The organism is Alteromonas sp. CNT1-28, assembly GCF_022348345.1.
GTDB lineage: Bacteria > Pseudomonadota > Gammaproteobacteria > Enterobacterales > Alteromonadaceae > Alteromonas > Alteromonas macleodii.
Map to the genome: position 1 here is coordinate 1 of NZ_JAKREZ010000010.1, position 115,343 is coordinate 115,343.

At 44.5% G+C, this 115,343-nt stretch carries 91 protein-coding genes and 2 tRNA genes (1 of these 93 running past the window's edge); 44 read left to right on the forward strand and 49 right to left on the reverse strand.

Annotated elements, in window-relative coordinates:
- Nucleotides 1-195: 195 nt before the first annotated feature.
- Complete coding sequence (sodB, locus tag MHN02_RS08595; RefSeq protein WP_014948764.1) at nucleotides 196-777, reverse strand: superoxide dismutase [Fe]; 582 nt, start codon at nucleotides 775-777, stop codon at nucleotides 196-198.
- 349 nt (nucleotides 778-1,126) lie between these two features.
- Here sodB and MHN02_RS08600 point away from each other — a divergent pair, with 349 nt between their 5' ends.
- The 5 genes from MHN02_RS08600 to MHN02_RS08620 all read left to right on the forward strand — a co-directional run bounded on the left by MHN02_RS08600 (nucleotide 1,127) and on the right by MHN02_RS08620 (nucleotide 9,325).
- Entirely contained in the window at nucleotides 1,127-1,477 is a 351-nt protein-coding gene (locus tag MHN02_RS08600; protein WP_014948765.1) for a Grx4 family monothiol glutaredoxin, read from the forward strand.
- A 334-nt stretch (nucleotides 1,478-1,811) separates the two neighbouring features.
- Nucleotides 1,812-4,400: a TonB-dependent receptor gene (locus tag MHN02_RS08605; RefSeq protein WP_014975983.1), complete on the forward strand. Its 2,589-nt coding sequence runs from the start codon at nucleotides 1,812-1,814 to the stop codon at nucleotides 4,398-4,400.
- A gap of 82 nt (nucleotides 4,401-4,482) precedes the next feature.
- Nucleotides 4,483-5,115: an RNA polymerase sigma factor gene (locus tag MHN02_RS08610; RefSeq protein ID WP_239245561.1), complete on the forward strand. Its 633-nt coding sequence runs from the start codon at nucleotides 4,483-4,485 to the stop codon at nucleotides 5,113-5,115.
- Nucleotide 5,116: 1 nt separating this feature from the next.
- On the forward strand, nucleotides 5,117-6,172 hold the full coding sequence (locus MHN02_RS08615; protein WP_239245564.1) for a FecR domain-containing protein: 1,056 nt from the start codon (nucleotides 5,117-5,119) through the stop codon (nucleotides 6,170-6,172).
- 219 nt (nucleotides 6,173-6,391) lie between these two features.
- Nucleotides 6,392-9,325, forward strand: coding sequence for a TonB-dependent receptor (locus tag MHN02_RS08620; protein ID WP_239245687.1), 2,934 nt, complete (start codon nucleotides 6,392-6,394; stop codon nucleotides 9,323-9,325).
- A 261-nt stretch (nucleotides 9,326-9,586) separates the two neighbouring features.
- Here the strand turns inward: MHN02_RS08620 and MHN02_RS08625 are convergent, their stop codons facing one another.
- Nucleotides 9,587-9,781 carry a bacterioferritin-associated ferredoxin gene (locus tag MHN02_RS08625; RefSeq protein ID WP_014948769.1) on the reverse strand — a complete coding sequence of 65 codons (195 nt, stop codon included), beginning with the start codon at nucleotides 9,779-9,781 and terminating at the stop codon, nucleotides 9,587-9,589.
- A gap of 275 nt (nucleotides 9,782-10,056) precedes the next feature.
- Between MHN02_RS08625 and MHN02_RS08630 the strand changes: the two genes are divergently transcribed.
- A complete protein-coding gene (locus MHN02_RS08630; RefSeq protein WP_014948770.1) occupies nucleotides 10,057-10,662 on the forward strand; it encodes a peroxiredoxin C in 606 nt (201 codons plus the stop codon).
- A 73-nt stretch (nucleotides 10,663-10,735) separates the two neighbouring features.
- Here the strand turns inward: MHN02_RS08630 and rnt are convergent, their stop codons facing one another.
- Nucleotides 10,736-11,371 carry a ribonuclease T gene (gene rnt, locus MHN02_RS08635; protein ID WP_014948771.1) on the reverse strand — a complete coding sequence of 212 codons (636 nt, stop codon included), beginning with the start codon at nucleotides 11,369-11,371 and terminating at the stop codon, nucleotides 10,736-10,738.
- Between the two features lie 341 nt (nucleotides 11,372-11,712).
- On the opposite strand from rnt, the gene MHN02_RS08640 reads away from it, so the two are divergent.
- Nucleotides 11,713-12,585, forward strand: a complete 873-nt coding sequence (locus tag MHN02_RS08640) for an OmpA family protein (RefSeq protein ID WP_014975986.1) — start codon at nucleotides 11,713-11,715, stop codon at nucleotides 12,583-12,585.
- Between the two features lie 37 nt (nucleotides 12,586-12,622).
- Here the strand turns inward: MHN02_RS08640 and glpQ are convergent, their stop codons facing one another.
- From glpQ to MHN02_RS08655, 3 genes are all read right to left on the reverse strand, one after another.
- On the reverse strand, nucleotides 12,623-13,819 hold the full coding sequence (glpQ, locus tag MHN02_RS08645) for a glycerophosphodiester phosphodiesterase (RefSeq protein ID WP_239245567.1): 1,197 nt from the start codon (nucleotides 13,817-13,819) through the stop codon (nucleotides 12,623-12,625).
- Nucleotides 13,820-13,954: 135 nt separating this feature from the next.
- Nucleotides 13,955-14,350 carry a lactoylglutathione lyase gene (gloA, locus tag MHN02_RS08650; protein WP_014948774.1) on the reverse strand — a complete coding sequence of 132 codons (396 nt, stop codon included), beginning with the start codon at nucleotides 14,348-14,350 and terminating at the stop codon, nucleotides 13,955-13,957.
- 266 nt (nucleotides 14,351-14,616) lie between these two features.
- Nucleotides 14,617-15,327, reverse strand: a complete 711-nt coding sequence (locus MHN02_RS08655) for an SDR family oxidoreductase (RefSeq protein ID WP_239245570.1) — start codon at nucleotides 15,325-15,327, stop codon at nucleotides 14,617-14,619.
- Between the two features lie 334 nt (nucleotides 15,328-15,661).
- Between MHN02_RS08655 and MHN02_RS08660 the strand changes: the two genes are divergently transcribed.
- Both MHN02_RS08660 and MHN02_RS08665 read left to right on the forward strand, forming a co-directional pair.
- Nucleotides 15,662-15,874 carry a cold-shock protein gene (locus tag MHN02_RS08660; RefSeq protein WP_014948776.1) on the forward strand — a complete coding sequence of 71 codons (213 nt, stop codon included), beginning with the start codon at nucleotides 15,662-15,664 and terminating at the stop codon, nucleotides 15,872-15,874.
- 168 nt (nucleotides 15,875-16,042) lie between these two features.
- Nucleotides 16,043-16,222 (forward strand): hypothetical protein, encoded by a 180-nt coding sequence (locus MHN02_RS08665; protein ID WP_014948777.1) that lies wholly within the window; start codon nucleotides 16,043-16,045, stop codon nucleotides 16,220-16,222.
- A 105-nt stretch (nucleotides 16,223-16,327) separates the two neighbouring features.
- Here the strand turns inward: MHN02_RS08665 and MHN02_RS08670 are convergent, their stop codons facing one another.
- The 10 genes from MHN02_RS08670 to MHN02_RS08715 all read right to left on the reverse strand — a co-directional run bounded on the left by MHN02_RS08670 (nucleotide 16,328) and on the right by MHN02_RS08715 (nucleotide 25,793).
- On the reverse strand, nucleotides 16,328-17,746 hold the full coding sequence (locus tag MHN02_RS08670) for a M20/M25/M40 family metallo-hydrolase (protein ID WP_239245573.1): 1,419 nt from the start codon (nucleotides 17,744-17,746) through the stop codon (nucleotides 16,328-16,330).
- A 196-nt stretch (nucleotides 17,747-17,942) separates the two neighbouring features.
- The gene (nth, locus tag MHN02_RS08675; RefSeq protein ID WP_014975990.1) at nucleotides 17,943-18,665 is read right to left on the reverse strand and encodes an endonuclease III; all 723 of its coding nucleotides are present in this window, start codon (nucleotides 18,663-18,665) and stop codon (nucleotides 17,943-17,945) included.
- Between the two features lie 34 nt (nucleotides 18,666-18,699).
- On the reverse strand, nucleotides 18,700-19,392 hold the full coding sequence (locus MHN02_RS08680; RefSeq protein ID WP_039233136.1) for an electron transport complex subunit E: 693 nt from the start codon (nucleotides 19,390-19,392) through the stop codon (nucleotides 18,700-18,702).
- 1 nt (nucleotide 19,393) lies between these two features.
- Nucleotides 19,394-20,278, reverse strand: coding sequence for an RnfABCDGE type electron transport complex subunit G (locus MHN02_RS08685; RefSeq protein WP_239245576.1), 885 nt, complete (start codon nucleotides 20,276-20,278; stop codon nucleotides 19,394-19,396).
- Nucleotides 20,278-21,360 carry an electron transport complex subunit RsxD gene (rsxD, locus tag MHN02_RS08690; RefSeq protein ID WP_061485157.1) on the reverse strand — a complete coding sequence of 361 codons (1,083 nt, stop codon included), beginning with the start codon at nucleotides 21,358-21,360 and terminating at the stop codon, nucleotides 20,278-20,280. The genes MHN02_RS08685 and rsxD overlap by 1 nt, the downstream gene beginning before the upstream one ends.
- Nucleotides 21,360-24,251, reverse strand: a complete 2,892-nt coding sequence (gene rsxC, locus MHN02_RS08695; protein ID WP_239245690.1) for an electron transport complex subunit RsxC — start codon at nucleotides 24,249-24,251, stop codon at nucleotides 21,360-21,362. The genes rsxD and rsxC overlap by 1 nt, the downstream gene beginning before the upstream one ends.
- Before the next feature lie 5 nt (nucleotides 24,252-24,256).
- Nucleotides 24,257-24,838: an electron transport complex subunit RsxB gene (gene rsxB / locus MHN02_RS08700; RefSeq protein WP_039226568.1), complete on the reverse strand. Its 582-nt coding sequence runs from the start codon at nucleotides 24,836-24,838 to the stop codon at nucleotides 24,257-24,259.
- On the reverse strand, nucleotides 24,838-25,419 hold the full coding sequence (gene rsxA / locus MHN02_RS08705; RefSeq protein WP_014975993.1) for an electron transport complex subunit RsxA: 582 nt from the start codon (nucleotides 25,417-25,419) through the stop codon (nucleotides 24,838-24,840). The genes rsxB and rsxA overlap by 1 nt, the downstream gene beginning before the upstream one ends.
- A 193-nt stretch (nucleotides 25,420-25,612) precedes the next feature.
- Nucleotides 25,613-25,689, reverse strand: a tRNA-Asn gene (locus tag MHN02_RS08710).
- Nucleotides 25,690-25,716: 27 nt separating this feature from the next.
- A tRNA-Asn gene (locus tag MHN02_RS08715) sits at nucleotides 25,717-25,793 on the reverse strand.
- Between the two features lie 1,082 nt (nucleotides 25,794-26,875).
- Here MHN02_RS08715 and MHN02_RS08720 point away from each other — a divergent pair.
- The 3 genes from MHN02_RS08720 to MHN02_RS08730 all read left to right on the forward strand — a co-directional run bounded on the left by MHN02_RS08720 (nucleotide 26,876) and on the right by MHN02_RS08730 (nucleotide 31,486).
- A complete protein-coding gene (locus MHN02_RS08720; protein WP_207198421.1) occupies nucleotides 26,876-28,174 on the forward strand; it encodes an MATE family efflux transporter in 1,299 nt (432 codons plus the stop codon).
- 96 nt (nucleotides 28,175-28,270) lie between these two features.
- A complete protein-coding gene (gene uvrB / locus MHN02_RS08725) occupies nucleotides 28,271-30,286 on the forward strand; it encodes an excinuclease ABC subunit UvrB (protein WP_239245580.1) in 2,016 nt (671 codons plus the stop codon).
- A gap of 273 nt (nucleotides 30,287-30,559) precedes the next feature.
- Nucleotides 30,560-31,486, forward strand: coding sequence for a LysR family transcriptional regulator (locus MHN02_RS08730; protein ID WP_014948786.1), 927 nt, complete (start codon nucleotides 30,560-30,562; stop codon nucleotides 31,484-31,486).
- Nucleotides 31,487-31,582: 96 nt separating this feature from the next.
- Here the strand turns inward: MHN02_RS08730 and queC are convergent, their stop codons facing one another.
- Nucleotides 31,583-32,239, reverse strand: a complete 657-nt coding sequence (queC, locus tag MHN02_RS08735; protein ID WP_239245583.1) for a 7-cyano-7-deazaguanine synthase QueC — start codon at nucleotides 32,237-32,239, stop codon at nucleotides 31,583-31,585.
- A 95-nt stretch (nucleotides 32,240-32,334) separates the two neighbouring features.
- On the opposite strand from queC, the gene queE reads away from it, so the two are divergent.
- Together queE and MHN02_RS08745 are read left to right on the forward strand one after the other, a co-directional pair.
- Nucleotides 32,335-33,009, forward strand: a complete 675-nt coding sequence (gene queE, locus MHN02_RS08740; RefSeq protein WP_014948788.1) for a 7-carboxy-7-deazaguanine synthase QueE — start codon at nucleotides 32,335-32,337, stop codon at nucleotides 33,007-33,009.
- Between the two features lie 76 nt (nucleotides 33,010-33,085).
- Nucleotides 33,086-33,982 carry a transporter substrate-binding domain-containing protein gene (locus tag MHN02_RS08745; protein WP_239245586.1) on the forward strand — a complete coding sequence of 299 codons (897 nt, stop codon included), beginning with the start codon at nucleotides 33,086-33,088 and terminating at the stop codon, nucleotides 33,980-33,982.
- Nucleotides 33,983-34,050: 68 nt separating this feature from the next.
- Here the strand turns inward: MHN02_RS08745 and asnB are convergent, their stop codons facing one another.
- Together asnB and MHN02_RS08755 are read right to left on the reverse strand one after the other, a co-directional pair.
- Nucleotides 34,051-35,721, reverse strand: coding sequence for an asparagine synthase B (asnB, locus tag MHN02_RS08750; protein WP_014948790.1), 1,671 nt, complete (start codon nucleotides 35,719-35,721; stop codon nucleotides 34,051-34,053).
- A gap of 391 nt (nucleotides 35,722-36,112) precedes the next feature.
- Nucleotides 36,113-37,780: a M28 family metallopeptidase gene (locus MHN02_RS08755; RefSeq protein ID WP_069943950.1), complete on the reverse strand. Its 1,668-nt coding sequence runs from the start codon at nucleotides 37,778-37,780 to the stop codon at nucleotides 36,113-36,115.
- 70 nt (nucleotides 37,781-37,850) lie between these two features.
- On the opposite strand from MHN02_RS08755, the gene MHN02_RS08760 reads away from it, so the two are divergent.
- A complete protein-coding gene (locus MHN02_RS08760; RefSeq protein ID WP_061485169.1) occupies nucleotides 37,851-38,720 on the forward strand; it encodes a DUF3025 domain-containing protein in 870 nt (289 codons plus the stop codon).
- A 406-nt stretch (nucleotides 38,721-39,126) separates the two neighbouring features.
- Here MHN02_RS08760 and MHN02_RS08765 read toward each other — a convergent pair whose 3' ends face one another.
- The 17 genes from MHN02_RS08765 to MHN02_RS08845 all read right to left on the reverse strand — a co-directional run bounded on the left by MHN02_RS08765 (nucleotide 39,127) and on the right by MHN02_RS08845 (nucleotide 60,578).
- Nucleotides 39,127-39,831, reverse strand: a complete 705-nt coding sequence (locus MHN02_RS08765) for a YIP1 family protein (RefSeq protein WP_014948793.1) — start codon at nucleotides 39,829-39,831, stop codon at nucleotides 39,127-39,129.
- A gap of 277 nt (nucleotides 39,832-40,108) precedes the next feature.
- The gene (locus MHN02_RS08770; protein WP_014948794.1) at nucleotides 40,109-41,833 is read right to left on the reverse strand and encodes an SLC13 family permease; all 1,725 of its coding nucleotides are present in this window, start codon (nucleotides 41,831-41,833) and stop codon (nucleotides 40,109-40,111) included.
- Nucleotides 41,834-41,849: 16 nt separating this feature from the next.
- Complete coding sequence (cysN, locus tag MHN02_RS08775; RefSeq protein WP_014948795.1) at nucleotides 41,850-43,265, reverse strand: sulfate adenylyltransferase subunit CysN; 1,416 nt, start codon at nucleotides 43,263-43,265, stop codon at nucleotides 41,850-41,852.
- A gap of 1 nt (nucleotide 43,266) precedes the next feature.
- A complete protein-coding gene (cysQ, locus tag MHN02_RS08780) occupies nucleotides 43,267-44,058 on the reverse strand; it encodes a 3'(2'),5'-bisphosphate nucleotidase CysQ (RefSeq protein WP_156078084.1) in 792 nt (263 codons plus the stop codon).
- Nucleotides 44,058-44,654, reverse strand: a complete 597-nt coding sequence (cysC, locus tag MHN02_RS08785; protein WP_014948796.1) for an adenylyl-sulfate kinase — start codon at nucleotides 44,652-44,654, stop codon at nucleotides 44,058-44,060. The genes cysQ and cysC overlap by 1 nt, the downstream gene beginning before the upstream one ends.
- A complete protein-coding gene (cysD, locus tag MHN02_RS08790) occupies nucleotides 44,654-45,568 on the reverse strand; it encodes a sulfate adenylyltransferase subunit CysD (RefSeq protein ID WP_014976001.1) in 915 nt (304 codons plus the stop codon). Before cysD ends, cysC begins: the two co-directional genes overlap by 1 nt.
- Before the next feature lie 265 nt (nucleotides 45,569-45,833).
- On the reverse strand, nucleotides 45,834-47,339 hold the full coding sequence (gene putP, locus MHN02_RS08795; protein WP_039233331.1) for a sodium/proline symporter PutP: 1,506 nt from the start codon (nucleotides 47,337-47,339) through the stop codon (nucleotides 45,834-45,836).
- A gap of 116 nt (nucleotides 47,340-47,455) precedes the next feature.
- Nucleotides 47,456-49,246, reverse strand: a complete 1,791-nt coding sequence (locus tag MHN02_RS08800; protein WP_239245589.1) for a GGDEF domain-containing protein — start codon at nucleotides 49,244-49,246, stop codon at nucleotides 47,456-47,458.
- Between the two features lie 388 nt (nucleotides 49,247-49,634).
- The gene (locus MHN02_RS08805; protein ID WP_239245592.1) at nucleotides 49,635-50,339 is read right to left on the reverse strand and encodes a DUF3379 family protein; all 705 of its coding nucleotides are present in this window, start codon (nucleotides 50,337-50,339) and stop codon (nucleotides 49,635-49,637) included.
- Nucleotides 50,332-50,889, reverse strand: coding sequence for a sigma-70 family RNA polymerase sigma factor (locus MHN02_RS08810; RefSeq protein ID WP_014976004.1), 558 nt, complete (start codon nucleotides 50,887-50,889; stop codon nucleotides 50,332-50,334). Before MHN02_RS08810 ends, MHN02_RS08805 begins: the two co-directional genes overlap by 8 nt.
- A gap of 116 nt (nucleotides 50,890-51,005) precedes the next feature.
- Entirely contained in the window at nucleotides 51,006-52,859 is a 1,854-nt protein-coding gene (locus MHN02_RS08815) for a DUF885 domain-containing protein (RefSeq protein ID WP_239245595.1), read from the reverse strand.
- Nucleotides 52,860-53,064: 205 nt separating this feature from the next.
- Entirely contained in the window at nucleotides 53,065-54,885 is a 1,821-nt protein-coding gene (locus tag MHN02_RS08820; protein ID WP_239245598.1) for a BatD family protein, read from the reverse strand.
- Nucleotides 54,886-56,940, reverse strand: coding sequence for a VWA domain-containing protein (locus MHN02_RS08825; RefSeq protein ID WP_239245601.1), 2,055 nt, complete (start codon nucleotides 56,938-56,940; stop codon nucleotides 54,886-54,888).
- On the reverse strand, nucleotides 56,940-58,016 hold the full coding sequence (locus MHN02_RS08830) for a VWA domain-containing protein (protein WP_239245604.1): 1,077 nt from the start codon (nucleotides 58,014-58,016) through the stop codon (nucleotides 56,940-56,942). Before MHN02_RS08830 ends, MHN02_RS08825 begins: the two co-directional genes overlap by 1 nt.
- Entirely contained in the window at nucleotides 58,009-58,644 is a 636-nt protein-coding gene (locus MHN02_RS08835) for a DUF4381 domain-containing protein (RefSeq protein WP_239245607.1), read from the reverse strand. The genes MHN02_RS08830 and MHN02_RS08835 overlap by 8 nt, the downstream gene beginning before the upstream one ends.
- The gene (locus tag MHN02_RS08840; RefSeq protein WP_239245610.1) at nucleotides 58,644-59,618 is read right to left on the reverse strand and encodes a DUF58 domain-containing protein; all 975 of its coding nucleotides are present in this window, start codon (nucleotides 59,616-59,618) and stop codon (nucleotides 58,644-58,646) included. The genes MHN02_RS08835 and MHN02_RS08840 overlap by 1 nt, the downstream gene beginning before the upstream one ends.
- A 3-nt stretch (nucleotides 59,619-59,621) precedes the next feature.
- Entirely contained in the window at nucleotides 59,622-60,578 is a 957-nt protein-coding gene (locus MHN02_RS08845; protein WP_014948808.1) for a MoxR family ATPase, read from the reverse strand.
- Between the two features lie 427 nt (nucleotides 60,579-61,005).
- On the opposite strand from MHN02_RS08845, the gene fadI reads away from it, so the two are divergent.
- The 3 genes from fadI (at nucleotide 61,006) to MHN02_RS08860 (ending at nucleotide 64,882) form a co-directional block, all read left to right on the forward strand.
- Nucleotides 61,006-62,316: an acetyl-CoA C-acyltransferase FadI gene (gene fadI / locus MHN02_RS08850; RefSeq protein ID WP_014948809.1), complete on the forward strand. Its 1,311-nt coding sequence runs from the start codon at nucleotides 61,006-61,008 to the stop codon at nucleotides 62,314-62,316.
- Between the two features lie 19 nt (nucleotides 62,317-62,335).
- Nucleotides 62,336-64,477, forward strand: a complete 2,142-nt coding sequence (gene fadJ, locus MHN02_RS08855) for a fatty acid oxidation complex subunit alpha FadJ (RefSeq protein WP_239245613.1) — start codon at nucleotides 62,336-62,338, stop codon at nucleotides 64,475-64,477.
- 207 nt (nucleotides 64,478-64,684) lie between these two features.
- Nucleotides 64,685-64,882, forward strand: a complete 198-nt coding sequence (locus MHN02_RS08860; protein ID WP_014948811.1) for a hypothetical protein — start codon at nucleotides 64,685-64,687, stop codon at nucleotides 64,880-64,882.
- Nucleotides 64,883-64,982: 100 nt separating this feature from the next.
- On the opposite strand, the gene MHN02_RS08865 is transcribed toward MHN02_RS08860, so the two are convergent.
- The 3 genes from MHN02_RS08865 to MHN02_RS08875 all read right to left on the reverse strand — a co-directional run bounded on the left by MHN02_RS08865 (nucleotide 64,983) and on the right by MHN02_RS08875 (nucleotide 72,976).
- Complete coding sequence (locus tag MHN02_RS08865; RefSeq protein WP_239245616.1) at nucleotides 64,983-65,150, reverse strand: hypothetical protein; 168 nt, start codon at nucleotides 65,148-65,150, stop codon at nucleotides 64,983-64,985.
- 300 nt (nucleotides 65,151-65,450) lie between these two features.
- The gene (locus MHN02_RS08870) at nucleotides 65,451-70,004 is read right to left on the reverse strand and encodes an EAL domain-containing protein (RefSeq protein WP_239245619.1); all 4,554 of its coding nucleotides are present in this window, start codon (nucleotides 70,002-70,004) and stop codon (nucleotides 65,451-65,453) included.
- 224 nt (nucleotides 70,005-70,228) lie between these two features.
- Complete coding sequence (locus MHN02_RS08875) at nucleotides 70,229-72,976, reverse strand: insulinase family protein (RefSeq protein ID WP_239245622.1); 2,748 nt, start codon at nucleotides 72,974-72,976, stop codon at nucleotides 70,229-70,231.
- Between the two features lie 171 nt (nucleotides 72,977-73,147).
- Here MHN02_RS08875 and sixA point away from each other — a divergent pair, with 171 nt between their 5' ends.
- Both sixA and MHN02_RS08885 read left to right on the forward strand, forming a co-directional pair.
- Entirely contained in the window at nucleotides 73,148-73,663 is a 516-nt protein-coding gene (gene sixA, locus MHN02_RS08880; RefSeq protein WP_014976012.1) for a phosphohistidine phosphatase SixA, read from the forward strand.
- A gap of 121 nt (nucleotides 73,664-73,784) precedes the next feature.
- Entirely contained in the window at nucleotides 73,785-73,979 is a 195-nt protein-coding gene (locus MHN02_RS08885; RefSeq protein ID WP_014978722.1) for a hypothetical protein, read from the forward strand.
- Between the two features lie 37 nt (nucleotides 73,980-74,016).
- Here MHN02_RS08885 and MHN02_RS08890 read toward each other — a convergent pair whose 3' ends face one another.
- Complete coding sequence (locus MHN02_RS08890; RefSeq protein ID WP_014948817.1) at nucleotides 74,017-75,312, reverse strand: HlyC/CorC family transporter; 1,296 nt, start codon at nucleotides 75,310-75,312, stop codon at nucleotides 74,017-74,019.
- A gap of 175 nt (nucleotides 75,313-75,487) precedes the next feature.
- Nucleotides 75,488-76,279: a cytochrome c biogenesis protein CcsA gene (gene ccsA / locus MHN02_RS08895; RefSeq protein ID WP_014948818.1), complete on the reverse strand. Its 792-nt coding sequence runs from the start codon at nucleotides 76,277-76,279 to the stop codon at nucleotides 75,488-75,490.
- 298 nt (nucleotides 76,280-76,577) lie between these two features.
- On the opposite strand from ccsA, the gene ffh reads away from it, so the two are divergent.
- From ffh to MHN02_RS08930, 7 genes are all read left to right on the forward strand, one after another.
- Nucleotides 76,578-78,017, forward strand: a complete 1,440-nt coding sequence (ffh, locus tag MHN02_RS08900) for a signal recognition particle protein (protein WP_014948819.1) — start codon at nucleotides 76,578-76,580, stop codon at nucleotides 78,015-78,017.
- Between the two features lie 187 nt (nucleotides 78,018-78,204).
- On the forward strand, nucleotides 78,205-80,271 hold the full coding sequence (locus MHN02_RS08905; protein WP_239245625.1) for a hypothetical protein: 2,067 nt from the start codon (nucleotides 78,205-78,207) through the stop codon (nucleotides 80,269-80,271).
- A 351-nt stretch (nucleotides 80,272-80,622) separates the two neighbouring features.
- Nucleotides 80,623-84,345 (forward strand): ATP-binding protein, encoded by a 3,723-nt coding sequence (locus MHN02_RS08910; RefSeq protein WP_239245627.1) that lies wholly within the window; start codon nucleotides 80,623-80,625, stop codon nucleotides 84,343-84,345.
- A complete protein-coding gene (locus tag MHN02_RS08915) occupies nucleotides 84,342-84,977 on the forward strand; it encodes a hypothetical protein (RefSeq protein WP_014978725.1) in 636 nt (211 codons plus the stop codon). Before MHN02_RS08910 ends, MHN02_RS08915 begins: the two co-directional genes overlap by 4 nt.
- Nucleotides 84,974-86,191 (forward strand): phosphoenolpyruvate carboxylase, encoded by a 1,218-nt coding sequence (locus MHN02_RS08920; protein ID WP_110287768.1) that lies wholly within the window; start codon nucleotides 84,974-84,976, stop codon nucleotides 86,189-86,191. The genes MHN02_RS08915 and MHN02_RS08920 overlap by 4 nt, the downstream gene beginning before the upstream one ends.
- 468 nt (nucleotides 86,192-86,659) lie before the next feature.
- Nucleotides 86,660-87,052 (forward strand): TerB family tellurite resistance protein, encoded by a 393-nt coding sequence (locus tag MHN02_RS08925; protein ID WP_014948825.1) that lies wholly within the window; start codon nucleotides 86,660-86,662, stop codon nucleotides 87,050-87,052.
- A gap of 34 nt (nucleotides 87,053-87,086) precedes the next feature.
- A complete protein-coding gene (locus MHN02_RS08930; RefSeq protein WP_239245629.1) occupies nucleotides 87,087-88,343 on the forward strand; it encodes an alpha/beta hydrolase in 1,257 nt (418 codons plus the stop codon).
- A gap of 206 nt (nucleotides 88,344-88,549) precedes the next feature.
- Here the strand turns inward: MHN02_RS08930 and MHN02_RS08935 are convergent, their stop codons facing one another.
- The 3 genes from MHN02_RS08935 to MHN02_RS08945 all read right to left on the reverse strand — a co-directional run bounded on the left by MHN02_RS08935 (nucleotide 88,550) and on the right by MHN02_RS08945 (nucleotide 94,658).
- Nucleotides 88,550-91,666 (reverse strand): efflux RND transporter permease subunit, encoded by a 3,117-nt coding sequence (locus MHN02_RS08935; RefSeq protein WP_156086122.1) that lies wholly within the window; start codon nucleotides 91,664-91,666, stop codon nucleotides 88,550-88,552.
- A complete protein-coding gene (locus MHN02_RS08940) occupies nucleotides 91,659-92,717 on the reverse strand; it encodes an efflux RND transporter periplasmic adaptor subunit (RefSeq protein WP_156086123.1) in 1,059 nt (352 codons plus the stop codon). The genes MHN02_RS08935 and MHN02_RS08940 overlap by 8 nt, the downstream gene beginning before the upstream one ends.
- Nucleotides 92,718-92,849: 132 nt before the next feature.
- Entirely contained in the window at nucleotides 92,850-94,658 is a 1,809-nt protein-coding gene (locus MHN02_RS08945) for an ABC transporter transmembrane domain-containing protein (RefSeq protein ID WP_239245631.1), read from the reverse strand.
- A gap of 191 nt (nucleotides 94,659-94,849) precedes the next feature.
- Between MHN02_RS08945 and MHN02_RS08950 the strand changes: the two genes are divergently transcribed.
- Nucleotides 94,850-95,524 carry a DsbA family protein gene (locus tag MHN02_RS08950; RefSeq protein WP_061485214.1) on the forward strand — a complete coding sequence of 225 codons (675 nt, stop codon included), beginning with the start codon at nucleotides 94,850-94,852 and terminating at the stop codon, nucleotides 95,522-95,524.
- 25 nt (nucleotides 95,525-95,549) lie between these two features.
- On the opposite strand, the gene MHN02_RS08955 is transcribed toward MHN02_RS08950, so the two are convergent.
- Entirely contained in the window at nucleotides 95,550-96,044 is a 495-nt protein-coding gene (locus MHN02_RS08955; protein WP_061485216.1) for a hypothetical protein, read from the reverse strand.
- 388 nt (nucleotides 96,045-96,432) lie between these two features.
- Here MHN02_RS08955 and rpsP point away from each other — a divergent pair, with 388 nt between their 5' ends.
- The 5 genes from rpsP (at nucleotide 96,433) to MHN02_RS08980 (ending at nucleotide 99,128) form a co-directional block, all read left to right on the forward strand.
- Nucleotides 96,433-96,684, forward strand: a complete 252-nt coding sequence (rpsP, locus tag MHN02_RS08960) for a 30S ribosomal protein S16 (RefSeq protein WP_014948832.1) — start codon at nucleotides 96,433-96,435, stop codon at nucleotides 96,682-96,684.
- A 23-nt stretch (nucleotides 96,685-96,707) separates the two neighbouring features.
- The gene (rimM, locus tag MHN02_RS08965) at nucleotides 96,708-97,229 is read left to right on the forward strand and encodes a ribosome maturation factor RimM (protein WP_039233395.1); all 522 of its coding nucleotides are present in this window, start codon (nucleotides 96,708-96,710) and stop codon (nucleotides 97,227-97,229) included.
- Nucleotides 97,230-97,991 (forward strand): tRNA (guanosine(37)-N1)-methyltransferase TrmD, encoded by a 762-nt coding sequence (trmD, locus tag MHN02_RS08970; RefSeq protein ID WP_081106070.1) that lies wholly within the window; start codon nucleotides 97,230-97,232, stop codon nucleotides 97,989-97,991.
- Between the two features lie 18 nt (nucleotides 97,992-98,009).
- A complete protein-coding gene (gene rplS / locus MHN02_RS08975; RefSeq protein WP_024015986.1) occupies nucleotides 98,010-98,369 on the forward strand; it encodes a 50S ribosomal protein L19 in 360 nt (119 codons plus the stop codon).
- 129 nt (nucleotides 98,370-98,498) lie between these two features.
- On the forward strand, nucleotides 98,499-99,128 hold the full coding sequence (locus tag MHN02_RS08980) for a trimeric intracellular cation channel family protein (RefSeq protein WP_061485219.1): 630 nt from the start codon (nucleotides 98,499-98,501) through the stop codon (nucleotides 99,126-99,128).
- Between the two features lie 97 nt (nucleotides 99,129-99,225).
- Here MHN02_RS08980 and MHN02_RS08985 read toward each other — a convergent pair whose 3' ends face one another.
- A complete protein-coding gene (locus MHN02_RS08985) occupies nucleotides 99,226-99,942 on the reverse strand; it encodes an enoyl-CoA hydratase/isomerase family protein (RefSeq protein WP_061485220.1) in 717 nt (238 codons plus the stop codon).
- A gap of 429 nt (nucleotides 99,943-100,371) precedes the next feature.
- On the opposite strand from MHN02_RS08985, the gene MHN02_RS08990 reads away from it, so the two are divergent.
- The 7 genes from MHN02_RS08990 (at nucleotide 100,372) to MHN02_RS21800 (ending at nucleotide 107,489) form a co-directional block, all read left to right on the forward strand.
- On the forward strand, nucleotides 100,372-101,460 hold the full coding sequence (locus MHN02_RS08990) for a 3-deoxy-7-phosphoheptulonate synthase (RefSeq protein WP_061485222.1): 1,089 nt from the start codon (nucleotides 100,372-100,374) through the stop codon (nucleotides 101,458-101,460).
- A gap of 75 nt (nucleotides 101,461-101,535) precedes the next feature.
- Nucleotides 101,536-102,690 (forward strand): bifunctional chorismate mutase/prephenate dehydrogenase, encoded by a 1,155-nt coding sequence (gene tyrA / locus MHN02_RS08995; protein ID WP_014976023.1) that lies wholly within the window; start codon nucleotides 101,536-101,538, stop codon nucleotides 102,688-102,690.
- A gap of 45 nt (nucleotides 102,691-102,735) precedes the next feature.
- A complete protein-coding gene (locus MHN02_RS09000; protein WP_239245633.1) occupies nucleotides 102,736-104,028 on the forward strand; it encodes a pepsin-like aspartic protease in 1,293 nt (430 codons plus the stop codon).
- Nucleotides 104,029-104,053: 25 nt separating this feature from the next.
- Nucleotides 104,054-104,824 (forward strand): SAM-dependent methyltransferase, encoded by a 771-nt coding sequence (locus MHN02_RS09005; RefSeq protein WP_014948841.1) that lies wholly within the window; start codon nucleotides 104,054-104,056, stop codon nucleotides 104,822-104,824.
- On the forward strand, nucleotides 104,824-105,327 hold the full coding sequence (locus MHN02_RS09010; protein ID WP_014948842.1) for a GNAT family N-acetyltransferase: 504 nt from the start codon (nucleotides 104,824-104,826) through the stop codon (nucleotides 105,325-105,327). Before MHN02_RS09005 ends, MHN02_RS09010 begins: the two co-directional genes overlap by 1 nt.
- A gap of 171 nt (nucleotides 105,328-105,498) precedes the next feature.
- Nucleotides 105,499-105,711, forward strand: a complete 213-nt coding sequence (locus tag MHN02_RS09015) for a hypothetical protein (RefSeq protein WP_239245635.1) — start codon at nucleotides 105,499-105,501, stop codon at nucleotides 105,709-105,711.
- Nucleotides 105,712-105,728: 17 nt separating this feature from the next.
- Nucleotides 105,729-107,489 carry a GGDEF domain-containing protein gene (locus tag MHN02_RS21800; protein WP_239245637.1) on the forward strand — a complete coding sequence of 587 codons (1,761 nt, stop codon included), beginning with the start codon at nucleotides 105,729-105,731 and terminating at the stop codon, nucleotides 107,487-107,489.
- 42 nt (nucleotides 107,490-107,531) lie between these two features.
- Here MHN02_RS21800 and pheA read toward each other — a convergent pair whose 3' ends face one another.
- From pheA to yciH, 3 genes are all read right to left on the reverse strand, one after another.
- A complete protein-coding gene (pheA, locus tag MHN02_RS09025; RefSeq protein WP_061485232.1) occupies nucleotides 107,532-108,713 on the reverse strand; it encodes a prephenate dehydratase in 1,182 nt (393 codons plus the stop codon).
- Nucleotides 108,714-109,068: 355 nt separating this feature from the next.
- Complete coding sequence (locus MHN02_RS09030; protein WP_014948846.1) at nucleotides 109,069-109,869, reverse strand: response regulator; 801 nt, start codon at nucleotides 109,867-109,869, stop codon at nucleotides 109,069-109,071.
- Between the two features lie 63 nt (nucleotides 109,870-109,932).
- Nucleotides 109,933-110,265 (reverse strand): stress response translation initiation inhibitor YciH, encoded by a 333-nt coding sequence (yciH, locus tag MHN02_RS09035; protein WP_014948847.1) that lies wholly within the window; start codon nucleotides 110,263-110,265, stop codon nucleotides 109,933-109,935.
- Between the two features lie 171 nt (nucleotides 110,266-110,436).
- On the opposite strand from yciH, the gene MHN02_RS09040 reads away from it, so the two are divergent.
- The 4 genes from MHN02_RS09040 to MHN02_RS09055 form a co-directional block, all read left to right on the forward strand.
- Nucleotides 110,437-110,742, forward strand: a complete 306-nt coding sequence (locus MHN02_RS09040) for an STAS domain-containing protein (protein ID WP_239245639.1) — start codon at nucleotides 110,437-110,439, stop codon at nucleotides 110,740-110,742.
- A gap of 43 nt (nucleotides 110,743-110,785) precedes the next feature.
- Nucleotides 110,786-112,462, forward strand: coding sequence for a fused response regulator/phosphatase (locus tag MHN02_RS09045; RefSeq protein WP_239245642.1), 1,677 nt, complete (start codon nucleotides 110,786-110,788; stop codon nucleotides 112,460-112,462).
- A gap of 251 nt (nucleotides 112,463-112,713) precedes the next feature.
- Nucleotides 112,714-113,154, forward strand: coding sequence for a TerB family tellurite resistance protein (locus MHN02_RS09050; RefSeq protein ID WP_156086131.1), 441 nt, complete (start codon nucleotides 112,714-112,716; stop codon nucleotides 113,152-113,154).
- Nucleotides 113,155-113,335: 181 nt separating this feature from the next.
- Nucleotides 113,336-115,343, forward strand: the 5' portion of a protein-coding gene (locus MHN02_RS09055) for an EAL domain-containing protein (protein ID WP_239245645.1). It continues 65 nt past the right edge of the window; the window shows 2,008 of its 2,073 coding nt (coding positions 1-2,008); its start codon is at nucleotides 113,336-113,338; the stop codon falls past the right edge of the window.

The window sequence follows — 115,343 nt, forward strand, 5'->3', positions numbered from 1 at the left end:
AAAGCTAATGTGTAATCACGCTGTGTGCGCTTAGGTCTTTGATTACTTGAAGTTGTCATAAAGAAGTCCTCTTTATGTCAACGTATTTTAGGACGGGACCGTGCATAAAAAAAAGCCCCGCTTGGAAGCGGGGCTTTTTATACTGATACTTTACGCTGTTCAGAGCGCAAGGCGCTTAACGCTTCAGTCTTTGGCTTATGCAAAGTTGCTGCTTGCGAATTCCCAGTTAACCAGCGCCCAGAAATTTTCTAGGTACTTAGGACGCGCATTGCGGTAGTCGATGTAGTAAGCGTGTTCCCAAAGGTCAACAGTAAGCACTGGCGTAAGGTCGTCGCCAGAAATAGGCGTTTGCGCGTTGCTTGTGTTAACGATATCTAGGCTGCCGTCTGCAGTTTTAACTAACCACGTCCAGCTTGAACCGAAGTTGTTAACTGCTTTATCGTTAAATGCTGCTTGGAAGTCTGCAAATGAGCCCCATTTCGCGTTGATAGCTTCTGCTAGCGCGCCTGTTGGCTCACCGCCGCCATTCGGGCTTAGACAGTGCCAGTAGAACGTGTGGTTCCATACCTGCGCAGCGTTATTGAAAACACCGCCGTCAGAAGATTTGATGATTTCTTCTAGGCTTTTGTTTTCCATGTCAGTACCTTCAACTAGGCCGTTAAGCTTAGTTACATAAGTAGCGTGGTGCTTGCCATAGTGGTACTCAAGCGTTTCAGCAGAAATATGCGGTTCTAGTGCATTTTGTTCGTATGGTAATGCTGGTAATTCAAAAGCCATGACGGTCTCCATGTTGGTTTAGTATTGTAGTCTAAAGCCCACTTATCTTCGCCTGTTCAATAAGTGCATATTAATTCTATGTTCAATATACTGCTTTAGACGCTAAAGCATATCCCAAATGTGGGGATAAAGTCCTATAACTCAATGACAAAAATGTGAATTTTTTTTCAAAAGTTAAAATGTGACACTAATTTGTATTGCAATGTATGGGTAGATAACGATTCAGAGGTTGAAAAGATCAATTCAGCTATGGGTAATTAAACATAAAATTATGATACCCTTTCCCTTGATAAATCATTCATGCATTCCCATCTAACTGGGAATACACTTTTGTGCTCAGAGGAATCAAATGGATAATACTGAAAATCAATCAACGCTAGATAGAATCAAGCAGCAAATCGAAGAAAACCCAATTTTGTTGTATATGAAGGGTTCTCCTAAACTACCTAGCTGTGGCTTTTCTTCACAAGCATCGCAAGCGTTGATGTCATGTGGCGAACCATTTGCTTATGTAGATATTCTTCAAAACCCAGACATCCGCGCAGAACTACCAAAATATGCAAACTGGCCGACATTCCCGCAACTATGGGTTGAAGGTGAGCTTGTAGGCGGTTGCGATATCATTATTGAAATGTTCCAACAAAACGAGCTTCAACCGCTTATTAAAGAAACGGCTGCAAAGTACAAAGAAGCAGAGTAAATCTTGTTTCCATGTACAAATCTTTAGGTTTGTGAAAAACGATTTAAAAGCCGGCTTATAGTCGGCTTTTTTTATTAAAACCCGCCAAAAATCCCGCACTTTTATTCCCGTAAAAATAATATAGACAGGTCAGAAATTAAAATCCTCTACGGAGTGAAAAAATATTTTTATTTTGTCGAAAAAGGTTTGTTTTTTAATATCTTGCGTTCTATAAAAAACACCATCTGACCGCAAATGAGTCAGTGTTGAAGGTAAAAAATAACAACTACTCTGAGCATTTTTTTAATGTGTTTAAAACGCTGAAGGTGTCTTAGAGAAACTCCGGGAAACCACCATGAATACAACCTTGTCTTTATTGACCAAAAACGTGCGTGGCGTATTAGCCGCATCAGCTGCGTTTTCAGTAATGGCCGCTGCACCTGTTTATGCGCAAGAAGCTGAAGAGAGTGCTAAGGCCGAAGATTTTGAACAAATTGCGGTAGTTGGTTCACGTGCAGCGCCTCGCTCGGTCGCTGACTCAGCGGTGCCAATTGATATTATTTCTGACGAAGAGTTTAAGCAGCAGGGTGCCACTGATATGGTATCTATGATGCAGACTGTTGTTCCGTCTTTTAACGTAAACGACCAGCCGATCAACGATGCTTCAACGCTTGTTCGTCCTGCTAACCTTCGCGGTATGGCATCAGACCACACGCTTGTGCTTGTAAATGGTAAACGTCGTCACCGTTCTGCGGTTATCACTTTCCTTGGTGGTGGTCTTTCTGACGGTGCACAAGGTCCTGATATTTCTGTTATCCCAGCAGCGGCATTAAAGCAGGTGGAAGTACTTCGTGATGGTGCAGCAGCACAATACGGTTCTGATGCGATTGCGGGTGTAATTAACTTCGTACTTAACGATGCATCAGAAGGCGGTTCGTTTGAAGCCCGTTACGGCTCTTTCTACGAAGGCGACGGCGACATGATTCAGATGTCGGGTAACGTAGGTCTTCCTCTATCTGACAAAGGCTTTATTAACCTTTCAGCTGAATACCGTACTGCAGACGACACATCTCGAAGTGTACAGCGTGCAGACGCTGCTGCATTGATAGCGGCTGGGAACACTTTTGTAGCAGATCCTGCGCAAATTTGGGGGTCACCTGAAATCAAACACGACATTAAGCTTTTCGCTAATGCAGGTATTGAGCTTTCTGCTACCTCAGAAGCTTACATGTTTGGTAACTACGCCGAGCGTGAAGTTGAAGGTGGTTTCTACTTCCGTAATCCACACAATCGTGGTGGTGTGAACGATGGTGGTACAAATGACGATGGCGAGCAACTACTGCTTGTTGGTGATTTAACCGGCGATATGTCAGGTAACTGTCCAACCGACATCGTAGTTGGTGATAACGTACTAGAGAACCCGCGTTATATTAACGAAGTTCAGAACAATCCTGACTGTTGGGCGTTCAACGAAATGCTGCCAGGTGGTTTCACACCTCGTTTCGGTGGTACGGTTACAGATATGTCACTTGTCTTTGGTACGAAAGGCGAACTTGACCACGATATCACGTATGACGTGAGCTTGAACCTTGGCCAAAACGAAGTTGACTTTGCTATTAGCAACACCATCAACCCGTCTTTAGGTCCAGAAACACCTACAGAATTTAGCCCAGGTCGCTATACGCAGTCTGAGCAAACCCTTGATATTGATTTCACTAAGCCGTTCGATGTTGGTTTATATGAACCACTATTCGTGGCAACTGGTTTCCAATATCGCAACGAAAGTTATGAGAGCTTTGCAGGTGATACTGCCTCTTATGAAATAGGTCCGCTGGCGACACAAGGCTTTGGCATTGGCTCAAATGGTTTCCCTGGCTTGGCGGCCAATAGCCAAGGTCGTGTGTCCCGCAACAACATCGCACTGTACATTGACGCAGAAGCGTATATCACTGAAAACTTCATGTTAGCCGGTGCGCTACGTTATGAAGACTTCTCTGATTTCGGTGACACAACGAAAGGTAAGATTGCTTTCCGTTGGCAAGCACTTGAGAACATTGCTTTCCGTGGTGCGTTCTCAACAGGCTTTAAAGCACCTACCCTTGGTCAAAGCAACGTGCGTAACGTAACTACCGCGTTTGGTACAGGTGGTGAACTTATTGACCGTGCAACACTGCCTCCGACAGATCCAGTGTCTCAACTTAAAGGTGGTGAGCAGTTAACGCCTGAAGAGTCAGAAAGTATCACGTTTGGTGTGGTAGCCGATTTCGATAATGGTCTATTCATTACCGCAGACTACTACAACATCGAACTGACTGACCGTATCAGTACTGCCTCTGGTATTGCGCTGACTGAAGAAGACATTGCCACGCTGCTTGAGCAAGGTATCAACGATGCGTCTAGCTTCTCTGAAATCAGCTTCTTTACTAATGACTTCGACACCACCACTGAAGGTGTAGACGTAGTAGCGAACTATTCGATGGATATGATGGGCGGTGAAACTAAGTTCTCACTTGCATATAACTGGACGTCTACAGAAGTTGACCGCGCGTCGGACAATATCTCTGATTTTCGTATTCGCATGCTAGAAGATAACCTTCCAGCGGTACGTTACAGTGCAACAGCTAACCACACTAATGGCGACTGGCGCTTCCTTGCGAGAATGAACTACTACGGTAGCATCTTCGAAGATCACCTAGACTCTGCATTGCCGATTGACAAAGTAGGTTCTGAAATTACGTTCGACTTTGAAGTGGCATATAACTTCACTGAAGATTTCACAGTAACTGTTGGTGCTAAGAACGCGTTTGATGAATACCCTGACGAAAACAATACTGATGCAGGTGGTATCACCTACGCACAGATTGCCGGTTCAGCGTATCCGACAACATCTCCAATTGGTATTAACGGTGGCTTCTACTACCTAAGAGGTGTTTACACTTTTTAATAGGTAAGCAATTACCTATAAACCAAACTTTCACTTAATGTTTCAAAGTTAAGGGGGCATTAGCCCCCTTTTATTTTATTAGGTGAAAAAGAACGAAAAAGCAGGCATTATTGATGCCAATGTAAGCAATTCGAAACACGCAACTTTTATTATTATGACAAGAAAGTCGACAGTAGCTGAAACCTTTTTAAAATACCGCTCGAAATTAATGCGTGCGGTAGGTTCTATTGTTGGCGCCGACGACATTGAAGATATTGTGCAAGAAGCTTTTATTAAAAGCTACGAGGCAGAGTTAAAACAAGAAATACAGTATGAGCGTACCTATATGCTCAAAACCGCGCGTAATCTAGCGCTAAACCATGTTGCAAAAGCTGAAAACAAAAATAAGCAGCAGCTCGATGACATGGATATTTTGCCTTATGAGCTTGTAGGGCACAGTTTAGAAAAAAATGTAGAAAGCAAAGAGCGTTTTATTCATTTTTGCCGAGCGACAGATACATTGTCTGCTGATGTAAAACGCGTATTTTTGCTGAAAAAAGTATATGGCATGCGACAAAAAGAGATTGCAGAGCTTGTGGGGCTAAGCGAAAGCACCGTTGAGAAGCATGTCGCCAAAGGTTTAATGATGTGCTCTAGGTACTTAGCCGAGCTGTCAAAGGACAGTGCATCCCCCCGTGCCACTGCTAACGCGACTCAGGACATAAGCCGTAGTTAACATGAATAATATTCGCCAGTTTTCAAGCAAAGAAGATATCCAAGAGCAAGCATGCTTATGGATAAGCCGTCTCGATCGCGGCTTAAAAAGTGACGAAAAAACAGAGTTAGACGCCTGGTTGTCGGAAAGTAATGCGCATCGTCAAGCTTTGCTAGACGCCGCTAGCTTGTGGGACGACATGTCGGTATTAAATGAATTGAGCGGTTTATTTCCGCAGCCAACCTCTCGTCAGTCGTCGAAAAAGGGCAACATGTCTAAAACTGCCGTTTGGGGCATAGCGGCCACATTCTTAGTGATGGCAATCGCTGTTGGTGTTGTTGTTCAGCGCACGTGGCTAAATAGCACCCCTGAATTCGCAGCGGTAACACAAAAGGTACAAACCGGTGTTGGCGAACAGAAAAACGTGACGTTAGCCGATGGCTCTAAACTTCATCTAAATACAAACTCTGTCGTTACCGTAGACTTCTCATCAACGGCACGCAATATCGTATTATTGAAAGGGGAGGCACATTTTGAAGTGGCTCACGACACGTCTCGCCCGTTCTCTGTGACTGCAGGCAACAACACCGTTACCGCTGTTGGAACTGCTTTTAATATGCAATATGTGGATGATAATGCGTTTGAGTTAGTGGTTACCGACGGAAAGGTATTGGTGAAAGATCGCTTTAAGGCTTCATCCTCAAATGAATCGCTCTTCACTAAACGTCCTGTTGCTGAAGAAGGGCTTCTCATGTTCGCAGGTGAAAAAGCCACAGTGCAAGGTAAAGTTGAAGCCCGTGAAAGCATGTCTCAAAATGACATTGACGACGATTTAGCGTGGCAACAAGGTATGATTGTATTTAAAGGTGAGCCGCTGGAGGCCGTATTAGCTGAGATTGGGCGCTATACACCCGTTCGCTTTAATATTTCGGACGAAAGCCTGCGCAAGCGTCGTGTAGCGGGTTACTTTAAAGTAGGCGACATAGATGGATTGTTGTCTGCACTTAAGAGCAGCTTTAACATCAATTACGAGAAAGTCACAGAAACAAGTATTGAGCTTAAGTTAGCGAAAAGTTAAATATTTCTGAAAGATAGGTGCTTTCTACTATTCGTAGTTGGCATCAATTTCTTTAATGTGACAATATAATTAAAATAATAAGCACATCGATTTTATATCTTGCAATACGGCAATTTTGAGATAAGCAGGCAAACAAAAAAGGCAATAGAAAAGCTGCATGCCCTTGCGTGTTCGGCCCAATGCCTTTTGCAAAAAAGAATGTGCAAATTCTCCCGTATTTTGTCCCTCTCGGCACTACACATAGCGTCCGGCTTTTTTCTTTTCATAGCACCAGCGCCAACGCTTCATGCACAAACAGACAGCCCTTCGCAATCACCCGACCAAACCGAACCAAAATTGGGTGCTTACAGCTTTTCAATACCCGCACAAAATGCTAATGAAGCGCTAACCGAACTAGCTAAACAGGCAAATACCACATTGCTTTTTCCTTTTGATTTAGCGAAAAAAGTGAAAACAAACGCATTGGAAGGTACGTTCACACTGAATGAAGCGCTGGCACAGCTTCTTGAAGGAACAGAATTGGCGGTAGTGACTGATGAAAGCGGTGCGGTAAGTATTCGTTCTCGTTCATCGTTAGTGGCGAAGGAAACACAGACACAAGATACCGAAAAGAAAACAGACGAGGGAGGCAATGGACTTGAAAAAATTGCGGTCGTCGGTACTCGTAACTCGCCTCGAAGTGCTGTTGACTCACCAGTTCCTTTGGATGTGATTGGTTCTGAAACCCTTAACTCACAGGGAAATTCAGACGTGCTTTCTATGTTAAGCGTGATGGTTCCTTCGTTAAACGTAAACGATCAGCCCATCAATGATGCCAGTAGCCTGGTAAGGCCGGCGAACCTTAGAGGCATGTCCTCGGATCACACGCTTTTGCTGCTTAACGGAAAGCGACGCCATCGCTCTGCGGTAATCACGTTTTTAGGCGGAGGTTTATCTGACGGTGCACAAGGGCCTGATATATCGGTTATTCCTGCCTATGCGTTAAAGCAAGTCGAAGTATTGCGAGATGGTGCAGCAGCCCAGTATGGCTCAGACGCCATTGCAGGCGTGATTAACTTCGTACTTAAGGATGCTCGTGAAGGAGGGCATGTTGCGCTGAAAGTGGGCGGATACAGTGAAGGTGACGGCGAACTGTTTCAAGTGCAGTTGAATAAGGGCTTTGCTATTGGAGAAGACGGCTTTTTAAATGCAACGGCAGAGTATCGTCAGCAAAATGGCACGTCGCGCTCTGTACAGCGGATTGATGCGCAGAACTTGATTGACCAAGGGAATGTGTTCATCGCGTCACCGTCCCAAGTATGGGGAGCGCTTGATGTTAACGAAGATATTAAACTTGCGCTAAATGCAGGCGCAGACATTTCGTCTAAATCACAATTTTACAGCTTTGCCACTGCAGCAAGAAGAGAAATAAACGGTGGTTTTTACTTTCGAAATCCGCAAACCCGAGAAGGGGTGTTCAGCCGTACCGACCCAAATACAGGGGAAAGTCGTCTGATTGTAGCCGATCTCGATGGATTGGAAAGTGGAATTGCTTGCCCTTCTATAACCTTGTCCAGCAATAGTGTATTGCTGGACCCCACGTATCAACTTATTGCAGATAACACAACGGCGCTTGGTGCCAACTGTTTTGCTTTCAACGAGTGGTTCCCTGGCGGTTTCACACCAAAATTTGGGGGTACGATAACGGACGCTTCTGTTGCGATGGGCGTTAAACATGAGTTACCTAATGGCTGGGCGATGGATGCCAGTGCGACATTGGGCTACAGTGACATTGAGTACACCATCTCCAATACGGTTAATCCATCGTTAGGGCCACAAACGCCAACGTCGTTTTCGCCCGGTGGTGTGTCGCAAGTAGAGCGAACGCTTAACTTAGATTTTAACAAACTCATTCAAACTATTTTCGACGATCCGGTTAGCATTGCCGTGGGCTTAGAATGGCGCAAAGAAACCTATTTTCAAAAGTCCGGCGATGAAGCGTCATATATTGCAGGCCCTTTCGCTCTAGAGCCGCCACTTGGGTTGAACCAAGGCTTTTCCATCGGTTCCAACGGTTTTCCGGGGTATCAGCCTCAAAGTGCTGGGCACTGGAGCAGAAGCAATTGGGCTGTGTACGCCGATTTGGAATTTTATGTTACCGAAGCATGGCAGTTTGGCGTGGCCACTCGTGTAGAGCATTTCAGTGATTTCGGCTCGACATTCGATGGGAAATTGAGTACTCGCTATAAATTAAATGATATTTTTGCATTACGCGGATCTGTAAACACCGGTTTTAAGGCGCCTACAGTAGGGCAGAGTAATGTTATCAACGTAACAACCGCCTACGGTGTTAACGGTTTGGAAGACCAAGCAACGCTGCCTCCAACTGATCTTATCTCACTGCAACTAGGCGCAACTCCACTGACGCCTGAAGAATCGGTGAACTTTAGCCTCGGGCTTGTTATGCAGGCAAGCGAGAACTTTTTTGCGACGCTCGACTATTTCAATATTCGCCTTTCTGATCGCATTAGTACGACATCTGCAATCCCGCTAACCGACGACGACATTAGTGCGCTTATTGCCCAAGGGCGTCCAGATGCGGCAAAATATAATGCTGCAAAGTATTTTACTAATGACTTTGACACAAAAACTCAGGGTGTTGATTTAGTTGTTAACTACAATTTTGCGCTAGCTGATTGGTCAAATTCTTTACTTCTTGCCTTCAACTGGACAGACACACAAGTAGAGCGTGTTACGCTTTATCCTGCGCAAGTGGGGGACGAAATACGGCTTCTACCTAATCTAACACAGGCAAGAATTCGTATGCTGGAAGATAACTTGCCTGCTCATCGAGGCAGTATCACGCTCGAGCAATCGAAAGGAAATTGGGCATTTACTTGGCGACTTAACTATTACGGTGAGTTTTATGAAGACCATCTTGATGCGTCCGCAGGCATGGACATATACGGCAATGCGTTAACCACATTCGATGCCCAAGTTGCATGGAAAGTACTGCCTCAAACACAAGTTACCCTCGGCGCCCAAAATCTGTTTGATTCGCTGCCTAATGAAAATCCTTTTCAAGGTGAAGTTGGCGCACTCTACCCACCTACATCGCCTAGCGGTATCAATGGGGCTTTCTATTATGCAGGCATTGAGTACACCTTTAACTAGGGCATGCTTCAGTAAAGCTACGTAGTTAAATGGCACGCTGCACTCAATGAGAGTAAGGAAATGAGCCTAGCTCTGAGTTTGAAAGGACAACAACCTATCGTTTTAGGTGACGATGTGAATGTTACTTAGGTAATTAAATTAGGATATGACTTAGGCCACTTAAAGAAATAATCGTGATAATAAATATGGTGTTTTAAGTCTAGCCAAGGATGCTAAGAGCGATGACGTTGCGTGTTAAGAATACGCGGGTTGGCTAATTGCCTAGCCAACGTCTTTGAATAGGGACTCATCGACGATAGTTTGGTCAATGATCTGTTGAGCCATGTTGATGCACTTACCGCATTGTGAGCCAAGCTCTAAATGTTGACGTAACTCTCGCATATTTCCCACACCGTTTTCTTCAACCGCTGCGCGAATGCTTTTATCAGTTACCCCATAGCACATGCAAACAAACATTAAACGTACTCCAAATGAATCTGTAAATGATAATAATTGTTATTCTTTGCTTTAGCAAGTGGATAATGACAAATTTAATACAAGGTAATTGAAGAAAGACTGAACAGTGTGGGGTGATGTTAAGCGGTTATTGGTATGATCAGTAAAAAAACTCGTTGTTTAATATTGTTATTTCCATATTCGTACCTATTTTCTTTGAAGGAAATTTCTTATCAAAGTGGTTACGCAACGTAATCACTTCTATTATTACAATCCAAATATAAATGGAGAGACTCATGAGTGTATTAGTTGGCCGTCCAGCACCTGACTTTACTGCAGCAGCGGTACTTGGTAGTGGTGAAATTGTTGACACTTTCACATTAAGTGAAGCAATCAAGGGCAAGAAAGCTGTTGTATTCTTCTACCCACTAGATTTTACGTTTGTTTGCCCGTCAGAGCTTATCGCCTTTGACAAGCGTTTCGACGAGTTCAAAAAGCGTGGTGTTGAAGTGATCGGTGTTTCAATCGACTCTCAGTTCTCACACAATGCGTGGAGAAACACTCCGGTAAATCAAGGTGGTATTGGTCCGGTTAAGTACACCCTTGTTGCTGACGTTAAGCACGACATCTGCCAGGCATACGATGTTGAGCACCCAGAAGATGGCGTTGCGTTCCGTGGTTCATTCCTAATCGACGAAGAAGGTATGGTACGTCATCAGGTAATCAATGACCTTCCACTTGGCCGTAACGTTGATGAAATGCTACGCATGGTCGATGCACTAGCATTCCACCAAGAGCATGGTGAAGTTTGCCCAGCGGGTTGGACTGAAGGTAAAGCTGGTATGGATGCGTCGCCTGAGGGTGTTGCTAAGTACCTATCTGAAGAAGCAGACAAGCTATAAGCTAAACTGTTTAAAGATTATAAAAAAACAGCGCCTTTTGGCGCTGTTTTTGTTTATACCAGTTTGAATAAAACTACTCTTTATTTTCTACAGGCCATCCGCCTAGCGCTTTATAGCGATTTACCATATAGCAAAATAGCTCGGTGGTCTTTTGGGCGTCATACAGCGCACTGTGCGCTTCACTTTGGTCAAATGCGATCCCCGCTGCACGGCATGCTTTTACCAAAACCGTTTGGCCTAAGGCCAATCCAGCAAGGCTGGTGGTGTCAAATGAAACAAACGGATGGAACGGCGTGCGTTTTATATTGCAGCGTTCTATCGCGGCATTGACGAAACTCTGATCGAACGTTGCATTGTGAGCAACAATAACTGAACGTTGGCAGTCTGCATTTTTTTGCGCCTTGCGGATGCCTTTACATAAGTCCTTCATGGCTTCGCTTTCTTCAATAGCCCCTCGCAATGCACAATTAGGATCGATGCCATTAAATTCTAAGGCTGCTGGCTCTAGGTTAGCGCCCTCAAAGGGGTCAATGTGATAATGAAAAGTTTGATCAGGATGAAGTATACCGTTTTCATCCATTTTCACCGTTACCGCGGCTAATTCTAACAGGGCGTCAGTGCCTGCATTAAATCCGGCTGTTTCAACGTCGATAACAACGGGAAAGTAACCTCGAAAGCGCTGGGAGAGAAGGGGCGGGTTGGCAGACATAAACACTCTTGTAAGACTCGATTGCGTTAATTGGTTGGTGACTAAAATGCGTACCAACCTGCGAAGCATATTGCGTAAAAGAATTATCGCAAGGATACTCTCGAGTTGCCAGTTGCAATTTATAAACTGTTAAATCAGGGGGCTAGCAAAAGTACAAAACGCGAATGGCATTAAACGCTAAACTTTTCTACAATTTGGACGATAATCAAATTAAGCGTGAAAAAATCATTAGGCACATTTCTTCTTTTTGTGTGAGCTAATTTGATTCATTATGTTCGGTAATTTGTGCACGTAGTGTTGTCTTTTACCTGTGTTAGTCTGATTTTCGTTATGGTGTCGAAATGGTGTCGAAATTAAAATACATCGCTTTATTGGGGATGCTGGGGTCATTGTCTTCCCACGCTGCCATGCGGCAATATTCTGCAACCATAGAAAGCTCCAACTGGCGAATAGACAAAGACACCCGACTTCAGTGTACCTTGAACCACGAACTACCCGGTTATGGCGAAGCCATGTTCACGAGCTCAGCGTCGAAGCAGCTTAATATGGAATTTGAACTGGACATGTATTTGCTGCCAAGCAAATTTGATATGGCTGCTGTTTATTCTGTACCACCTAAATGGATGCCCGGCGTTGCGCCTAAAACCATTGCCGACATGTCTATTCGTAAACAGTACAATGGCGACCTTCCGCAGGATGCGGCTTGGACTATGTTGTCTGAATTAGAAAAAGGCTTTTGGCCCACAATCTATTACCAAGATTGGTATAACAAATACGACCAAGTAAGTGTGGCATTAAACGCTAGCAACTTCTCTGGTGTGTATCGTGAATTTGTGAAGTGTGTATCGAACTTATTGCCCTTCGGCTTTGATGACATTGCCTACACGGTATTGTCGTATCAAAACAACAGTACAGAGCTAACCAAATATTCGCAGAAGCGCTTAACCATGATAGGTGAATACTTAAAAGAAGACAGCGAACTTGAGCTTGTGCTTCTTGATGGTTACACCGATAGCTACGGCGGTCGCTATAATAATGAACAGTTGTCTATTCGACGTGCTAACGAAGTAAAAAGCTATTTGACTACGCTAGGTGTACCTGAAGATCGAATTCAGTTGACAGGCCACGGTGAGAAACGCCATATTGCGCCAAACGATACACGAGAAAGCCGCGCCCAAAACAGACGCGTGGTGGTGCGACTTTCAAAATCCTAGGCGCTAATTGTCGCGCCTACACTCGCTTTAAAATGCGTTAGTTTAATTTTTCTCGCCACCTTAATACCGGTACTAAATGATCGGTGAAAACACCGTCAGCACCTACCACCTTGTCTAAAACTTCCAAGACTTGCTCTGAACTCATACCTGCTGGTAGTGCATCATGTCGGTAGGTGTAGGGGTGGATTGTCAGGTTATTTTCGTGGGCGTAGGCAATCCATGCCGCGGCTTCTACTTTTCCTTGAGTCATCGCTTCATTATCGAGTAAATGGCCTAACCAAGGGCCTATGCCATCGGCATACAACGCAACCTGCTGCATGCCTTCCTGAGTGCGCAGCCAGTTATAATCTGTGTCGCTTTCGCCCCAGTCGTTTTCGCCAATCAGCATCACAACTTTGCCTTTATAGCCCAGGGTTTCACGAACGCGCTTAACTTCGTTAAAATCGAAGCATTGCAGGTAGCTATTACCGCTCTCTCCACCAAACCCGTAAGCATTCAAAGCATCTACAACGATTTTACTGGCATCAACGCCTTCTTTAATGTGAAAGGCTGGGGACTTTACTTCAGGATAAACCCCGACAGACGTTCCAAATTGGCGATTTAGCTCGCTGATTAGCTCAAAGTGTTCATTTAACGTGGCAACCTTAAAATTAGCATGTGTGCCGCGGTACCTATTTGTAAAAACTTGCTTCCCGTCACTGTTAGCGCGCTCGTGTACCCGCAGTTGTCGCAGTTCTTCAAGAGTAAAATCACGCGCGTAATAGCGTCCGTCATCGCGGTGGCGTGCAGGAAACACATCTTCTACATTGGTGACCGTTTCTAAGTGGATGTCGTGTAGCACAACGGGTATGTCGTCTTTGGTGATAACAACATCTTGCTCAATAAAATCGGGGCCCAGAGAAAAGGCGAGGGTAGCTGCTTCAAGGGTATGCTCAGGTAAATAGCCCGACGCGCCGCGATGGGCTATCACGGTAAAGTGCGTTTCAACATTTTCTTTTGTGTCAGCGTGTATTTGTGCATTCTCGTTATTTGCAGCCATGGCCGAAAACGTACTGCCAGCAGCAACTGTACCGGTAAAAGCGACAACCAACGCTGGCAGAATAGCGGCCAGTTTTGCTTTTGGCTGACTGCGCAAGCCTATATTGTGCGCTGCTCGAGATTTCCGACATATCGCTGTTCTAGCTTGGCTTTTGTTTTTATCATTTTGCGAAAATAATAAGCGGTTACGTAGCATGTCGTGTCACTCCATGTGGTTTTTCATCGGTTTTTTCCAGTGCCGCACGTTTTCAAGTTGATAGTTTGGCGACTTAAGCGTTCAAATCGCTTTGACTACGCTGGCTGTATCTTCAGTTCTTGTTTTTGAACCATTTCATAGCGAAATGGATTTATTTTGTATGAGTTCTATTGCATACCCATCGGGGTCGCGAACAAAAGCAATAACTGTGGAGCCGCCTTTTACTGGCCCCGGTTTACGATATACATCAGCGCCGTTTGTTTCTAAGTTTTCACAAAACTGATAGATATCATCGACCTCAATCGCAATATGACCATATGCGTTACCCTTATCGTAGGTGTTGTCGCCCCAGTTGTAGGTAAGTTCTAAGACGGTACTCTCGGTTTCATCGCCATATCCCACGAAAGCTAGCGTGTATTCATACTCTTTGTTTTCAGACTGGCGAAGAAGGCGCATGCCCATGAGTGAGGTATAAAAGTGAAGAGAGGCCTCTAAGTTTTCAACTCGAAGCATGGTGTGAAGCATTCGCATAAGAGATTCCTATTTTGAGCCATCGGAATTACTCGATGGCACACTGCACTGTGATTGCGTGTTGGCCGTTACTTTTTGTACACATAAATACGATGAGTACTTTATTTGAGTAAACGCAAACGACACGCTTTTATGTTAATTAGGAAATGTTAACGCTTTAAGACAATATTACAATTCTAGTTAAACGTACTATACCTGCGGTAACACGCCGCGATTACGAACATTTTAAGTCTCGCTGAGTGGGTAATTATCTATGCGGACTGCTATTAATAGCCCCATAGGCCGATATTATCAATTTTAAGACGGCGAGGTTGGCTCAATAGGTAAACCACCATGTTGCCTAAGTCTTCATTTTGAATCAGGCCATCGTCCACTTTCTCTGTTTCTGCTTTCTGCGACTGTATCAGTGCAGGGTTTAGTGAATGGGCGTGAATACCGTAGGGGCGAACCTCTTCTTGCAACGCTTTTCCAAGCCCCACCATCGCAAATTTTGATGCACAGTAAACGCCTGCATTGGCATAGCCGTTCAATGCCGCCTGAGAAGCAATGTTGATAATGTAGCCTTCCTTGTTGTTAATCATGTGAGGCACGACCTCTTTGCACATGAGAAAAGTCCCTTTTACGTTAGTATCCATTACTTCGTCCCACGCTTTCTCTGAGGTTTCCCAAATAAGGGTCTCCTTACCAAAGCCACTGTTATTAATTAGGACGTGTAGCTCGCCAAATGTATCTTTGACCTTTCTAACAAAACTGGCAACATCAGCGCTTTTCGATACATCACAAACTTGGCCAATGACATTACCAGGGAATAGGGCGTCGAACCGCTCTACAGTCTGCTTAACCGCAGTTTCAGTGCGCCCACAAATGGCCACGTTCATTCCTGCTTCTAGTAGAAATTGAGCGAGAGTTTTACCTAGCCCTTTTCCGCCTCCAGTAACAATGGCTGTTTTACCTTCTAACGCATACGTGTCTGTCATAATTTAAACCTATAGCAAAAAAGCAAGGTTAACCTAGCTTTCAAGTGCCTTGAACAAACATACGTATTCAGCTTCGCCAAAAAAATTTGTAAAAAAGTTGTGTTTTGGTCAAAAAATAAACTAAAAACTAGTGGACATTGCTCGCGATTACCTGTACCTTTCGCATCGCTCTAGATATGTTATTTGCTTTACCTAATACTGCGCTGTACCTCTTTTTTAAATCCTTCAAATTGAAGTTTTATATAGATATACAACTGCTTTACTAGCTTGGAGATGTCTATAGCTATTCGGTGGTTTTCCACCATTACATCAATTTTTTTAAAAGGTTTTTATTATGTCTAATTCTGTAAACGGTACAGTTAAGTGGTTCAACGAAGAAAAAGGTTTTGGTTTCATCACTCCTGAAGCTGGCGGCAAAGACGTATTCGTACACTTCCGTTCAATTGCTTCTGACGGTTTCAAAACGTTGAAAGAAGGCCAAGAAGTTAGCTTCGAAGTTGAACAAGGCCAAAAAGGTCCTCAAGCTGCTAACGTAGTAGTTCGATAAGACCTCTATGCTTATCTAAGGTCATTTCTCTTTTCTGAAGTGACCTCAAAAAAATGGGCTCTTTCTGAAACGCTATGTTCACGCTAGAGCCTAATTATCGTTTTTCGATTTCTTTACCCAACCTGCGAGGAATTCAAAACAAACAACATTAATAAAGAAGTATTTACTATGCAATTTCAAGATTCTATCTCTACCTTTAATAGCGCCATTTCAGGTGCGTTAATCTCAAATATCTCCATAAATAAAACAACCGTTGCTTTTAAACATGCGAATACGTATCGGCATGTAGAGCTGCCATCAAGGCAAGAGGCGAAGCGATTTGTTGCCCAGCTTATTCAAGCGCAATAAAACGTAAGCATTTCGGACTAGCAGAGGCGAGGGTAAGCAGAGTACTGGTAAGCGATGGCCAGCACGAGATGCACTGACCAATGTTTGATGATTACTAACGTGAAACTACTGTTTAGCTTTTAAGTCAACGTCCGAATCGGCTAACAAGTATATACTTGCTGCGTAGGCTGCAATGTTTTGCGCAAGCTCATCGGGGTCAATTTTATCTAAGGTATCATCTGGCGTATGGTGAAGATCAAAGTAATCTCTACCGTTTTGATTTAACCTAATCGTTGGTACGCCTTTCGCTGCTAGCGGAATGATGTCAGGGCCGCCGCCAGCAATGTCTGAACCGCCACGCACTATACCTAGCGGTGATAAAATCTTCGCGATTTCATCGACTAGTACAGTCGCTTGGGGATTCACATTTGACACTAGTTGCCAGATAGTTTGCGCACCAAAGTCAGACTCTGTGGCCAGAACGTGATTTTCAAGGTTCTTTTCGTGTTGTTTAGCGTAAGCAAAGGCACCTAATAAGCCCACTTCCTCAGCGCCAAACATGACCACACGAATGGTGCGTTTTGGGCGCTCTGGTAAAGAAGCAATTAACGCAGCCGCTGCCGTGGTAATAGCAACGCCTGCGCCGTCATCAACTGCACCCGTTCCTAAATCCCAGCTGTCTAGGTGGCCGCCAATAAGGATAATTTCTTCGGGCTTCTCACTGCCCACTAAATCCAGTATTACGTTGCCGCTGTTTACTTCGCCTTTCCATTTCGATTCAGAGTGAAGCGACAATGACAGCGGTTTACCTAAGTTATGTAAACGTCGTAAATGGTCTGCGTCAGGGTTTGAGATAGCGACTACGGGGATATCTGCCCAATTATCGCCGTCTGAGCTCATCATGCCTGAGTGAGGAAAACGATGAGAGTCTGAACCTACTGAGCGCACGACCAGCGCTTCAGCGCCGCCGCGTTGAGCATGTTGCCAACCAATTCGGCGACGTTGGTTCGCTTGACCATAGCCTGCACCTGTTTGGCTTTTTACCATGGCGTCGCCGTCTACAAATGCAATTTTGCCTTTAAGGGCACCATCTTTAACTGCGGTTAGCGCGTGAATATCTCTGAAATAAACGATGTCTGCATTGATCTCGCTTTCAGAAGGCGCTGCGCCGCCAAGGGCTGTGCCGTAAAGCGGCTGGGCATAAGGCGCCGTGAGTGAAATGTGTAGGTGGCCTCTATCCCAAAATGGCATAGTGAATTCTTCTATGCTGACTTTATCAAAACCTAGACGCTCTCCTACCACCACGCCCCAATCTCTAGCTCGCTTTTCTGCTTCAGAGCCGCCCAGGCGAGGGCCAATCTCAGTGGTTAGTGATTCAACAATGCTATAGCCTAAATCACTTTTCAGGGCTTTTTGAATTAATGCTTCCGCATTTTTCTTTTGCTCGTCAGTAATGGGGGAAGTTTCTGCAAAAACACCAAAACTGCATGCACTTACTAATGCACCAAACGCTAGCCCTCTAGCGATAGTATTCAATCGAGACATGTGTTCTCCATGGATTTATTTTTATATTTCTTTTTTTATTTGCGCGAGCAAAACTCTAACCCATCCATCATAGCCAATTTGGTAGTCCCTTTCGAGGCAAACCACAAGCGTAAGTCGTGTGTTAGTCGCAAAATTTCTTTTAAGAGAAAATAAATGGAGAATAAAAAAGGAGCCTAAGGCTCCTCTCTGAAAGTTTCTATTTACGCTTCTTCTTAAGCGCCAATTTTTGCTTCTTCTCTTGTTCTTTCAGCACTTCGTTAATAAAACTCTTTCTGCCGAACTCACGTGTGATAACACACTTGTTTAAGTCGAAACCGCGGGCAGGGCAGTATTCTCTGCCATATAGGATGATTTGCAGATGCAAATCGTTCCACCTTTCTTTTGGGAACAAGCGTTTTGCGTCACGCTCTGTCTGCTCAACACTCTTTCCGTTCGACAAACCCCAGCGATACATTAATCGGTGGATATGAGTATCTACGGGAAAAGCAGGAATGCCAAAGCCTTGAGACATAACCACCGCGGCAGTCTTGTGACCCACTGCGGGCATGGCTTCCAGCGCTTCAAAGTTTGCAGGCACTTCACCGTTGTGCTGCTTGATGATCATGTCAGACAAATGCCAAATGCCTTTGGACTTCATGGGAGATAAACCACAAGGGCGAATAATGTCTTGAATTTCTTCAATACTCATCAATACCATGTCGTACGGATTATCTGCCCGAGCAAAGAGCTTTGGCGTAATTTGGTTAACGCGCTCGTCTGTACATTGCGCCGATAGGAGAACCGCAATGAGTAACGTATATGGGTCTTTATGATCTAAAAAGATAGGAATTTCCGGATAAAGGTCATCCAGTATTCGCATGATTTCTTTTACTTTTTCCTGCTTAGAAAGCGGCTTGGCCGGCTTAACTACATCATTCATTTCTAAATACTTTTTTGTTTTTGATTTTTAGCGTTTAGCTTTCAGCTGTAACGCGTACCCGTTCAGCCTTCACTGCAGGCGATGTTTGCTTAGCGGCTAACTTTGCATCAATACTGTTTTTGATAGCAATGAGAAGACCCATACCTAAAAAGGCACCAGGCGGCAGTATCGCAAGCAAAAACGGATTTTCAGTGTTGAAAAGCGTTATGGTCCAGTTCTCAGCAATTGAGCCAAACAGTCTGTCTGCACCTGCTAGCAATGTACCTGCACCCAATATCTCACGCATACCACCTAAAATGACCAGCACTGCGGTAAAACCCAGTCCCATCATGAATCCGTCGTAGGCAGAGGCGAGCGGCCCGTTTTTCGACGCAAAGGCTTCTGCGCGGCCTATGATGGCGCAGTTAGTTACAATCAGCGGAATGAAAATACCTAGCGCTAAGTAAAGGTCATAGGTGTATGCATTCATTAATAGCTGAACAATGGTAACGAACGCAGCAATGATCATAACAAAAACGGGAATGCGGATTTCGTTTCTTACCACATTACGAACGAGTGAAACGGTAACGTTACTGCCAATGAGTACCAACATGGTAGCAAGGCCTAACCCGAGACCATTGATAAACGTCGCGGTAACGGCCAATAGCGGGCACAAACCTAACAGTTGTACCAGCGCAGGATTGTTCTTCCAAAGCCCTTGTAAAGACAGGTCGCGAAAATCAGTCACGTTATAGCTCCTCTACACTATGAGGTTGAGCCTCATTCACGTTAATCGCATCAATTGTTTCAACGGAATCTGTAATTGCGCAGGTGTTTGGAGCGTTGAAAAGTGCAGATTGGTTGGCCTGTGCGTAAAGCAAGGCTTCGCGTACTGCTCTTACTACTGCTCTCGGCGTGATGGTAGCGCCAGTGAACTGATCGAACTCACCACCGTCCTTTTTGACCTGCCAAGGCGCCAAATTGTCGGGTGAAAAAGGCTTGTCACTGAACGCCGTTATCCAATTGCTAACGGCAAGCTCTATTTTATCGCCAAGCCCAGGGGTTTCTTTGTGTTCGATAACGCGCACGCCAAGCACCCTCATACTGATTCTATTAGTGTTGGGCGCAGAAATATCGGACGCATTCTCGTCTTGCTCAGATGACTTCTGAGGTGTTGAGTCAAGCTCGGCCAACTCCGAGAGCGCTAACGCGGTGATATTGAGATTTTCGCTCTCACAGTCGAGCGAGTCAGTACTCGAGCCGCCTTGTGTGTTTCCACCAACGTGTGCATCCACTTTTACACCAACAACGATATCGATATCTCCACTGTATCCGTCTGGAGCAGTGGCTTCTAATACTAATGCGCTAGGTTGGCCATTTAACGTCGCACGATATATTTTGTGGGCTTTTTTGTTGCCAAGTTCAGGTGCATTGACCTCTGTGCAGTTGGCGTAAAGGGCATTGTCGTGGAATTCGCTAGGCACGACTTCATTAAGTACGCTTAGCAGTTTTTGCTGCATTTGTTGCTCAATTTTATCTTGGGTGCCAAAAAATGTGAGTGCTATTAATGCTGTGGTAACAACGGCAAACGCACCTAACATAAGGCCGTTTTTGGCCAGGCTTTCTTTCATCATTAGTGTTTACCTCGACCTTTAACGTTTTTGCCGTACACGCGAGGACGGGTATAGTAATCAATCAAAGGCACCGCCATATTCATAATAATAACCGCAAACGCTACGGCATCAGGGTAACCACCAAAGGTACGGATTATTACCACCCAAAAGCCAATCGCTGCACCAAATATAATGCGGCCTCTTGGTGTTGTTGATGCTGAAACCGGGTCGGTGGCGATAAAGAAGGCGCCTACCATTACTGCACCGTTAAACAGGTGAAATAGCGGTGAAGCGTAGTAATCGGCGTTTGCTAAATGAAGCAGTGATGCACAAACAAAAACGCTTAGCAGCATACCTCCCGGGATATGCCAGCTGATAACGCGGGTCTTCCAAAGGTAGAGGCCACCAAGTAAATACGCAAGACTCACCATTCCCCACCCTGCTCCAGCAGCTTCGAATACCCCGCCATCGAAGATTGGCTTCGCCAATGACTCTGAGTATGTTACGCCTTGCGTTAGGTCGGTTTTCAATGTGTCTAACGGTGTAGCCATGGTTACACCATCGGCAATGGTTTTGAGTTGAGTGACATCGTATCCGCTAGTAGTAAAACCAGTAAATATAAGTGATACCGAATCAAAGAAACTTGGCGTAATGCCAGCGTGAGTCGCAGGAGGCAGCCATAGGCTCATAGCCGCAGGGAATGAAATAAGCAGCACCACATACGCTATCATGGCAGGGTTGAAAATATTAAAGCCAAGCCCGCCGTAAACCTGTTTAGCCACCGCAATAGCGAAGAAAACACCCGTTACCGTCATCCACCAAGGTAGGGTAGGAGGAATACTAATTGCGATGAGTAAGCCGGTTAATACTGCGCTGTAATCTGTTAATGTGCGCTCGATGGGGCGATTTCTTAAAAATAAAATCACGCCTTCAATGACCAGTGCACTCACTACTGCAATAATGGCTTGAATGAGCATTCCCCAGCCAAAAAAGAAGGATTGTGCAATCATGCCAGGGAGCATGGCATAAATAACCATACGCATGACTTGGCCAGTATCGCGTTTAACCCGTTGGTGTGGTGAACTCGATAAACTTAACTTCATTATGATTCTTTCTCTTGTTCAGCTGCTGCTTTTTTTGCTTTAGCCTTTGCTACTGCAGCTGCAATGCGCGCTTTCTTTTCATCTTGTGCTGTCGGTTGAGAAGGAGCTTGCGTGCTTGTTGCTTGACCTACACGGCTAGACGATTCGCTCTGCTCATGCGCTTTACTACTTTCCTGTTCAGCAGTATTTGATGAGGTCGCTAAATTGCCATTACTGTCTTGAGCAAGTTTCTTTGCTTTGGCCTTTGCCACTGCGGCAGCAATGCGCGCCTTTTTCTCGTCAGCTTCATTTGTCGAGGCAGCGTGGTTAGCATCAGTTTGCTCGCTTCCTTGATGTTCTTCCTGCTTAGCCGCTTTTTTGGCTTTCGCTTTCGCCACCGCAGCAGCAATGCGCGCTTTTTTTTCATCCGCTTCGCTCAAGTTGTTAGCAGGATCTGATGCGCTATCACTCTGAGCACTACTGTTTTGATCGCTGACGCTTTGAAAACTGGCTTCTTCTGGCGAGTTAACGTCTTGATTCTCAATACCAGCCTCGCCATCAGGGCTAGATGCTTGCGTTTTTTGCGAAGCGGCCTTTTTAGCTTTCGCTTTCGCTACCGCCGCTGCGATCCTAGCCTGCTTTTCATCTAGCGGTTCTTTGGAGTGACTGTCTGGTTGCTCATCTAATTGAGTTGGCGCACCTTGCTCTGAAACTGACTTATCAGGCTGCCCGTCTTCGCTATTTTTAGCAGCTTTTTGCGCTTTAGCTTTAGCGATTGCCGCGGCAATACGCGCTTTTTTCTGCGCTTCAGCGTTTAGCTCTGAATTAGCTTCAGTATCGGAAAGTTCGGTATGCTTTTCGCCTTGAGAGCCCGCAGTTTTTTCTGCTGAAGACGCCTCAGACTGGCTAGCTTGCGCGGCCTTTTTTGCTTTTGCTCTAGCGATAGCGGCAGCAACTTTAGCTTTTTTCTCATCTTCTGGTGATGATGACTGGGTACTTGGCTGTTCTGTGGTTGATGGTTCGACAGCGCTTTCATCTTGCGTTTCGTTTTGAGCTTGCGCGGCTTTTTTCGCTTTTGCTCTGGCGATTGCTGCAGCAACCTTTGCCTTTTTATCATCTTCTGGCGATGACGCTTGCTCAACTTGCTTATCCGCGCTTTCAAGTTGAGCTTCATTCTGGGCTTGTGCGGCTTTTTTCGCCTTAGCTCTGGCAATAGCTGCTGCTACCTGTGCTTTTTTATCGTCTGCCGCAGTGCTTGGTTCGTTGGTATTTGTTGTATTACTTTCATCCTTTGCGTTGGCCTGCATAGCCGCTTTCTTTGCTTTCGCACGCGCAAGCGCCGCCGCTACTTTGTCCTTGGCCTCAGTTGCGCCAGCATCAACAGCGCTATTCGCATCCTCGGCTACTGCATTTTCTTCTTTGGCTTTGTTGGCGGCTAATCGTGCTTCTTTTGCTTTTCTATGTTTTTCTTCGCGCTCAAGTTTTTCGCGCTCTAAACGTTCTTTACGTGCTTCAAAACGCTGTTTAGCTTTCTCGGCCTTGTTCTTTTCATCACGCTGAATGCGTATTTCGGATTTAGCCTGGCGGTAGTAATGCACCAGTGGGATTTCACTGGGGCAAACGTAAGCACATGCGCCGCACTCTATACAGTCGAAAAGGTCGTATTCTTCGGCTTTATCGTATTCTTTTGCTTTGGCGTGCCAAAACATTTGTTGGGGGAGCAACGACGCAGGGCATGCGTCGGCGCATGCGCTACAGCGAATACAGGGGCGCTCTGCATTGTCGTCTACCAGCTCTTTTTTTGCAGGAACCAGCAAACAGTTTGTGGTTTTAACCACGGGGATCGTAGCGTCTGATAAGGTAAAGCCCATCATAGGCCCGCCCATAATCACTTTAGGTACTTTCTGTTTTTTCGGGTTGTAGCTTGCTTCATCCAATAGATGAGAGACGGGCGTACCCAACAACGCTCTAAAATTGCTTGGTGATTCAACGGCTTCACCAGTTACGGTAACAACCCGTTCAATCAGCGGTTTGCCGTGTAAAATAGCATCTGCAATGGCATAGCAGGTACCAACGTTGAACATCATCACGCCTACGTCGGCAGGCAATCCATTTCTTGGAACTTCTCGGCCAGTCAGTACCTGAATCAGCTGTTTTTCGCCGCCGGCAGGGTATTTAGTCTCAACGCTAACAACGCGATAGTCTTTCTTATCCTGACAGGCAATATTAAGTGCTTCGAAAGCCTCGGGCTTGTTGTCTTCAACCGCAACTACAATGGCCTTCGGCCCAATAAGGTGAGTAAGAATGTCTAGACCCTGGCGTATTTGCCAGGCGTGCTCACGCATCAATCGGTCGTCAGAAGTAATGTAAGGCTCGCACTCAATCCCATTTAAAATAAGAAACTCAACAGGTTTAGACGTTGAGGTTTTTATATGGGTAGGGAAGCCGGCACCACCCATTCCTGAAATTCCCGCTTGGCAAATAGCTTCTATAAGCTTGTTCTTATCTATGTCGCTATAATTTGCTATTGGAGATAGGTCGCACCATGTGTCTTTACCGTCAGGACGTATCGAAATACACATTTCTGTTAGGCCGCTAGGATGCGCTACAACATGCGGAGCAATCGCAACAACCTCTCCCGAGGTTGGCGCATGAACTGGCACAGAAAAAGGCGATGAGCTTTGCGAAAGAATTTGGCCTTTCAATACGCTATCGCCAACTTCTACGCAACAGATACCGTCTGAGCCAATGTGCTGCCTTAAAGGAACAATCAATAATTCGGGTAACGACGGTTTCTTTATTACTGATGTATTAGATAGAGATTTCTTATCGTCGGGATGTACGCCACCTGGAAATGAGTACATCTTTCCCGCTTCAAGGGTTTCTATAATTGAATCAAAACTTGGATACATCACAATTACGACACCATTTTGATGGGGATATCACCTTTAGGCGATGATTCAAAATCCCACTTCCATGTAGAAGTTGTTTGAGCAATTGGCACCATGTCGATACAGTCGACAGGGCAGGGATCTACACATAGGTCGCACCCTGTACATTCATCAGTAATAACCGTGTGCATGTGTTTGGCGGCACCTAAAATGGCATCGACAGGGCAGGCCTGAATACATTTGGTACAGCCGATACATTCGTCTTCGCGTATAAACGCGACTTTTTTAACGTCTTCTTCGCCATGAGCTGCATCAAGGGGTTTAGGTTCAACTCCCATCAAGTCTGCGAGCTTTTTAATCGTTGCCTCGCCGCCAGGTGGGCACTTATTAATATCATCACCTTCAGCTATTGCCTCAGCATAAGGCTTGCAGCCCGGATATCCACATTGGCCACACTGAGTTTGTGGTAGTACGGCATCTATTTGCTCAACAAGCGGGTCGCCCTCAACTTTAAAGCGAATGCTCGCGTAGCCCAGAACCAAGCCAAAAATAAGCGCAAGGACGCCAATGGCAACAATGGCGAATATAATTGCGGTAGATATCGTCATTACACTTTCACCAGTCCACTAAAGCCCATAAATGCTAGGGACATGAGACCAGCGGTTATCATAGCGATTGAGGCACCTTTAAAAGATACAGGTACATCAGCAGCAGCTAAACGCTCACGCATGGCCGCAAATAACACCAGTACAAGAGAGAACCCCACAGCAGCGCCGAAACCATAAATAAGACTCTGCATGAAATTATGCTGTTCGGTAAGGTTTAATAGCGCTACACCAAGCACTGCACAGTTGGTTGTGATAAGAGGAAGGAATATACCTAACAATCTATATAAGGTAGGGCTGGTTTTGTGCACGACCATTTCTGTGAACTGCACCACCACCGCGATAACAAGAATAAAGGCAAGCGTTCTAAGGTAACCGATGCCCAGTGGAGCAAGTAGATAGGTTTCCACTAGGTAGCTCGATGCAGAGGCAAGGGTGAGAACAAATGTGGTGGCCATAGACATGCCCATGGCAGTTTCAAGTTTGCCAGACACACCCATAAACGGGCATAAGCCGAGAAACTTAACCAACACAAAATTGTTAACCAGTACTGTACCAATCAATAGCAGTAAAAATTCAGTCATGAATAACGCAATTCCTTCGAGGAATTTTGACGGACAATGCCCGCGGATTAAAAAGAAAAACAGATTAGGTCTATTATCCCTTTTTAGAACGGGTTTAACAACTTGATTGAATTAGGGTTATTTAATGTCTAAACGCGTTGTTTTAGGAATTAAAATAGAATGAAGTGGGTGAGGCGATTAAGAGCCAACTAAGTGGCTCCCCCTCCCCGACTCGAACGGGGGACCTGCGGATTAACAGTCCGTCGCTCTAACCAACTGAGCTAAGGGGGAATCGACACCTAAGTTGTTTGCTGAAGTTGGCTCCCCCTCCCCGACTCGAACGGGGGACCTGCGGATTAACAGTCCGTCGCTCTAACCAACTGAGCTAAGGGGGACCTGTGCTTCAACGGAGGCGAATATTAAAGACGTACTTAGGAACTGTCAACAACATAAATGAAATATTTGTGCTGACTGCGCAAAAAATAGCTTTTTACGGCTTTTATGTTCATTTTGTCGTCAATGCTGAGAAAATGATGGTTAATAACTGCACATTATTCCCTCATTGCTTATGAACAAGAGGTTGTTTTAGTAATTGATAGTTTTACCCATCTCGTTTTCTTATATATCTCACTAAAGTTAAAGGGTATAACTAAATAGAATAAAAAAGCGCTTCCATACTGGTATTATGTACAGGCTTTAATAAATCTGTAACCTGTACCTGAGGATTAAAAGGTTAGTCACCACTTACGTGCTGAGAAATTAATCGAGCACGAAATCCCGCCGAATATGGTCTGGCGTTAGTTATCCACTAAATCTGTGGATAACTATGTTGATAGCTTAGAATCGCTGTAGTTATTTACGAGATCGCGTACGTATTGATCTAATGAGGTTATGGCGTTATTGAGTGGATAATCTTTTTAATACAGGGGTTTAGGGTGTTTTTTTTGATCTTGTTTCTCGATCGGAATAGATCGGTTGAACAAAAAGTAGCTTGTGTGTTAATTCAACGAATGCCTAAATGCTATTCAATGAAATCCATCTTAATTCTCAATGCCTTACATTTTGTTAACATTTTTGTGTGTCTTTTAAACGCTCTATTTGGATAGCTAGATGCGCCCGAGACGTTTTGCCTGCATATTAAAAGTGAAACAGGATAGAAATTAAACTGTAATGAACACATACGCACGTGTTTTGATTTATTTTTACAAAAAACTCGTAGTTTTGTGGCGTAGCCAGCGAAATGGTTCATCGCACGTACTTTTGTCAAAAACATCGCTTTTCATACAACCCTCTTATGCTTTGTTTTGTTTGTCGAATACGCATAGCTAAATAGTGTTCACTCTTTTACACTAACGCGCAATTGATGAGGGGATTTTAGTTTGCCGGAGCTCAAGTGATAAAAAGTAACGCTAAACAACGTACTTCCGACTTATTGGAAGGAGATATAGGTACTACGTTAAAGCGTATGACCATTCCCATGATACTGGGAATGGTAATGATGATGAGCTTTGGACTTATCGATACCTTTTTTGTGAGCTTGTTGGGCACCGACCCTTTAGCCGCTATTAGTTTTACCTTTCCCGTTACTTTTACCGTAATAAGCCTAAACATAGGTTTAGGTATTGGTACCTCTGCAATTATAGGCAAGTTACAGGGCAGTAAAGAAATAACCAAGTCTCAACATTATGCGACGGGTTCATTAATGCTGTCCGTTTTGCTTGTGGGTGCATTAGCTGCAATTGGCTTTTTCACCATAGAGCCTGTGTTTAAGTTGCTTAATGCAACAGACAATCTAATGCCGTACATATCTGACTATATGGGGCTATGGTACTTGTCGAGCATCTTTCTTGCTATGCCGATGGTTGGTAATAGTGTGCTGCGAGCGTGTGGCGATACCCGCACACCCAGTATTGTTATGGCGGCAGGCGGCGGATTAAACGCGTTGCTTGATCCTATTTTCATTTTCGGACTTGGACCCATTCCGGCAATGGGAATAAAAGGTGCGGCACTCGCTACCTTTATAGCGTGGATAGTTGGTGCATTATGGATTCTTTATATTTTAGCCGTTCGTCGAAAGTTGATGTTGCCTCGACTGCTGACACTTGCCGAGTTGCGTGATAGCAGCCGTGAAATTCTTAAAATAGGACTACCTGCGGCGGGTGCAAATATGCTTACCCCCGTTGCCGGTGGCGTGATGACAGCTGTAGTTGCTGGTTACGGTGCTGAAGCGGTAGCAGCGTGGGGAGTGGGAAATAGAATGGAGTCTATTGCAAGTATTGTTGTGCTAGCACTTTCCATGACACTGCCTCCATTTATCAGTCAAAACGTTGGGGCAGGCCAAGTAGAACGGGTAAAAACGGCATATTCGCTTACATTGAAATTTGTTCTGGTTTGGCAGTTCGCCATTTTTCTTGTCATGTGGGGACTATCTAGCTGGATAGCCGTCGCCTTTGCTAATGAAGCAGAGGTAAGCGTACTAATACAGCTGTTTCTTATGATTGTACCGCTGGGTTATGGCATGCAAGGCATTATCATTCTGACTAACTCTTCGTTGAATGCCATGCATCGCCCAATGACGGCATTAACGTTAAGTGTCATCCGCTTATTTGTTTTCTTCGTACCTATCAGCGTTGCGGGTAGTTTTCTATTTGAACTGAAAGGGTTATTTGCAGGAACGGTCATTGCCAATATTGCAATGGCGTGTGTTTCATTTGTTGTTTTCAAACGTGCGATTACTCAGTTTGAATTAGATAAAGAAACGTCTGAGCACAGCTAATACCAGAGCGGCTATTTAAGGCTGTGCGTTTTTAATGTTGAGTAGTTTGACCGCAAGCAAGATGTTAAGCAGTAAGCTAAAGAAAAGGTTAAGTAAATGAGTAGAGGGTTTGAGCTTCATTCTAAATACAAGCCAGCAGGCGACCAGCCAAAAGCAATAGAAGCTTTGGTGGATGGCCTAGAAAGTGGCTTGGCCGGCCAAACACTGCTTGGTGTTACGGGGTCGGGTAAAACCTTTACCATGGCTAATGTCATCAAAGAAGTGCAGAGACCAACGCTAATTCTTGCACACAACAAAACATTAGCGGCTCAGCTTTACGGTGAGATGAAAGAATTCTTCCCCAATAACGCCGTAGAGTACTTCGTTTCATATTACGATTATTATCAGCCAGAAGCCTACGTTCCAAGTACAGATACCTTTATTGAGAAAGACGCGTCAATCAATGATCATATTGAACAAATGCGACTGTCCGCCACTAAAGCGTTGATGGAGCGCAGAGACGTAGTCATTGTAGCGAGTGTGTCGGCTATTTATGGTTTGGGTGACCCTGAATCCTACATGAAGATGCTATTGCACCTTCGCCAGGGCGACACCATGGACCAACGTGACATTTTACGTCGCCTTGCAGAACTGCAGTACAAGCGTAACGATTTAGCGTTTGAAAGGGGTACGTTCCGTGTGCGTGGCGATGTTATAGATATTTTCCCTGCGGACTCTGAAAAGCAAGCCGTAAGGGTCGAGCTTTTTGACGATGAAATAGATAAAATTAGTCTGTTCGACCCGCTAACCGGGGCTGTCGATAAGTCAGTTATTCGAGCAACGGTTTTTCCTAAAACGCACTATGTAACCCCTCGAGAGAAAATCCTCAATGCTATTGAGCATATCAAGGAAGAACTTGGCGATCGCAAAAAGCAACTTCAAGAGGCGAATAAGCTGATTGAAGAGCAGCGTATTTCACAGCGCACCCAGTTCGATATCGAAATGATGATGGAGCTTGGCTATTGTTCTGGGATCGAGAATTACTCTCGCTATCTTTCAGGAAGAGCACCGGGCGAACCACCTCCAACCTTATTGGACTATTTTCCAGCAGATGGCCTAATGTTTATCGATGAGTCTCACGTAACTGTCTCTCAAGTAGGGGCAATGTATCGCGGGGATCGCTCTAGAAAAGAGACCTTGGTGGAGTTTGGTTTCAGGCTGCCGTCGGCGTTGGACAATCGTCCGCTTAAGTTTGAAGAGTTTGAACAGATTTGCCCCCAAACCATCTATGTTTCTGCGACGCCAGGCGATTATGAATTAAAGAAAACTGACGGTGAGATAGTAGAGCAGGTTGTGCGTCCAACGGGCCTGCTAGACCCTGTTATTGAAGTACGTCCTGTAGCCACTCAGGTTGATGATGTCCTGTCTGAAATACAAAAACGGGTAGAGCTTGACGAACGTGTGCTTATTACTACCTTAACCAAGCGTATGGCCGAAGACTTAAGCGAGTACTTGAACGAGCACGGCGTTAAGGTGCGTTATCTACATTCGGATATCGATACCGTAGAGCGAATTGAAATTATCCGTGATTTACGATTGGGTAAATTCGACGTGTTGGTTGGTATTAATCTGCTACGTGAGGGTCTAGACATGCCTGAAGTGTCGCTGGTGGCTATCTTAGATGCGGATAAAGAAGGCTTTTTGCGCGCTGAACGTTCGCTTATTCAAACCATTGGTAGAGCTGCGCGACACGTGAATGGTAAAGCCATTTTATATGGTGACAGCATAACCAAATCTATGAAAAAAGCGATAGACGAAACGGACCGTCGTCGTGAAAAGCAAATGGCGCATAACGAGGCCAACGGTATTACACCAATGCGTCTTAATAAGCCTATTACCGATATTATGGACTTAGGCGACAGCGCGCACCCTGCGTCTGGAAAAGTCAGACTGCGCAAAGTTGAAGAGAAGAAGAAGCAACAGAAAACAGCAAGTGCTACTGAATTAATGGACCAAATCACGGAGCTTGAAAAGCAGATGTTTGAATATGCGCGTGAGCTTGAGTTTGAAAAAGCAGCATCATTGCGTGACGATATTGAAGCACTTCGAAAGCAAGTTGTTACACTCTCTTAAAAATGGCGATGTGTCCCGCTAGCTGAGGCTGTATGTGGGTTTTTTCCGTATAAAACCGGATAACTCACTACAGCACTTTTCCTTTTGATGTAAGAAAATCCCCCTTTTTTCCTATGGACAATACGACTTGACGTCAGTTTTTGGGTAGCACAAAACTCAAATTTTTAATAAAAAATGAGATGAAAAGCCGCAAAATGTCGTTGTAATAGCACAATTAGTTGAATATAGTTCTAAGTTGAGTATCGATAACTATACCTATAAACAGGTGCTAATATGCTTAATCGTCTTCAGGAGTCAGATATAAAGCTACTGCGTGTGTTTTACGCTGTAGCGAGCTGCAACGGATTTACTGCGGCAGAACCCGTGTTGCGTATGCAACGACCCAACATCAGTGCAGCCATCAAAAAACTGGAAGAACGTTTAGATTTGGTGTTATGTCATCGCGGTCGTGGTGGCTTTCAAATGACAAAAGAGGGTGAGGTGGTTTTCCAAGAAACCAAACGCATCTTTAATGCCTTCGACAACTTTGTCTTCAATCTGAAATCGCTGCATGATGACTATTCTGGTCATATCACTTTGGTCTTGATGGCTGGTCTTCCGCTTTCTATGCACTTAGCCGTAAGTAAAGCGGTTAAAAGTACAATGAAGAAATTTGACGATATTCACGTTAATATCCAAACTCGTTTATACAATGAAGTTGAGCATGTCGCTTTATCTGGTGAGTGCCACCTCGTTGTTTCAACCTATGACATGGTCAAACCGGAATCAGTAACTTTTCATCCTGTCGGCATCAAAACTGAAGGGCGATTGTACTGTGCGCCTACACACCCTCTGGCAAAGTATCGTGATACTGATTTACCAGAAGGCGTAAAAATTGGTGATTATCCTGCCATTGGTATTTCTGGATTGTCGTCGGCAAACTACATTGAAGATGAAACCAGATTATCGATTCAAACTTTCTCTGACTCATTTGATGCAGCGATGTCTGCGATTATGACCGGCGAATATGTTGGTTTGCTGCCAGACTATATGGCGAAAGAGCAGGGCGCCGCACTTGGGCTTGTACCTATTGCAAAAGGGAGCTTATTTAAATTTAGTCACGAACTGTTTGTGATGAATGGAAAAAATACGCGATTAAACCCAGTATTACGCCACTGTATTAAAGAATTGAGCTACTTCATTTCAGAGAGTCAAAAGTAGTAGCAACAAGCACCTGTGATCACACCTCTTATTGTTTATAAACGCTTGGAATAAAGCGCTTATAAACAATAAGAGGTGTTTTTATTTCAGATTACGCTATTCGTATTCTAGAGGATCGATGGCGTTATTTTCCTTGAACGCCTCTAAGCGCTCTTCGCACGCACCGCATTTTCCGCATGCTTTTTCTCTGCCGTTGTAACAGGTCCACGTTTGGCCGTAATCCAGTCCCATTGACAGACCATCGGTCAAGATAGCGGTTTTGCTGTCGTCGATATAAGGCGTCATAATCGTAACCGGTGTATAATTCGCAATGCCGCACACATCATTCATTTTATGAACAAACTCAGGGCGGCAGTCTGGGTAAATGGCGTGATCGCCAGAGTGAGCGCCATAGTAAACTTCGTTAGCGTCTAAACTGACCGCGTAGCCAACGGCCAGCGATAACAAAATCATGTTGCGATTGGGCACCACGGTTTGTTTCATGCTTGGCTCTTCATAGTGGCCTTCTGGCACTTCGATATCTGAGGTTAACGCTGAACCCCCTATGAGCGTATTTATGGCGCTAATATCTACAATTTTGTGTGGAACGTTAAGCGAATTACACACGTTGGCAGCATAATCGAGTTCTTTCTTGTGGCGTTGTCCGTAGTTAAAGCTCAGTGCATGAACTTTTTTGCCTGCTTTAAGTGCTTTATGAAGCACTGTGAAGGAGTCCATGCCTCCTGAATAGATAACAACAACGTTTTCTGACATAGTTTTTCGAAGATTTAAGAAATTATGCCCGAATTTTATGTGATCCTTGGTAAAATCCCAACATACAATCGTTAAAGGGTGTCAAATTGTCTGTAATGTCCACATTAAACATCAATGAGATGTTTGAAACTATCCAGGGTGAAGGTGCTCACACTGGTATTCCCTCTATCTTTGTTCGTTTACAAGGCTGTCCTGTGGGCTGTCCATGGTGTGATACGAAACATACGTGGGAAATTAAGCCTGACTTGAGTGTGTCGCCACAAGCTGTGATCACAAAAGGCGAAGAGTCTGAAACCTATTTCATCTCCAGTGAGGAGGCTTTGCTGGCTGAGTTTGGGAAACAAGGCTATGTGGCAAAGCATGTGGTTATTACCGGCGGTGAGCCATGTATGTACGACCTACGTCCTCTGACGAGCCTACTTCACGACAACGGATACACAACACAAATAGAGACCAGCGGTACTTTTGAAGTACTTTGTGACACGCGTACGTATGTGACGGTTTCTCCTAAAATAAACATGAAAGGCGGATATGACGTCTTAGTAAGTGCGCTTGAAAGAGCGAATGAAATCAAGCACCCCATCGCAATGCAAAAGCATATTGACGAGCTTGATGCGCTGCTTGCTAATGTATCGTCATTAGACGGAAAACAGGTTTGTTTACAACCAATTAGCCAGCAAAAGAGAGCCACAGAACTTGCAGTGCGTACTTGTATTGAACGTAACTGGCGGCTATCTTTACAAACACATAAATACATTGGTATTGAATAAGTGTTTGAAATGCGCCGCCTTTGTGGCAAACACGTCTTGCGCTTAAGTATTCAAATTAACAAAGGACATAAAGAAGATGCATAGCTTTAATCTGCTAAAAAAAGCCGTGATAGCGGCCGTCGCTTTATGTTCTTTTACTGCTGCATCAATGGTTGAGGCCGCTACTTGGACAATCACTTATCCGCGTCCGATTGACGACTCAGATGCCCGTGCTCAATATCCGATAGCACTGCTTAAACTTGCGCTCGATAAAACCGGCGTAAATTATGAGCTACGCCCTTCTGATCGTATATTGCTGACGGGCAAAGCGATGCGTCAGCTGCGTGAAAACAGAGAAGTTAACGTAGTATGGAGTATGACGGACAGCCAGCGCGAGAAGGAACTGACCCCCATTCGTATTCCAATCGCAAAAGGGCTTATAGGTCTTCGTGTTTTCGTTATTAACGAAAATAAAAAGACGAAGTTCGACGATGTCTTATCGCTGACCGACATGCGTAAACTTATACCCATTCAGGGTGAAGAATGGCCGGACACCAAAATTCTTCAAGCCAACGGGTTTAACGTGTTTACTGTGCCTGAGTTTCGCGAAGCGTATGACATGATTAAACAAGGTAAAGGGGACTTTTTTCCTCGTTCTGTTATGGAAGTGGACGCAGAGCTGGAGGTGGAAGGTCGTCGTAACAATCTTTACCTGGAGCCTTCAATGGCGCTGTATTACCCCACCGCTATGTATTACTTTGTAAGTTCAAGTAACAAGACGTTAGCGAATCTTATTGAAACAGGCCTTAACAGAGCCATTGAAGATGGGTCTTTTGATGCGTTATTTGAATCTACGTACGCCCCAATCTTAGCCTCTTTAGGGGTTAATGAGCGTAAAATTTTCACTCTCGAAAATCCGTTATTACCCATTGAGACCCCTCTTACTAATTCTACTTTATGGTATAAACCAAAAACAGAAGCTTCAAAAGAATAAATAGACAATAAAAAACGCGGCTTAGGCCGCGTTTTTTTAAATGTTAGCTCAGCTTGTACGATTGTCTATTAAGACTCGCCAGCGTGGACGCCTTTCATCGAACGGCCAGAAGGATCTGCATTGTTTTTAAAGCTCTCATCCCACTCAAGTGCTTCTGCTGTACTACACGCAATAGATTTACCGCCTGGCACACAGCGCGCCGCACTTTCTTGAGGAAAGTAGCTCTCGAAAATAGTGCGGTAGTAGTAGCCTTCTTTGGTGTCTGGTGTGTTAACTGGGAAGCGGAATTCCGCTGTTGCAAGTTGCTGATCAGTCACTTCGTTTTCAACGAAATCGCGAATTGAATCAATCCACGAATAACCTACACCATCACCAAACTGCTCTTTTTGACGCCACAGTACTTCTGCTGGAAGCGTTTCTCCGTTATCAAACGCTTTACGAAGGATCCACTTCTCCATTTTTCCATCTAGACACATTTTGTCTTGTGGGTTTAAACGCATAGCTACGTCAATGAAGTTCTTATCTAAGAATGGTACACGAGCTTCTACACCCCATGCTGATGTGGCTTTGTTAGCACGCGCACAGTCAAACATATGTAGACGATCAAGTTTACGTACCGTTTCTTCGTGGAATTCTTTGGCGTTTGGCGCTTTATGGAAATACAGGTAACCACCAAAAATTTCGTCAGAACCTTCACCCGATAGCACCATTTTAATGCCCATCGCTTTAATCTTGCGTGTCATTAAGTACATTGGAGTAGCGGCGCGGATCGTTGTTGTATCGTAGGTTTCCAAGTGATAGATAACATCACGGATGGCATCTAAACCTTCTTGAATGGTAAAGTGAATTTCATGGTGTACGGTGCCAATCATGTCGGCCACTTTCTTCGCTGCTTTAAGGTCAGGTGCTCCTTCAAGACCTACAGCAAAACTGTGCAGGCGAGGCCACCATGCATCTGTCTTGTCTTCGTCTTCAACGCGCTTTGCAACGTACTGCGCTGCGACAGCTGAAACCAATGAAGAGTCCAAACCGCCCGATAGAAGTACAGCGTATGGAACGTCAGACATCATGTGTGACTTCACAGCTTTCTCGAATGCTACACGTAGCTCTTCTAGGTTGCTGGTGTTGTCTTTTACGTTGTCGTATTCCATCCAGTCGCGTTTGTAGTACTTGGTGATTTTACCTTCTTTGCTCCACAGGTAGTGGCCAGGAGGGAACTCACTGATTGTCTTACATACGCCTGCTAACGCTTTCATTTCAGATGAAACATAGAAGTTACCGTGTTCATCGTAACCGGTATAAAGCGGAATAATACCAATATGGTCGCGGGCAATAAGGTAAGCGTCTTGTTCTTCATCGTATAGAATGAACGCAAACATACCCTCTAGTTCATCGATAAAGTCGATGCCTTTTTGCTGAAAAAGCGGAAGAATAACTTCGCAATCAGAACGGGTTTTAAATGGGTACGGCTCATCTAGATTAGCAGCAAGTTGCTTGTGGTTGTAAATCTCGCCGTTAACGGCAAGAATTTGTTTATCGTTTTGGCTGATAAGAGGCTGCGCCCCTGTATCAACGTCGACAATCGCCAATCTTTCGTGACAAAGAATGGTATTGTCATTATTCCAGATACCCGACCAGTCAGGGCCACGGTGGCGCAAAAGTTTTGATAAATCGAGGGCTTGGGTTCTGAGTTCAGACACATCGGTTTTGATATCAAGGATACCGAAAATACCACACATATAACGGATTCTCTCTGTTCACTTGTTGAAAAAAATAATAGAAGTTTTTTCTGTCGGTACTCGCGTACGAGTGGGCGATGATTTGTTGTTATTCTTATTCGCGTGCCCCTGAATGTGCCAGTCTGACAGGAAATTGCAAGTACATTATGATGAGAAAATGGAAATTCTTATTCCATTTATCCCAAAATAGCCGTTTATTAACATTTTTATCCTAATTCCATGCAAAGGTAAGCTTATGAATGCGGTAAGCAGTGCTTAATATAGAGGGAAGTGAGTTCAAATGTAGAGGGTAGTAAATTAATGCGGGTCAATAAAAAAGGGTTTCACGAAGAAACCCTTTATTAACGATAAAGAAGACGCGCCCTTCTTTGCGTTTTTACGTCAAAGTGTTTTAGTTTTGGCGCTGGAACTCGCTTGCTTCATTCCACTTCGGCCAAGCCTCTGCATTTGCAACACCTACACCCACATCAAACAGCATTTGTGTGTCTTGCACGATACCGCTTAAATCCCAATCGTCACGATACTGATCGCACACTTGATGATAACAGCCCGTAACAATGACATTCATACGTTTTCTGTATTTGGCTGTCTCTTCATCTGCTGGTTCATTTCCGCCTTCAGCGTACAGTGCTGGAACACCTTGCTTGGCAAAGCTGAAGTGATCTGAGCGGTAGTAGTACCCAGCTTCTGGTCTGTCTTCTTGAGTCAGTGTACGACCTTGCTTAGCCGCAGCGGCTTCAAGATAGTCTTCCATTTCTGACTTACCCATGCCTACAACGGCAACGTTTTTGGTCTTACCTAATACGTTCATTGCGTCCATGTTGATATTTGCAACCGTATTTTCAATCGGAATAACAGGATTGCTTGCATAATATTTACTGCCTAACAGCCCTTGCTCTTCAGCAGTTACTACTAAAAATGATACCGAGCGTTTTGGTGCAGGCGTCAACTCTGAGTATGCTTTGGCCATGGCTAGAATAGCCGCAGTGCCCGTGGCATTATCATGAGCGCCATTATAGATTTGGTCGCCTTCTTTGCTCTCATCTTTACCTAAATGATCCCAATGTGCCGTGTAGATAATATGCTCATCAGGAAACTCTGCGCCCGGCAGAGTCGCGATTACGTTGTTGCTCTCTGACTTTTTGAAGGTGTTGTTAACCGTAACCGATGCTTTGATATCCATTGCTTTGTTGTAAGGACCTTGCATGGCGTTTGCTTTCTCTTGGTCAAAGTCGAGCCCTGCATCAGCAAACACTTTTTTCGCCGCATCTAACGTTAACCAACCTTCAACAGCCACACGACTTGCTCCTTTGTCGGCACTTACTAGGCCGTACTGCGGACCGCTCCAGCTGTTAGCAACAACTGACCAGCCGTAAGAGGCAGGGGCTGTTTCGTGAACAATAATGGCGCCAGCAGCGCCCTGACGGCTCGCTTCTTCATATTTGTAGCTCCAACGACCGTAGTAGGTCATCGTTGTGCCTTGAAACTTACCACTTTCTGGATTTTCAAATCCCGGGTCATTAATTAGCATGACGACGGTTTTGCCTTCAACATCTAACCCTTCGTAGTCGTTCCAGTCGTACTCTGGTGCATTCACACCATAGCCAACGAAGACTAATTCTGAATCTTCAAGGGAAACTGAGCTCTGTTCTCGCTTAGAAGAGGCAACCATTTGCTCTTTATACGCGAAGTTATTGTCGCCAATAGTCATGGTCATATCTGGGTCAGCAGTAATTTCCATAAGGGCTACTTTTTGTAAAAAGCTATCCCCGTTACCCGGTTTAAGTCCCGCTTTGGTAAATTCACTAACCAAGTATTCAATGGTTTTCTTTTCGCCTTCAGTCGTCGGTAAACGGCCCTCAAACTCATCTGAAGACAGTACCTTTAATGGCTCGCGAATATCGGCGTCTGAAATATTGTTGTAAACACTGTCAAAGTTAGACGCCACAGGCATCTCTTTTTTCGCAGACTGATTTTGTGACGCGCTGTCGTTGTTAGGTGTGCAAGCACTTACGCCCAGAAGGGTAGGTACAAGCAATGGCAAAAACATTTTTTTCATTGTTAGTCTCTGTTTGCTCTACAATACTTGCTCAGTATAGAGAAAACCCCAGAGCGAACCAATAGTTGATATGCAATCAGACTCAATCCCTTTCTGTAAAGACTACTTAAAAAAACACGCAAGTTATCCTGTAACCATTCTTTTAGATGAACTCGGTTTAACGAGTCATAGTAAGTTTCCATCTCCTGATGTGCTTAATGAACTTACATCTAGATATCACAAGCAATGGACGGGGCCTGTATTTAAAGGACAGAGTCAGTTTTCAGAAGATGAACAGCGTTACTATGAAACGATTATTAGTGAAGATGGGGTTGTCCCTACCAGAGAGCAAAGCTGGCACGATTTGTTTAATGCACTAATCTGGCTGCAGTTTCCCAAAACAAAATCCTTATTAAATGAACTGCATATAAGCGATATCGAGGCGTACGGCGTAAACCCTCGCACCGCACGTCGCAATCGGATTACCCACTTTGATGAGTGTGGCGTGGTGCTGGCGATAGAAGAGCCCAGACCAAGTGGCGTTGAATCGCTAGAAGTTTTCCTACAGCAACTGGCCACCCATGAATGGGAACAGGTATTTCTAGCAAATCGAGGGCGTTGGCATGCTGAAGTAACGCCCTATGTATTTGGGCATGCGAATTTAGAAATGATGCTGAACCCGTTTATTGGGCTTACTGGAAAGTGGCTCGCGGTTTCAGTGCCTCAAGGATTTAGTGAGCTCGATAAATGGCAACAACGCGCCGTACTCGACGATGCAATGTCAGCCCGAATTTCAGCACTCGATGCTTTTCAGGTCACACCGCTCTTAAAGCCCCTTCCTTTGTTAGGCGTGCCTTTATGGCATTCACCGCAGGATGCGAAGTTTTATCAAAATAAAGATTATTTCAGGCCGTTACGACAAGGGTCTAAGCCAACGAAACAGCTGCCGCTGTGGGTGTAATACCAATCCGCATAGATCATTACCCACTCAGAAGGCGCTGGCAAGTTTCCTAGCAAAGCGTGGGAATGCAGGAATGGCTGTTCCCTTTCAAATTCCCAGAATGAAGCTAGGAAGCTTGCCAAACCTTCCCGAAGGGCGAGTTTAAAATGTCCGTACTCTTTGTTGTGTCACCTTGATGTAGAACCACTATACCTGCGGTAACACGCCGCGATTACGAACATCAATGATGCTTTTCATGGTTAGTGAAAGAAATGAAAGGGTGCGTCTTTTTAAAGTAAGGCTGCGCGGCCAGTTTATAGAAACGCTGTACTAAAACACTGTAATCACAAAGATTATATTCATAACTACTGTATTAATAGCACAGCGCACTTTTCGTATAGTGGGCGCGTTACATTCGCAAGCTTAATTAGAACAAGGCGAGGGCAATCAACCAGATGCCGTAGATAACAATATAAGGTGCACTTGCAATTAATGCCGCTTTTTTAAGAGAAAAGGCGGTCCATTGAGTAATGCCTACGGTGGCTAAATAAATGCCCCAGAATAGCTCTACCCTTAACGCCTGGCCGAAAGCGTACCAAGGCGAGTCCATCGGGATATTCGCAATATACCCAAGGGACGCTGGCGATAAAATTGATGGCGCTACTTGATGGTCGCCTGCGAACAACAGCAAAGCAACACCCACCAAACCAGTAAGCACATAAGGCATTGAAAGCCACCAAGCGAAACCATACCAGTCAGTAAAGCCATACACATGACTGTCGTCAGAACGGGTCATTAAATTCACGTACACGGCGTAAATGGCGTTTACGATAATAGGAATAAAAAAGGCACCTATAACCGATGACCAAAGCAAAGCATCCCTGGTGAAGAAGGCCTTCATTTGCTCTTCTTCTGCCGGACTCATATCCCCTTGCGCGGCAATATTCATCTGAGCGAACCATTCAATGTCAACGAAGTTTACATACAAGTACTGGGAAACAAGCGAAATTGCCATGATCAAAATAAATGGCATCCAGCTCCAATTGTTGTTTTCACCTACTGCTTTAAATACGCCATTAGGCTTGAAGAAAATATCGTTACACGCTTGAAAGGGGTTCGTTACATTGTGCATCCCTTGCTCCTATTTCGTTTTTCTTATTACTCTGGCTTCGGTTAAAGCCATGAGTCATTGTTAGCTTGCCAACAGGCAGGCAATAAATTGAGTTATAGATTACTGTTGGCTACAGGTGTTGTACAGCACAACATCTTGATATTTGTAAGAGAAAATGAATGTATTGAAAGGTTATAAATAAAAAAAGGGAAGCGCTTGCTTCCCTTTACGTAATACTGCTGATTGCTGCTCTATCTTTGGCGATTTTCTATGTCCTCTCAAAACACGCTGCAAGACCTTACAAATAAGTAATATTAAGCAGTGTCAAAACTATGGTGCTGTACAACAGCGAAATAGGCAGTCCAATTTTTATAAAATGCGAAAACTTATAATTCGCCGCATTATAAACAAGCAAGTTGGTTTGATAGCCGAACGGTGAAATAAAACTGGCACTTGCTGCAAATGCTACCGCTAACGCAAATGGCATTAGCGGTGCGCCAATGATTTGCACTAACCCGTAGGCAAACGGGAACATTAACGCCGCAGCAGCGTTGTTGGTAACGAACTCTGTTAAAACCAGTGTTAGCAAGTAGATGACTAACAATGCTATGAACCAGTCAGTACCCGACAACACCGGCATAAGTGCCTCGGTGGTTATATTAATAACCCCTGAATTTTCTAATGCGGTTGCCAGGCTTAGCGCGCCTACAATCACAACAATCAAATTCAACGGTAAATTTCGTTTCATTTCGCCGTTTGACGTTACCCTTACGCCAATTAGCACAGCGGCTAAAAACAGCAGACCAATAGCCAGTGAAATGACATTAGTTGCAGCCAATAACACCGTGGAAAGGAAGCCGCCAAGGGTAATCCACTCTTGCTTGTTGGTTAGTGGGCGGGCGATTTTTTGCTCTGACAAAATAAAAAAGTTTTTATTTAAATTTTGACGAGTCGCAAAGTCTGGGCCTGTAGCTAAAAGTAAGAAGTCACCTGCTTGAAGCTTAATTTCTCCTAACTTGCCTGACAGCTGCTCTCCATCGCGGCGAATGGCTACAACAGCCGCATCAAACAGGGCTCTAAAGCCAAGTTTTTTAATGGTTTGCCCAATAACTTGAGCGCGATTGGCAACAACTACCTCGGTTAAGCTCTCACGCAATACCCCATCGGTCTCAGCAAACATGCTTAGCCCCTTTATGTGGCTAAGATTATCAAGCTTTTGAACGTTGCCAGAGAAGATCAGTTTGTCGTTTTCCAGAATGACCAGGTCAGGCCCAACAGGAGATATCAGGTTGCCATTGCGCACCACTTCTACCAAAAAGAGTTCTGGTAAGTTACGTAAATGGTTTTGTTCTACGGTTTTGCCTATGAGCTCTGAACCAGATTCCACTTCGGCTTCAACCATATACTCGTGATAGTTATTACTCTTATTGCCAATATGAGGTAGCAAAGGCAGTAACAAAAACATGAGAAGACCACAGCTTAAACCCGCTACGGTGCCATAAAGTGTGAAGTCAAAAAAGTTAAAGCCTGGATGCCCGTGCTCTTGCAAAAAGCTGTCTACGATTAGGTTGGTAGACGTACCGATTAAGGTGACCGTACCGCCTAAGATAGCTGCGTATGAGAGCGGGATCAGTAATCGAGAGGCAGGATGATATTGGTTTTGCTTAATTGGACCAATAAGACTTGCCACAATAGCAGTATTGTTCAAAAGCGCAGACGATAAAAAGGTCAGTGAAAACAAGCGCCAATAGGATTGAGTAAAGTTAGCACTTACTAGTTTCCTACCTAGGCGTTTTATTAGCGCTGTTTTATCAATTGCACTGCTTACCAAAAGCAACAAAACAAGGGTAATAAGACCCTTGTTTGTTAAATTTAGCAAGATGTCATCAAGAGATAACTGCTGGGTAACCAGTAAAGCTAACACTGCACCAGAAAACACAGTGGAAGGGCGCTGATTGGTAAAGATCAGCGCGCATATCGTACCGGCAAATACTGCCAGTACGATGAACTGGGTCACATCCATATTGCTCCAGTCCTGCTTAAAGTTTACTGATATCCACAGAGTTCCAATGCGGGAAGTGCTTGCGTACTAGTGCATTGAATTCAAGCTCGAACTCAGAGAAGTTTGGTGATGTATGCTGTGCGTCACCCGCAATTTCGTCAATGATCATACCTGCACCAACAGTGCCGTTGGTCAAGCGATCTATGACGATGAATGAACCGGTAGGGCGGTTGCGCTTATACGGGTCGCAGGCAACAGGTTGAGTAAACTTAACATCTACTACACCAATCTCGTTAAGATTTAAGTGCATGGCATCCGTTTCTTCCAACGTGTTCACATCAATTTGATTATCGATATGAGCAACTACCCCTGGCGTTGATTTAGTCGCGAACTTAAACAAGTATTGCTTGTTTGGCATTAGCGGCTCTTCAGACATCCACACAAGGTGAGTTTTAAATTGCGTGTTAAGCAGTGGCAAGTTGTCTGATTTTACAATCATATCGCCACGAGAGATGTCAATTTCATCTTCTAGCGTTAACGTTACTGCTTGAGGTACATAAGCGCGCTCTTGGTCGCCTTCAAACGTAACGACTTGCTTCACCTTTGATTTCTTACCAGAAGGAAGTGCCGTTACTTCATCACCTGGTGCAACTTGGCCAGATACCACCGTACCCGCAAAGCCCCGGAAATCTAGGTTAGGGCGGTTAACGTATTGTACAGGGAAGCGAAAATCTTCTAGGTTGTCGTCTTCACCAATTTCAATGTTTTCCAACATTTCCATAAGTGGCGTGCCGTCAAACCATGGGGTCTTTTCGCTCTTGCCTACTACGTTGTCGCCTTCAAGTGCTGAAATAGGTACGAACTGAATGTCAGGAATATCAAGCTGCTCAGCAAACTTCAGGTAGTCTTCCTGAATTTGCTTGTACACTTCTTCTGAATAGTCCATCAAGTCCATTTTGTTGATAGCAACAATAACGTGTTTTATACCTAGAAGAGAAACCAGGAACGAGTGACGTTTCGTTTGTACCTTAACGCCGCCGCGAGCATCAACAAGAATAATAGCAAGGTCGCACGTTGACGCACCGGTTACCATGTTACGGGTGTACTGCTCGTGCCCCGGAGTATCTGCGATAATAAACTTACGCTTGTCAGTAGAGAAGTAGCGGTATGCTACGTCGATAGTAATCCCTTGCTCACGCTCAGACTGAAGACCGTCTACAAGAAGGGCAAGGTCAACTTTCTCGCCGGTAGTGCCCACTTTTTTACTGTCTTTAGTGATAGCTGCAAGTTGGTCTTCATAAATCATTTTAGAATCGTGAAGCAAGCGACCAATTAGGGTACTTTTACCGTCGTCTACGCTACCGCAGGTAAGGAAACGTAGCATGTCTTTCTTTTCGTGTTGTTCTAGGTAAGACAGAATGTCCTGTCTCAATAATTCGTTTTCATTGTTCATGTTATGCGCTCACAAGGAAAAAGGGGTTTAACACAGACTCTTTTTGGTTGTACGTAAGAGCGTCAGCGTTGTCATCTAATGGGTTTTCAGGGTCAAGTACGGTGACGTTTGCGCCTGCTGCGAGTGCGACTGCGTGCGCTGCACCTGTATCCCATTCAGATGTTGGGCCTAATCGAGGGTAAAGATGTGCTTCGCCCTCAGCCACCAAGCAAAGCTTCAGTGAGCTACCCATCGCCACAAGCTCGGTTTCACCGTTAAGCTGTGCCAATAAATTCTGTATTTCTGGGCTTTGGTGAGAACGACTACCTACCACTTTCCACACTTCGGCACCATCGTGCTTGCGCGCAGAAATAGCGGTAAATTCGCCATTTACTTCAGTCCACGCACCTTTACCAACAATACCTACATAGCTTTTGTTTAGTGCTGGCGCGTAAACCACACCCATGGTCGGTTTACCGTTTTCGATAAGTGCAATATTTACCGTAAACTCACCGTTTTTCTTAATAAACTCTTTAGTGCCGTCTAGCGGGTCTACCAGCCAGTATGACGACCACGTTTTGCGCTCTTCCCATGAAATATCTGCTGACTCTTCAGAAAGAATCGGCAGGTCAGATTCAGCTTCAAGGGCGTTAACGATTACGTTATGTGCGGCAAGGTCAGCTTCTGTTAGCGGGCTGGTATCCTGCTTTTCATAAATGGCGAAGTCTTTCTCGTAAATGGCCATTATCTTATCGCCAGCTTCTTTGGCGATAGCTAGCACTTTTTGTGCAAGACTATTTAAAGGCTGTGTCATTACACCAATCCCTTTTCTTGAAGCAAAGCATACAATCGCTCAGCGGTTTGCTCTGCTGGTTCATCCTGATAGGTTAAGTGTACTTCTGGCGCTTCAGGTGCTTCATAGGCTGAATCAATACCTGTGAAGTCCTTAATTTCACCGCTACGCGCTTTCTTGTATAGCCCTTTCGGGTCGCGTTTTTCACACACTTCAAGAGGTGTATCGATAAACACTTCTACAAACTCTCCGTCTTCCATTAAGCTGCGGCAATAATCGCGGTCGGCTTTGAAAGGCGAGATAAAAGCGGTAAGCACAATGGTACCGGCATCGACAAAAAGTTTAGCGACTTCGCTAATGCGGCGAATGTTTTCAACGCGATCTTTATCGCTGAAACCTAAATCGCCACACAGACCGTGGCGCACGTTGTCGCCGTCAAGCAGATAGGTGTGCTTATTCTGCTCGTGAAGCTTTTTCTCAAGCAGGTTGGCTAGTGTCGATTTACCAGAGCCGCTTAAACCCGTTAGCCAGAATACACGAGGCGTTTGACCAAGCTTTTCAGAGCGGGTGGTCTTGTTTACTTCGTGTTTATGCCAAACAACGTTGTCGGTGGCCATTAGAAGTACCCTTCCATTTTCTTCTTCTCCATAGAGCCTGCGCTGTCATGGTCGATAACTCGGCCCTGACGTTCAGACGTCTTGGTAAGCAGCATTTCTTGGATAACTTCAGGTAGGGTAGCTGCTTCTGACTCTACCGCACCGGTAAGTGGGTAACAGCCAAGAGTACGGAAACGCACAGAGCGCATCTCTGGTACTTCACCTTCTTCTAGCGGCATACGGTCGTCGTCAACCATAATAAGAATGCCGTCGCGCTCAACGACAGGGCGAGGCTTAGAAAGGTAAAGTTGTGGAATATCGATGTTTTCTAGGTAGATGTATTGCCAGATATCTAGCTCAGTCCAGTTAGACATTGGGAATACACGAATGCTTTCGCCTTTATTAACCTGAGAGTTATAAATATTCCAAAGCTCTGGACGCTGGTTTTTTGGGTCCCAGCGGTGGTTGCTGTCGCGGAATGAGTAAACACGTTCTTTGGCACGTGATTTTTCCTCGTCGCGTCGAGCGCCACCAAATGCAGCATCGAACTTATATTTGTTCAGTGCTTGCTTAAGTGCTTGGGTTTTCATGATGTCAGTATGTTTTGCTGAACCGTGGCTAAATGGGCCAACACCAGCTTCAACACCTTCTTCATTGATATGAACAAGCAAATCAAAACCGTGCTTCTTAGCTTGTTCGTCACGGAACTTAATCATTTCACCAAACTTCCACGTGGTATCTACGTGTAATAGTGGGAAAGGAATTTTGCCGGGCGCGAACGCTTTACGGGCAAGATGAAGCAGTACAGAAGAGTCTTTTCCTACAGAGTAAAGCATAACTGGGTTTTCAAACTCAGCAGCAACCTCACGGAAAATCTGGATACTCTCGGCTTCGAGTTGTTTCAAATGCGTTACAGACGGGATACTAGCAGTCATTTTGAAGTCCGAATTTTATGTTATATACAAAAAAGTTATATATGGGTTATTTTTCTGCATAGAACGATAACATATTTAATTTCAAAAGTAGTATGCGATTTTGCTATTTAAAATAGCTATCTTATTCCATTAAATAAAACTGTCATGCAATTGAAGCATAAGCCACTTTTTTCAAGGCCTATAAAAAGAAAAAAGCCCTGTTTAGTAATATAAACAGGGCTTGTTATTCACTTTCGTTGCGAATGACTTATTTCGTATCGTTCGCTTACCTTTCACTCAATTTGGTCTGGAAAGCGTCGAACGTATCGACCACACCTTCTCTTGGCGAGCCAGATTTACTTAAAATCATGATGGTTAAGCTAGATAAAATAAACCCAGGGACAATTTCGTACATCCAGTCACCAAGCTTTTGGCCGCCGATTTCAATAGGAAGATAAATCCACAGTAACACCGTCACTGCACCAACGATCATACCACCTAATGCAGCACGGCGAGTCATTTCACGCTTAAACAGGCTAAATAGTACAAGCGGTCCGAAGGCTGCACCAAAGCCAGCCCAAGCATTACTTACAAGCGTTAAAATGGTGCTGTCTCTATCATAAGCTAAATAGATTGCTACAAGCGCGACAACTACTACGCTGACTCGACCAGCAATAACGAGCTCGCCATCTGACGCATCACGTCTTAGGAAGGCTTGATAAAAGTCACTGGTTAGTGAACTTGAGGTTACCAACAGCTGAGAAGAAATAGTACTCATGATCGCCGCTAAAATCGCAGCGAGCAGGAAGCCACCGATAAGCGGGTGGAATAGAATTTGAGATAAGTAGATGAAGACGGTTTCTGGATCGATTTCGTTTCCGTTACCTGTTACATAGGCAAGGCCAAAAAGCCCCGTCATTAACGCACCAATAATCGACACAATCATCCAACTCATACCGATATTGCGCGCAGTTGGTATATCTTTAACAGAACGTATCGCCATAAAACGCACAATGATATGAGGCTGACCAAAATAACCTAGGCCCCATGACATCAGTGAAACAATGCCTATTACGCTTAGTGCTTCATTGGTAGACGCATCCATAAATGCATCGAAAAGCGCCGGATTAATGGTATCTAATGCGTCAATTGAGGCGCCGATTCCACCTAACTCGCTAATAACAACGGCAGGTACCATAATGAGAGATACAAACATGATGCACCCCTGAACGAAGTCGGTCATGCTTACTGCCATGAAACCGCCTACGAGGGTATAAGCTACGACGACACCCGCGGTGACGTATAAGCCGGTCTCATAAGTTAATCCAAATGATGTCTCAAAGAGCTTTCCGCCAGCTACCACACCAGAAGAGGTGTAAAGCGTAAAGAAGACAACGATAACCACAGAGGCTATAACGCGCAATAAACGCGTGTTGTCAGCGAAGCGATTTTCAAAATAGTCGGGGAGGGTAATGGAGTTGTTGGCTACTTCAGTGTAAACGCGAAGGCGTGGAGCAACTAACATATAATTTGCCAGAGCACCGAGTGTCAAACCTACGGCAATCCAGCCAGCAGATAAGCCTGATACATACATTGCACCGGGTAAGCCCATGAGCATCCATCCGCTCATATCCGATGCACCTGCTGAAAGCGCGGTTACCGCGGGGCCTAGTTGGCGGCCGCCAAGCATATAGCCTTCTACGTTGGTGTCTGTCTGCCGATAAGCGAAAAGGCCTATCCCTAACATTACAACAAAATACAAACCCAACGAGATTATCGTGCCAGTAGCCATATAAATTCCCTATGTTTTTTCTTTCATGCTAACACCTATGACATAGAGTCTCTATGTCAGTCAGCGACCTTGCATGTTTTCTATACGGTAATTCGTAAATAAAGTTTGGCGAAAGGTTAAATTGGAAAAGATGCAACGCGCGCTCGACCTTCTCTTTTGGCTCTGTAGAGAAGCTCATCACACATCTTGATAATGGTGTCTAGGTTGGTTTCTCCGTTGACGTCTAACAGACCCGAAGAAAAACTCACGGAAAACATTTCTTTTGTATTGCTCCAGTGTTTCTGGCGAGAAAGCGCGAAATTCAGCTCGTCCAGAATTCGCTTAGCAGACCTTTGGTCGGAGTCGGAAAAGTAAATCAAAAACTCTTCGCCGCCATATCGGCAGAGCTTGTCTGACTTACGAATTCGGTTTTTGATAATCTGCGTAAAGGTAGTCAACACTTCATCACCGACAACGTGGCCGTATTTGTCATTAATCTTTTTAAAGTTGTCGACATCAAGTAGAGCAATACAGGACGCTTTATTGCCTTTCAGTGCTTTTTTCAAACTGTTTAGCATAGCTCGTCGCGTGAGAGCGCCGGTAAGTGAGTCACGCTCAGCTAGCAAGTCGCTCTGTCGTTTTGAAATCCATAGCCATAGTGCAAGAATGATGAGAATTGTGATAATCAACGCAAAAATGGTGGTTTTCATTGCTTCTTTGTCGGTAGAAAGGCCATCTTTTTCACTTCTGAGCACAGTGAGTTCTTTTTGTCGATATCGCGCTAACTCGATATCTTTCGCAATGCCGTCGGTAAACGAAGAATTTGATAGCTTGAATTGCTCAGTGTTTTTTTCAACAAGAAGCCTATTGTAGGTTTTCGAATGCTCATATGCTTTTTCGTAGTCACCCGAAGCATCGTAAAGCCTAGAAAGCTCCCGCTCTAACCTAAGCTTGATTTTTTCTTTAAAACCCGAATTTGGAATAGTAGCCAGAACGATATTGCGGTAACGCTGAAGGGAGTCTTGAAATTTAGCATCATCGTTCAATACCGCTGCGTAAAGTGCATCTGCGTAAGCTGAAAGCTCCTCAGTTCTTTGTTTTACCTCTGTGGTATCAAGCTGCCTGATTTGCGTCATGACTTCTTGCGCTAGCAGTTCATATCCTTCGCTTTTTTGAAACACTACTACACGAAGTCTCTGGACATACGTCAACAACTTTTCGTGCACTGACGTTACTGTGGACAAATGCTCTATTGCGTCGTTTGACATAGCCAATGCTTCTTCAAACTTATTTTGAATTAACAATGAATCGATGGCCGAGAAGTAGGCCCAAGTCTTTACCATGGTGTTGTTATCTTGCGTTTTACTTTCAATGATCTCTTTTGAGTGGAAAAATGCTCTGCTTGGAACGAAGAGTTCCAGATAAGCACCTCTCAGCCAATCATGTGCAATTACGTTTGATAACGCATTTTCTAAGCTTTTGTCTGATGAGTATCGAGGAAGGTGCGGTAACGCATATTCGATTTCATTAATTGCTTGTATTGGGTTCGCAAGGGTGAGTTCCATCGCTAACCATATGCTAGCTATAGCAGTGGCTCGTCGACTCCCAGTTTCTAGCGCTTCTCGCTGCAAACGGCGCAGTTCAGGAACAGAAAAATTTACCCTATGGTCAGAGCCTTTAAAATCATTTACCGCTCTAGCATAAATGTAATATGCCTTCGCAGCAGCGAAAAGCTCAGGCTTAATTGTCTTAAGCTCTTGCCAATGCTTATCTAATAGAGGCTCTTTAACGAAAAGTGGGATTCTCGGCGAGTCAGCATCATTCGCAGTATAAGTGGCCAACAAGTGTCTAAATATCACGCCTTCACTTTGCGTGTCATTCTGCAAACCGGCGCTCGTTAACATAGCAATGATATTCTCATTGCTCACCTCGCTAGGTGTATTCCAATGATAAATTGCCGTTGCAGCTATATGACTATAATTATCAAGTTTTTTTAGTCTAAGTGCGTTGGGAATATCTATACTTTGAGCAAAGACAGTGAAACAAGCTATTGCAGGAATCAAAAGGCAAATCATTAGCCTTGTAAAACGAAACCAAGCGCTCATTGTGATGGAGACCTCTTTACTGCGGGTAAGTGAATGAAGTGATTAACTGAAATTAAAACGGACGTTTTAACCTTTAAGTCGGAGTATAAGTTTTATTGAACAGGGTTTCATCTTAATTTTGGGCAAAAAAAATCGGCCCATAGGGGGCCGACGAAGGGAAGTGCTAAAGATACGCACTTTTTTGGAACGCTTTACAGTTACATAACGTGTGTTAAGCAGAGAATTGAATCCTTTCTGACACCGCCTTTTTCATATCGCTTAAATCAGCACCTTTATCGCCAACAATCATTACATTGGCGTGTTTCATTTTAATGCTCTCTCCGTGGTACTGACCATCGGCAAACTCGCTTGGAACGGAGACATCTCCACGTTCAGGTACTATGAATACCGACATCTTGCCTTGCGGCGTATTCACAATCAGATGAAGGCTTCTAACTGTGCTCAAATGGCAATAGTTTGCGACCTCTACACCGTCGAGCATTTCGCTAAAGCTGCCACCAAAGCTTGCTAGCTTTGCGTTAACCATATTCAAATCAACAGGAAGCAACGAATGAGCGTGTTCCATTTCTGCGTACTGCATATGGGCAAGTGCTTGCCCGCCAATACTAAGCGGCTGGTGATACCACATAGTAAGGCCAATGCCTACTGTAAAGGCAACTGATGCAGCCATGGCTAAATACCAACGACTTCTGCGTTTATAACGGGTGAATTCGTCTGCAGACTGCTGCCATATTAGCTTGCTTGCGAGATCCTCTGGTACATCGACTTTCAATGCTTGCTTTAATTGCTTATCTAACTGCTTTTGTTCATTCCAAAAACTGCGTTTACTTTCATCCGCCTTTGCCGCTTCTACAACATCACTGTCAGTCGTTTCTGGATCGGCGTAGATACGACGCCTAAATTCTAACTCATCCATTTACACGACCTCTCTGTTCATTTTGCTTCTCTAATGCCTCTTTTAGCTGATTCCTCGCTCTGAAAAGGCGAGTCATTACCGTGTTTTTGTTAAGCCCTAACTGGTTGGCGATCTCTTCGCCACTAAAACCGAAGATCAACTGGAGTATTAAGGGTTCACGATACTCCACACTCAATCCACCTAATAGTCGCTGAAGCTCTCTATCTTTCAAGTCCCCATCAGCATGCTGTGTGTCATCTTGAATATGGCAATCATCAATATCCACTGTGTCGAACTGTTTGCGTTCAAACCGACGGGCGTTTTCGCGGCGAAGAATGGTGATTAACCATGACTTTGCTGCTTTTTCATCATTTAGGGCGTCTAATGAGCGCCAAGCACGTAAAAAGGTTTCCTGAACAACATCTTCAGCAATGCTCTGGTCTTTGATAAGCCAAAATGCATAGCGGTAGATGTCGGCGTGAAATGCCTTTACTAATGCTTCATATCTTTGGTGTTTTGCTTTCATACCCGATAAGACCTGAGCACTATCGGATTTATTTCGCCCAAACATAAAAAAATCCAAAAACTTAATTTTTTCTCACTATGGCATAAAAAACGCGCCATTTCGTTAGCCGAAAGGCGCGTTTTCATTTTATTTCCAGTGATCAGAGCACCTAGTTCGAAAAACTAGGTACGTTTTTGGGAAGTAATCCAAGCATTAATGTTTTCTTCTAAAATAGAAAGTGGGACTGGACCGTACTTCAATACCTCGTCATGGAAGCCTTTCCAATCAAACTTGTCACCAAGTTCAGCTTGGGCATGCTCTCTAAGTTCCATAATTTTCAGTTTACCAATCATATAGGCCGTAGCCTGACCTGGCATAGCAATGTAGCGCTCAATGGCTTTTTGCGCGTCGTATTCAGGGTTTGGCGTATTTTCAACAAGGTAATCTACGGCTTCTTCACGCGTCCATTTTTTCGCATGAATACCCGTATCAACCACAAGTCTGCAAGCGCGCCAAAGCTCCATGGCTAGACGACCGAAATCAGAATAAGGGTCTTCATAAAAGCCCATATCTTTTGCAAGTTCTTCGGTATATAGGCCCCAACCTTCTGTGTATGCGGTAAAGCTCAAGAATTTCTGGAATTGAGGCACACCTTCTAGCTCTTGTGCAATAGCGCGCTGCATGTGGTGACCTGGGATGCCTTCGTGATACGCCAGCGCCTCTAACTGATAAGTAGGCATTGCTTTCATGTCATAAAGGTTTGCGTAATAAATACCTGGGCGGCTGCCATCTTGCGCTGGGCTTTGATAAAACGCCTTGCCCGCAGACTGTTCGCGGAACGCTTCAACACGTTTAACAATCATTGGCGCTTCTGGAAGAATCCCAAAGTATTCAGGAATCGCCTCTCGCATGTCGTCTATGGCTGTTTTCGCCATATCAAGGTATTGCTGTCTACCTTCATCTGTTGAAGGTAGATAGAATTGCTCGTCTTCACGCATGAAAACGAAAAACTCTTGAAGGGTGCCTTCAAATTTCACTTGTTTCATAATGTCGCGCATTGCATCGTGTATGCGCTCTACATTGTCTAAGCCAATTTGATGGACTTCTTCAGCGGTTAGGTCTGTAGTGGTAAACCAGTTTAGACGATTCTGATACCATTGATCACCATTGGGTAAGCGCCACACACCATCGCCTTCAGGCGTGATTTCCCTTTGATGAGCGAGTTCTTCGATAAACTTCTCGTATGACGGCATGACTGACGTTACCAAAGCGGCTTTCGCTTCACCTAATAACGTCGTTTTTTCCGCCTCTGTAATATCCAGGCTATTTACTTTATTTTGAAAATCTTCCCAGATAGTTGAAGGTATTTCGCTAGAATCAAACGGTGCGCCGGTAATCACGTTTTTTGACGCATCAATCATTTGATCGTAGGCCCATGCAGGGGGGAATACGCCGGCTTTTTCGCGAACTTTCATTTGTTCGATAACTTGATCAAAGTACGTACGTACATTGTCTAGTCGTCCAATGTAGGCCTTAGCGTCCTCTTTACTCTTTACGCTGTGAATGTTGATAAGGAAGCTAGGCACTTGTGTATGCGCGGCGCGAAACTGATGTACAATGTAACGGTGATGTCGAAATTCGTCGTTAGCTAAATCGCGCTCAATACCTAGTTTGTACAGGCGCAAGCTTAGTTGTTCCTGTTCACTTAACTGACTGGTTTCAAAACTATTAAGCTTTTCTAGTCGGTTTTTGGCGATGGCAATGCGAGCATCAGCTTCTTCGTCACTGATGTCATCCCATTTGTCATAGTCCCATTTTTTACCCAAGTAACTTTGAAATAATGGCGAACGCTTAAGATCTTCTTCAAAAGTACGTTCGAAGAACGCATTAAGGCGCTCTGATTCAGACTGCCCGGCTGGCTGTTCTGTTTTAATAGGTTCTGGCGCTGTTTTAGCGGTTTCACTTGCAGGAGAGCAAGCCGTAAGCGTGGTAATGGACAACGCAATTGGCGTTAGCTTTACTAGTGTTTTCTTCATTATATTCCCCGTCGCGTTTAATTGATTATTTTTATAAGCTAAAGCTTCAAAGATTAATAAGCCTTAAAGAGGACAATAAGGCTCAAAGGCTCGACTGTTTCTCAAACGCAAACATTTCTGTTACGAAGCCCTTGCCACTGAGATTTAGCTAGTTGCAAGGGCTTTCATTACGCAAATTCTAGTGTCTTGGCAAATGAAATGCGTTTTATGAAGCAGGATATAAGGCAGATAGCGTGTTATTGCTCCCTTCACTTTTTTGCTTCCATTCGCTGCGGGCAAGCTTAGCTTCATGTGAAAGTTTATCTAAAGCTTTCATGAACTGTTTAGATTGGGTGTTAGCGTCAGCTTTATTGGCTGAAAAGCGCAGTGCATAGAGCTCATTAACACTAGCGTTGATTCCTTCAAACTGCGAAAGTTGCGCTTTACCCGAAGTTAACGCGTTTATCCACTGCTTAAGAGCAGGCGTAAGTAAACGTGTGTCCTTTGCCTTTATTACTGACATTAGGTTTTGAAACTGTGCTTTTTCATCCCACTGAGCATAAGAGTGGAGGCGCTGTGCAGAACCGGTTTTGTTAGTGATCCCAACTCCCATAAACTGAGCCTGTTTAAGCTTTCTGTAGGTAACTAACCATCCTGTAAGCGCAATGATGAACAGCACAAGTAGTGCACCAGTTACCATCCGATTAAGCTGGGTATTTTCGTCAGAATTGACTTCACCTGAAGCGCTGTCTAATGGTTTACCCTCATTGCTAGCACTAGCGTTAGGCTGTGTTGCAGTTGATGGTATATCGTTTTGAATATCTTCATTGCTTGCACTACTCATTGATGGAGTGTCTAAGCTATTCGGAGTATTGGCATTATTTGCGCCAGACGCTGGCGCTACCGTAATTGAACGAGCGGGAATAGTGGCATACTCAGTTTGCTGAGTAAGCGTATTAAACCAAGGGATAGTAATTTCAGGTAAGACAAAGTTACCAGGCTGCGTTGGAATGATCGCCAGCGACGTTTGGCGCTGTGAAATTAAGCTCTGGTCTTTTTCAACTGTCGTAGTATTAGATTGATCGGGGTACAGCTTAAAGTTTGGCGGATAAAACTCAGGAATATCAGGAAGCTGCTCTTCTACTACGCCCAATGCGGTTAGCGTAACAATACGGGTGACTGGTTCACCTGCTACAAAACTATCACCTTGTGGCCATTCTTCATCCACTCGCACCATTGCAGAAGGCAACCAAGGGTAATCTATCCCCTGAGGAATGGGCTTAATGTTCACCGTAATGTCGGGCCCAACCCGATTAATTTGCTGGGTGCGGTTGAAGAAGCCAAAACGTTGGTTAGTATTGGCAGCCATAACTTCGCCAGTGAAAATAGGGCCTCTTAGCGTAAATTCACCGGATGCTTGAGGCACAACAGCAAATTGACGCTCTATAATTTGATACCGTCTTCCATTTACTATATCTGTATACTGTTTATCTTCTCCTAGCTGGGTGATTTCCGCATTTTGCATTTCTGGCGCTTGTAGGCTGCCGCGCTCAATATTGCTAGAAAGAAACAGCTTAACCGTGTAAAGCAGCTGTTGATTTAAATAGGCCTCTTTTACGTCGATGTCAGTGGTAACAAAATAGTCTCGGGCGACATTACTTTGTTCTTGAACCGGAATAACTTTGACCTGAATAGGTTGGGTAGATTTTCCCTCAATGGTTAGTGAAGGAATGGTGAACGTGCCTTCCTTACGAGGAAATAACGTAGTGGTCCAAACGGTGGTGCGCTTGGTGTCGAAATTGACAATTGAGGTTTGGCTACTTACTGATGTTCTTCCGACCACAAAGTCTTTAAGCAGGGGAGAGCTGTCGAATGCATCTCTGTCCGCGCTGCCGTCTGCGGTAACCGTTAAGCGAATGGCTTCATCCAACATGACAGGGTTTCTATCAATGGTGGCTTCCAGCGAATTTACATCGGCATAAGCCGCCGTACTTAAGAGTAGGGTTAATAAAAAAACAATAAGTGTAGATTGTAATAAGGCTCTCATCTACCAATCACTCCGGTTTGAAGGCATACGTTGACGCTGACGTTTTTGTGCTTCTAATTGCATTTTTCGTTTTAGTAGGAATGCAGGGTCGTCTGGCACGCGGCGCATTAAACTCTCCATTCGCTGCAGCTCTTCTTTTTCTGCGTCGGTAAGCTCAGTCTCTTGACCTTGCATTGCCTGTGCTTCCTGCTCTGCTTGTTGTTCGTTTTCTTGTGCTTGCACGCTGTCACCTTGACCAGACTCTTCCTGTTCTGCATTTTGCTGCTGAGAGTCTGATGACTCGTTCTGACTGTTCATCTCGGAATCATCAGGCTGTTGTGAGTTATCTCCGCCACTTTGCTGTTCATCGTTAGCTTGGCTTTGATCAGACTGTTGACCCTCATTATTGTCTTGCTGACCATTCTGCTCGTTTGAACCTTCCTGATTGTTCTGGTCCCCTGATTGCTGGTTGTTATCAGAGCTATCAGAGTTATCAGAGTTATCAGAGCTATCTTGGCCATTATCCTGCGAGTCACTCTGTTCGCCGTCATCGCCATTTTCGTTCTGGTTTTGCTCCTGATTCTGCTGTTGCTGCTGTTTTTGCAAATCCTCGACAATCTTTTTGTTGGTTCTTGCATCGTCGAAATCGGGTGCTTCGCTTAACGCCTGATCATATTTCTTAATTGCGTCTTCAAGCTTACCGAGTCTTGCCAGTGCATTGCCTTGATTGTAAAGACTCTCGGGGCCAGGAATGTTTTTGAAGGCATTTAATGCACCTTCGTAGTCGCCTGATTTATAAAGTGATGATGCTTTCCACGCTTCATCATTAAACTGATTAACGGCGTCTTTGTACTTGCCTCTTTGGTAACTGTTCAATGCTTCCTGGTTGTCATTCATAAATGGCGTTTGCCACCACGAAAGTGAATCAGGTTTATTTGCCATCTCTAGAGTCTCTTCTGGTGCGCCTATGCCTTGTGATGTGCCAGCAATTTCTGAGGCTTGGGCACGTTGCAGAGCATGGGCGTTTTTAATCATAGAGGGGCTAAGTAAACCTACCAACACGATGAAAACTAATCCGCGTTTGAATGCAAAGGCGGCAAACGGTAGAAGTATAAGCAGCAAGTAAGGGCCAACTTCTTTCCATTGGTCTCCTTGCAAATTACTCTCTTCTTCGTTCTCTTCGCTGTCGCCTTTATCTAGTAGAGATACCGAGGCGAGGGCATCAATGTCGGTGTCGTTTGATGTAAAGGATTCAAAGCGTCCGCCGCTCGTTTTAACCACGCCTTTCACTGCGCCTTCGTTTAACTTGGGTATAACGATGCTGCCGGTGAAGTCTTTTAATAGCTCGCCGCTTTGCTGGCGGATAGGCGCGCCTTCAGACGTCCCAACGGTAAGTGCATTTACTGTAAAAGGAATAGAAGCCACATACTCCTGAAGCTCTTGTTGTTGTTCTAACTCTATACCGTCAGTAATCCAGTAAATCATGCCTGAGTTATATCCGGCATTCGTGAGAAGCTCTGACGCACTCTCTATACCTAGGAGAGGGTCGCTGCCTGGCACGGGCATAATTTCCGGTGACAGGCTTGGGATCAGGGTTGTGATATTTCCTGCGTCTTCGGTTAAGGGGCTAATGACAAACGCATCGCCAGCGTAAGCAACCAAGCCCATTTCACCTTCACCAATGGCGTTGACTAGGTCTATCGCTTTATATTTAGCGCGAGTCAGCCTGTCTGGCGTCATATCGGTAGCGCGCATTGAAAGCGACATATCTATGACTATAACGTGTCCCATTTTCAACTGGTAAACCGGCTGCGGCAGGCGTTCCCATGTTGGGCCAGCGAGTGCTATCACACTTATAACCCACACAAAAGCAAGCATCCACATTGGAGGTTTTGCGCCCATTTCGGTTTTTCCAATCACCATATATTGATATAGATGAGAAGGGATCACAGATTGCCAGCCAGATTGCTTAGCCGTGGTTTTTCTAATTAAAAACACAAGCAGCATCAAGGGAACGAGCGCGATAAACCATTCGGGGCGTAAAAAATGAAATTGGTTTAAGAAGTCGAATTCCATTACTTCGTCTCCCTGTTTGTTTGCGCTGCTTGTATTGAATCAGCTGAGTTCGGGTGTGGCTGGGACGAGTTAATTCGTCTTTGTGAGAACCAACGAAATGTTGACAAAAGAACCGTCAAGAATGCCCATAGTGCTGACAGTAATATCGCAGCACCAAGGGGATAGTAAAACAGTGCGCTCAATGGACGCATTTTACGCGTTTCACCTTCAATAGGCTCAAGCGCGTCAAGTTGTTGATAAATAGCCTGAAGTTCCTGGGCATTTCGAGCCCTAAAATATTGGCCGCCAGTGCTAGTCGCAATGTCGGTTAACATACCTTCATCAAGTTCTTGCGACGGGTTTATTTGTCGGCTACCGAAAAAGCTCTGGATCAGCATTTTATCTGCGCCCACACCTATAGTGTATACCTTCACACCCTTACTAATTGCCAACTCTTTCGCCTGTTCGGGTGTAATATTCCCTGCAGTATTTTGCCCATCGGTAAGAAGAATTAACACGTTATTGGACTCTTCCCGTTCGTCAAAGCGTTTCACTGCTAAACCTATCGCATCGCCTATGGCCGTCTGTTCGCCAACCAACCCAATGACAGCTTCACTCAGAAGTGTAGAAACGGTATCTCTGTCATAGGTAAGCGGCGCTTGAACGTACGCGGTATCGGCAAATAAGATAAGGCCAATTCTGTCGCCAACGCGACGCTGAATAAAGTCATAAACCACCGACTTAGTCATGGTTAAACGGTTAACTTGTCGGCCATTTAGCTGCATGTCATCTATCTTCATACTGCCAGACAAATCCACCGCTAACATCATTTCTCGACCTTCGTTCGGTATGCTGACAGGCTCTCCTAACCATTGAGGGCGTGCGGCAGCCGTCACTAGCAGCAGCCATATCAAGCTACTTACCAACAGCGGTATTTTGGTTTGTTTCAACTGGGTTTGCTCTGACACATCGCCAGGTCGCAAATTAGGAACCCGCAATGCAGCCATAGGCATGTCTTGTGCTTTTTTAGAAAGCAGGCGTACGATAATAGGCAAGGGGAGTACAAAAAAGACCCACCACCAAGCAAAATTAAGCATGATGCGGCTCCTTGGCTTGTTTATCATGAGGGCTACCATCGTTTAGACCGCCATCATTCACATCGCCGTAAGCCCCCTTGTTTTTTGGCAGTTTGGCTTTTGAAAGCCAGTTTTTTACTGCCCTCTTGCAGGTTTCAAAATCACTAGGGGTGGGGGTGGCTTGATAAACATTGCTTACTAACAAACCTAAATCACTTTCAAGTTTGCTATCACTACTTTTCAATGCAGAGGTTAAGAACGCTTGCCACTGTTTACCATATAACCCAGCCACTTGCTGAGTTGGGTAATAGCTCATCGCCGTGCGTTTTAGAATTGAGTTTAACGCTACGGGCCAATTGCTTTGTTGTGCTGAAATCGATTCAAGTAAGGCTAAAGCTTGCTTGCGCGCCTTGTTGTGACGTATGTGAGCAGTGATAGTTTTATATAGGCAAAATAGGGCAAGTAAAAACACTGCGATAGCGACCCACCAACCCCAATCTAATGGCCAAATGTTGACCTCTGTAGGTACGTGTATATCGCGCAGCTGAGCAAGTGGGTCTTGCTGCTGAGGTGGCACTGACATTTGATTAGCCGATGTCGTTTGAGCTGAACTGGATAAAAGGCTTGATAAAAGATTGTTGCTCTGCATTAATTAAGCTCCAACCTTTGTTCTTGCTGCATACTTTGAAGCTGTTCGTCTAGGGGAAGACCCGCTGAAACACTGAATCGAGCGATATTGTTTTTGCGCAAGGTGCTATAAATCGCGCTATTGTGTTCGCTGCGCCATTTTTGATAGTGCTGCTGCTCGGTATTGTCGCCTAACACCCAACGTTGTTGGTTTCGACCATCAGAAACGCTGACGGTTTGTAATGAACTGGTTTGCGGCAAAGCGTGTTCTATTGGATCGTTAATCACGATAGCCCTCACTTCACAGTGTCGAGTTAAGTGACTTAAGTGTTGAATAGCTTGGGTACTTAAATGCTGAAAGTCTGATACCAGATAAACCAAGCTCCCAGGTCTTGCTAAACGTCTTGCCCTAGCGCACGCATCGGCAAAAGCTTGTTCGTCTTTGTCTTTGTCCGGCTCAGATTGCGCGCTCTGTTCGTGCAATGCCATAAGTTCATGACACACGTGCAACACGGCTTTTTTGCGTGTTAGTGGTTTAATTTCTTTGTGCTGTTGCTGATTAAATACTAGCGCGCCAACTTTATCGCCGCGAGCGGCAGCAGACCAGCTTATTAATGAAGATACATGCGCGGCTTGCACCGCTTTAGTAAGCAGCTGCGTGCCAAATGCCATTGAAGGAAGGTAGTCACAGAATAGAAAAACCGGGCGCTCTCGCTCTTCCCGATACACTTTAGTGTGAGTTTTACCCGTGCGCGCAGTAACGCGCCAATCAATAGCGCGAATATCATCACCAGGCTGATAATGACGGGCCTCATCAAACTCCATGCCTCGGCCTTTGTGCTTGGTGAGATAACTTCCAGCAAGTTTAGCTTGTGGCATACGTTTAGGCGCCAAACTAAACAACTTAGCTAACTGCTGGTAGCGTAATAATTCTGCTGTAGACAACGAGACGCCATTACTTTGCAGCTTGTCTAGCTGCGCTTGTTCATTCACCATAACTTAAGGGACTGCGACAGTTGCAACAATCTTATCAAGTACGTCGTTAATCGTTACGCCTTCAGCCTCGGCTTGATATGACAGAATAATTCGGTGGCGAAGCACGTTGTGAACCACAGCTTGAATATCATCAGGTCCAACAAAATCTCTGCCGCTAAGCCATGCGTGAGCGCGTGCACAGCGATCTAGACTGATGGTTGCTCGAGGGCTTGTTCCCATCGCTATCCACTGGCCTAATTCCGCGTCAAAATTTGCAGGCTGACGTGTGGCCATAATCAATTGAACTAAATACTGTTCTAACTCAGGCGCCATATACAAAGACAACGCTTCTTTACGCGACGTAAAAATATCGTCTTGAGTTAGCGTTGGTGGCGTAACAGGCGGTTCTGAGAGGGCTTCACCTCGCGTTAAACGCAATATCTCTAATTCTGTCTCGGCGCCAGGATAATCGATGTCCACGTGCATCAAGAATCGGTCTAGCTGTGCTTCAGGTAGTGGATAAGTTCCTTCCTGTTCTAGCGGGTTTTGCGTTGCCATTACTAAAAATAGCGGAGGAAGAGGGTAGGTTTTACTGCCTACCGTAATTTGACGTTCCGCCATGGCCTCAAGCAGGGCCGATTGCACTTTTGCTGGTGCGCGGTTGATTTCGTCGGCTAACACTAAGTTATGAAAAAGCGGCCCTTTTTGAAAAACAAATTCACCGGTTTCGGGACGGTATATGTCTGTACCGGTTAAGTCGGCAGGCAAAAGGTCTGGTGTAAATTGTACGCGATGAAAGTCGCCGTCAATACCATTAGCAAGTGCATTGATTGCGCGTGTTTTTGCAAGCCCTGGAGGACCTTCTACCAGAAGGTGGCCGTCGGCCAAAAGAGCGATAAGAAGGCTTTTGGTTAACGCATGCTGACCAATAATCTGTTGGTCTAAATAAGCGTGTAACTGTTGAAATTGCGCTGCTGCCATAATGCAAAATTTCCGTTTGAGTTCTCGTTATCAGGAAGTGTCATCGGATCGATAGATTTATAAATCTCTTATAAAGTGATCGCTTAGCTAAAAAGTAAATTACATATTAATTAGATAGCTTTAGCCCGTCACAATGACACAAAACAGACTTTCATTTCCATATAAGGTTCATTCTATCTTTCTTCAAGTCGTCAAACAGTAATAAAAATGCGATATGTGGTTGGATGCAAAGCAAGCTTTATAAATTTCGATAGCATAAAACGGTCAAAATTTATAACCAGGGTAAACTTTAGTTTCATTTATGTTGCCCTTAACCCTGCATTATTTGCTATTTTGTTCATTGTTTGTAAAAATCGGGTTTATTACAGGTCAGACCACTTTGGGGCAATAAGCTCAAACGGAAGTCGGTCATTAATTTAGGTGCATTATGGCAACAAAACAATCAGTTACTACCCGAGAGGGTGATCGCATCGCCATTGTCGCGGGGTTGCGTACTCCGTTTGCGAAAATGGCTACATATTTCCACGGTGTTCCGGCTGTTGATCTAGGTAAAATGGTCGTAAACGAACTTCTCGTTCGCCATGGTGTTCAAAAAGAGTGGGTTGACCAGGTTGTCTACGGTCAAGTAGTACAAATGCCTGAAGCGCCTAACATTGCGCGCGAAATCGTGCTTGGCACAGGCATGAATATTCATACCGACGCTTACAGCGTATCTCGCGCATGTGCGACGAGTTTTCAATCTACGGTTAACATCGCAGAAAGCATGATGGCTGGTACGGTACAAGTAGGTATTGCTGGTGGTGCTGATTCAACGTCGGTATCACCTATTGGGGTTTCTAAGAACCTTGCGCGTGCGCTGGTTGATTTACAGAAAACCAAGACCCTTGGCCAAAAGCTAAACATCTTCAAGCGTTTAAGCTTAAAAGACTTAGCGCCAGTACCTCCTGCTGTAGCTGAGTACTCTACCGGTTTGTCGATGGGACAGACAGCAGAGCAAATGGCGAAAACGCATCAAATTTCTCGTGAAGAACAAGACAAACTTGCACATCGCTCGCACAGTCTAGCTGCTGAAAGCTGGGAAGCAGGCAAGCTGTCTAGCGAAGTGATGACCGCTTATGCTGAACCTTATAAAGGTGCGCTTGAGCGCGATAACAACGTACGTTTCGATTCTAAGCTTGAAGGCTATGCGAAACTGCGCCCAGTTTTCGATAAAAAGTATGGCTCGGTAACAGCTGCAAACGCTACACCGCTTACCGATGGTGCCTCTGCAGTGCTTATGATGACAGAAAGCCGAGCGAAAGAGCTAGGTTATACGCCGCTTGGTTACATTAAGAGCTACGCGTTTTCGGCAATTGATGTGTGGGAAGACATGCTAATGGGGCCGTCGTACGCGACACCAATTGCGCTAGACCGCGCAGGCATGACGCTAAACGACCTAACGCTGATTGAAATGCACGAAGCGTTCGCAGCGCAAACCTTGGCAAACGTTAAGATGTTCGCAAGTGACAAGTTCGCTAAAGAGAAACTTGGCCGCGACAAAGCGACGGGCGAAATTGATATGGACAAATTCAACGTAATGGGTAGTTCAATTGCTTATGGTCACCCGTTTGCTGCAACCGGTACACGTATGATAACGCAAATGCTTAACGAACTAAATCGCCGTGGCGGTGGTACAGGCCTTCTTACTGCATGTGCTGCGGGTGGTCTTGGTGCCGCAATGATTGTGGAGACAGAATAATATGAGTCAGGAACAAGAAATGACAAATGAAGTTCAGCCAACATCAGGCGCATTTACGTTAACTAAGCAAGATAATGGCGTTGCTATTCTTAGCATGGACGTACCTGGCGAGAGCATGAATACGCTTAAAGCTGAGTTTGGCGATGAGATATCTGCCATGCTTGATGATATTGAACGCGACAGCAGCATCAAAGGTGTGGTGTTAACAAGCGGCAAGCCAAGCTCATTCGTAGCAGGTGCCGATATCACCATGCTAGCAGCGTGTAAAACTGCGGAAGATGCCACAACCATAGCCGCTGGCGGTCAAGCCATTTTCGATAGAATTGAGAACATGAAGGCTACCTTCGTTGCGGCTATTCACGGCCCAGCGTTAGGCGGTGGTTTAGAGCTAGCATTAGCGTGTCACTACCGTGTATGTACCGATTCACCTAGTACTCAGGTAGGTCTACCGGAAGTGCAGCTTGGCTTGTTGCCAGGCAGTGGTGGTACTCAGCGCCTTCCTCGCCTAATTGGCATTCAGCAAGCGATGAAAATGATGCTTACTGGGTCTCCAGCACGCGCTAAGCAAGCTAAAAAGTACGGTATTGTAGATGATGTGGTACCTCACAGTGTTTTGCTAAAGGTAGCTGAACAGTTTGCGCTTAAACGCAAACCAGAAAGAGAAGCGCCGCAGAAGAGTGTGATGGACAAAGTGTTAGAGAAAACCGGCCCAGGCCGAAACATGATGTTCAAAAAAGCTCGGGAAGCAACGTTTGCCAAAACCAAAGGTAATTATCCAGCGCCAGGTTACATTATTGATGTAATTGAAACGGGCATGAACGAAGGGATGAAAGCGGGGCTTAAAGCCGAAGCTGAAGCCTTTGGTAAGCTTGTTATGACGCCGGAATCTTTCCAGTTACGTCAGATTTTCTTCGCAACAACAGAAATGAAGAAAGAAAACGGCGTTGAGGGTGTTAAACCTGAAAAAATGAAGAAAGTCGGTGTGCTTGGTGGCGGTTTAATGGGCGGTGGTATTGCCTATGTAACGTCGACCAAAGCAGGTGTGCCTGTACGTATTAAAGACGTACGTGCTGAAGGCATCGCTAACGCAATGAAGTATAGCTACGACATCTTAAATAAAAAGGTGAAGAAGCGTTTCATGCGTAACAGCGAAATGCAGAAGCAGTTAGCGCTTCTTACCGGTACGCTTGATTACAGCGGCTACCAAGATGCTGACATCGTTGTTGAAGCGGTTTTCGAAGATCTAGACCTTAAGCAAAAGATGGTGGCGGATATTGAAGAAAACTGCAAAGAAAGCACGATTTTCGCGTCCAATACATCGTCTATTCCTATTACACAAATTGCAGCTGAGGCAGCACGTCCTGAAAACGTGATTGGTCTGCATTACTTCTCGCCAGTAGACAAAATGCCATTGGCTGAAGTTATTGCTCATGACAAAACGTCTGATCAAGTTATTTCATCTACGGTAGAGTTTGCTAAAAAGCAAGGCAAAACACCGGTTGTTGTTAAAGACGGTGCGGGTTTCTACGTAAACCGTATTTTGGCACCTTACATGAATGAAGCGGCAAACCTTATTCTTGACGGTGAGCCAATTGAGCATATCGATAAATCGTTGGTTAAGTTCGGTTTCCCCGTAGGTCCTGTGAAACTACTTGATGAAGTGGGCATTGACGTTGGCACCAAGATCATCCCATTTCTTGTAGAGGCATTCGGCGAGCGCTTCACTGCGCCAAGTGCTTTCGATAAAGTACTTGCAGACGGCAGAAAGGGTAAGAAAAACCAAAAAGGGTTTTATTCTTATGAAGGCAAAAAACCAGGTAAAGAAGTGGATGAATCAATCTACGAATTACTCGGGCTATCGCCTTCTGCCAAACTAAGCGAAAAAGAAGTTGCTGAACGCTGTGTATTAATGATGCTTAATGAAGCAGCGCGCTGTTTAGACGAAGGCGTTATCCGTAATGCCCGCGACGGCGACATTGGCGCTATCTTCGGTATTGGTTTCCCTCCATTCTTAGGCGGCCCGTTCCGCTATATGGATACACTGGGAATTAAACACGTTGTTGCTCGTTTAAACCATTATGCTACTGCTGTAGGTGATAAATTTGCACCTGCTGAAGTGTTAGTAAAAATGGCAGAAAACGATCAAAAGTTTTACGGCTAAGTTTATAAAATGTTAAAAGCCGGGCGTTGCCCGGTTTTTTTATGTCTAATGGGTATTTTTGCTGGTTTATTGTTCTATTTTGGGTAGAATTCCTACGGTTAAAAAATGAACGTGTCAAATTGTTGGCGTCAATTATCAGTAAGTTAAATTGAATAATCGATGGGGACAAGTAACCCCACGTAACTAGGTCAAACAGGCGGAGGCAGTGTGATTTCACTCGTAGTATTAAGCGTTATCTTTTCTCTATATTTTTATGTAGAAGCGTTTAAATGGGGAATGAGCGCGAAAAAGTGGGCGATAGCGGGTTTTGTGTTAGGTCCAATCTTACTGCCCATGTTCTCAATCTCTCGCCATATACATTGGCGCAATGCAGTAGGGTTTAACAACCTTTATATTTCTGCGTAGTCTTTCCTAGCGGTCTGCTGAAATAAGTAAGTGGGGCGTAAAATACAGGTATAAAAAAAGAGAGCGTTGCTCTCTTTTTTTGGAAATTCTAAGATATCTCTTAAAGACCAATTCCCATACCACTTCCACCCGTCTTTGGGCGAACTGTTTGTGGTTGAGTTACGGTCTCTTTCTGTGACTCAGGAGCTTGTTTAGCGCCTTCTTGCTTGTCGGCAGCAACTGGGGTAGCGGTAGAAAGTACTAGTGCAACTGCGTACTCTTTTAACATGTTAATTTCCTCTGATTATTTTGAACGAACAAACAAAACCGATTTTTTATATTTGTCATCGGTATCTAATACTTAGCTAAATGTGTGCCAGAAATAATGTTTTTTAAAATTTCTTTTATATTCATAGACTTAGATTTTGTTTTCGGTGCGGAGGATTGTCGATGTTTATAAGCGCCATTTTAATGGCACTAGAGTCTAATAAACTAAGGTTGAATAGGCATGACTTTGCCTAAAGCTGCAATGAGTGGCATTAGGCAGGGGAAAGTACGCGCCCTTTACGCGAGTAAAAGGTAAGGGCTATTAAAAGTTAGAGTGGCCGAGCAGCGTATGAAGCTTTTGATTCTCGGTGAGAAGCTTCTCAAAGCGCTCTGCATTTAATGGTCGGCTATATAAGAAGCCTTGCAACATCTCACAATCGTAGCGACGTAGAATATCTAGCTGAGCTTCTTCTTCAACGCCCTCAGCTACAACTTTCAAGCCTAGATTGTGGGCGATATTTATGATGGCAGCGGCCATGTGACGGTCCACATTACTCTTTGCTATATCGTCAATAAATGCCTTGTCAATTTTAAGCGTGTTAAGTGGGAAACGCTTTAAGTAAGCTAGGGAGGAATAACCTGTACCGAAATCGTCTAGCGCTAGGTGAATCCCTCTTTCGCGAAGGCGAGTCATCATCTGAAGGCCGTTTTCAGGGCTTTCCATCAGCGTACCCTCAGTTATTTCGCACTCTAAATGTAGTGGCGACAAACCAATATCGCTTAAAATCTTGTTTATTCTGTCGTCTAAGTCAGGTAATTCGAACTGCTTCGCAGATATATTCACAGCTACACGACCACTAAACAAGCCTTGGTTCACCCAGCGTTTGGTATCTGCACAAGCCTTTCTTAGCACTTGTTCACCAATTTCTATAATCTGGCCTGTTTGCTCTGCAAGAGGGATAAATTGCCCAGGGCTTACTATACCTTTTTGTGGGTGCTCAAAGCGCACCAAAGCTTCCATACTGACTAGCTTACCTGAGGCTATATCTACTTTCGGCTGGTAGTAAACCGTAAACAAATCATCTTTAATACCTTGTCTTATAAGGTTTTCGATTTGCAATTGCCTAACGGCGTTTTGATTCATCTCTCCGCTAAAGAACTGGTAGCTGTTACCGCCATTGTTTTTAGCGAAATACATGGCTGTGTCGGCGTTTTTCAGCATTTCTTGGGGAGAAGTGCCGTCGTCAGGGAAGAACGCGATTCCAATACTGGCACCCAATACAAACTCTTGCTTATTAATGATAAAGGGGCGAGATAATGTGTCTAATAGATTCTGCGCGTAATGCGTTACCGTGTGGATATCGGCATTGTCTTCCATTAACACACTAAATTCATCACCACCTAAACGATAGCAGGTCGCACTCTTACCCGTAATTCTCTGTAAGCGCTTTGCTATTTGTTTAATTAATATATCGCCCGTTTGGTGGCCTAAAGAATCGTTTATTTTCTTAAAGTTATCCATATCCAAACAGAGCAGGGTATGTTGTGCTCCTTTCCGCACCAAGTTCTGGTGGCTAGCTTGGAAGAACGAACGATTCGGAAGCTCCGTAAGCGGGTCAGTATTAGCTAGTTTCAATAGCTCTTTTTCGGTACTTTTTCTTGACGTGATATCACTAAATACGCCTACAAAATGGCTTATTTTTCCGTCATCGTCATGGACGGCGTCTATATTTAATTCCATTTCATAGCGCTCGCCGTTCACTCGAACACTTTCTACTTCACCTGACCAGTTACCTTTCGCTTTTAGCGTTTTCTTAATTTCTTCGGTAAACGCGTCTGGATATAGGTGGAAATGCATATAGCTTGCTAAAGCTTGATCACGGGTTTCGCCGGTGTAACCGCAATATGCATTGTTTACACTTATGAATTTAAATTGGGTATTAGTTATGAATACACCTTCAGAAATATTCTCAATTGAACGCTTAAATAGATTCAGCTGCTCTTCAGCTTCTTTTAAGTGATGAATATTCTTAAGCGTACCAGTCATTCGTACCGGCTGAGCATTGTGGTCTCTTTCAACCACTTTTCCGCGGTCAAGTATCCAAATCCACTGATTCTTAAATGTCTTTGCGCGGTATGCGAGCTCGTAGAAGTCGCTATTACCTTCAAGATGGTCTCTTAGGGCAGTTTTAACACGGTTTACGTCGTTAGGATGAATGTTTGCATCGTAAGCGCCTGTGGTGCGTATATCATCTTGAGGGAAGTCGAGTGTGCCCCACGTATTTGCACGGTAAACTTGGCCTCTGTATACGTCCCAGTCCCACAGCTCATCTCCAGAACTCCATAGCGTCAGTTTAAGGCGTTCTTCCGACTCTTTAATGGCAAGCTGGTTTGCCTTCCTTATCTGATATTGGCGAACGATAAATGCAAAAATAGCGAATGCGACAATACAGTAAAAAACAATAGCAACAGTATGAAGCCAAGGTGGTCTTGCGATTTGAACTGAAAGATTTCTGCTGTCAGACCACAACCTTCCAGGCGCTTTTGCTTGTACCTCGAAAACGTAGTTTCCAAAGCTTATATTATTAAATTGAGCAACTCTGTCGTCTCCATTATCAATCCAGTTGTCGTCAAAACCAAGCAACCGATATCGGTAAACCACGTGCTGCGGATAAACAGCGTTGAGTAAATTGAAAGATATGCTGAATCTAGACTCGTTATGCTCAAGATAAATAGAATCTTTATAGTTGATATTTTGAGCGGATGAAAAGTAACTTTTTTCAGTTCCATATTCTCGTTGCACAATATTTGTCTTATTATTTGAAACGCCAAAGATTTTCAGCTCAGAAACCTCAGGTGTGAGAGTTTTTGACAAGCTTTTCACAGTTTTCAGGTGATTTCTATTTACGACGTTGTATCCGGTCATTCCACCAAAGTAAATACTGGAGTCAGATGATACAAAAATTGAACTTTCACCCAGTGAATTAAAATTCAATTCTGAGTTAGGTATCGTTATTAACTCCGTTAAATCTGGTAGGTGGATCTGGTGAACACCTGCAGTATCTGCATACCAGATTCTGTCACCCACGCCTATTGAAGATATAATCTGGCCAGAGTTTTCCTGACGACTTTGCCTCTGAGTTATCTCCCAGGTATTTTTGTTTACACCGATTATTCCTTTGGATCTGGTTGTGAGCCAATAGGTATCGTTTGCTTCGAAAACTCGGTAAACTTGGGAGTCGAAACCATTGGATTGTTCTAGAGAATATACCTGTCGTTTCTCTTTTAATGAATAAATGCTAACTCCAGACTCACTTCTTAGCCAAAGCCTATTATTTGAATCTTTGAAAATAGGAACAAGAAGTGAGTAATCTATTTTAACGTCTATTTTCTCTACTAAAACTTGATTTGATTTAGGATCAAAAGTTAATTTATGTGGCCCTTTCGTATCAACCCACACCCATATTTCATCATCGTCTCGGTAGAAAAAGTCGATAAAAACTCCTTCAAAAAAATGATTAGTAATTTTCAGCGTATTATTTTTCTTATCAAGTACATAAATGCCATTTGATGAGGCAAGCCAAATTTTTTCATACGGGTCTATTTCCAAGTCCCAGTATGTTATGGACTTAGGTAATTTACTAAGAGTCTCAAAAAATTCGACTTCACCTGAGCTTGAATCGAGTTTTCCTAGTCCTCTCTGCTGAGCAACAACAAAAATATCTTGGTTCTTATCTTCTGCAAATCCCCATATTGCCGAGTAATCATCTTCAGCAGCATTTGGTGAATTAAATACAGACTTATACCTTGTAGTCGCATATTCAGGATGAAATCTGAATGCGCCGCTTTTTATAGTTGTGACCCATACACCCCCAAGTCTATCGGCCACCAGATTCATGATAGTTGCTGTAGGCAGCCCTGTTAACTCTTGGTTGTCGTGAGCCAAAAATAAAGTTTGCGGATGAAAATTGGAATCTATATCAGTAATAGCAGCTTCGCTGAAAATGAAAAGACCTGCTTGGGTTCCAATCCAAATATCATCTTCCTTTTCGAAGATTGAAAGCGTATTTAATGCTTCATTAGACTCAGAAGTAAATTCATCTTTTAGATGCTGTAATATCTTGCCGGAGGCCGACATTACGTAGATGCCTTCATTCGTTGCAAGCCAGTAATTTCCATTTATCACTTTGACATCGTGAATCGAGCGAACATCCAGATTTATTCCCCAAGGGTTAACCTTGGTTGCGGAGTAGAGGGACTCGTCAGATTTATCAATAAGCGAAAGACCAAATTCGTTTGAGCCCAACCAAGTGCGGTTCGCTTCATCATAAATGACCTTGATAAAGCTCTGATCTCTGTGTATTTGTTTTACGACTTCGATTTGATGTGTATCTTTAGATAACTTGTAAAGAAATTTTAAGTCAGCAAATAGAATATCGCCTTCATATGACTCTCCAATTCCAGTAATAAAATCAACTTTAATTACGCTATTTTGTCGATTAAACATTTTAAAATTGTCGCTTTCTGGTTGATATTTCGCGAGTCCTGCTTGCGTACCTATCCACAAATCTCCCTTGGAGTCTAAGAACAAATTCTGTATGTAACCAGTTGGAAGCGAGTAAGGATCGACATCTGAAGGGTGATATTGCTTTACTTCATATCCGGAATAACGGTTGAGTCCATTGGAGGTCGCGAGCCAAATGTAACCATTGTTATCTTCTACAATGTCCAATACCGCAGTGTCAGAGAGTCCTTGCTGCTTATTTAGCTCTGTAAAATGAAGATCAGAAACCTCTATCGCCTTTGCAGAAGAAAAAAGAATTCCTGACAAAGCCAACAAAAGAAGAGAAATTGAATAAATTAGGGTTGAGCGCACCTACACACCTTTGGCATACGCCATTTATTATTTTTTTATTTCACTGGCGGCATCCCTAACAGCCAGAATAATAAATATGCCGAATTAACTAAGCCTCTACAAGGACTTTTTAGTAATAACAAGAATGATGGTTTACTTATTAACCAACCTTGTCTGCGAATACCACTGGGTATCGGCAGATTGATTAAAATCTTAACGACCGTGGCACGTGCCTACATGCAGCGTTAGTAGTAAGGAATTTCTTTTTTGAATTCAGAAATACTATTAATCGTTCGTTTTTCTTGCGTGGGAATACTCTCAAATTTTCCACGAGAGAACAGCACCAATTCCCCGCAGCGCTCTCGTTTAGCGAGTTGATGCGCGAAGTCTTGAATCTCTTCGAAACTCAAGCCTTTGATTCTTTCAGCAAGCTTTGCATTTCTATTAAACTCTAAATCTTGCGTACCCAAACTTACCCATAAACGCTGTGACTTCATCGAAAGTGTAAGGTCTCTCTCTTCTAACTGCTTAATAAGGTTTTGTTGGATAGTCGGCCAATAAAAACGATAGAACTCTATTTCATTGAGTTGCTGGAATAAAAAGGCGGTCATTGCATCTAGCAACTGCTTTGGACTGCATTGCGGGCTTTGTATGTAAAATGCCATTCCGGGGTGTTGATTATGTGGTACATAGCCTGTACCGACTATGTATCCCAATTGCTGTTCTGTTCTTAACGAATTGAAGAACGGTGCTGCCAGCATCTGTTCAAGAACCATACACAATGCGGTGTCGGTGAGGCTCGGAGAAGGCGCTTGTAAATAAAGTACGACCGCTGAGTCATCGTGATTACACAACACTTCGTGATAAAGAGTTCCGCCCACAGGCAGCTTAGATACGGCACGAGAAAGGGGACCTCCTCCTGCATTTTTACAATGGCTATGAAGCGATGTCGAAAACGCCTTTGCTTCATCGCTTGTCCAGTTGCCATGCATAAATGCCTCTACAAAATAATGCTCAAAAGCTGCACTGCGACAGCCTAGCATCTCGTTATAAGAGATGTTTTCTATCACGTCTAATAATTCAACTGGCGCTTGCGTGTTGCGTTGAATAAGAACACTTAAACGAGAGAATAAACGGTTAGTCGGCTTATTTAACAGTGAATTATGAAGGTTTTGAATTTGAAGTGCTTTGTGATGTTCAAAGGCTCTTTCGTCAGGAATAAAACCGAGAACGGCGTCAAGAAGTTGACTTGCTAACAATGTCTGCTGATTCGTAAAACCGCGGGTGTGTAGGGTAAACCCAGCTTGATGCCCATAAATCCGATAGTGAAGTCCTGCTATCTCAGCTCGGTAGTATTTAGCTTGGAGATGATCGTTAAGTGCGCCGAGCCAAATTCGCTTGGCCGCAACAGAGGTCAAAGAGTCTGAAAACTGAGCTGCGTCGAAAGAGATATAAATATCGCCTTTGGGGCTATGGAATTGTTGGTCCTGAGCGAACCAAAATCGATAGCCACCATTATCTACCAACCTATTTGGAACATTAAACCCCGTTTCAGGGAGGATAAGCGTGTATTCGCTCGCCAAATAAGGGTTGGGTGGGGGAAGACACAATTCTGGAATTTTCTTTGCGCTTTCAAGTGAATGTATTAGCGCATCGTCGATGTCTTCAACGCTATATTCAGCCTCATAAAATGCGCAAACCTGAGTGGTTTTAACATCTTTTGATATAACCTTTATACGAAGGTTCTTGGGCGTGAAAAAAGATAGTGCATGCTCAATTATGCTTCTGTCATAACTACCAATAGTAGAGCGAAGTCTATTTAATTCGTCAGGTTCGAATATAAATTGATGCTGTGCATACTCAGTTATGATCCCAAGCGGCTTCACATTTTCTTCGTACTCTAAGGCCAGCGCATTTAGCTGCGACTTTTCGTGAAAGCGCCATTCTTCAGTCGATGCTTCTCTAATTAATTCGATGTAGCTAAATAGTGCCTCTAACACCTGCGCTTTGTGTTTAAGGCCTTCCTGGGTAAGCTGAAAGCTCACGTTAAAATCTTTAAATTTATCGCCTTCTATGCCAGAGCCTGCTATCAGGTTTAACGCCCAATCTTTTTCTTTTAAATAGGCAAGTAGGCTTCCTTCACCTTCGTCACCAATCAAATGGCTGATGTAGTTCAGCGGTTTGGTTTTGTAGTCGTTCTGTAAAGCGGGGAGGGCAAATGTCACTATCATACGTCTAGCAGATTGCAGCGGATGAATGTTGATTTGAATGCCCAGTTCATTTTCTGTGTAAAGCGAAGGCCAGTCGTCAGAGGCTAACTGTCCACTTGGCAATGTCCCAAAACACTGATTCACTAACGCCTCGAGTTGACGTATTGGCATAGGACTGGCTATGCACAAGCGCATATTAAGCGCACAGTAATACGATTGGTGCAGTGCCTTCAGGCGACGTTTAAGCTCTGTACATTCGTGTTGAGAAAAGGTATCGCAATTGCCTACAGAAAATTTTGCAAAAGGATGCTCTGGATTACATGTCTCTTTATGAATTTGATAAAGGCGGCGAAGGTCGTCTTTTTTCTTAAACTCAAATTCAGCATGAATGTTCTTTATTTCGTTGGTTAGCGCGTCTTCTTCAAATAAGGGTTGCCTAAGCATATCTGCAAATGCAGGCAATGTTTGCGCAATAGCGTCACCGCTGCAATTGAAATGGTAATTTGTGTACTCGGTACCTGTCCACGCATTGATTGTGCCGCCGTGTTGCTCAATGAATCCATTTATGGCATTGGGTTTGGGCAAATGACGGCTACCCATAAAAAGCATGTGTTCAAGAAGATGGGCTAACCCTTGGCAATCGTTTGGGTCATAAAAGTGTCCGGCTCTTACCGCCATTGAAACAAAAGATTCACTCGCTTCTGGCGTGTGACATAACATGGCACGCAACCCATTAGGTAAAGTAACGTGATGTGCGTTTTCTAAATTTATGGTGTTGTTCACATTGTCTCGTTTTTGGTCAAGAGCACCTTACTGCTGGAGCGTCTATAAAGAGAAACTTCACAAAACGTTAAATAATGTACGAAAATTCTCACTATTCGCGGTTTAGCGCTAGGCGTAGTATCAGCTCTCTGATATCGTTAGCATACTTTCATTAATACTATGCGCAATGTTATGTCAGGTCAAAGTAGCAACGACGACATTTATCTTTTCATTATGCGTCACGGTGAAGCAGAAGCGCCCAGACTCGATGATAAAAGCAGGCAACTTACACCATTAGGTAGAGAGCAAGCCAAAACAGCAGCTTTATGGTTAAAAGACCAGTATTGCCAGAAAGGCATTGTGGACTTAGCGCTTGTGAGCCCTTATCGTCGAGCCAAACAGACCCATGATATGGTATCGCTTGATATCATTGCGAACAAAGTTGAAAATAATGAAGATATTGTTCCGGAAGGCTCGCCAAGACTGGTGAGTGATTATATTGATGGACTTCTTCACGCCGCGGTCAATTCCAAAAAACCAATCAAAAAACTTCTTGTTGTTAGTCACATGCCGCTAGTTAGCTATCTCGTTGATGAACTGTGCCAGTCTTACACCACAAGTTTGTTTTCTACGGCCTCAATTGCTGTTATCAAGTATTCTTTAAAAGAGCACAAAGGCACGCTGGTAACGCATTATCAAGGACTGTAAACGCCTTGCTCCTTCTTAGCGATTAATTTCGGAAATTGAACAATTAATCGTTAAGTATATTCCCACATGGTCGATAGACTCTTTGAGAGTGTCAAAGTTTATTCTATTGAAGGGTTGGGAAATGGACAGCAAATCTATTCCTGAGCTCCTTAAACGTTCATTGCAATCGCATATGGCGGAGGCTGATTTACGTGAAGATAAGGAGACGCAGGATATTATTGCCAAATTATCTGAATTGTCAGATAAGGTCGCTGCTGCGAAAGCTAGAGCGCTGGCAAATAGAGCACAGCGTCTAGCTGACGAATCAAAAGGTTAGCTGATAAGGCCGAAAGGCAGGTTAACCACCAAAACGTTTAGTGGTCGTTATTCGACTCTTTAGGTGCAACATAGTATTCCGGCATGATTCTGACGGTTTTTATCATGCTTTCTGAAATGTCTACAATTTCTAACGGATAACCCGCCAAACGCACGCTTACTTTGTTCTCAGGAATATCTTCAAGATACTCAAGTAATAAACCATTAAGGGTTTTGGGGCCTTCCGTAGGCAGGTTCCAATCCATTTCTCTGTTCAATTCTCGGACGTTGGCACTACCATCAACCAATACTGAACCATCCTGTTGTACGTGTGCTTCTTTACTGTGGTCTGGAACCATACTGGTGGTAAAGTCACCGATAATCTCTTCAAGAATATCTTCAAGAGTGACTAGACCCATAATGTCTCCATACTCATCAACAACCAAAGCAATGCGCTCTTTTTCCGCTTGAAACTTATACATCAGCGTGTGCAGCGGGGTAGATTCAGGCGTGTAGTAAATCTCACGAACAGCGCGAAGCAAGCTTGATTTAGTAAACTGGTCTTTTGATAGTAGGCGCAGGGCGTCACGCACATGCACAAAGCCTACCGCATCGTCGACACTGTCTCGGTATAATAAAACACGGGTATGTTGAGCATGGGTTAAGGCTTTTTGAATTTTCTTCCAATCGTCGTTAATGTCGATAGCAAAAATTTCAGCACGTGGCACCATGATATCTTCGGCCGTTACGCTTTCTAAGTCCAAAATACTCACCAACATATCTTGGTGTCGCTTAGGGATCATGGCACCAGCTTCAAAAACCACGGTTCTTAACTCTTCTCGACTTAACGAGTCGTCACTTCCACTTGCAGGACTAATTCTTAGCAAAGCTAGAATGCCGTTTGTGATACCGTTAATTGCTGCCACAAAAGGGTACAGCAAGGTAAGCAGTGGAAGCAGAATAATGGAGCTCGGAAATGCCACTTTTTCTGGATACAGCGCAGCTAGTGTTTTCGGCGTTACTTCTGCAAAAATAAGTAGGACCAGCGTTAAGCCAAAGGTAGCAGCAAACAGCCCCCAATAGTCACCGAATAAACGAATACAAAGTATGGTTGCAAGCGAGGATGCTGCAATATTAACTAAGTTGTTTCCGATGAGAATAAGGCCGATAAGGCGATCAGGTCGTTCTAGAAGTTTAGCAACACGTATAGCTGAGCGGTTGCCTTCTCCTTGCAAATGCTTGAGTCGATAACGATTAATCGACATCATGCCAGTTTCTGAACTAGAGAAATACGCAGATAGTAATATGAGTACGCCGAGCGCGATAAACAGCGTACTCGTTGATATGTCGTCCAATTAATGGGTTCCTGTCTTAACTTAGGCTTCAAATGTATTGATTTGAGGTGCGAGTTTCAAGGGAAAATTGCTGATATGCCCCTAATTAACTAGATAACACCAAAAAGTAACAAGCGCCGCCGAGCCGCCTAAAAAGCCAGCCCGGCAGCGAGCTCAGCAATAAATACAGGGAGTTTTAAAGAAGAAATTCGCGAACTAATTTGCTACCAAAATAGGCAAGGGACAGTAGCGTCACACCCAAGACTGTCATCACAATAACTTGTCGCCCGCGCCAACCTCGAAGTTTCTGGCCTATTAAAAGAATGAGAAAAACAACGAGAGCGGCCGCTGATAGCACCGTTTTATGCGCGTAAGTTTTGTTAAACATATCTTCTAAGAAAACAAACCCGCTAATTAGTGAGACGGTTAGTAAACAAGTTCCCGCAAGCAACAGCTTGAACAAAATGTTTTCTACAAGCATTAAAGGCGGTAGTGATGAATGTAGTAGCGCAGCACCTTTTTGCTTTAACCGGTAGGTAATGTAGGACATTTGCAGTGCGTATAAGAATGCAATGACCAAAGTGCAGTAAGCAAACAATGACAAACTAATATGGATAACTAAGCCCGGCTGCAGCTCTATGTGCATGATGTACGACACGGGAATAAACTGTGAGGCGAGTACCGTAAGACTTGCAAAGCCGAAAACAACAGGAAGTAAAATAAGATTAGGAATGGCGCGGGCAAATATAAGCATGGATACTGTGATTATCCACGACACTAATGAAAGTACGTTGGTTACACTCATGTCTTGCCCAGGCGCGACAATAATAACGTTGGTGAGAAAAGCGATATGTGCAATTGCCCCAACACTAGCGATGGATAGCCCTAATCGCTTATTCGGGCCGTCTTGGTGTACGAATTTGCCAATAAGTACTGCCGCAGCTAATGCGTAGAGTAAAGCAGCAGAAATGGCGAAAAGGGTGTTCATGATGCGTCCTGTAATAGGTAGGTGACGTCTTCACCGACTGAGTCGGTATTGATACTGCAACTTGCAAGTAAATTCAACCATCTCCTTGATTTTGTTTGTTTCACACCCACTTTTAGTGTGGGTATAGGATCATGGAAGGACAATTTTTACTCCATATCGACTTCGAAATTCGTACATCAAATTTCGACAACCCTTGACGCAAAAGTTTAAAAATTTAACCGCAATTGTGGGTACGTTACCGTTCGCTTTTACGTTACAATGCGGGCATTACGTCTGAAATAAAAAGAAGTTTCATACTATGTTTGAGAATTTATCAGAACGCTTAGGCCAGACATTACGAAATGTCAGCGGTAAAGGGCGTCTTACTGAAGACAATATTAAAGAAACGCTACGCGAAGTGCGTATGGCGCTACTTGAAGCCGACGTTGCGCTACCCGTAGTAAAAGCGTTTGTTGCACAGGTAAAAGAACGTGCAGTTGGTACCGAAGTAACCAAAAGCCTCAAGCCTGGCCAAGTATTTATTAAAATCGTTCAGTCTGAACTAGAGTCGGTGATGGGGGAGGCGAACGAAAAGCTTAACCTCGCAACTCAACCTCCGGCTGTTGTGCTTATGGCGGGCTTACAAGGTGCGGGTAAAACTACGTCTGTAGGTAAACTTGCGAAATACCTAACTGAGCGCGAGAAAAAGAAAGTGATGGTAGTGAGTGCCGACGTTTATCGTCCGGCCGCTATCAAGCAGCTTGAAACCCTTGCCGGTGAAGTGAATGTCGCTTTTCACCCGTCAACGATTTTACAAAAGCCCATTGATATCGTTAACGATGCCATTGTTGAAGCGAAGAAGAATTTCTTCGATGTACTACTAGTGGATACAGCAGGTCGTTTGCATGTCGACAACGACATGATGGACGAAATTAAAGAGCTTCACGCTGCAGTTAAGCCAATTGAAACTCTGTTTGTGGTTGATGCCATGACCGGTCAGGACGCTGCGAATACGGCAAAGGCGTTTAACGACGCGCTACCGCTAACTGGTGTCATTCTTACTAAGGCGGATGGTGACGCACGAGGTGGTGCTGCGCTATCGGTTCGTCACATTACGGGTAAACCTATCAAGTTTATCGGTATGGGCGAAAAGGTAGATGCACTTGAGCCTTTCCACCCTGAGCGTATTGCGTCTCGTATCTTGGGCATGGGCGACGTACTTAGCCTTATCGAAGAGGTTGAGCGTAAAGTCGATAAGTCGAAAGCAGAAAAGCTCGCCAAAAAGGTACAGAAAGGAAAAGGCTTCGACCTGCAAGACTTTAAAGATCAGCTTGAGCAAATGAAGAACATGGGAGGCATGATGGGAATGCTTGATAAGCTTCCTGGCATGGGCGGTATGTCTGATAAAATCAAAGATCAGGCAAACGACAAACAGTTTAATCAAATGGAAGCCATCATTAATTCGATGACACCAGCTGAACGAGCGCGCCCAGATATGATTAAAGGGTCGCGTAAGCGCCGTATAGCAGCCGGCTCAGGTACGCAAATTCAAGACGTAAACCGTTTACTTAAGCAGTTTACGCAAATGCAGAAAATGATGAAGAAGATGTCTGGTGGCGGCATGAAGAAGATGATGCGTCAGATGAAAGGCATGATGCCTCCGGGTGGCGGTTTTGGAGGCCCTGGAGGTCCAGGCGGCCCGGGTGGATTCGGCGGTCCTGGTGGGTTTGGCGGAGGCGGTGGCTTCCCACCACGTTAAAAGACTATCGCATTACTTAACAATGCTTAAAAACCTCAATCGCAGCAATGCATTGAGGTTTTTTATTTTTTTTGCATCCAGTTTCACTCATCAATCGTTTGGCTTGTTGAACAGGACGTGAGCAGTACTTATCGCATCGCGCGTTTAAGTGACGTCTCTTCACGAATCAACAAGTACGGAGATGAAGATGGAATTCAATAAAACATCACAGCAAAAATTAAAACTGTCACTGTTGGCGACGGCAATGGTTCTCGCGCTAAGTGCCTGCGACGGTGACGACGGAACAGATGGTGTCGATGGGACTGATGGCGCGCCTGGCCAAGATGGTGCACCCGGTCAAGATGGAACCCCAGGCTTCGCGTCTGCGACATTCTTGGTCGCAAATAATGGCGATGACAACCGCAATACGGTTACTTCGATTGACCAAAACGCAAATGTTTTGTCTACGGTAACCACTGGAGCGAATGAGGGGATTGTATTCACGCAAAGCGGAAGCTTGGTACAAGCTGGCGACAGTGATTTACCGTTATTAAGAACGCTTTGTAATTTTGAAGCTCAAGCCGACTACATGATGAGTACAGGGCATGAGATAACGGGCGCAACTACGGGCCTTGTTAATCCGAAAGGTATTGCCTTTGCTGAAAATGCAGGTTTAGTTATGGTGGCTGACTTTAACGGTCAAAAGGTTAGCGTATTCGGTGGCCAAGCAGCAGGCAATGTTGCACCAATTGCAGAAATAATGACCTCAGCAAAACCATGGGATGTGGCCTATGACGAACAAAGCGATAGATTGTTTGTTGCACTGACCGATGGGACACTCGCGGTTTACGATAATGTCGCTGGTTCTGATTTTGCGCCCACAGTTATGCGTTCAGTGGTGCCTTCAGATGCAGACGGAAATCAAATATCGATTAATCTGCACGGTATCGCTTACGAGCCTATGTCTAATCGTATGGTATTGTCAGACGTTGGCGATGCTGCAATTGCTGATGATGGTCAAATTTTTGTTTTAGAAAATGTCTCTACGGCTGACGGGGCTGTTGTACCAAGTAGAGTGATTGGCGGCGCATCGACCCAGCTTGGTAATCCAGTAGACATTGTTTTAACCGGTTCTGATCTTCGCGTGGCGGAAAAATCCAATGACGCCATTTTGGTGTTCTCAAACATATTCAACGGTGCTAGTGGCGACGTTGCACCAACACTATCAACGCCTTCAGTAAAACCAGAGTCGTTGGCCGAGTTAACTCAGCTGAACGAGATGAAAGACGCATCGGACGATGGCATAACTACCATGCCTATTATGGGCCTTTCGGTATCAAGTAACCCTGCAAGCGAAGGTGCAACCACGGGGCAAGTAGCGCAATACAGCGCTGTACTTTCCAGTGAGCTAAGCACTTTTGACGCTGGTATGAGCATTGAGAGTGCCGCTTTCACGGCTAGCGGTGATGGCGTCATTACCTTCGATGATGTTGAAACCTCAACGGGTGGTTTACTCGTGATTAATCGCCTCAAAACCATGAGAGACGGTATGATGTATAGCGATAGTTTCGACCACATGATTGCGGGTAGCGATACAGGCTTGATTGCACCTAAAGGGTTAGATATTGCCTCAGAAGCAGGTGTGGTATTTGTGGCAGATGTTAACGAAGCTACTCCTGCCGTTCGCGTATTCTCGCCTTGTGCGTCAGGCAATGTTGCGCCTCTATTAACACTTGAAGCGGCCAACGGGGCGCGCCCTTGGGATGTAGATTACGACCCATCAACTGATAGCGCGTATCTGGCGTTAACTAACGGTTCGGTTGCCGTGTTTGAAGAAGTGATGCGCAAAATGGAAAGCGGTGAAACCGTAATTACGGGTGAAGACAGGCTGATTGTCCCTGCAAGTGGTGGGACAGCATTTGCCGCGCCAACCAACATCCATGGCATAGACTATGATAGCCAAAGCGATAGTTTGGTCATTTCTGATGTAGGCAGCGCAGCGGATGCTACTGACGGTAAATTGTACGTGATTCCTGGCGCAGGCAGTGCTGATGGCATAACGGATGTATCCGTCAATATTGCAGGACCGAACTCAATGTTGGGTAATCCGGTAGACTTGATGCTCAGCAATGGTCATGTATATGTTGCTGAAAAATCAAATGGCATGATCCTGCGCTTTGACAATATTCTAGATGCAGCCTCGGGTGATATTACGCCCAGCTTTAGCATGATGTATCCCGCACCAGAGTCGGTAAATGTATTGTCAGTGAAGTAAAACAACTGATGAACAGCCTTGTAAAAACCGTTCATTTCATCGCTGTTCTATGAAAGCTCAATGCTTTCGCTAAAGCGGCACGTACCTAATCAGTACGTGCCGCTTTATATTTATTTGGCGTTATTGGGATATTCAAAAGCTTTGCCAACTAACTTTTAAACAATAGCATGCTTTATAACCAACAAATCACCGCGCATCTGTGCAAATTCGTGAATTCATAATACACTGACGGGCTACATCGTGCGCATGTGCTCGCTTTCTTTCAGGTATGCAACTTTTACCCTATCAAAGCAGGTACAGTTTTGTGCTGTGTGAGCGTTCACGCGGCAGAGTTATTGATACAGGAACACTATGGCAGGCTTAAAACGTATTATTCTTATCGACACGCATTTACCAGGCGTGGTCGAGCTAAAGCTTGATGGACACACCAATATTTGTGGTACCAATGCGTCGGGTAAAACCACGCTTCAACGACTTATTCCCGTGTTTTACGGCGAGTACCCAAGTCGCGTGGTACCGGCAACCCGTGACAGCTTTGAACGCTGGTATTTGCCTCGTTTATCTAGCTTTATTATTTATGAATACACGCGTGCTGAAGGTGACCTGTGCCAAGCAGTGTTAAGCTCAAACGGAACCGGCGTCAATTATCGTTTAATCGGCAAGCCATTTGAAATCAGTGATTATTTGATAGAGCAAAAGAACGGCAAACACGCTAGTGTAAGCAGCGCCGAGCTTGCACGCGCCATGAAGCGTAACAACATATTGGTTACGAGCTTACTTAATACGAAAGACTTCCGTGCCATCATTCAAAACGACCACGGGGTGCTTAACCAGAGTAACAATGCCCGTGAGCTATTAGGCTACGCCAAAATCTTTAGCCTTTGCGAACCGTCGAAACACATGCGCCACATTGAGAAGTTGGCTAAAGCGGTTCACTCTAAAGAAGGCAAGATGGAAACTATCAAGGCCATGATTGCCGCCATTTTAGAAGAGGATGGTGTTACGCCACCTACTTCAGGCCTAAGCCGCCACCGCGTCGATGACTGGATTAAAGAATGTCACTTAATTAAACAGTTCGACAAAATTCGCCCTGAATTTTCTAAACTCGAACAAGCTGACATGGCGCTAACCACAACAGAGCAAGTGCTTGCTAACCTTAAGCATAGTTTCGAGCTTGATAAGACCTACTTGGCTGCGCGCGTTGAAACAACAAAGAATGAACTGGATGAGAATAGCTTCCAGCGCAAACAAACTGACAGCGAGTGGGGTGATACCCGTGATCACCTAAACCAGGTAATTTCATCTGCTCGTGCTGATGTTGAGAAGTTCACCAGTGAACTTGATACGGTAGAGCGTGAATTCGATAAATGGCAAGACGAAAATATTGAGCAGCTTAAAGAAGACGTCGCAAATTTGTCGCAGTGGCAAAATGAAAAGGCCATGGCCGATAGTCGCTATGTACTGCTTACTGAAAAACACCAAGATATTGAGTCGGCCTACAACAAGCGCTTGGCTGAGCTAGGTGAAAAGCTGTCAATTACTCTAGAAGAAATGTCAGCCGCACGCCAAGAAGCCGCAGAGAATAAAGCTGAGCAGCAGCAGAGCGAGCGTGAAGCATTAAGTCGCATTCAGAGCGACTACAATAGCCAGCTAAGCGCGCTTCAGAACGATTACCAAAATAGTTTGAATGAGCTAAAAGTTGCTGAAGCTGAACTAAAAGCTTCACTAAGTAACGCAGGCTACAACGAGTTTGAACAATCTCAGCTAGATATTCTTGATGCGGCCATCAAAGAAGCATCTATCAATGAAGATGCAGCGCGTGGTGAGCTGCGACAAGCGCAGCAGGCGCACAGTAAATCAGTTGAGTTTCGCAAAGAATGTTCAAATGCCTTAGATAAAGCACGCAACGCCTTTCAACAAGAAGAAAAAGCGGTTAACAAGATTAATGCGCTTCTTTATCCTGGCGAAGGCTCGCTACTTGAGTTCTTGCGCGCCAATGTCGATGACTGGGAGTTATCCTTAGGTAAAGTTGTGCGCCCTGAGCTACTAGAGCGCACTGATTTAGCGCCTGCTATGGCAAAGGACGCACAAGGCGCCAGCCATACCTTTATGGGCGTTAAGTTAGCGCTTACTGAACTTGATACCCCAGACTATGCCTTTACCGAGCAAGCGCTTAAGCAGCAACTGCAAGAAGCTGAAATTCGTCAAGCCGCTGCCCTTGCTGCGCAAAACGAATGCGAACAGCGCTTGGCGAAAGCGAACGAAGATGTGCGCAACGCCGAGCTTGTGGTTACCCAAAAAGACAACGCTGTTAAGAGTGCCGAAGCCAGCCGTAAACGCGCACAGCAAGACCGCGATACGGTACTTAGCGAATATCAGCAGGCGCTTTCTGCACGTAAGCAAAAAGCCAAAACTAAGCTTGAAGCGAATCAACAGTCGCAAAAGCAAGCGAAGGCACAATTTGAGCTTAGTCGTGACGAAATCAAAGATCAGCAGCGCGAAGCGGAAACCGAACACAAGTTCCATTGGCAGCAGCTTATCGCTGACAGTGAAGCACGTATATCTCAGCTTGATAGCGACATGCGTAAGGCGAAAGACAACGCTGCACAAGACCGCAAAGATATGCAGAGCTGGCTGGAAAGCGAATTAAGTAATCGCGGTGTGGATGTTGATGAAATAGGTCAGCTTAAAAAGCAAATCAATAAGCTTAAAGAAGACATTACGCGCACTGAAACCCACCGTCATAAAGTAGCCGACTACGAGCGTTGGTACACTAACGTGTTTACCAAGCAAAAAGTGGTATGGCAGGAAGGCTTGTCTAAGTCGCGTAAGTTATTGGGCGAATCTGAGCGTAATTTAGCCAGCAAACAAGCAACCTATAAAGCTAACCGCGAACAGCTTCAAGAGCAGCACGGACAGCTTGAAACTACGCTTAAAACTGCCAGTGAGCACCTAGAACAGGTTAAAACCTTAAGTAAATCTCTTGCCAAGCTTACGCTTCAGGCAGGTGATGAAACGGCTGAAATTAAGCACGACGATGTAAGTATTGGTCAGCGTATTTCAGAAGTGCAAAGCCAGCTTCAAGAGCGCGAAAACTTACTAAGCGATATTCGCGCCTATGTAGAAAGATTCGACCAGCTTATTGCCGCGCAAGCGGGCACAGGGCTATCTGATACGTGGGAGCGCGCCCGCGAAGAGTGTGCAACGCTGAACGCCCACGGCGTGAAGAGCTTTGATCATCGCCGTATGGTGTCGCATTTAGCACAGCTTCTAAACGTGATTGTTCCGCAGAAGCTACAGGGCTTGCGTGAGCAAGGCCGTATCTTTGGTGCCGATCTTTCGCAATACTACTTTGTACTTGCCGATATCGACAAACGCATTGTGTCGCAAAGCCGCCGTATTACCCAAGAGGTCGACGGCGACCTTTCTCTTGATGGTGTATCAGACTCGGCTGTTAAAATTCGCTCACGTATTAGTGAACTTGAATTTTGGCCTGAACTTGAGCAATTCAGAAAGCTCTATGAGCACTGGATGGAAGAGGGGGCTAACGAGTTACCGGAAGAAGAATACGGTCAAAGTATGCGTCGGGTTCTTGATATTCTTGGCCGTGCAGCGCTTACGGGCGGCATTAGCAAGCTACTTGATATCGAGCTACACCTTCGTGAGGGTAAAAGTGACCTTGTCATTCGTACCGACCGTCAGCTTAACGAGTCATCAAGCCACGGTATGGCCTACCTAATTTTGTGTAAATTCTTACTCGCTTTCACCCGTCTGCTGCGCGGCGATGCCGACGCCACAGTGCATTGGCCTATCGATGAACTAGGTACACTTCACCAAAACAACGTGAAGAAAATCTTTGAAGCGTGTCAAAACAATAACATTAGTGTAGTCGGCGCATTCCCTAACCCAGAGTCAGAAGTATTGACGTTGTTTGAAAACCGCTACTTGATAGATAAGGTAACCCGCCAATTGCAGGTGGTTCAGCCAAAAGCAAGCTCTATAGGGGCGCGCATTAAACAGAAAAAAGAAGCAGAAAAGAACAGTGAAGTAGCAGGTGAGGAGGCATCAGCATGATGACAGAACAAGGCCGTGTATTAAGTGCACTTCTACAAGGCGCGTTTATTTGTCAGGTGACCGATGAAGAGGCATGGCGTTTTCTTAAATCAAGAGACAACGCTGCGCAGTTGGAACCTCATTTAGCGTTATTAAATCGTACATTATCGACCACCGCAGAGGGTGACGTATTCTTTGCCAGCTTCCTCACCATTGGTGAGAACGAGCGCAAAGTGCTTACACAGCAGTTCCAAGATACAGCATCTAACCTAGTGCCTCTGGTAGAGTGGTTGCTGCTGGTTCAGCAAGCCAATGAATCTGATATGCCCATTACCATGGGTAGCGCTATTCGACTAAACGAGCTGCAAACTACCATTGAAGACACCCCCGCCTATGCTGAGCAGTTAGAGAAAATATCGCGCTATCGCATGTTTGGTTCTACCAGTGTGAATTTGGATGGTCAGCTAAAGCAGGTGTTTAAACGCTTAACCGAAATGGGTTATCTGATTAAGCCAAACCCAGATAAACAGATTTATCTGGGCACTGGCAAAATTGAACACCTTTATGAAATGCTACGTTTCATTGATGAAACTGAAGCGCTGAGTTTATCAGAGCAGGCGGAGGCCGCTATTTCGCAAGGTAGCTTGATATGAGCCAGGTGTTAATTCAGGCAGGGACTAAACTATTAAACGCATTGGGTCGTCACAGCGACCTTATCATGCAGGCGTACATTAATGGTTCAGTAAAAGAGCGTGATCACAGCCCTAAGGTATTAGAACAGCTTGTTCAATTAGGCGTATTGTGGCGCCCAGAAGCGCAAAGCGAACTGCGTTTGAAAAGCGCGGTGAGAACCCTTTTAGAGGGCAGCTTACAAGACGAGCGCAACCGAACTATCAACGCCAATATTGGTGCGTCGCTGGCAAGCCTTAAAACCCTAACCGAGCACTATAAAGAAGCCCTTCATTACAACAAGTACAATGAAGCGGCAGCCCACATGGGCGATTTAACCGAGCATGTCTATCAACTTTCAGAATCATTGAGTAATAGCGTACGTGTCATGTTTGGCCGTATTAACAATGAGTTTGGCTACGTGTCTTCGGTTGAAGCTAAAATTCGCGAAAATGAGCTAGCGCAAGGACAGGTAACCGACTTACTTGCCCAGCTTGAGTGTTTCCGCTTCGATGAGTTAAGTGAACTGGCGGGTTCCAACCGTGAACTTCGTCACTTGCTGGTGGTGTCGCTACAGCAGCGCTTTGCCAAGGCCGCACAGGAGCTGTCAGTAGTACAAGCACGCTTATTAGACTTGTTGGGTCGGTTTAGAGAGTTCCAAGGCCGTACACGCTTGCTTAAAGGCTTCTTGCTACACATGGAGCAGCAGCCTGATTTTGCGCCAGGCAACTACGCTAACCTGACTAACGTACCTGTGTTGTTTAACCAATCGGACGCGATTATTGCTAACGCTGCTCCAGACGTGAACAACGTTGAGCATGAAGCCGATTACCAAAATATAGTGGCGTCGTTAACCCACGTACACAAACGTCAGACTAAGCACGAAGACACGAAACCAGTCGACATTGATGTGACTGAGCAATCGACCTTGTCACTTGAAAAAGATCCATTGCAGCAAGCGGTAGAAGCGTATTTCTGTGAAGTCATCGATTCTGGTCAGCCTAAAACGGCGCTGGATTACTTTGAAGAACAGGCTTTAGACTTTGACCCTGAAGTGTGGATTTATCAGGTGATCGGGGGGTATCAAGCCCTAAACGATGAAGATAAGCAGTTTTTTGCATTAGAATCCCACGGTAATAACGATAAAGTCTATACCGGTAATTTCTACATCAACGACATCACGTTGGGCTTGCGTTAACGTCATTTCTTAATTTTACCCATCGCCTGTAAAAGTAAGTCTGGCCCACGCTTATCAAGGGAGTGCCAGGCTTTCATACAACGTCAACGGTTCAAATTTAAACGTAAGTTAACAATGTTGATTAACTTCGTTCTTTTCTTTTTCACGCCAATTTTTGCGATGTGTGACACTTGGAACCTGTCAAAAAACACCTATAATGCAATAGGTGTTTACACTTATTTAACATTGTGAACTAAAAGCTTCATCGCGGCGTAACACTATCGTCAATTCAGCGGTCTACATTATTAGCCCTGTTAAACCTTGGAACCAAGTTAAAGGTTTATAGGTCCTATCGTATTTCAACAACGACGCGTTATTGATGCTTTGGGTGTTAAATAGCTCGGTGTAGACACAAAAAAATTATCGCTACTGCTAGGACGCAGAGCATGTTGTGGTACTGCCGCGTACAGTACGAAGAGGAAGAGTGTTATGCAATTATCAGAACAACAAAGTTTTAACCAAGCCCTTATCAAGCTTTCAGTATTACTTTATCAAGTCGACGGAATGGTCACACTGTCGGAACAAGACTACCTGAATGCAATGGTTGAGTCTTTAGACTGGCAAAGCCCAATCTGTCGCGAAGCATTTCTAAACGACACGATATACCAAACGCGAAAGGCCATTGACACCGGTGATGCCATTACGTTTTTACGCAGCTTAAAACATGACTTGTCGTTTGATGCTGAGAAAACACTAGAAGTGGCGATGGCGATCACAGGCGTTGATGGCGAGCGTAGCGAGGAAGAAACCGAGCTTCTATCATTACTTACCCATAAATTACTCGCCAAGGCATTAGTTTCGGGTAAAGATACACTGCAATAATCGCTTTTTATTGCCACAGACCTAAACGTTAACAATGCCAAATTTTACCGTTAAAGCAGCACACGCATGTGCTGCTTCTCTCGCGCTGTTCTTATTGAGCGGCTGCCATTCGTCGCACAGTTCTCAGTTCAGCGCCAGTGCACAGGCCTTCCCGGTTGGTGTGCAGCCTTTCGATAATTACCTAAATGAAGTTGAACGTTACTTGCTTGAACATAGGGCATTTATTTCTGACGACAAAGCACAAGAAATGTCCATGAATATGCCATTTGAATGCGGCACACAATACCGCAATATTGGCGTCTTGTTAGTTCATGGATTGGGCGATTCACCTTACTTTTTTCGTGATGTTGCCAACGCCATGTGCAGTGAGGGCATTCACGTTAGAACCATCTTGTTGCCGGGACACGGCTCAAAACCCGGAGACATGCTAAATGTTAGCTATCAGCAGTGGCAGACAGAAACTAATCATCACATACGACTATTTTCCGAAGAAGTAGACAACCTCTACATTGGTGGCTTTTCGACGGGCGCTAACTTGACCACAATAGCGAGTTTTTCGATGGCTGAAGAGCTTGATATAAAAGGGCTAATGCATTTTTCACCAGCCTTTAAATCACGCTTCTTTGTGTCCCGTTTAGCGCCTTATATTGACTCATTATTTCCCTGGCCTAATGTTGAAGAAGAAGATAACCCAAGCCGCTATAACTCCACTGCAATGCCAGGGTTCGCTGCCTATCAAGAAAGCGTAAATGTGCTTCAAGATTTATTCTCTAAATCGGAAAAAGAAAAGCGTGCGTTGAATTTACCTGTGCTTATGGTGGTGGCAGAAAAAGACAGTGTGGTTGACACAAAAAAAGTATCTGAACAGTTTAGAGATAATTTTACTCATCCACACAAGTGTTTATTGTGGCAGGGTGAGGGTGAACCCGATGTACCTGAAAATACACTCGTCATGCAAACCATGAAGGTTCCGGAGCAGCGAATTAGCGCAGCCTCCCATATGAGTACACTTTTTTCAGATAAGAACCCGCTATATGGTACTTCGAGTGACTTTCGCATATGTGATAACGGTCAAGGTAGTGACGCTGAAGCGCGCTGCAAAGCGGGCGAAGAAGTGTGGTATGGGCCGTGGGGATTTGAGCCCGATAACGCTGATGAAGAGTTAGCAACTAATAAGAAAGATAAAGTGTATGCAAGGCTAACCTACAACCCTTACTTTGATAGAATGGTCGATCAACTACTCGCCTTTACTGGTAAAGCCAAAGTCAAAGCGTTCTGTAGAACCTACTAGGGCAGTAGGTTCTTAATCCATTTGAAAGCTCTAGCATCAGCCGTTTTTTAATAAAAAAACGCCCAAGCCTTAACGCGGGTAGTAACACTTGTTGTTACAACACACGTAGCTTGGGCGTCTCTCTTAATTCTCAAAGCAAACCTAGCGCACAGTCGCCGTTTAGGTGCCGCTTAAATAGGCATAGCGCCTACTTAAGCGGGTAAATCCTAGGAATGCTGTGCGTTGGCTTCTTCCATTTCCTTCTCAAGCTTAGCGCTTTCGTCTGCACGTGGCTTGGTAAATCGGGCAAGTGCAAGATACAAAACCGGTGTCAGGTAAAGGGTAAATACTACGGCAATACCCAATCCACCAAATACGACCCAGCCAATAGCATTACGAGCTTCTGCGCCAGCGCCTGTGGACAGAATGAGCGGCAGGCCACCTAGTATTGTTGAAACCAGCGTCATCATAATAGGGCGTAATCGCACTCTACCAGCCTCGACAATAGCATCGTAAATATCATAGCCTTTATCGCGAAGCTGGTCGGCAAATTCAATCAAAAGAATCGCGTTTTTGGCGAGAAGACCTATCAACATTACCAAGCCAATTTGCGAGTAAATATTAATGCTGGTGCCGGTTAAAAACAGGGCATAGACCGCGGCTGCAATACCAAAAGGAACGGTAAGCATAACCACAACCGCACTGTTCACACTTTCAAATTGTGCAGCCAATACAAGCAGTACAATAACAAAAGCCAACACATAGGTAAGCGCTACTTGCTTAGACGTTTCTTCGTAAGTTTGTGCTTCGCCAAGAAACACAAGTCCGATACCGTTCGGTAATGATTCTGCCGCTAGATTGCGAATATTTTCCACTACATTACTAAGCGCTACGTCTTCGGGCAATTCCATTTCCAGCTTAATTGCGCGGCGCTGTGCCTGACGCTCTAATTCAGCGGCAACACCTTCTTCACTGATGAAAGCTACGCTAGAAAGAGGCACCAAGTTTCCGTCGGTACTTTTCACATACAAGCTAGTAAGCTCAGATGGATCTAATGTACTGCGATTATTAGTTTGCAGCATGATAGGGATAGATTGGTCGCCCACATTCAAATCTGCGATATCATCGCCGTTCACAGCGGCGCGCAGGGTACTTGCTATATCGGTAAGCGGCACGCCCAGTTCTTCAGCACGGCGTCTGTCAATATTTACTCTCATCTGAGGTTGGGTAGGGTCGTAGCTTATTCTCGGTCTACCTAGTTCAGGTAGTGCATCTTCAATCTGACGAGAGAACGCTTGTGAAGCTTCGAAAATGTTTTCATAAGTGTCGCCAGTTAAAGCTATTTCAAGCCCGCCGCTTTGACCGCGAAGGTTCAAACTATTGCCGCCGAAGGCACTACCTGGTGCACCAGGAATTTGCTGAAGCTTAGGGCGTATTTCATTTACTACTTCTTGCAGAGATTTGTCTCGGTCATCCCAATGCTTCAAAGGCGCTGTGATAAAGACGATGTTGGGATCCCACGAACCGACTACCGTGTAAATGGAATCTATGGTGCCGTTATCCACATAGGGAAGCAGCAGTTCTTCCATCTTTTCAGCTTGTCTGTCCATAAAGTTTAGGCCAGCACCGTCTGGACCTCGTGCAAAAATACGAATTGTGCCTCTGTCTTCGCTTGGCAGTAATTCATTATCGATATTTTGCGATAAAATATAAGCGCCACCGCCTGCTGCTAAGCTCAACACACCAACTACCCAGCCATATTTGAGCGCTTTTAATAATGACGCCTGATACAGGCGCAAACAAGCGTTGCCAAAACGGCCAAAGGTCTTGCTAAACAAATCGCTTTCTTTCGCTTCTTTCACCTTAAGTCGGGCGGTAAGTGCAGGAACCAAGGAAAGGGCAACGAAAGATGAGATTATAACAGCGCCAGCTAATACGCCTCCAAACTCCCTGAATAAAAGCCCTGCAGTAGAAGGAAGGAATGCGATGGGAATAAATACTGAGGCGAGTACTGCGGTTGTTGCTACTACTGCGAAGAATACTTCTCGTGTGCCCACCACGGCTGCCGCACGGGCACCTAGACCCATACTTCTGCGACGCTGTATATTTTCAGAAACCACAATAGCGTCGTCTACTATCATACCCGTGGCCAATACAAGAGCGAGGAGGGTAAGAATATTAATGGAAAAGCCCATGCCCCAAATAATAGCCAGTGCACCCGCTAGCGAAACGGGTATCGACAGGGCAGGGACGATGGTGGCACGCCATGAACCAATAAACACTAAGAGTGTGACCACGACTAACGCCACGGTCAAGCTGAGTGAGACGACCACTTCTTTAACCGAGTCGCGGATAAACTCTGCATCATCGGACGTTACTACGATATGCATATCAGTAAAACGCTTGTCGAGGTCTGCGACCATGGCCAGCACTTCATCTGAAATCTCGATCGTATTAGAGCTTGCTTGACGTATTACGCCAACGCCTATGACTGGCGTTCCATCCAAACGAACTACGCTGGTGGTGTCGGCAGGGCCGAAGTACACACTGGCAACATCATTAATGCGAATGTCACCGCTTACAACAATGTTACCCACATCTTCTGCCGATACCGAAGTTGCATCAGCTCGCACGATTAACGCTTGTTCGGCAGATTGAATACTGCCAGCGGGTACATCAAAAGGCGCAAGCGATAGTGCATTAGCAATGTCACTCATCGATAGGCCAAAACTGGTTAATCGTAGAGGATCCACAGAAACGCGCAGCACACGCTCTCTTTCTCCATCTAACATAACGTCGGCAACGCCAGGAATGCTTAAAAACAATGGTGCTACATCGGTGTCGACACGTTCGGTGAGCGTCTCCATGTCCAAGGTATTACTTGAAATAGCAAGGCTTACGACCGCCTGAGCGTCGCTGTCGGCCCGAATGATCGATACTTGTTCGACATCTTCCGGAAGCTGTCGCTGAATTCGACTGACCGACTCACGTACTTCGTTAGCCGCGTCTTCCAAGTTAACGCCGGGGCGAAACTCAACCCGAACACGGGCCGAGTTTTCTTCACTTTGCGCATAGATGTCTTTGACGCCACTCACACGCGCAACCGCACCTTCAAGGCGACCAGTTACTTCGGCATCTACTGTTTCAGGAGATGCGCCGGGAAATTCTGCTGTAACGGTTACCTGAGGTGTATCTACATCGGGCAGTTCGCGCACTTCAAGACCGCTCAATGCAGCAAACCCAGCGATAGCAATAAGTAGATTTAGTACAACAATAAGAACCGGGCGTCGAATAGATAGCGATGGTAAGTCGCTAACTGACGAAGATAGGTTTGGATCACTCACCTTGAGGCCCTCCGGCCAGTTCGGTAGTAATCTCTTGTCCGGTACGTAAGCGTTGTACACCTTCAGAAATTAGTGTGTCACCTTCTTCAATGTCGCCCGAAACAAGGATAGTTCCTCTAAGACGCTGATGAACACTCACGTCAACACGTTTAGCCTTACCGTCTTCGGCAAGCCATATGTAAGCGCCAGTAGCTCCCCACAAAAGTGCGGCTTCTGGAATGGCAGCAAAGCGATCGCCTTCAATGCTTAAATTAACCCGAAAGCTCATGCCAGGGCGAAATTGATCAGAAGAGTTGTCGAGTAATGCTCTAGCGCGAAGCGTTCTATCAGCCTCATTGATACGAGAATCAACCTGAGCTATCTCGGCTCTTACTAGTTTCTCTCTGTCACTCCATGGCTCAAGCGTTACGTTTGGCGCATTCAGTAAAACGGGCAATGCTGCTTCAGGCGCTCTGAAGTTAATAAAGAGTTTGCTTCTGTTATCCAGTGTAGTGATCACAGTCTGCTCGTTAATACGGTCGCCTACCTCAACATCAGTAATGCCTACAATGCCATCAAAAGGAGCAACAATGTGTCTGTCTTCTAAATCTGCTTGAGCCTCTTCTAAGGCAACTTCCGCAAGGTCGCGTTGGGTGCGAGCCAAATCTAACTCGCTCACAGGTACAGCGCCTTGTTTATAGCTTGATGCTAATCGTTCTACAGTACGCTGGGCATCTTCCAAGGTAAGCTTGGCGCGTTTTAATGCCGTTTGCTGACGTCTATCATCAAGGCGAACAAGCACCTTGCCTTTTTCCACTGACTGACCTGGGACAAAGTTAATTTCCATGACTTCATCAGAGACGGCAGGATAAAGCACAATAGAACGAACGGCTTCGGCACTGCCAACGGCTTCTACCTTTCGCGTTTCGCTCATAAAATTGATGGGCTTGGTTACGACGAGCTTTGCTTGTCTGTCTCCCATAAACTGCGCGTTAGCAGTTGACATCATCATTAAAAGAAGAGCGCAAAGACACGTCCATGTCTTCATTGCAACATAGAATGAATTTTTCATTATAAACCCGTAGCGTTATTGGAACCTGTGCAGAAAAAGCTGCTGGTCCTTTTATTTTTGTATTATCAAAACGTATGTTTTGCAGTCGATTAGTCGACTTCGTTATTTGTACCGTATAGCACCACAGGCGGTTCAGCTAAGCAATTGCAGTTCAGCGTATTCCCTGTACAGGGTGTCGCTTTTCATTAAGGATGCATGGTCGCCGCTTCCTACGACTTGACCTTTATCCATGACCAAAATTCGGTCGGCGTGTTGAACCGTTGCAAGCCGGTGAGCAATCACAATGCTGGTTTTGCCCACCATTAACCTATCTATCGCTTGCTGAACCATACGCTCACTCATCGCATCAAGCGCACTCGTCGCTTCATCGAGAAGTAAGATTGGGCGGTCGGCCAAAATAGCGCGAGCAATGGCAATCCGCTGTTTCTGACCGCCTGAAAGCTTCACGCCTCGTTCGCCTAACTGTGTGTTATAGCGCTCATCAAGGTTATCGATAAATTCGTGAGCGAACGCCTGTTTCGCCGCATTTATTACATCGTCATCACTTGCGTTAGGGCTGCCGTAGCGAATGTTCTCCAACACGGTATCAGCAAAAACCACAGGCTCTTGAGTGACTATCGCAATATGTTGGCGCAGAACGTCTACAGGCATTTTGTTGATTGGCGCACCATTGAACAGTATTTGTCCGGCACTTGGGTCGTAGAAGCGCATTAATAATTGAAATAGTGTTGTTTTGCCTGCGCCACTTGCTCCTACCAGAGCAAGACGTTCTCCTGCTTGAATGTTAATGTTTAAATTATCAAACAAAGGTTTGCTGTTGGGGTAAGCAAAGCTGACATTTTCCAATTCTATTTTTGGTGCCGCTTTGGAGATTATCGGTTTAGCGCTTGCTCCTTTTAATGCTGAGTACGTTGAAGAAGCAGAGGCTTCAGCTGTGTCACCATTCAAAGATCGAATAGAAGGCTCAGTGGTAAATAGCTCGTACAAACGCTCACTTGCACCAACACCTCGCTGTACTTCACCAATGACTTCGCTGATTGTGGCCACACTGCCGCCAGCCATTACGGCATAAAAAAGGAAAGCGGAGAGTTCACCTACGGTCATAGTGCCGTCTAATACTTGCCTTGCCCCCACCCAAGCAATGAAGATGATGGCCGTCATACTGATACACATGATGCAGCCAATAAGTAGTGAGCGATAGTGAATACGCTTTTTAGCTACGTCCATGGCAAGCTCTACCTTTTTAGAAAAATGCAGTCGTTCGGCATTTTCAGCGGTATAGGCCTGTACGGTCATAATTTCATGGAGACTTTCATCAATTCGTGCACCCAAGTCTGCCACTTTGTCCTGGCTTTCTTTGGCATAACGGCGCACTTGAGGCGCCAGTACTTTGATAGGAACCAGCACTGCGGGTACTGCAACAATTACACAGAAGGTAAGAAGGGGACTAGAAAACGTCATAAGCGCCAGCGCACCAACGAAAGTCACGACCGAGCGAAGGGTCATCGACAAACTCATTCCCACTACAGTCTGGATAATTGTAGTGTCGCTGGTAAATCGAGAAATGACCTCGCCAGTTCTAAGTTCCGCAAAAAATGAAGGCGGAAGAGACAGCAAGTGCGCATATACTTGGTTTCTGATATCAGCACTAACGCGCTCGCCAAGCCAAGTCATTAAGTAAAAGCGCGCATATGTTGCTAAACAGGCCACGATAGTAATGGCTAGCACTAATACTGTGGCTTTGTTTAACGTATCCGCTACGTTTTCTATGAAGCCGCTGTCGATAGCGTACTTAATGCCTTGCCCAAGTAAAAGCCATGCAACTGCGGCCGTGAAAAGTGCTATAACTGCACCTACAACGCGCGCTTTGTAGCGAAGTAAATGTGAGCCAATCCACTGTAAGACTTGTTTGGTTGATACACTAGCGAGTGGTGTCGTCAAAATTACCTCTTCATGCGCATAACTAATTCATAGCGTTGATTTCGCTACGCTTATTAAAATTCATTATTTGGATTATACGGCAAAGCATGTACATTGGACGTAGGCAATGCGATTACAGCGGCAGTATTTACGCTGGGATGAAAGTTAACGTCGCAGAAGCAAAGCAAAATAGTTAAAACGGGAAAATAACGATGAGTGAGACACGTACTTTGTATTATGTTCATGATCCAATGTGCAGTTGGTGTTGGGCATTCGTTCCTACTTGGGAGCAAATACAGCGTGAGTTACCCAACGACATTGAGGTTGTCTACTTGCTTGGCGGGCTCGCACCGGATAGTGATTTACCTATGCCGGAACAAATGAAACTTACTATTGCAGGCTATTGGCAAACTATTCAAGATCGTGTGCCTGGAACACAATTCAACTATGATTTTTGGACAAAGTGTCAGCCTCGTCGTTCGACCTATCCTTCGTGTCGAGCAGTTCTTGCAGCAAAAGCGCAGGCTAGAGATAGCGATGAAGCAAAAGCATTAGAGAAGGCAATGATCAAGGCAATTCAAGAAGGGTATTACCTGAATGCGAAAAACCCGTCGGATTTTGATACCTTGATAGCATTTGCTGAAGAAATAGGGCTTGATGTCGAGCGCTTTGAAATAGCACTCAATAGTGAAAGTACAATTGAAAAATTAAACGAAGAAATGCATATGGCGCGTAGTATAGGCGCCCAAGGCTTTCCCAGCTTAATACTCAAGTCAAACAAATTTGCCGGGGCAGAAGAGACAAAATCACAAGCGCTTAAAAAGCCACAGTGGCAAAACGTTCCCTACGACTATAACGACGCAAGTGTAACGCTGCGTCATCTATAATCGTTATTGAAAAAAGCGAGTACTTTTAAACTGTGCCTTCCTTGCATTGTTCAAGGCGTAAATCTCCCACCGACTTTGGGTATTCAACACGGGTTGTAACGATTTCAGAAACAGGGACGCCAGAATCCGTTTCTTGGAGCCATACTTTCATATCGTGATGGTCACGAGATTGGTTGAGCGAGTAACGCTTGCCGCCTTCTAAGTTTACATCTAGCCTAACTATCGCCTCGCGAGTGGTACCATCAGGCAGGTCAGTGTTTACGACACTGGCTTGAACAAATAGAAAATGCTCTCCCGGCTCAACATCCCGAAGAACTAACGCACCGTTAGGGCGTTGGTTAAAACACATCAACTTTACGTACTCTCGCTTATTGTCAAAGGCTTCTCCGCGGTTAGCGAAAAAGTCTATACGAGCTTCATTGGGTTGGACTTCTGCTTGTTGTGTGACCATATCTGTAGCGGATGAACACGCGAAAAGTGGAGCAATTAATGTAGCGAGTATGAGTGATGATAATTTCATTCGAATAATCCTTCTTCGTGATCCATTTACTGAAGCCTTTGATTAACAAATGCGCCAGAGAAAAACTAAAATCCAGTTAACTGCCATCCTTTAAACTGCATATGGGTTAAGTTTTTTATCCACACTAAATCCTAGTGCTACGTTAACAATACACCACCAGATGATATTTTAAAGAAATTTGCGAAAGATCATGCATGTGTATTTGCGTTCTTAGGCTATCACCTACTTACGGGAGCGATATTGAACTAAACAAAGGATAAATCAGGTTTTCACTTGCATTGAGTGGTGATATCCGTATAATTCGGCGGCCTTCTAATTGGTGTCTGATTTTTAGACGTTGGTTGAAGGCTTAAGTTAACGGTAACGCTACAACGAGTTTGAGGCATTTATGGTTACTATTCGTTTACAGCGTGGTGGCGCGAAAAAGCGTCCATTTTATCAACTAGTGGTGGCTGATAGCCGTCGTGCAAGAAACGGTCGTTTCATTGAAAACATCGGTTTCTTCAACCCAACTGCACAAGGTCAAGCGGAACGTCTTCGCGTAGATCTAGAGCGTGTTGAATACTGGGTTGGCGTAGGCGCGAGCTTATCAGATCGCGTTTCTAGCTTGGTAAAAGAAGCGAAAAAATCTGCAGCGTAAGCTGTTATTAACTGGTGGTATAGATGAGTCTAGCGTCTGACAAAGTGATTGTTGGCAAAATTGGCGCACCGTACGGTGTTAAAGGTTGGGTCAAAATCAACAGCTATACAGAAACGCCAGAAGGTATTTTTGAGTACGCGCCATGGTTTCTTGGCGATGAAAAGGAATACCAAATTGACCAGTGGCGACCGCACGGTAAAAGCCTCGTTGCAAAAATTGTGGGCGTTGATAGTCGAGATGATGCCGAGCGCATCAAAAACTTGGATATCAACATAAATGCTTCACAGCTGCCTGATTTAGGCGACGAAGGGGTTTATTGGCGTGAGCTCACCGGCATGAAAGTAGTAACAACGCAAGGTTACGACTTGGGTGTGGTGAAAGAAGTGTTTAATACAGGTGCTAACGACGTGATTCACGTTAAAGCGAATGTAGGCGATGCTTTTGGTCAAAAAGAAAGACTATTACCTTTTGTGTTCGACGAAGTCGTACAAGAGGTGGATAAGGAAGCGAAGGTCATTAAAGTTGACTGGGACCCGGGGTTTTAAGTGACACCGGAAAAGTGGTTCGGCGTTGTTAGCCTGTTTCCAGATATGTTTGCCCCTTTTACCCAACAGGGTGTTATAGGTCGAGCAGTTAAGTCTGGAACGTTATCGGTTGACACCTTCAACCCCCGTGACTTTACACATGATCGCCATCGTACAGTAGACGATCGCCCCTACGGAGGCGGACCCGGTATGCTGATGATGGTAAAACCGCTAACCGACGCAATACAAGCTGCCAAGAAAGTTGGTGGCGAAAAAAGTAAGGTGATCTACTTATCACCACAAGGGAAACCCCTTGACCAAGCAGGCGTACAGCGCCTTGCTAAGATTGACCGCACAATTTTAATTTGCGGTCGATATGAAGGCATCGACGAGCGAGTAATCGAAAGCCATGTAGATGAAGAAGTCTCTATTGGTGATTACGTGCTAAGCGGCGGTGAACTGCCAGCAATGGTCCTTATGGACGCGGTTGCTCGATTAGTTCCTGGCGTGTTGGGGCATAAAGCCTCAGCAGTTGAAGATTCTTTCACTGACGGTCTTTTGGATTGTCCGCATTATACGCGGCCCGAAATACTTGATGGTCAAAAGGTACCTGATGTGTTGTTAAGTGGGAACCATGAAAAAATTAGGCAGTGGCGATTGATGCAATCATTAGGTAGAACCTGGCAGCGTCGCCCTGAATTGTTAAATCACCTAGCTCTGACTGAGGAGCAGCAGCGTTTGCTTGAATTATTCCAAGCGCAACTGCAGCAAGATGACAGTTAACTAGGACGAGAGGATATGATGAGCAAAGTCAGTCAAGATATCATCAAAAAAATCGAAGAAGCACAGCTAAAGACTGATGTTCCTGCGTTTGGTCCAGGTGACACAGTAGTTGTTAAAGTTCGCGTTACCGAAGGTGACAAAGAGCGTCTTCAGGCTTATGAAGGTGTTGTTATCGCTAAACGTAACCGTGGTCTGCACTCGTCTTTTACCGTGCGTAAAATTTCTAGCGGCGAAGGCGTTGAGCGTGTGTTCCAAACACACAGCCCGGCAGTTTCTTCAATTGAAGTGAAACGTCGCGGTGCGGTTCGTCGTGCTAAGCTTTACTATCTACGTGAGCGTTCAGGTAAATCTGCACGTATCAAAGAGAAGCTTAACTAAGATTACTAATCCTTGCGTTATTGTTAACTTCGAAAAAGCCCGCTTTAAGCGGGCTTTTTTGTGCCTGAAATTCGATCCATTCAACTTGTTTTTTAATACAAACATTAAGGTTTCTTAATAGAGAGAAGGATGAGTACAGAATACTTTATCGTGTTAGGCATTGTTGGCGTCGCATTTTTTGCTGTATCGGGCGCATTACTGGGGCATGACAAAAGTATCAATGGGTTTGGCATCGTCGTTGTCGGCGTGATGACAGCCCTTGGCGGAGGTACTTTAAGAGACCTCCTATTAGGAAAACCTATTTTCTGGGTAGAAACCTCAGAGTATCTACTAGCAACCTATTCAGCTATATTCGCGACAGTCTTATTCATTCGCTACATGCCTTCACCTTCCAATTTTTACTTTATACTTATCGACACCATAGGGCTTGCTATTTTTAATGTCATAGGCATCGAGAAAGCACTTATTAGTGGAACCGGAATGATTGTCGCCTTAACGATGGGCATGACAACCGGTATCTTTGGGGGCTTGATGCGCGATGTGGTTTGCAGAGAAGTACCTTACGTTATGCGCGGAGATGTTTATGCGAGTGCATGTTTTGCAGGTGGTCTCACTTACGCCGCCTTGTTTGCCCTAGATATCCCTTACATTTGGTGCATTTTAGGTTCTATCTCTGTAACAGTTTTACTAAGAATTGCATCGTTGCATTGGGGGGTTAAAGTCGATCTTTTTAGGAAGAGAACACCAAGGCCTAACTAACAGTGTAGAGTCCAACATCGATATGCCCGTGAAGAGTCTTATTAGCAGATGTCGGTGAAGCGTCTTAAGTGACGCTCCACCATAGCACCTATTATTGTTATGCCATGAGTGAAAGCGATTCTATTAACGGTTTATTCTCGTTATCGATAGTGTGGATGATATGTTTATGTAGACGCTTTTTGTGTTCGCCAAAAATACCACGCTTTTTATCAAAGGTCTTAGCGTAGTTCAGCGCACCTTCCATCAAGCTTTCTTGTGTATCGTACGCCTTCTCTACCACGTGATCTTGCTCTAATTCTTTACCAGACACTCGCCTTCCGGAAAGCTTCATTTCATTAAATCTGTAATACGGCATCGCTTTTTTAACAAACTCAATCATACCGGGCAGAAAGGGGATTGATAAATCTACTTCAGGGAAACAGAAGAAGCCTTTGTCTGCGCGCATAAATCTGAAGTCACAAGCGCACGCCAAAATTGCTCCGTTTCCGAAGGCGTGTCCGTTGATTGCAGCAATAACGGGAAGAGGGAACAGAAGCAGCGCTTTAAACACGTCATCCATACCGTACATAAATTGCTTTATTTCCTCAGTGCGAGCTGCTTTCATTGCTGGCATTAGCCAGTCTGTGTCTATACCTAGACTAAAGCATTTCTCATCATTTGATGTGATCACTAGTGCTTTACAGCTTTCATTACTTTTAATGGTATTTAACGCTGAAAGCATCTCCTTTGCGAAGAGAGGATTGTGGCGGTTCTCTCCATTTTGCATGGTTAGCATGGCGACGTCGCCAGTGTAGGTTAGGGCTAAATTTTGCATTGTATTCTCATTATTATTCCATTGTCGCAATGATACAAAATCCTGACAATAAATGAGAAATTTAGCTTATTTATGTTGGTCAATTACGTCATTAAATTCGTGGATCATTTGAAAACGTAAGGACGGGATGTCACTACAAAGCGTTTGACTAATGAGGTAATTCGGAACAAGCCTCACTGTCGGTTAAAAATTGTGCTATCTCTATGCACTATTGCCATTCAGTCATGCTCATTCGCTTCGAATCTACCCTAGATTAAAGTATTATTCGTTATTACTTGCGCGATTACGCTTGAGTTGCTAAAAAGTCAATGACGTTAAAGAAATATAGAAAAAGCTAGTTGTACAATAAAGTTTACACGCAGATTGCACACTCTTTTGGCGTTTAATGTTCCGTTTTTTATTTGTAGTTAAGAGAGTAAGAGAGCTCCCATGATCAAGGACACCGTAAATAATGTTCACGTAAGTACCGAAGATGTACTTATAACCCCTGAAGCGCTTAGTGCTGAATTGCCTGTGTCAGACAAAGCGTTAGCGGCTATCTCTGAGTCTAGAAAGATTGTTTCAGATATCATTCATCGTCGCGACCATAGATTGCTTGTAGTGTGTGGACCATGTTCTATACACGACGTTGAAGCCGCGAAAGAGTACGCACTTAAGCTTAAAGAGCTTCATGAATCATGCAAAGACACGCTATTTATCGTTATGCGTGTGTACTTCGAAAAGCCGCGTACCACAACAGGTTGGAAAGGTTTAATTAACGACCCGCATATCGACGGTACATTTGATATTGAAACCGGTCTTCGTAAGGCAAGAGAGTTGTTAATTTGGCTTGCAGAATTAGAGCTGCCTGTTGCAACAGAAGCACTAGATCCAATTAGTCCGCAATATCTTGCAGAGCTATTTAGCTGGGCTGCTATCGGTGCGCGTACCTCTGAATCGCAAACCCACCGTGAAATGGCCAGCGGCCTGTCTATGCCTGTAGGATTCAAAAATGGTACAGATGGAAGCCTAGATATTGCCATAAACGCCCTTAAATCGGCCGCATCGGGTCACCGCTTTATGGGAATCAATAAGCAAGGCCAGGTAAGTATTATCGGGACCAGCGGTAATCCAGATGGCCACATTATTTTGCGCGGTGGAAAGCAGCCTAACTACGACTCGGTTTGCGTATCAGAGTGCGAGATTGAGTTGCAGGATGCTGGTTTAACAGCGGGCTTAGTAGTAGATTGCAGCCATGCAAACTCTTCAAAAGATTATCGCCGTCAGCCATTGGTTGCACAGAACGTGGTCAATCAAATTCTAGAAGGCAATCAGTCTATCATTGGCGTTATGTTGGAAAGTCACTTGAAATCGGGTAATCAAAAAGCTGAAGGTAAAAAGCCAGAAGAACTTGAGTATGGTGTTTCAATTACAGACGGATGTATTGATTGGGAAACAACAGAGAACTTAATATCTCAAACCAGAGATAAATTAATAACTGTGTTACCCTTACGCCAAAATAAGCGCACGGTGGCATAAATCCAAGCAACGCCTAAAGTGGCAAGAAAAATTTGCCACTAAGCCCCGTGCCATTTGATTCAAGGATAAGACAGAATGGCCGATTTATCGCAGCACTTAAAAAAGTTAGATACGCTGCGTGAAGGTATCGACGAGCTGGATACCCAGCTTGTCGAATTACTCGCAAAACGCAACCAAATTACAACCCAGGTCGGTCAAATTAAGGCTGAAGCTGGTATGCCCGTTTATGTACCAGAGCGTGAAAAAGCGTTGATCGCATCCCGCCGTGCTCAGGCAGAAGCGCTAGGGGTGTCGCCCGATCTCACCGAAGACTTATTACGTCGAGTAATGCGAGAGTCTTATCACACGCAAAACAACAAATATCGCTGTGTGAAACCTGATGTCGACAACGTTGTTGTAATTGGTGGAGCAGGGGCACTTGGCCGTGTGTTTGTGAGCTTGTTCGAACGAAGTAATTACAACGTTTCAGTTGTGGAAAAAGACGACTGGGAAAGTGGTCGAGCAACATCGTTATTAAGCTGTGCTTCACTGGTTGTTGTTGCAGTGCCTATTAATCTGACCGAAGCCGTGATTAGCAAGCTTACTATGCTGCCAGAGGATTGCGTGCTTGCCGATATAACCAGTATTAAAGCCAAGCCACTCGAGGCGATGCTTGCCGCACACAATGGTCCGGTTGTTGGACTGCACCCCATGTTTGGTCCTGACGCGCCTGGCATGATTAAACAGGTAGTGGTAGTGTGCGACGGACGTGGCAGTGAGAAATACAGTTGGCTCATTGAGCAAATGCGAATTTGGGGTGCTACCATTCACGACTCCAGCGCACAAGAACATGACCAAGCCATGGCTTATATTCAGGTAATGCGTCACTTCAACACGTTTGTGTACGGGCAACACTTAAAAGGTGAAGATCCTAATCTGGAATCACTCACCATGTTTAGCTCACCTATTTATCGTTTAGAACTCGCAATGGTAGGCAGGTTATTCGCTCAGTCACCACAACTTTATGCCGATATTATTTTCAATAACCCTGATAACTTTGCACTTCTACGTCGCTTTTACGAACGTTTTGGGATTGCATTGTCATTACTTGAGAATGGCGACAAAAAAGGCTTTGTAGAACAGTTCATGAAGGTCGGCGCGTGGTTCGGAGATTATGCGAAGAAGTGTTTAGTCGACAGCAAACAGATGTTGTTAAAAGCGGATGATGGTCAGCTTTTAAGAGACAAGTAGTTTTGACCGACTGTTTATAGCGATAGCTAATTTAAGGTAGCCAACGTGACTCGCTCTCTACGTTTGCCAATTACCAATACCTTCGCTGATGGCGGCTATTGTGTGAGAGCACATATAGGCGCGCATCAGCAGACCGTTCATCTTATTTTAGATACGGGAAGCTCAACCTTAGTACTAGGCGACATTCATTATCATGTTGAACGTGATGGTGATGTGAGGTCCACCTACTACTCTCAATCAATTAAATATGCTGCAGGAAGTTGGCATGGCCCTGTTGTTAAGACCACGGTGCGCCTGGGCATTTTCGGTCACAGCATTTCGTTGCCGCAAACTTATGTGGCAATAGCGAAAGAATCGCAAGAGACAAAAGAATCTTGTTTTAAAAAAGCTGACGGAATTATGGGGTTAGCTTATCAACCGCTAAATCACGCCTATCGTTGCACTGACAAAATTACGTGTGAAATGAGCGAGCAAGCGTTTTTTGAAAAAGCGTTGGCCGAGCCTAACGAGTCAGCAATTATTAACCTAAAGACAGCTGATTACGTTGCGACCACACTCCCTAGCTACTTTTCTGAGTTAGAGCAGCGTCAAATTAACGCCGATAAATTCGCTTTTTGGCTACATCGCTCAAGCGTCTATAACGTAGATGGAAATTGTCTTCGCGCTGCGCTTGCACATAGAAAAAATCATGGCCTTTTTGTAATAGGTGAGCCTATTTTTCATCGAGACTTATATGCTACTCCTATTATGTCTGTGAAGGTACTCCACGATAAGTATTATAACGTCACGTTAAAAGCCGTAAAATGTGGAGAAAACGAAGGCATTAAAGCGCCGGCTTTGGATAAATCGGACGAAGCACGCTGGTGTTCAAATGCGATAGTAGATTCAGGAGCAACGGTGATTGGTTTGCCAGAATCTTTGTATAACGAAGTGATCGAGCAGATTTTTTGCCGTGTTGATAACGCGAAAACATTGCTTGAGCCCTTCGCTGCTTTCTCTTTAGAGGAGCAAGGAATAGACTTGGAAAAGCTAGATTTGGCACAATGGCCTGAACTAACGTTTGTTCTTGAAGGCGATGAGGGTGAAGATGTTTTACTCTCGCTACCACCTGAAGCCTACTGGCAGGAGCACGCCCCCACATTTAACCAAGCGTCTTTTAAAATATTCCCACTAAAACACTGGCCGAATCAAAGCATCCTCGGTCTTCCTCTGATCTCTCAATACTATACAATTTTTGACAGAGGACAGGGCACTAATGGTGTTGTATCGTTTGCACGAAAAGTGACATTGAGTGATACGGTTGACGCGCTTAAACATGTTTTTGATAAAAACAGCTAAAATCTAATAATAAAGGAACAGTTACATGCAACAAGGCAGCCTAGTATGTGTAGGAACCGGGATGATGGTTGGAGCGCATTTATCGCCTATTTGTCAAAGTCATATTGAGCAAGCCGACGTCGTTTTCGTATGTGTAGCTGAGCACTACATGGAGGCATGGATCACCTCTTTGAACAAAAACACAGTAAACCTACAAACTTTCTATGGTGAAGGCAAAGATCGCCACGATACCTATGCTCAAATGACTAGCGCGATGCTAGAGCGTGTGGAGAAAGGCGAAAAAGTAGTTGGCGCTTTTTATGGACACCCTGGGGTTTTTGCAAAGGTGCCTCATGACGCTATCGCAATCGCTAAAAGTCGAGGGTTTGATGCTTACATGTTGCCGGGGATCTCAGCTGAATCGTGCCTATACGCCGATTTGGGCATAGACCCAGGTGCTCTAGGTTGCCAACACTACGAGGCAAACCAGTTTCTACTATATAAACGAGAAGTAGATACGGCTGCGTATTTAGTTTTATGGCAGGTTGGGGTTGCAGGAGATTTCTCAAGTGCCGTTTTTACCTCCAGCTCTCTTCAACGAAAAAAGCTTACTGATAAACTGTTATCTATTTACCAAGCGAATGACAGCGCTATTTTATATGAAGCTGCAACCTTGCCCATCGATGAGTTCAGAGCTACGACGATTGCTATTGGTGAACTGCATAATCACGAAATTAACCAGCACTCTACACTTGTCATACCACCAGTTAGCAAACCAGTGATAGATGATGTCGATTACTCCAAAGGTACTAACTAGTGCAGTTCGCTACGCCTCGTTTTACCAGCGCTTTACTTTGCCAGCAGTGGAAAGAGGAAACAGCAAGCTTGTACCAAAATAGAAAAGTTATGCGATTAATAGGTGAGCCCCTTTCTGAGAAGGAAAGTGAAGTAGTCGCTAGTACTTTCATTGAAGCAAACAAAAGGCCTTGGCCAGCACAGAAGGTCTGGTCGATAACGTGTAATCAAACGCAGGCATTTTGCGGAATTCAGATGCTTTGTAAAAGCGTTTTACAAGACACTGCAGAGATTGGAATTATATTAGCGCCTTCAATGAACGGAAAAGGCGCGGCACGAGAAGCGATGGGCGCGCTAGTCGAATTTGGCTTGGAAAATCTCAATCTTCACCAAATTGTTGCCCAATTTGAAAAGCGTCACCTCGCTACAAAACGTCTAGTTACCCAATTAAACTTCAAACAGTCAAAGGACAGCCGTTTTCAGCCAAGTAAAACCAACTTGGTCACATATACCTTTAATCGCTAGAATATTTGGTTACTTCATACCTAATAAACCAGTAAGTATTTCTGTTTTCAAAGGTAATTGATGCAAATAGTAACTGGTATAATATGTCTAAAATGCTATATATTTGATTAACAACTCATCAAATAGTTGCTAACCTATTAAACATTAATAACTATAACGTAGAACAAACTCATGAAAGCGCTAAAAGAACTTCTCGCAATTGCACAAGATGCATCTAAGCAACGTGACACTGATATAATTGCACAATTTAAAGCTGACCACGCAGACGAACTTTCTCAAGAGAAAGAAAAAATGTGGTGTCTTTTGATGCCAGAAGATGAAGAGCAAGACGCGCCTGGTGATGCACAAGAGAGTGAAGAAAAGAACCAAGTGTCACTTCACTAACCCTGATAGTTTAAATTGTGGTTAGGTTTTTAATAGGGGCGTTACTTTGCCCCTTTTTCATATTTCCGCTTTCTGCTGACGAAATTGATCAGCAGTTAGTGCGCGCTGATGCACTTCGCAGTCAAGACGTGGAGGCGTTTCGTACGTCATTGTCGGCTCTCAGTAATAAATCAGCCTCCTTTTCACCGGCCCAAGTCCAATACTTTAACTATCTCAATGCTTATAGCTTATCGTATTCAGGAAAACTCATAGAGGCAGTTCCACTTTATGAAAGTGTGTTTCAAAGTGCTTCAGATAAATCGTTACAACTACGAGCCAAAAATTCAATTCTCAACAACTACGCGTTAGTTCGGGATTTTCCCAAAGCACTTCAGCAAATTCCTGATATTGTTCCTCTACTTTCGTTAGCGAAAGATAAAGATAAGCACCTTTCAATTTTGACGATTGCGCTTTTTTATAATCAATTGGAAGAGTTTGAGCAGAGTTTGCAGTACAGTGCTCGCGTAATTGGACAAAAGCTTTCTTCCCGCAATGCGTGTCTGGCTCACAATCTGCGTAGTGAGTCGCTGCACAATTTAGGACGACTTGACCGAGAAACGCTAAATACAACCATTGAGGTATGTAATGCGAGTAAAGAGCCAATCGCTCTGAATCTAGCAAAATTATGGCTTGCTCAACTGATGTTAGCATCGCCAGACAGTATCGCAGGGGCGTTAGACGCCTTACTTGCTATCCAAGCAGATGTTGAAAGTACTAACTATCCACGATTAACGTCAGAGTACTATACAGCGCTAGCACAAGCCTATTTTGCCAATAAGCTCTTGCATAACGCACAGGAGAGTGCGCTTAAAGGCGCGGAGCTTGCAAAAGGCATGGGATATTCAAAACCCAGAAAAACGGCATATTATATACTGTACCAGTCGGCAATAGAGAAAGGGGATAATGCACAAGCATTAGATGCATTCATTCAATACGCTGAGGCTGATAAAGCGTACCTTGATGAGTACAACGTTAAGCAAATGGCGATTCAACAGGCTAAGTTCGATAACATCGAGAAGAATATCGAAATTCAGCTACTGGACAAAGAGAATAGCCTACTGAAAGCACAAGCAGCACTTTCCCGAGAAGAAAAGCAAAATCACAGGCTGTTGATAACATTGCTTGCTTCCACCACGATACTTGTCCTTATGTGGGCAATAATAAATCGTAAGTTACATGCAGCACTTAGGGAAAAGGCGCAAACTGACTCGTTAACAAAAGTGGCGAACCGTCACTATTTTACTGAGTTGGCATCGAAAGCGCTTGATCGAATGTCAGAGCAGCAGGACGTATTATCTTTTGTAATTTTCGACCTTGATCACTTTAAGTCAGTTAACGATAGCTACGGCCATCCAACAGGCGATTGGGTATTAAAAGCAGTAGTTAACGCGGTGAGGAAACACTGCAGAAAAGAAGATGTTTTCGGGCGCTTAGGTGGTGAGGAGTTCGGCCTACTATTACCAGGGTGTAATGAGAAAAAAGCAAAAGAAATAGCGGAAAGTATGCGCAATAGTATCCGTCAAATTGATACAGCTGAAAGCGGTTTTACCTTCGATATTTCAGCAAGCTTTGGTATCTCCAGCACTGCGTCATCAAAGTATCAATTCGAGGCGCTGTATGCCAATGCCGATGAAGCTTTGTATGGCAGTAAAAAGCATGGCCGCAACAGAGTTTCTGTCTTCCAGGTTAATGGTGAAAGTGACGTTGGTAATGTTGGGCAAGCCTTTCAGCCTGCCTAAAGATTACAACGAAAGAAAGTAAACAATGGGGCGTTTGCTGGCTTAATCAGCCAGTGCACTCGCCGCGGCCACTTTGGTCGGGCTGATTTCTTCGCTTGGATAGCAGCCCAATACTTTGATGTAGCGGGTAATACCACGCAATGCATCAAGGGCATTTTGTACAGGGCCATCTTCTACGTTGCCTTCTACATCAATGTAGAACATCTCTTCCCATGGATTACCTGGAATAGGACGCGATTCAAGCTTCGTCATATTGATGCTGTTCTCTCGTAGCACCAACAAGGCCTCTACAAGTGCACCTGGCTTTTGGATGGTAGACATAACAAGTGTTGTTTTAGCAGGAACTTGAAGTGGAACCACTACTGGGTTGCGCGCAACAACGATAAAACGGCTATGGTTTTCTTTTTGGTTTGCTAAGTTACTCTTTATTGCCATTAGGCCGTACAAGTTACCACCCGCTTCGCTGCCTATTGCGGCTACGTCATCGCGTTTAAGCTCACTAACTGTCAACATGGCAGACGAGGTGCTGTCCATGGTTTTCACTTCTACGTTCCCTAGTTCTGCTAAGAAGTGGCTACACTGAGTGAACACTTGAGGGTGAGCGTAAAGCGTTTTGATTTTATCGATACTGGTGTTGGCTCCCACTAACAATGTATGGCGGATAGGGTGGGTGAGTTCACCAATAATACTAAGTTGGGTATGCTGTAGTTGGTCATACACTTCATTGATACTGCCAGACGTCGTGTTCTCAATAGGCAATACCGCGTAATCGGCTTCTGTACTTTCAACTTTGTGAATAATTTCTGCAAAGCTCTGACAGCCAATTTCCAGCAATTCGCCTGGGCGACGAGAGAAGTACTTTTGAGTTGCTAGATAAGAGTAAGAGCCCTTGTCGCCCAAGAATGCCACTCGGTTTAAGGGCAATGTACTGCCAGGGTTAGCGCGTTCAGCAAGCATAGCCTGCTGGTTTAAAACAGAGTCTTCAATAATAACGTGGAAAATTTGCGTCACATAATGAGGGTCTAAGCCAATGTTTTGGCCTTCTTTTATTAGGCGCACCAATAGCTGTTCTTCTCGCTTTTGATCTCTCACAGGAATGTGATGCTTTATTTTCGTCTCAGCCACTTCGTTGGTTAACTTTCTGCGTTCTGAGAGTAAAGTAAGTAATTCACTGTCTAAAGCGGTAATCCGCTCTCTAACAGTATCTAATGCATTGTCTGACATATCATTCCCGTGCGTATCGTATAAGAAAATTCTGCTAAAAAAAAACCTCCCAGTTGGGAGGTTTTCATGCATGTAGCCGCGCCTCCCTAGTTAAAGGATATAAACGCAAAAAAGAAAAGTGCTACGTGCATAGTATTCTGTTTCATAGGTTTGAATGTATGTTGAACGCCTATGTGTGTCAACCGATTTTTACAAATTGAATAGTTGTTTTTAATATGGAGGGCTTGAAAAAGTAATTAAAATGCGCTTTTGGCTTTATAAAAGGCCAAACGGTTTGGGCATGAAGCGTTGGCAGGTGCCGTAAATATACACCTGCCGGTGGGTAATTTGAGAACGCCGTTTAATATTTCAGCGCTTAGTTACCTAATAGTGCTGAAAGCATTTGTCTTACTTCGTTGGGCTCAAAAGGCTTATCGCATAGCGCGTTCACACCTGTTTGCTGAATATTAGCCATATGTGCACTGTCAGCCGACTCTGACGTTACCATGATAATCGGTATATGTGTGGTTTCTGGATTAAAGCGGATAAATTCCGATAGTTCCCTGCCATCCATTTCGGGCATATTGTAGTCGGTAACCACGAGGTCAAAAGGTTCATCTTTTATATAAGTTAGCGCCATTGCGCCATTCTCAGCTTCTTTTATGCGTTGAAGCCCCATGCCTTCTAGTACGCGTCGAATATGATTACGCGCTAATTTACTGTCATCAACAAGTAGTACGCGAACGTCGTGTACGTCAAATAGTTCTAATTCTAGTTCATCGTGGTTAATTAGGTCTAAGCTTGCGTTTAACGCACGAGACAAATGAAGGGGTTCAAATGGTTTAGGAAGAATTGCCGCAACACCCGCCTGCTTAAACTCTTCTAGTTTGCTTAAACGATTTTCACTGGAAACCAACATGAAGGGGATTGTTTTAAATGCGTCGTCTTCTTTGATGAATTTAAGTAGTTCTAGTGCGGTTCCATCTTCGTAGTACATCGCGCTTACGATTAGGTCAGCACCGTGCGCTTTTACCGCTGAACGAGCTTCGGAAAGGGTACTGACGGGGTCAATTTCCTTTACGTGTTCTTTTAACAACAAAGTGGTGATGATCTTTCTTTGTGTGTCAGAAGGCTCAACTAAAATAATGTGTAGATCAGAAATTGACAGCTTTTCCATTTCAGACTCTTTTTGTTATATGTTTATGAAAAAGTGAGAGCTCGCTAGCTGGCTAGCGTTACATTAGCCCCCAGCAAGCTTAACTTTATACCCTTTATCGGTCAGTAGTGTGCGGAGCTTTTCCCTGTCATCAGTTTGTACTTCAATGACACCGTCTTTCACTGCGCCGCCGCAACCACATTTTTTCTTTAGCTCAGAGCCTAGTTTTTTCAGCTCATCAGACGCGAGGTCTAATCCCTTAATCAGAGACACCCCTTTTCCTTTGCGACCTTTAGTTTCCCTGTGAATACGAACAACGCCGTCAGAAGACACCGAACGCGCTTGCTCTTTTGGCTCAGGCTTTATTTTGCCGCTTTCAGTACTATAGACCAAAAGGGCGTCTTGCCAGTCTTGCATACATACCTCAATAAATTGCGTCTTTCCATCTAAATGGCGATAAAAAAAGCATTACCATACGAAAGTTTAAGATGACTTTCGTGGCGATGTGTAAAAGTTCAACTAGTATAAGAATAGCAAAGTTAAAAGCATGTGATGAAGCATTTCTGCTTACATTTTTAAGGAGCGAATATGGAAATAACCTCGAGCTATCAAAATCAAGGGAAAGTACTAGTGGTAGATGTAGGCACTAAGTTTGACTTTAGTAAGGTAGAAGACTTCAGAAACGCCTATGGCGAACTGGGCGCCGATGTCTCTCACATCACCGTAGATTTATCGCGTACTGAATACATGGATAGCTCTGCCTTAGGTATGTTGTTAAACATGCAAAAGACACTCGCTGATAGAGAATTAACCTACAGTATCGAAAATGCCCGTCCTCAGGTTGCTAAAATCCTGAAAATATCTCGATTCGATAAAAAGTTCGACATTAAGTAAGAAAAGCAAGTCGCTAAATTAACATTTTATCGAAGAGACATACGTGAAGATCCTCATTGTTGACGACGAGGCTATCAACCGTACATTGCTTACTAACATGCTTTATAACGCAGGCTATAAAGAGTGTATCGAAGCGGTGGATGGTGTTGAAGCTATCAAAAAATTTACGCACGAAAAACCCGACTTGGTTTTGTTGGATGTTGTGATGCCTGGGCTCAGTGGTTTTGACGTTGCACCCAAAATACGCAAGCTTGCGAAAGGGCCGTATCTACCTATTCTTTTTATCACCGCTTTAGAAGATAAAGAAAGCTTAGTGAGGTGCCTGGAAGTTGGCGGGAACGACTTTGCCACAAAGCCCTTCGACCGACACATTCTAATTGCCAAAATTCGAGCCCACTTAAAAATACGTGCTTTGAGTGAACACATAGAACAGCAAAATAAAGCACTTCGTTTATTCAATCAAAGAGTGGCGAGAGAGCACGCCATCGTTGAACATATTTTTAGCCACGCTATTGTCAATCGGCCCGAGGTAATGGCGCATTTCGACTGCTTCCTAAAGCCAGCTGAAACCTTTAATGGCGATCTCTTTCTATGCGAATCAAGCCCTAGTGGTGGTATTTATTTTGTGGTGGGAGATTTTACAGGCCATGGTTTGGCGTCAGCAATTGGTGCGTTGCCTGTAACCCGAGCCTTTCAGGAACTCAGCCAGCAAGGGGTATCTATTTCTGAGATTATTTCAGAATTAAACCGAATTTTAATTACGTTTCTACCAAGTGACATGTTTATGGCCGCAGTGGTGGGCGAAATTAACGCGGGGGGCAATAGAATCAACTTGTGGCAGGGGGGAATGCCGGCTGTCATTGTTCCTGCGAAAACTGATTTAGCGCTGCGCTGCATCCCCTCACGTCACATGGCATTAGGGATCCTAGATGAGCATGAACTCAACACCGATTGCGATACCATTCAATTAGGATGCAATGAACAGCTTGTAATTTGTAGCGACGGGCTAATTGAGAGTACTAATCAAGAGGGAGAAATGCTTCTTGAGGAAGGCTTGGTAAGAATAGTAAAAGAGCAAATGCAGACGCATGGGAAAATAGAATCCAATTCACTTTTTCTTAAGGCGAAAGAGCATTGCGCAGCCTCTTCATTTCACGATGATGTCACGCTAGTCGTGTTTACCTCTCAACCCATTAAAACGCCCGTATCACCAAAGATGGATTTTGGATTGCCATCGGTGCATGAAGTTGCGCTTGACGCACAACATTTGAAACAGCCTGACATTCTTCAACGCGTGCTACAGCTTGCGGGGCAATGTGAGGGCATTCAAGCGGTGCGTTCGATAATTTATACTGTGTTGTCGGAACTGTTTAATAATGCGTTAGAGCATGGGATCTTGAAACTCGACTCAAAACTCAAAGCTGATAGTACAGGGTTCCATCAATATTACGAAAACCGCGAGGCTTCACTAAAAGCGCTTAGTCACGGGCGAATTAATATTCGGATAGAGTCTTTGCCCCTTAAAGGTAAGGTGCTGATAGCGGTTGAAGATAGTGGTGAAGGCTTTGAGTGGAATAAGGCAAGTACGGTAGGTCGGCGTCATTCCGTTCATGACGAAAGCTTTGGGCGTGGGCTCCCTTTGCTTCACGCGCTGTGCGAACGAGTGTGGTTCGAAAATGGCGGGAGTAAAGTGATTTGCTTACTTGATACTAAAATTTAGGCGCCTTTAGAAAATATCTTTACGAGCAAAATGTTCATATTCATGTTTCTCTGAGGGCTTTTAAACTCTCACTTTACAGCGCTAGTCGCTGAGTACAGTTTACATAGACTTGCTTGCTTGGTCATCGCTGTAAATCTGTCCATCTAATCCAGCAATTAATCGAATTTAGCTTTTACCGAGTAAAAGTTTTATCGATACTCAAATTTCATTAACCGCGGGCGTTTCTGCGGTGACACAAGAAGTAGGGCCCCATGCTGAAATCATTTCTTAAATTTTTCGAAGACACGCATAAGCGTACAGAGCCAACGTATACCGTTGAATTGGCGACTGCTGCATTACTTAGTGAAATTGTTAATGCTGATAATGAGGTAACGGATAGCGAGAGAAGTGAATACGAGAAACAGCTCAGAAAGCATGTAAACATAGATGAGGAAGCGATGTCGTTGTTGCTTGAAAGGGGGCAAGAGACGGCTGACGATTCAATTGACTTAGTGCGTTTTACTCAAGTACTAAATAAACACTGCAGCGCTGATGAGAAAAGAGATGTGATAAAGAGCCTCTGGGCTATTGCATACGCGGATGAATCTTTAGCGCCTCTTGAAGAGAGTACTATTCGTCAAATAGCTGATTTATTGTACGTTCCCCATAGCCAATACATTAAAACTAAACTTGAAGTAGTTGAAAGAACATAGCGTTCATCATCACTCAGTTAGTCTTTTTTGTATTAGCTAAAAAAATGGATTCAAATTTAGCGACCTGTACCTTACTATTGTGAACAAATAATAATAAAAGCTTAGCGGTGACAGTGCTGTTTCAGAGCCTATGGCATCACTTGCTTACAACAGCTTGCAGTACTGAAGTAAGGGTAGTTGAGTGTTTAGAACGTTGAAAATCCCAATTGGGCTTGTCATTGCATTGACGATGTCGGTGCTGGCGCTCTCTGTGGTAATTGTTAATAAATTAGAACACAACGCTTCTGTGGTGGATGTGGTTAAAGGCAATACCGCGACGTTAAGTAACGCTTTGTCGCTGCAGTTATCGGTTGTCATGGAGCGAAGTCCCGGTGATAACGCATTATTTTCCTCTCTTTTTCAACCGATAAAAGAACACGATAATCTTATTTCCGCCACGCTATATGACAACGACTATCAAGTCATTTCCACTATTCAACCTGATTCCTTAAACCAGCTTTCCAATCAATCTGTTCCTCTTGATCCTGCAGAAATTCCATTCGGTGTTACGCAATACGACAATGTTATCACTGCCCATCAAATTGTAGGCAGTAGCCTATACCCACTTGGACATGTTGTGCTTTATGTGGACATTGAAGACATCATGGCGGCAAGTTCAGCCCGCCAGATCATTAAGCAAGTGCCTATCGTTATCGCGGTTTTGCTGCTTTGCACTGGCACTTGTGTCTTTATTTTATACCGTTTGATTTCTCCTATTGGGTCGCTGAGGCAGTTTACTCAAGAAGTATTTGAGTCAAAAGACTATGCGCTGCGCAGTTCACTTAATACATCTAATGAAATTGGACAGTTATCGAATAACATTAATAGTTTATTGGATACCATTGAAGTTGAGTTACTTATCAACTTTGAGCAAAAGCAAACATTGGTTGATCAACAAGAAACCATGTCTCGTCTGGCAAACTTCGATAGTTTAACCGGTCTTCCCAATCGACAGTTTGTTCTCGATAACTTAAGACTTGAGCTAGCCAGAGCCAAAAGAAATGATGAAGACTTACTGCTCCTGTTTTTTGATTTAGATGGGTTTAAGGGCATCAATGATTCTTTAGGACATGAAACCGGAGATCTCATTCTCATTGAGGTTGCTGACAGAGTTCAGTGTTTGCTGCGCGACGGCGACTTATTCGCGCGATTGGGAGGTGATGAGTTCTTAGTACTGCCCGATAGAGATGTGACTACCGACCAAGCGCAAAGCTTGGCAACGCGACTTATTACCGCATTTGATGAGCCTTTTGAACTGCGTGGCTTATCACTAACGGTAGGTTTAAGCGTTGGAATCGCTACGGCTTCCGATGCGGGCTACGACCTAAGCGAGCTGATGAGCAATGCAGACCTTGCAATGTATCGTTCAAAAGCGCGAGGGCGGGGCAGCTACACACTGTTTACACCTGATATGGTTGAGTCGCATAAGCGTAAACTCCACTTAGCTAACGGTATTGAGCAAGGAATCAGCAACGATGAGTTTGTTGTTTATTACCAGGTTAAAGTTAACAACGGAGGGAATGTAATAGGCGTAGAAGCGCTTATTCGTTGGCAACATCCTGAATTTGGCTTGGTCATGCCGAACGAGTTTATCCCCATTGCTGAGCAGGGCGGTAAGATCACTGCAATTACCCGTTGGGTAATTAAGCGCGTTTGTATTGATATGCCAGATTTAAAACAATGGGCCACGTCTCCGTTTAGAGCCTCAATCAATTTATCTGGACATGATTTGCGAAGCTCGCAGCTGTTTGACTACATCTACAATACTTTCAAGCTCTATGACATCAACCCAGAAAACATTGAATTTGAAGTGACAGAAAGTGCGTATCTAGAAAACTTTACTCTTTCAAACAAGTTCTTCAGACGCATCGGAAACATGGGGTGCGCCATAGCGCTAGATGATTTTGGAACGGGTTACTCCTCGTTAAGTTACCTGACGCAAATCAATATCGACACGCTAAAAGTTGACCGACAGTTTGTAATGGAAATTCAAACTTCAGAACGAAGCCGTCTTGTGACTGGGGCAATTATTGATTTGGCAAAAAGACTGTCACTCTCGGTATGTGCTGAGGGCATAGAAAACCTTGAACAGTGGAATTACCTTAGAGAGCATGGATGTGACAATGTGCAAGGATTTATGTTTAGCAAGC

Excerpts from the sequence above, each read along its gene's own strand:
- MHN02_RS09050 (WP_156086131.1), top strand. The coding sequence starts at position 112,714 with ATGCTGAAATCATTTCTTAAATTTTTCGAAGACACGCATAAGCGTACA.
- MHN02_RS08955 (WP_061485216.1), bottom strand. The coding sequence starts at position 96,044 with ATGAAATTATCATCACTCATACTCGCTACATTAATTGCTCCACTTTTC.
- rsxC (WP_239245690.1), bottom strand. The coding sequence starts at position 24,251 with ATGTATCCAAGTTTTGATTCAATTATAGAAACCCTTGAAGCGGGAAAG.
- MHN02_RS09015 (WP_239245635.1), top strand. The coding sequence starts at position 105,499 with ATGAAAGCGCTAAAAGAACTTCTCGCAATTGCACAAGATGCATCTAAG.
- ffh (WP_014948819.1), top strand. The coding sequence starts at position 76,578 with ATGTTTGAGAATTTATCAGAACGCTTAGGCCAGACATTACGAAATGTC.
- MHN02_RS08815 (WP_239245595.1), bottom strand. The coding sequence starts at position 52,859 with ATGAAGAAAACACTAGTAAAGCTAACGCCAATTGCGTTGTCCATTACC.
- MHN02_RS08670 (WP_239245573.1), bottom strand. The coding sequence starts at position 17,746 with ATGTCTCGATTGAATACTATCGCTAGAGGGCTAGCGTTTGGTGCATTA.
- MHN02_RS08630 (WP_014948770.1), top strand. The coding sequence starts at position 10,057 with ATGAGTGTATTAGTTGGCCGTCCAGCACCTGACTTTACTGCAGCAGCG.
- rsxA (WP_014975993.1), bottom strand. The coding sequence starts at position 25,419 with ATGACTGAATTTTTACTGCTATTGATTGGTACAGTACTGGTTAACAAT.
- rsxD (WP_061485157.1), bottom strand. The coding sequence starts at position 21,360 with ATGAAGTTAAGTTTATCGAGTTCACCACACCAACGGGTTAAACGCGAT.
- MHN02_RS08820 (WP_239245598.1), bottom strand. The coding sequence starts at position 54,885 with ATGAGAGCCTTATTACAATCTACACTTATTGTTTTTTTATTAACCCTA.
- queE (WP_014948788.1), top strand. The coding sequence starts at position 32,335 with ATGTCCACATTAAACATCAATGAGATGTTTGAAACTATCCAGGGTGAA.
- MHN02_RS08660 (WP_014948776.1), top strand. The coding sequence starts at position 15,662 with ATGTCTAATTCTGTAAACGGTACAGTTAAGTGGTTCAACGAAGAAAAA.
- asnB (WP_014948790.1), bottom strand. The coding sequence starts at position 35,721 with ATGTGTGGTATTTTCGGTATCCTTGATATCAAAACCGATGTGTCTGAA.
- fadI (WP_014948809.1), top strand. The coding sequence starts at position 61,006 with ATGGCAACAAAACAATCAGTTACTACCCGAGAGGGTGATCGCATCGCC.
- MHN02_RS08885 (WP_014978722.1), top strand. The coding sequence starts at position 73,785 with ATGGACAGCAAATCTATTCCTGAGCTCCTTAAACGTTCATTGCAATCG.
- yciH (WP_014948847.1), bottom strand. The coding sequence starts at position 110,265 with ATGCAAGACTGGCAAGACGCCCTTTTGGTCTATAGTACTGAAAGCGGC.
- MHN02_RS08920 (WP_110287768.1), top strand. The coding sequence starts at position 84,974 with ATGAGCCAGGTGTTAATTCAGGCAGGGACTAAACTATTAAACGCATTG.
- MHN02_RS08825 (WP_239245601.1), bottom strand. The coding sequence starts at position 56,940 with ATGGAATTCGACTTCTTAAACCAATTTCATTTTTTACGCCCCGAATGG.
- MHN02_RS08915 (WP_014978725.1), top strand. The coding sequence starts at position 84,342 with ATGATGACAGAACAAGGCCGTGTATTAAGTGCACTTCTACAAGGCGCG.
- MHN02_RS08755 (WP_069943950.1), bottom strand. The coding sequence starts at position 37,780 with ATGAAAAAAATGTTTTTGCCATTGCTTGTACCTACCCTTCTGGGCGTA.
- nth (WP_014975990.1), bottom strand. The coding sequence starts at position 18,665 with ATGAATGATGTAGTTAAGCCGGCCAAGCCGCTTTCTAAGCAGGAAAAA.
- MHN02_RS08605 (WP_014975983.1), top strand. The coding sequence starts at position 1,812 with ATGAATACAACCTTGTCTTTATTGACCAAAAACGTGCGTGGCGTATTA.
- MHN02_RS08625 (WP_014948769.1), bottom strand. The coding sequence starts at position 9,781 with ATGTTTGTTTGCATGTGCTATGGGGTAACTGATAAAAGCATTCGCGCA.
- rimM (WP_039233395.1), top strand. The coding sequence starts at position 96,708 with ATGAGTCTAGCGTCTGACAAAGTGATTGTTGGCAAAATTGGCGCACCG.
- MHN02_RS08990 (WP_061485222.1), top strand. The coding sequence starts at position 100,372 with ATGATCAAGGACACCGTAAATAATGTTCACGTAAGTACCGAAGATGTA.
- MHN02_RS08655 (WP_239245570.1), bottom strand. The coding sequence starts at position 15,327 with ATGACAGACACGTATGCGTTAGAAGGTAAAACAGCCATTGTTACTGGA.
- MHN02_RS08930 (WP_239245629.1), top strand. The coding sequence starts at position 87,087 with ATGCCAAATTTTACCGTTAAAGCAGCACACGCATGTGCTGCTTCTCTC.
- glpQ (WP_239245567.1), bottom strand. The coding sequence starts at position 13,819 with ATGCTACGTAACCGCTTATTATTTTCGCAAAATGATAAAAACAAAAGC.
- MHN02_RS08810 (WP_014976004.1), bottom strand. The coding sequence starts at position 50,889 with ATGTTTGGGCGAAATAAATCCGATAGTGCTCAGGTCTTATCGGGTATG.
- fadJ (WP_239245613.1), top strand. The coding sequence starts at position 62,336 with ATGACAAATGAAGTTCAGCCAACATCAGGCGCATTTACGTTAACTAAG.
- rnt (WP_014948771.1), bottom strand. The coding sequence starts at position 11,371 with ATGTCTGCCAACCCGCCCCTTCTCTCCCAGCGCTTTCGAGGTTACTTT.
- MHN02_RS08910 (WP_239245627.1), top strand. The coding sequence starts at position 80,623 with ATGGCAGGCTTAAAACGTATTATTCTTATCGACACGCATTTACCAGGC.
- MHN02_RS08805 (WP_239245592.1), bottom strand. The coding sequence starts at position 50,339 with ATGGATGAGTTAGAATTTAGGCGTCGTATCTACGCCGATCCAGAAACG.
- MHN02_RS08770 (WP_014948794.1), bottom strand. The coding sequence starts at position 41,833 with ATGGATGTGACCCAGTTCATCGTACTGGCAGTATTTGCCGGTACGATA.
- MHN02_RS08760 (WP_061485169.1), top strand. The coding sequence starts at position 37,851 with ATGCAATCAGACTCAATCCCTTTCTGTAAAGACTACTTAAAAAAACAC.
- MHN02_RS08905 (WP_239245625.1), top strand. The coding sequence starts at position 78,205 with ATGGAATTCAATAAAACATCACAGCAAAAATTAAAACTGTCACTGTTG.
- MHN02_RS08640 (WP_014975986.1), top strand. The coding sequence starts at position 11,713 with ATGGTGTCGAAATTAAAATACATCGCTTTATTGGGGATGCTGGGGTCA.
- rplS (WP_024015986.1), top strand. The coding sequence starts at position 98,010 with ATGAGCAAAGTCAGTCAAGATATCATCAAAAAAATCGAAGAAGCACAG.
- putP (WP_039233331.1), bottom strand. The coding sequence starts at position 47,339 with ATGGCTACTGGCACGATAATCTCGTTGGGTTTGTATTTTGTTGTAATG.
- pheA (WP_061485232.1), bottom strand. The coding sequence starts at position 108,713 with ATGTCAGACAATGCATTAGATACTGTTAGAGAGCGGATTACCGCTTTA.
- cysD (WP_014976001.1), bottom strand. The coding sequence starts at position 45,568 with ATGACTGCTAGTATCCCGTCTGTAACGCATTTGAAACAACTCGAAGCC.
- rpsP (WP_014948832.1), top strand. The coding sequence starts at position 96,433 with ATGGTTACTATTCGTTTACAGCGTGGTGGCGCGAAAAAGCGTCCATTT.
- MHN02_RS08730 (WP_014948786.1), top strand. The coding sequence starts at position 30,560 with ATGCTTAATCGTCTTCAGGAGTCAGATATAAAGCTACTGCGTGTGTTT.
- MHN02_RS08845 (WP_014948808.1), bottom strand. The coding sequence starts at position 60,578 with ATGGCAGCAGCGCAATTTCAACAGTTACACGCTTATTTAGACCAACAG.
- MHN02_RS08685 (WP_239245576.1), bottom strand. The coding sequence starts at position 20,278 with ATGATGAAAGAAAGCCTGGCCAAAAACGGCCTTATGTTAGGTGCGTTT.
- gloA (WP_014948774.1), bottom strand. The coding sequence starts at position 14,350 with ATGCGAATGCTTCACACCATGCTTCGAGTTGAAAACTTAGAGGCCTCT.
- MHN02_RS08940 (WP_156086123.1), bottom strand. The coding sequence starts at position 92,717 with ATGAAAAATTCATTCTATGTTGCAATGAAGACATGGACGTGTCTTTGC.
- MHN02_RS08665 (WP_014948777.1), top strand. The coding sequence starts at position 16,043 with ATGCAATTTCAAGATTCTATCTCTACCTTTAATAGCGCCATTTCAGGT.
- MHN02_RS08600 (WP_014948765.1), top strand. The coding sequence starts at position 1,127 with ATGGATAATACTGAAAATCAATCAACGCTAGATAGAATCAAGCAGCAA.
- sixA (WP_014976012.1), top strand. The coding sequence starts at position 73,148 with ATGTCAGGTCAAAGTAGCAACGACGACATTTATCTTTTCATTATGCGT.
- sodB (WP_014948764.1), bottom strand. The coding sequence starts at position 777 with ATGGCTTTTGAATTACCAGCATTACCATACGAACAAAATGCACTAGAA.
- cysC (WP_014948796.1), bottom strand. The coding sequence starts at position 44,654 with ATGGCCACCGACAACGTTGTTTGGCATAAACACGAAGTAAACAAGACC.
- MHN02_RS08980 (WP_061485219.1), top strand. The coding sequence starts at position 98,499 with ATGAGTACAGAATACTTTATCGTGTTAGGCATTGTTGGCGTCGCATTT.
- MHN02_RS08745 (WP_239245586.1), top strand. The coding sequence starts at position 33,086 with ATGCATAGCTTTAATCTGCTAAAAAAAGCCGTGATAGCGGCCGTCGCT.
- MHN02_RS08985 (WP_061485220.1), bottom strand. The coding sequence starts at position 99,942 with ATGCAAAATTTAGCCCTAACCTACACTGGCGACGTCGCCATGCTAACC.
- MHN02_RS08835 (WP_239245607.1), bottom strand. The coding sequence starts at position 58,644 with ATGCAGAGCAACAATCTTTTATCAAGCCTTTTATCCAGTTCAGCTCAA.
- MHN02_RS09040 (WP_239245639.1), top strand. The coding sequence starts at position 110,437 with ATGGAAATAACCTCGAGCTATCAAAATCAAGGGAAAGTACTAGTGGTA.
- MHN02_RS09030 (WP_014948846.1), bottom strand. The coding sequence starts at position 109,869 with ATGGAAAAGCTGTCAATTTCTGATCTACACATTATTTTAGTTGAGCCT.
- MHN02_RS08830 (WP_239245604.1), bottom strand. The coding sequence starts at position 58,016 with ATGCTTAATTTTGCTTGGTGGTGGGTCTTTTTTGTACTCCCCTTGCCT.
- MHN02_RS09005 (WP_014948841.1), top strand. The coding sequence starts at position 104,054 with ATGCAACAAGGCAGCCTAGTATGTGTAGGAACCGGGATGATGGTTGGA.
- MHN02_RS08925 (WP_014948825.1), top strand. The coding sequence starts at position 86,660 with ATGCAATTATCAGAACAACAAAGTTTTAACCAAGCCCTTATCAAGCTT.
- MHN02_RS08765 (WP_014948793.1), bottom strand. The coding sequence starts at position 39,831 with ATGCACAATGTAACGAACCCCTTTCAAGCGTGTAACGATATTTTCTTC.
- queC (WP_239245583.1), bottom strand. The coding sequence starts at position 32,239 with ATGTCAGAAAACGTTGTTGTTATCTATTCAGGAGGCATGGACTCCTTC.
- tyrA (WP_014976023.1), top strand. The coding sequence starts at position 101,536 with ATGGCCGATTTATCGCAGCACTTAAAAAAGTTAGATACGCTGCGTGAA.
- MHN02_RS08720 (WP_207198421.1), top strand. The coding sequence starts at position 26,876 with ATGATACTGGGAATGGTAATGATGATGAGCTTTGGACTTATCGATACC.
- ccsA (WP_014948818.1), bottom strand. The coding sequence starts at position 76,279 with ATGAACACCCTTTTCGCCATTTCTGCTGCTTTACTCTACGCATTAGCT.
- MHN02_RS08950 (WP_061485214.1), top strand. The coding sequence starts at position 94,850 with ATGAGTGAGACACGTACTTTGTATTATGTTCATGATCCAATGTGCAGT.
- cysQ (WP_156078084.1), bottom strand. The coding sequence starts at position 44,058 with ATGACACAGCCTTTAAATAGTCTTGCACAAAAAGTGCTAGCTATCGCC.
- MHN02_RS08615 (WP_239245564.1), top strand. The coding sequence starts at position 5,117 with ATGAATAATATTCGCCAGTTTTCAAGCAAAGAAGATATCCAAGAGCAA.
- uvrB (WP_239245580.1), top strand. The coding sequence starts at position 28,271 with ATGAGTAGAGGGTTTGAGCTTCATTCTAAATACAAGCCAGCAGGCGAC.
- MHN02_RS08865 (WP_239245616.1), bottom strand. The coding sequence starts at position 65,150 with ATGTTAAAAGAGTACGCAGTTGCACTAGTACTTTCTACCGCTACCCCA.
- rsxB (WP_039226568.1), bottom strand. The coding sequence starts at position 24,838 with ATGACGATATCTACCGCAATTATATTCGCCATTGTTGCCATTGGCGTC.
- MHN02_RS08840 (WP_239245610.1), bottom strand. The coding sequence starts at position 59,618 with ATGGTGAATGAACAAGCGCAGCTAGACAAGCTGCAAAGTAATGGCGTC.
- cysN (WP_014948795.1), bottom strand. The coding sequence starts at position 43,265 with ATGAACAATGAAAACGAATTATTGAGACAGGACATTCTGTCTTACCTA.